The organism is Rhizobium sp. P44RR-XXIV (assembly GCF_001999485.2).
Classification (GTDB): Bacteria; Pseudomonadota; Alphaproteobacteria; order Rhizobiales; family Rhizobiaceae; genus Rhizobium.
Genome location: NZ_MPVZ02000026.1, coordinates 1 through 111,219, shown reverse-complemented (window position 1 = coordinate 111,219; position 111,219 = coordinate 1). Strand labels below are relative to the sequence as shown.

The 111,219-nt window shown below is 59.8% G+C and carries 114 protein-coding genes, 1 tRNA gene, 4 pseudogenes and 1 riboswitch (1 of these 120 only partly in view); of the genes and pseudogenes, 61 read left to right on the top strand and 58 right to left on the bottom strand.

All coding sequences use genetic code 11. From position 1 onward, the window contains the following. From urtE to ureG, 13 genes are all read left to right on the top strand, one after another. Positions 1–163 carry the final stretch of an urea ABC transporter ATP-binding subunit UrtE gene (gene urtE, locus BSK43_RS09445; protein WP_077469635.1) on the top strand. It extends 533 nt beyond the left edge of the window, so only the last 163 of its 696 coding nucleotides appear in the window; its start codon lies beyond the left edge, outside the window; it ends in the stop codon at positions 161–163. Positions 164–326: 163 nt separating this feature from the next. Next, positions 327–1,148: an urease accessory protein UreD gene (locus tag BSK43_RS09440; RefSeq protein ID WP_136686820.1), complete on the top strand. Its 822-nt coding sequence runs from the start codon at positions 327–329 to the stop codon at positions 1,146–1,148. Positions 1,149–1,288: 140 nt separating this feature from the next. Then, positions 1,289–1,591 carry an urease subunit gamma gene (locus tag BSK43_RS09435; RefSeq protein ID WP_034476417.1) on the top strand — a complete coding sequence of 101 codons (303 nt, stop codon included), beginning with the start codon at positions 1,289–1,291 and terminating at the stop codon, positions 1,589–1,591. A 7-nt stretch (positions 1,592–1,598) separates the two neighbouring features. Beyond that, positions 1,599–1,853, top strand: a complete 255-nt coding sequence (locus BSK43_RS09430) for a DUF1272 domain-containing protein (protein ID WP_077469637.1) — start codon at positions 1,599–1,601, stop codon at positions 1,851–1,853. An 11-nt stretch (positions 1,854–1,864) separates the two neighbouring features. After that, positions 1,865–2,170: an urease subunit beta gene (locus tag BSK43_RS09425; RefSeq protein ID WP_077469638.1), complete on the top strand. Its 306-nt coding sequence runs from the start codon at positions 1,865–1,867 to the stop codon at positions 2,168–2,170. 65 nt (positions 2,171–2,235) lie between these two features. Continuing rightward, positions 2,236–2,625, top strand: coding sequence for a lysozyme inhibitor LprI family protein (locus BSK43_RS09420; protein ID WP_136686869.1), 390 nt, complete (start codon positions 2,236–2,238; stop codon positions 2,623–2,625). Positions 2,626–2,642: 17 nt separating this feature from the next. Beyond that, the gene (locus BSK43_RS09415) at positions 2,643–3,266 is read left to right on the top strand and encodes a Urease operon accessory protein (RefSeq protein ID WP_077469705.1); all 624 of its coding nucleotides are present in this window, start codon (positions 2,643–2,645) and stop codon (positions 3,264–3,266) included. A 3-nt stretch (positions 3,267–3,269) separates the two neighbouring features. Next, a complete protein-coding gene (gene ureC, locus BSK43_RS09410) occupies positions 3,270–4,982 on the top strand; it encodes an urease subunit alpha (protein WP_077469640.1) in 1,713 nt (570 codons plus the stop codon). 25 nt (positions 4,983–5,007) lie between these two features. Then, a complete protein-coding gene (locus BSK43_RS09405; RefSeq protein WP_136686818.1) occupies positions 5,008–5,223 on the top strand; it encodes a hypothetical protein in 216 nt (71 codons plus the stop codon). Between the two features lie 30 nt (positions 5,224–5,253). Beyond that, positions 5,254–6,114: a GGDEF domain-containing protein gene (locus tag BSK43_RS09400; protein ID WP_077469641.1), complete on the top strand. Its 861-nt coding sequence runs from the start codon at positions 5,254–5,256 to the stop codon at positions 6,112–6,114. Positions 6,115–6,193: 79 nt separating this feature from the next. After that, on the top strand, positions 6,194–6,697 hold the full coding sequence (ureE, locus tag BSK43_RS09395) for an urease accessory protein UreE (protein ID WP_077469642.1): 504 nt from the start codon (positions 6,194–6,196) through the stop codon (positions 6,695–6,697). Positions 6,698–6,757: 60 nt separating this feature from the next. Continuing rightward, on the top strand, positions 6,758–7,390 hold the full coding sequence (locus BSK43_RS09390) for an urease accessory UreF family protein (protein ID WP_077469706.1): 633 nt from the start codon (positions 6,758–6,760) through the stop codon (positions 7,388–7,390). 105 nt (positions 7,391–7,495) lie between these two features. Beyond that, positions 7,496–8,107, top strand: a complete 612-nt coding sequence (gene ureG / locus BSK43_RS09385) for an urease accessory protein UreG (RefSeq protein WP_077469643.1) — start codon at positions 7,496–7,498, stop codon at positions 8,105–8,107. Between the two features lie 62 nt (positions 8,108–8,169). On the opposite strand, the gene BSK43_RS09380 is transcribed toward ureG, so the two are convergent. From BSK43_RS09380 to BSK43_RS09350, 7 genes are all read right to left on the bottom strand, one after another. Further along, entirely contained in the window at positions 8,170–11,517 is a 3,348-nt protein-coding gene (locus BSK43_RS09380) for an efflux RND transporter permease subunit (RefSeq protein ID WP_077469644.1), read from the bottom strand. Between the two features lie 14 nt (positions 11,518–11,531). Further along, entirely contained in the window at positions 11,532–12,725 is a 1,194-nt protein-coding gene (locus tag BSK43_RS09375) for an efflux RND transporter periplasmic adaptor subunit (RefSeq protein WP_136686817.1), read from the bottom strand. Between the two features lie 389 nt (positions 12,726–13,114). Continuing rightward, positions 13,115–14,083 carry an ABC transporter substrate-binding protein gene (locus tag BSK43_RS09370; RefSeq protein WP_077469646.1) on the bottom strand — a complete coding sequence of 323 codons (969 nt, stop codon included), beginning with the start codon at positions 14,081–14,083 and terminating at the stop codon, positions 13,115–13,117. A 54-nt stretch (positions 14,084–14,137) separates the two neighbouring features. Further along, positions 14,138–15,271 carry an ABC transporter permease gene (locus BSK43_RS09365; RefSeq protein ID WP_077469647.1) on the bottom strand — a complete coding sequence of 378 codons (1,134 nt, stop codon included), beginning with the start codon at positions 15,269–15,271 and terminating at the stop codon, positions 14,138–14,140. Continuing rightward, positions 15,268–16,155, bottom strand: a complete 888-nt coding sequence (locus tag BSK43_RS09360; protein ID WP_077469648.1) for an ABC transporter permease — start codon at positions 16,153–16,155, stop codon at positions 15,268–15,270. The genes BSK43_RS09365 and BSK43_RS09360 overlap by 4 nt, the downstream gene beginning before the upstream one ends. A gap of 2 nt (positions 16,156–16,157) precedes the next feature. Continuing rightward, complete coding sequence (locus BSK43_RS09355; protein ID WP_077469649.1) at positions 16,158–16,493, bottom strand: hypothetical protein; 336 nt, start codon at positions 16,491–16,493, stop codon at positions 16,158–16,160. Positions 16,494–16,500: 7 nt separating this feature from the next. Then, positions 16,501–17,292, bottom strand: coding sequence for an ABC transporter ATP-binding protein (locus BSK43_RS09350; protein ID WP_077469650.1), 792 nt, complete (start codon positions 17,290–17,292; stop codon positions 16,501–16,503). A gap of 121 nt (positions 17,293–17,413) precedes the next feature. Between BSK43_RS09350 and BSK43_RS09345 the strand changes: the two genes are divergently transcribed. Further along, a complete protein-coding gene (locus tag BSK43_RS09345; protein WP_077469651.1) occupies positions 17,414–17,827 on the top strand; it encodes a cupin domain-containing protein in 414 nt (137 codons plus the stop codon). Positions 17,828–17,860: 33 nt separating this feature from the next. On the opposite strand, the gene hydA is transcribed toward BSK43_RS09345, so the two are convergent. Together hydA and BSK43_RS09335 are read right to left on the bottom strand one after the other, a co-directional pair. Further along, positions 17,861–19,315 carry a dihydropyrimidinase gene (gene hydA, locus BSK43_RS09340; protein WP_077469652.1) on the bottom strand — a complete coding sequence of 485 codons (1,455 nt, stop codon included), beginning with the start codon at positions 19,313–19,315 and terminating at the stop codon, positions 17,861–17,863. Between the two features lie 48 nt (positions 19,316–19,363). Next, a complete protein-coding gene (locus BSK43_RS09335; RefSeq protein WP_077469653.1) occupies positions 19,364–20,617 on the bottom strand; it encodes a Zn-dependent hydrolase in 1,254 nt (417 codons plus the stop codon). A 299-nt stretch (positions 20,618–20,916) separates the two neighbouring features. On the opposite strand from BSK43_RS09335, the gene BSK43_RS09330 reads away from it, so the two are divergent. Further along, the gene (locus tag BSK43_RS09330; protein ID WP_068401450.1) at positions 20,917–21,561 is read left to right on the top strand and encodes a TetR family transcriptional regulator C-terminal domain-containing protein; all 645 of its coding nucleotides are present in this window, start codon (positions 20,917–20,919) and stop codon (positions 21,559–21,561) included. Positions 21,562–21,652: 91 nt separating this feature from the next. Here the strand turns inward: BSK43_RS09330 and BSK43_RS35605 are convergent, their stop codons facing one another. The 5 genes from BSK43_RS35605 to BSK43_RS09305 all read right to left on the bottom strand — a co-directional run bounded on the left by BSK43_RS35605 (position 21,653) and on the right by BSK43_RS09305 (position 27,203). Next, the gene (locus BSK43_RS35605; RefSeq protein ID WP_244510155.1) at positions 21,653–21,742 is read right to left on the bottom strand and encodes an SEC-C metal-binding domain-containing protein; all 90 of its coding nucleotides are present in this window, start codon (positions 21,740–21,742) and stop codon (positions 21,653–21,655) included. Between the two features lie 304 nt (positions 21,743–22,046). Then, positions 22,047–23,360 (bottom strand): NAD-dependent dihydropyrimidine dehydrogenase subunit PreA, encoded by a 1,314-nt coding sequence (gene preA / locus BSK43_RS09320; RefSeq protein ID WP_077469654.1) that lies wholly within the window; start codon positions 23,358–23,360, stop codon positions 22,047–22,049. A gap of 13 nt (positions 23,361–23,373) precedes the next feature. Further along, entirely contained in the window at positions 23,374–24,732 is a 1,359-nt protein-coding gene (locus tag BSK43_RS09315; RefSeq protein WP_077469655.1) for an NAD(P)-dependent oxidoreductase, read from the bottom strand. A gap of 497 nt (positions 24,733–25,229) precedes the next feature. Beyond that, on the bottom strand, positions 25,230–26,180 hold the full coding sequence (locus tag BSK43_RS09310) for a sensor histidine kinase (RefSeq protein ID WP_205910609.1): 951 nt from the start codon (positions 26,178–26,180) through the stop codon (positions 25,230–25,232). Between the two features lie 228 nt (positions 26,181–26,408). Continuing rightward, on the bottom strand, positions 26,409–27,203 hold the full coding sequence (locus BSK43_RS09305; protein WP_077469657.1) for a response regulator: 795 nt from the start codon (positions 27,201–27,203) through the stop codon (positions 26,409–26,411). A 266-nt stretch (positions 27,204–27,469) separates the two neighbouring features. Here BSK43_RS09305 and BSK43_RS09300 point away from each other — a divergent pair, with 266 nt between their 5' ends. Together BSK43_RS09300 and BSK43_RS09295 are read left to right on the top strand one after the other, a co-directional pair. Beyond that, positions 27,470–27,676 carry a NepR family anti-sigma factor gene (locus tag BSK43_RS09300; protein WP_068401443.1) on the top strand — a complete coding sequence of 69 codons (207 nt, stop codon included), beginning with the start codon at positions 27,470–27,472 and terminating at the stop codon, positions 27,674–27,676. Positions 27,677–27,688: 12 nt separating this feature from the next. Continuing rightward, complete coding sequence (locus BSK43_RS09295) at positions 27,689–28,240, top strand: RNA polymerase sigma factor (RefSeq protein ID WP_068401441.1); 552 nt, start codon at positions 27,689–27,691, stop codon at positions 28,238–28,240. A 98-nt stretch (positions 28,241–28,338) separates the two neighbouring features. On the opposite strand, the gene BSK43_RS09290 is transcribed toward BSK43_RS09295, so the two are convergent. The 7 genes and pseudogenes from BSK43_RS09290 to BSK43_RS09260 all read right to left on the bottom strand — a co-directional run bounded on the left by BSK43_RS09290 (position 28,339) and on the right by BSK43_RS09260 (position 33,366). Further along, positions 28,339–28,743: a hypothetical protein gene (locus BSK43_RS09290; protein ID WP_077469658.1), complete on the bottom strand. Its 405-nt coding sequence runs from the start codon at positions 28,741–28,743 to the stop codon at positions 28,339–28,341. Positions 28,744–28,752: 9 nt separating this feature from the next. Further along, on the bottom strand, positions 28,753–29,103 hold the full coding sequence (locus tag BSK43_RS09285; RefSeq protein ID WP_077469659.1) for a DUF883 family protein: 351 nt from the start codon (positions 29,101–29,103) through the stop codon (positions 28,753–28,755). Between the two features lie 169 nt (positions 29,104–29,272). Then, positions 29,273–30,064, bottom strand: a complete 792-nt coding sequence (locus BSK43_RS09280) for a heme ABC transporter ATP-binding protein (protein WP_077469660.1) — start codon at positions 30,062–30,064, stop codon at positions 29,273–29,275. Positions 30,065–30,071: 7 nt separating this feature from the next. Next, entirely contained in the window at positions 30,072–31,145 is a 1,074-nt protein-coding gene (locus BSK43_RS09275; protein WP_136686867.1) for an iron ABC transporter permease, read from the bottom strand. Between the two features lie 37 nt (positions 31,146–31,182). Further along, positions 31,183–32,118 (bottom strand): ABC transporter substrate-binding protein, encoded by a 936-nt coding sequence (locus BSK43_RS09270; protein WP_077469662.1) that lies wholly within the window; start codon positions 32,116–32,118, stop codon positions 31,183–31,185. A gap of 10 nt (positions 32,119–32,128) precedes the next feature. Next, positions 32,129–33,183 (bottom strand): annotated as a pseudogene (locus BSK43_RS09265) (ChuX/HutX family heme-like substrate-binding protein). Positions 33,184–33,192: 9 nt separating this feature from the next. Next, positions 33,193–33,366: a hemin uptake protein HemP gene (locus BSK43_RS09260; RefSeq protein ID WP_077469663.1), complete on the bottom strand. Its 174-nt coding sequence runs from the start codon at positions 33,364–33,366 to the stop codon at positions 33,193–33,195. A 192-nt stretch (positions 33,367–33,558) separates the two neighbouring features. Here BSK43_RS09260 and BSK43_RS09255 point away from each other — a divergent pair, with 192 nt between their 5' ends. From BSK43_RS09255 to BSK43_RS09235, 5 genes are all read left to right on the top strand, one after another. After that, entirely contained in the window at positions 33,559–34,014 is a 456-nt protein-coding gene (locus tag BSK43_RS09255; RefSeq protein WP_077469707.1) for a hypothetical protein, read from the top strand. Positions 34,015–34,019: 5 nt separating this feature from the next. Then, a complete protein-coding gene (locus BSK43_RS09250; RefSeq protein WP_077469664.1) occupies positions 34,020–35,282 on the top strand; it encodes a cell envelope integrity protein TolA in 1,263 nt (420 codons plus the stop codon). A gap of 125 nt (positions 35,283–35,407) precedes the next feature. Then, on the top strand, positions 35,408–35,806 hold the full coding sequence (locus tag BSK43_RS09245; protein ID WP_077469665.1) for a DUF2325 domain-containing protein: 399 nt from the start codon (positions 35,408–35,410) through the stop codon (positions 35,804–35,806). Beyond that, the gene (locus tag BSK43_RS09240; protein ID WP_246662524.1) at positions 35,803–36,114 is read left to right on the top strand and encodes a hypothetical protein; all 312 of its coding nucleotides are present in this window, start codon (positions 35,803–35,805) and stop codon (positions 36,112–36,114) included. Before BSK43_RS09245 ends, BSK43_RS09240 begins: the two co-directional genes overlap by 4 nt. Further along, positions 36,099–36,413, top strand: coding sequence for an antibiotic biosynthesis monooxygenase (locus BSK43_RS09235; protein ID WP_077469708.1), 315 nt, complete (start codon positions 36,099–36,101; stop codon positions 36,411–36,413). Before BSK43_RS09240 ends, BSK43_RS09235 begins: the two co-directional genes overlap by 16 nt. A gap of 50 nt (positions 36,414–36,463) precedes the next feature. Here the strand turns inward: BSK43_RS09235 and BSK43_RS09230 are convergent, their stop codons facing one another. The 3 genes from BSK43_RS09230 to BSK43_RS09220 form a co-directional block, all read right to left on the bottom strand. After that, entirely contained in the window at positions 36,464–36,841 is a 378-nt protein-coding gene (locus BSK43_RS09230; protein WP_077469666.1) for a DUF423 domain-containing protein, read from the bottom strand. A gap of 8 nt (positions 36,842–36,849) precedes the next feature. Further along, entirely contained in the window at positions 36,850–37,239 is a 390-nt protein-coding gene (locus tag BSK43_RS09225) for a group II truncated hemoglobin (protein WP_077469667.1), read from the bottom strand. Positions 37,240–37,329: 90 nt separating this feature from the next. After that, positions 37,330–38,373: a substrate-binding domain-containing protein gene (locus BSK43_RS09220; protein ID WP_077469668.1), complete on the bottom strand. Its 1,044-nt coding sequence runs from the start codon at positions 38,371–38,373 to the stop codon at positions 37,330–37,332. Positions 38,374–38,508: 135 nt separating this feature from the next. Here BSK43_RS09220 and BSK43_RS09215 point away from each other — a divergent pair, with 135 nt between their 5' ends. The 14 genes and pseudogenes from BSK43_RS09215 to BSK43_RS09150 all read left to right on the top strand — a co-directional run bounded on the left by BSK43_RS09215 (position 38,509) and on the right by BSK43_RS09150 (position 52,136). After that, positions 38,509–39,552, top strand: coding sequence for a Gfo/Idh/MocA family oxidoreductase (locus BSK43_RS09215; protein WP_077469669.1), 1,044 nt, complete (start codon positions 38,509–38,511; stop codon positions 39,550–39,552). A gap of 4 nt (positions 39,553–39,556) precedes the next feature. Beyond that, complete coding sequence (locus BSK43_RS09210; RefSeq protein ID WP_077469670.1) at positions 39,557–40,450, top strand: sugar phosphate isomerase/epimerase; 894 nt, start codon at positions 39,557–39,559, stop codon at positions 40,448–40,450. Positions 40,451–40,684: 234 nt separating this feature from the next. After that, positions 40,685–41,950 carry an extracellular solute-binding protein gene (locus tag BSK43_RS09205; protein WP_077469671.1) on the top strand — a complete coding sequence of 422 codons (1,266 nt, stop codon included), beginning with the start codon at positions 40,685–40,687 and terminating at the stop codon, positions 41,948–41,950. Between the two features lie 72 nt (positions 41,951–42,022). Continuing rightward, complete coding sequence (locus BSK43_RS09200; RefSeq protein ID WP_077469672.1) at positions 42,023–42,928, top strand: sugar ABC transporter permease; 906 nt, start codon at positions 42,023–42,025, stop codon at positions 42,926–42,928. Position 42,929: 1 nt separating this feature from the next. Beyond that, positions 42,930–43,805, top strand: coding sequence for a carbohydrate ABC transporter permease (locus tag BSK43_RS09195; RefSeq protein ID WP_077469673.1), 876 nt, complete (start codon positions 42,930–42,932; stop codon positions 43,803–43,805). A gap of 100 nt (positions 43,806–43,905) precedes the next feature. Next, a complete protein-coding gene (gene ugpC / locus BSK43_RS09190) occupies positions 43,906–44,994 on the top strand; it encodes a sn-glycerol-3-phosphate ABC transporter ATP-binding protein UgpC (protein WP_077469674.1) in 1,089 nt (362 codons plus the stop codon). A gap of 95 nt (positions 44,995–45,089) precedes the next feature. Then, positions 45,090–45,653, top strand: coding sequence for a TetR/AcrR family transcriptional regulator (locus BSK43_RS09185; protein WP_068401383.1), 564 nt, complete (start codon positions 45,090–45,092; stop codon positions 45,651–45,653). A 19-nt stretch (positions 45,654–45,672) separates the two neighbouring features. After that, positions 45,673–46,014: an SMR family transporter gene (locus BSK43_RS09180; protein WP_068401382.1), complete on the top strand. Its 342-nt coding sequence runs from the start codon at positions 45,673–45,675 to the stop codon at positions 46,012–46,014. A 162-nt stretch (positions 46,015–46,176) separates the two neighbouring features. Next, positions 46,177–46,963: pseudogene (locus BSK43_RS09175) on the top strand (ThuA domain-containing protein). 8 nt (positions 46,964–46,971) lie between these two features. Next, the gene (locus tag BSK43_RS09170; RefSeq protein ID WP_077469676.1) at positions 46,972–48,015 is read left to right on the top strand and encodes a Gfo/Idh/MocA family oxidoreductase; all 1,044 of its coding nucleotides are present in this window, start codon (positions 46,972–46,974) and stop codon (positions 48,013–48,015) included. A gap of 41 nt (positions 48,016–48,056) precedes the next feature. Then, positions 48,057–48,878 carry a class I SAM-dependent methyltransferase gene (locus tag BSK43_RS09165; RefSeq protein WP_077469677.1) on the top strand — a complete coding sequence of 274 codons (822 nt, stop codon included), beginning with the start codon at positions 48,057–48,059 and terminating at the stop codon, positions 48,876–48,878. Positions 48,879–48,937: 59 nt separating this feature from the next. Then, positions 48,938–49,026, top strand: a riboswitch (Fluoride riboswitch). A 115-nt stretch (positions 49,027–49,141) separates the two neighbouring features. After that, a complete protein-coding gene (locus tag BSK43_RS09160; protein ID WP_077469678.1) occupies positions 49,142–50,512 on the top strand; it encodes a voltage-gated chloride channel family protein in 1,371 nt (456 codons plus the stop codon). A 92-nt stretch (positions 50,513–50,604) separates the two neighbouring features. After that, positions 50,605–50,994, top strand: coding sequence for a fluoride efflux transporter CrcB (crcB, locus tag BSK43_RS09155; protein WP_136686816.1), 390 nt, complete (start codon positions 50,605–50,607; stop codon positions 50,992–50,994). A gap of 296 nt (positions 50,995–51,290) precedes the next feature. Continuing rightward, positions 51,291–52,136 (top strand): aspartyl/asparaginyl beta-hydroxylase domain-containing protein, encoded by an 846-nt coding sequence (locus tag BSK43_RS09150; RefSeq protein ID WP_077469680.1) that lies wholly within the window; start codon positions 51,291–51,293, stop codon positions 52,134–52,136. Positions 52,137–52,222: 86 nt separating this feature from the next. Here BSK43_RS09150 and BSK43_RS09145 read toward each other — a convergent pair whose 3' ends face one another. From BSK43_RS09145 to BSK43_RS09125, 5 genes and pseudogenes are all read right to left on the bottom strand, one after another. Further along, entirely contained in the window at positions 52,223–53,938 is a 1,716-nt protein-coding gene (locus BSK43_RS09145) for a flotillin domain-containing protein (protein ID WP_136686815.1), read from the bottom strand. Continuing rightward, positions 53,935–54,588: an OB-fold-containig protein gene (locus BSK43_RS09140; protein ID WP_077469681.1), complete on the bottom strand. Its 654-nt coding sequence runs from the start codon at positions 54,586–54,588 to the stop codon at positions 53,935–53,937. The genes BSK43_RS09145 and BSK43_RS09140 overlap by 4 nt, the downstream gene beginning before the upstream one ends. 5 nt (positions 54,589–54,593) lie before the next feature. After that, positions 54,594–55,735 (bottom strand): annotated as a pseudogene (locus BSK43_RS09135) (PspA/IM30 family protein). A gap of 271 nt (positions 55,736–56,006) precedes the next feature. After that, a complete protein-coding gene (locus BSK43_RS09130) occupies positions 56,007–59,330 on the bottom strand; it encodes a thiamine pyrophosphate-dependent enzyme (protein WP_077471915.1) in 3,324 nt (1,107 codons plus the stop codon). A 221-nt stretch (positions 59,331–59,551) separates the two neighbouring features. Continuing rightward, the gene (locus tag BSK43_RS09125; protein ID WP_136686814.1) at positions 59,552–60,547 is read right to left on the bottom strand and encodes a sterol desaturase family protein; all 996 of its coding nucleotides are present in this window, start codon (positions 60,545–60,547) and stop codon (positions 59,552–59,554) included. Between the two features lie 133 nt (positions 60,548–60,680). Between BSK43_RS09125 and aac(6') the strand changes: the two genes are divergently transcribed. Beyond that, positions 60,681–61,121, top strand: a complete 441-nt coding sequence (gene aac(6'), locus BSK43_RS09120; protein ID WP_077471914.1) for an aminoglycoside 6'-N-acetyltransferase — start codon at positions 60,681–60,683, stop codon at positions 61,119–61,121. A gap of 25 nt (positions 61,122–61,146) precedes the next feature. Here the strand turns inward: aac(6') and BSK43_RS09115 are convergent, their stop codons facing one another. Beyond that, complete coding sequence (locus tag BSK43_RS09115; RefSeq protein ID WP_077471913.1) at positions 61,147–61,809, bottom strand: GNAT family protein; 663 nt, start codon at positions 61,807–61,809, stop codon at positions 61,147–61,149. Positions 61,810–61,838: 29 nt separating this feature from the next. Further along, positions 61,839–62,522: a pyridoxamine 5'-phosphate oxidase family protein gene (locus BSK43_RS09110; RefSeq protein ID WP_077471912.1), complete on the bottom strand. Its 684-nt coding sequence runs from the start codon at positions 62,520–62,522 to the stop codon at positions 61,839–61,841. 94 nt (positions 62,523–62,616) lie between these two features. On the opposite strand from BSK43_RS09110, the gene BSK43_RS09105 reads away from it, so the two are divergent. After that, a complete protein-coding gene (locus BSK43_RS09105) occupies positions 62,617–64,044 on the top strand; it encodes a PLP-dependent aminotransferase family protein (protein ID WP_077471911.1) in 1,428 nt (475 codons plus the stop codon). Here the strand turns inward: BSK43_RS09105 and BSK43_RS09100 are convergent. Further along, complete coding sequence (locus tag BSK43_RS09100; RefSeq protein WP_077471910.1) at positions 64,034–64,897, bottom strand: AraC family transcriptional regulator; 864 nt, start codon at positions 64,895–64,897, stop codon at positions 64,034–64,036. The genes BSK43_RS09105 and BSK43_RS09100 overlap by 11 nt on opposite strands. Positions 64,898–65,029: 132 nt before the next feature. On the opposite strand from BSK43_RS09100, the gene BSK43_RS09095 reads away from it, so the two are divergent. Next, positions 65,030–65,965 carry a phytanoyl-CoA dioxygenase family protein gene (locus BSK43_RS09095; RefSeq protein WP_077471909.1) on the top strand — a complete coding sequence of 312 codons (936 nt, stop codon included), beginning with the start codon at positions 65,030–65,032 and terminating at the stop codon, positions 65,963–65,965. 63 nt (positions 65,966–66,028) lie between these two features. Here the strand turns inward: BSK43_RS09095 and BSK43_RS09090 are convergent, their stop codons facing one another. The 5 genes from BSK43_RS09090 to BSK43_RS09070 all read right to left on the bottom strand — a co-directional run bounded on the left by BSK43_RS09090 (position 66,029) and on the right by BSK43_RS09070 (position 69,827). Next, a complete protein-coding gene (locus tag BSK43_RS09090) occupies positions 66,029–66,610 on the bottom strand; it encodes a histidine phosphatase family protein (RefSeq protein ID WP_077471908.1) in 582 nt (193 codons plus the stop codon). A 69-nt stretch (positions 66,611–66,679) separates the two neighbouring features. Next, on the bottom strand, positions 66,680–66,886 hold the full coding sequence (locus BSK43_RS09085) for a hypothetical protein (protein ID WP_034503887.1): 207 nt from the start codon (positions 66,884–66,886) through the stop codon (positions 66,680–66,682). Further along, complete coding sequence (locus tag BSK43_RS09080) at positions 66,883–67,638, bottom strand: COG4280 domain-containing protein (protein ID WP_077471907.1); 756 nt, start codon at positions 67,636–67,638, stop codon at positions 66,883–66,885. Before BSK43_RS09080 ends, BSK43_RS09085 begins: the two co-directional genes overlap by 4 nt. Positions 67,639–67,735: 97 nt before the next feature. Then, on the bottom strand, positions 67,736–68,635 hold the full coding sequence (locus BSK43_RS09075) for a MurR/RpiR family transcriptional regulator (protein ID WP_136686813.1): 900 nt from the start codon (positions 68,633–68,635) through the stop codon (positions 67,736–67,738). Positions 68,636–68,789: 154 nt separating this feature from the next. Next, positions 68,790–69,827, bottom strand: a complete 1,038-nt coding sequence (locus BSK43_RS09070) for an LLM class flavin-dependent oxidoreductase (protein WP_077471906.1) — start codon at positions 69,825–69,827, stop codon at positions 68,790–68,792. Positions 69,828–70,039: 212 nt separating this feature from the next. Between BSK43_RS09070 and BSK43_RS09065 the strand changes: the two genes are divergently transcribed. Further along, positions 70,040–70,417 carry a cupin domain-containing protein gene (locus BSK43_RS09065; protein ID WP_068401333.1) on the top strand — a complete coding sequence of 126 codons (378 nt, stop codon included), beginning with the start codon at positions 70,040–70,042 and terminating at the stop codon, positions 70,415–70,417. Between the two features lie 60 nt (positions 70,418–70,477). On the opposite strand, the gene BSK43_RS09060 is transcribed toward BSK43_RS09065, so the two are convergent. Continuing rightward, complete coding sequence (locus BSK43_RS09060) at positions 70,478–72,160, bottom strand: phosphoethanolamine--lipid A transferase (protein ID WP_077471905.1); 1,683 nt, start codon at positions 72,158–72,160, stop codon at positions 70,478–70,480. Between the two features lie 230 nt (positions 72,161–72,390). On the opposite strand from BSK43_RS09060, the gene BSK43_RS09055 reads away from it, so the two are divergent. Beyond that, the gene (locus BSK43_RS09055; protein ID WP_077471926.1) at positions 72,391–72,777 is read left to right on the top strand and encodes a response regulator; all 387 of its coding nucleotides are present in this window, start codon (positions 72,391–72,393) and stop codon (positions 72,775–72,777) included. A 12-nt stretch (positions 72,778–72,789) separates the two neighbouring features. Here BSK43_RS09055 and BSK43_RS09050 read toward each other — a convergent pair whose 3' ends face one another. The 3 genes from BSK43_RS09050 to BSK43_RS09040 form a co-directional block, all read right to left on the bottom strand. Beyond that, complete coding sequence (locus BSK43_RS09050; RefSeq protein WP_246662523.1) at positions 72,790–73,491, bottom strand: phosphatase PAP2 family protein; 702 nt, start codon at positions 73,489–73,491, stop codon at positions 72,790–72,792. 285 nt (positions 73,492–73,776) lie between these two features. Further along, positions 73,777–74,154 (bottom strand): VOC family protein, encoded by a 378-nt coding sequence (locus BSK43_RS09045; RefSeq protein ID WP_077471904.1) that lies wholly within the window; start codon positions 74,152–74,154, stop codon positions 73,777–73,779. Beyond that, on the bottom strand, positions 74,096–74,494 hold the full coding sequence (locus tag BSK43_RS09040; protein ID WP_136686812.1) for a hypothetical protein: 399 nt from the start codon (positions 74,492–74,494) through the stop codon (positions 74,096–74,098). The genes BSK43_RS09045 and BSK43_RS09040 overlap by 59 nt, the downstream gene beginning before the upstream one ends. A 35-nt stretch (positions 74,495–74,529) precedes the next feature. Between BSK43_RS09040 and BSK43_RS09035 the strand changes: the two genes are divergently transcribed. Both BSK43_RS09035 and BSK43_RS09030 read left to right on the top strand, forming a co-directional pair. Next, positions 74,530–74,922 (top strand): YciI family protein, encoded by a 393-nt coding sequence (locus BSK43_RS09035; protein ID WP_077471903.1) that lies wholly within the window; start codon positions 74,530–74,532, stop codon positions 74,920–74,922. Between the two features lie 31 nt (positions 74,923–74,953). After that, positions 74,954–76,216: an RNA polymerase sigma factor gene (locus tag BSK43_RS09030; protein WP_077471902.1), complete on the top strand. Its 1,263-nt coding sequence runs from the start codon at positions 74,954–74,956 to the stop codon at positions 76,214–76,216. A 45-nt stretch (positions 76,217–76,261) separates the two neighbouring features. On the opposite strand, the gene BSK43_RS09025 is transcribed toward BSK43_RS09030, so the two are convergent. After that, the gene (locus BSK43_RS09025) at positions 76,262–77,674 is read right to left on the bottom strand and encodes an MFS transporter (RefSeq protein WP_077471901.1); all 1,413 of its coding nucleotides are present in this window, start codon (positions 77,672–77,674) and stop codon (positions 76,262–76,264) included. 120 nt (positions 77,675–77,794) lie between these two features. On the opposite strand from BSK43_RS09025, the gene BSK43_RS09020 reads away from it, so the two are divergent. Together BSK43_RS09020 and BSK43_RS09015 are read left to right on the top strand one after the other, a co-directional pair. Next, complete coding sequence (locus BSK43_RS09020) at positions 77,795–78,790, top strand: LysR family transcriptional regulator (RefSeq protein WP_077471900.1); 996 nt, start codon at positions 77,795–77,797, stop codon at positions 78,788–78,790. 21 nt (positions 78,791–78,811) lie between these two features. Next, a complete protein-coding gene (locus tag BSK43_RS09015) occupies positions 78,812–79,318 on the top strand; it encodes a GNAT family N-acetyltransferase (protein WP_077471899.1) in 507 nt (168 codons plus the stop codon). Here the strand turns inward: BSK43_RS09015 and BSK43_RS09010 are convergent. After that, the gene (locus BSK43_RS09010) at positions 79,315–79,776 is read right to left on the bottom strand and encodes a cupin domain-containing protein (RefSeq protein WP_077471898.1); all 462 of its coding nucleotides are present in this window, start codon (positions 79,774–79,776) and stop codon (positions 79,315–79,317) included. The genes BSK43_RS09015 and BSK43_RS09010 overlap by 4 nt on opposite strands. A gap of 346 nt (positions 79,777–80,122) precedes the next feature. On the opposite strand from BSK43_RS09010, the gene BSK43_RS09005 reads away from it, so the two are divergent. The 5 genes from BSK43_RS09005 to BSK43_RS08980 all read left to right on the top strand — a co-directional run bounded on the left by BSK43_RS09005 (position 80,123) and on the right by BSK43_RS08980 (position 84,357). Further along, complete coding sequence (locus BSK43_RS09005) at positions 80,123–80,332, top strand: cold-shock protein (protein WP_077471897.1); 210 nt, start codon at positions 80,123–80,125, stop codon at positions 80,330–80,332. A 130-nt stretch (positions 80,333–80,462) separates the two neighbouring features. After that, a complete protein-coding gene (locus BSK43_RS09000; protein WP_077471896.1) occupies positions 80,463–80,654 on the top strand; it encodes a hypothetical protein in 192 nt (63 codons plus the stop codon). A gap of 485 nt (positions 80,655–81,139) precedes the next feature. Further along, the gene (locus BSK43_RS08990; RefSeq protein ID WP_077471894.1) at positions 81,140–82,024 is read left to right on the top strand and encodes a hypothetical protein; all 885 of its coding nucleotides are present in this window, start codon (positions 81,140–81,142) and stop codon (positions 82,022–82,024) included. Between the two features lie 411 nt (positions 82,025–82,435). Further along, positions 82,436–83,125: a hypothetical protein gene (locus tag BSK43_RS08985; RefSeq protein ID WP_136686811.1), complete on the top strand. Its 690-nt coding sequence runs from the start codon at positions 82,436–82,438 to the stop codon at positions 83,123–83,125. Between the two features lie 8 nt (positions 83,126–83,133). Next, a complete protein-coding gene (locus tag BSK43_RS08980; protein ID WP_136686810.1) occupies positions 83,134–84,357 on the top strand; it encodes a hypothetical protein in 1,224 nt (407 codons plus the stop codon). A 55-nt stretch (positions 84,358–84,412) separates the two neighbouring features. Here BSK43_RS08980 and BSK43_RS08975 read toward each other — a convergent pair. From BSK43_RS08975 to xylF, 4 genes are all read right to left on the bottom strand, one after another. Beyond that, a tRNA-Arg gene (locus BSK43_RS08975) sits at positions 84,413–84,489 on the bottom strand. Positions 84,490–84,653: 164 nt separating this feature from the next. Then, the gene (locus BSK43_RS08970; protein WP_077471892.1) at positions 84,654–85,436 is read right to left on the bottom strand and encodes an ATP-binding cassette domain-containing protein; all 783 of its coding nucleotides are present in this window, start codon (positions 85,434–85,436) and stop codon (positions 84,654–84,656) included. 15 nt (positions 85,437–85,451) lie between these two features. Continuing rightward, a complete protein-coding gene (locus BSK43_RS08965) occupies positions 85,452–86,765 on the bottom strand; it encodes a sugar ABC transporter permease (RefSeq protein WP_077471924.1) in 1,314 nt (437 codons plus the stop codon). Positions 86,766–87,062: 297 nt separating this feature from the next. Then, positions 87,063–88,103, bottom strand: coding sequence for a D-xylose ABC transporter substrate-binding protein (gene xylF, locus BSK43_RS08960; protein WP_077471891.1), 1,041 nt, complete (start codon positions 88,101–88,103; stop codon positions 87,063–87,065). Positions 88,104–88,326: 223 nt separating this feature from the next. Between xylF and BSK43_RS08955 the strand changes: the two genes are divergently transcribed. After that, positions 88,327–89,568, top strand: a complete 1,242-nt coding sequence (locus BSK43_RS08955) for an ROK family transcriptional regulator (protein WP_068401288.1) — start codon at positions 88,327–88,329, stop codon at positions 89,566–89,568. A gap of 44 nt (positions 89,569–89,612) precedes the next feature. Here BSK43_RS08955 and BSK43_RS08950 read toward each other — a convergent pair whose 3' ends face one another. The 4 genes from BSK43_RS08950 to iolG all read right to left on the bottom strand — a co-directional run bounded on the left by BSK43_RS08950 (position 89,613) and on the right by iolG (position 92,088). Continuing rightward, entirely contained in the window at positions 89,613–90,236 is a 624-nt protein-coding gene (locus BSK43_RS08950) for an ATP-dependent Clp protease proteolytic subunit (RefSeq protein WP_077471890.1), read from the bottom strand. 46 nt (positions 90,237–90,282) lie between these two features. Further along, positions 90,283–90,639 (bottom strand): SRPBCC domain-containing protein, encoded by a 357-nt coding sequence (locus tag BSK43_RS08945; protein WP_077471889.1) that lies wholly within the window; start codon positions 90,637–90,639, stop codon positions 90,283–90,285. Further along, positions 90,636–90,950 carry a metalloregulator ArsR/SmtB family transcription factor gene (locus BSK43_RS08940; RefSeq protein WP_077471888.1) on the bottom strand — a complete coding sequence of 105 codons (315 nt, stop codon included), beginning with the start codon at positions 90,948–90,950 and terminating at the stop codon, positions 90,636–90,638. Before BSK43_RS08940 ends, BSK43_RS08945 begins: the two co-directional genes overlap by 4 nt. Before the next feature lie 145 nt (positions 90,951–91,095). Further along, entirely contained in the window at positions 91,096–92,088 is a 993-nt protein-coding gene (iolG, locus tag BSK43_RS08935; protein WP_077471887.1) for an inositol 2-dehydrogenase, read from the bottom strand. Positions 92,089–92,318: 230 nt separating this feature from the next. On the opposite strand from iolG, the gene BSK43_RS08930 reads away from it, so the two are divergent. After that, positions 92,319–92,579, top strand: coding sequence for a hypothetical protein (locus BSK43_RS08930; protein ID WP_068401274.1), 261 nt, complete (start codon positions 92,319–92,321; stop codon positions 92,577–92,579). Here the strand turns inward: BSK43_RS08930 and BSK43_RS08925 are convergent, their stop codons facing one another. Then, on the bottom strand, positions 92,580–93,041 hold the full coding sequence (locus BSK43_RS08925) for a hypothetical protein (protein WP_077471886.1): 462 nt from the start codon (positions 93,039–93,041) through the stop codon (positions 92,580–92,582). Between the two features lie 75 nt (positions 93,042–93,116). Continuing rightward, positions 93,117–94,124: a LysR family transcriptional regulator gene (locus tag BSK43_RS08920; protein ID WP_077471885.1), complete on the bottom strand. Its 1,008-nt coding sequence runs from the start codon at positions 94,122–94,124 to the stop codon at positions 93,117–93,119. Between the two features lie 274 nt (positions 94,125–94,398). On the opposite strand from BSK43_RS08920, the gene chvE reads away from it, so the two are divergent. From chvE to araD, 6 genes are all read left to right on the top strand, one after another. After that, positions 94,399–95,463: a multiple monosaccharide ABC transporter substrate-binding protein gene (gene chvE, locus BSK43_RS08915; protein WP_068401271.1), complete on the top strand. Its 1,065-nt coding sequence runs from the start codon at positions 94,399–94,401 to the stop codon at positions 95,461–95,463. A gap of 105 nt (positions 95,464–95,568) precedes the next feature. Next, positions 95,569–97,107, top strand: a complete 1,539-nt coding sequence (gene mmsA / locus BSK43_RS08910; protein ID WP_077471884.1) for a multiple monosaccharide ABC transporter ATP-binding protein — start codon at positions 95,569–95,571, stop codon at positions 97,105–97,107. Continuing rightward, positions 97,104–98,309, top strand: coding sequence for a multiple monosaccharide ABC transporter permease (gene mmsB / locus BSK43_RS08905; protein WP_077471883.1), 1,206 nt, complete (start codon positions 97,104–97,106; stop codon positions 98,307–98,309). Before mmsA ends, mmsB begins: the two co-directional genes overlap by 4 nt. 117 nt (positions 98,310–98,426) lie before the next feature. Next, a complete protein-coding gene (gene araD1, locus BSK43_RS08900) occupies positions 98,427–99,425 on the top strand; it encodes an AraD1 family protein (protein ID WP_077471923.1) in 999 nt (332 codons plus the stop codon). Positions 99,426–99,491: 66 nt separating this feature from the next. Continuing rightward, positions 99,492–100,925, top strand: a complete 1,434-nt coding sequence (locus BSK43_RS08895; protein ID WP_077471882.1) for an aldehyde dehydrogenase family protein — start codon at positions 99,492–99,494, stop codon at positions 100,923–100,925. A gap of 63 nt (positions 100,926–100,988) precedes the next feature. Further along, positions 100,989–102,734 carry an L-arabinonate dehydratase gene (gene araD / locus BSK43_RS08890; protein ID WP_068401259.1) on the top strand — a complete coding sequence of 582 codons (1,746 nt, stop codon included), beginning with the start codon at positions 100,989–100,991 and terminating at the stop codon, positions 102,732–102,734. 107 nt (positions 102,735–102,841) lie between these two features. On the opposite strand, the gene BSK43_RS08885 is transcribed toward araD, so the two are convergent. After that, positions 102,842–103,588, bottom strand: coding sequence for a hypothetical protein (locus BSK43_RS08885; RefSeq protein WP_077471881.1), 747 nt, complete (start codon positions 103,586–103,588; stop codon positions 102,842–102,844). Positions 103,589–103,902: 314 nt separating this feature from the next. On the opposite strand from BSK43_RS08885, the gene BSK43_RS08880 reads away from it, so the two are divergent. Beyond that, complete coding sequence (locus BSK43_RS08880) at positions 103,903–105,489, top strand: serine hydrolase (RefSeq protein ID WP_246662522.1); 1,587 nt, start codon at positions 103,903–103,905, stop codon at positions 105,487–105,489. A gap of 161 nt (positions 105,490–105,650) precedes the next feature. Here the strand turns inward: BSK43_RS08880 and BSK43_RS08875 are convergent, their stop codons facing one another. Genes BSK43_RS08875 through BSK43_RS08865 form a run of 3 tightly spaced genes read right to left on the bottom strand, consistent with a single transcriptional unit; the run spans position 105,651 to position 108,846 of the window. Continuing rightward, positions 105,651–106,475, bottom strand: a complete 825-nt coding sequence (locus tag BSK43_RS08875) for a transglutaminase family protein (RefSeq protein ID WP_077471880.1) — start codon at positions 106,473–106,475, stop codon at positions 105,651–105,653. 12 nt (positions 106,476–106,487) lie between these two features. Continuing rightward, a complete protein-coding gene (locus BSK43_RS08870; protein ID WP_068401249.1) occupies positions 106,488–107,429 on the bottom strand; it encodes an alpha-E domain-containing protein in 942 nt (313 codons plus the stop codon). 7 nt (positions 107,430–107,436) lie between these two features. After that, the gene (locus BSK43_RS08865) at positions 107,437–108,846 is read right to left on the bottom strand and encodes a circularly permuted type 2 ATP-grasp protein (RefSeq protein ID WP_077471879.1); all 1,410 of its coding nucleotides are present in this window, start codon (positions 108,844–108,846) and stop codon (positions 107,437–107,439) included. A 401-nt stretch (positions 108,847–109,247) separates the two neighbouring features. Between BSK43_RS08865 and BSK43_RS08860 the strand changes: the two genes are divergently transcribed. Both BSK43_RS08860 and BSK43_RS08855 read left to right on the top strand, forming a co-directional pair. Continuing rightward, positions 109,248–110,141 carry a DMT family transporter gene (locus tag BSK43_RS08860; protein ID WP_077471921.1) on the top strand — a complete coding sequence of 298 codons (894 nt, stop codon included), beginning with the start codon at positions 109,248–109,250 and terminating at the stop codon, positions 110,139–110,141. A 76-nt stretch (positions 110,142–110,217) separates the two neighbouring features. Then, positions 110,218–110,757 carry a GNAT family N-acetyltransferase gene (locus tag BSK43_RS08855; RefSeq protein ID WP_169055378.1) on the top strand — a complete coding sequence of 180 codons (540 nt, stop codon included), beginning with the start codon at positions 110,218–110,220 and terminating at the stop codon, positions 110,755–110,757. A gap of 53 nt (positions 110,758–110,810) precedes the next feature. Here the strand turns inward: BSK43_RS08855 and BSK43_RS08850 are convergent. After that, positions 110,811–111,219: pseudogene (locus BSK43_RS08850) on the bottom strand (hypothetical protein); the annotation flags it as partial.

The window sequence follows — 111,219 nt, the reverse complement described above, 5'->3', positions numbered from 1 at the left end:
CAGAGACTCCACCGGCATGGCGATCCTACTGGTCGAGCAATATCTCGATTTCTGCCGTGAGCTTGCCGATTACGTCTACATCATGGATCGCGGCGAGATCGTGCATGAGGGGTTGGCCGAGACGCTGGATACGCCGGAGGCTCGTCGACATCTGACGGTCTGAGGAGTGCCTTTCTTTTCGGCGTTTGACGAAAAATGAAGCGGCTCACGCCCATGGCAGGCCGCTCCCACGAGCTATTGCATAAGGCACAGAAATTGCCTGCGTTTATTCCTTGCCGGGTCTCAATGATCCGACATTGGCATGATGTGGTAAGTGGAGAGACGGAATGGCGATGGCAGCGGCGAGCACGAGACCGCAGAGGGCGCGGGGTCGCGGTCATCTGGCGGCCAAGTCGCTTGGCGGCGCCACGCGCCTTGCCGAGCTCTTTCAGGAAGGGGCGGCGAAGATCCGGCTGCCTGAAACCTTCGACAGTTCCATGGAAGCGGTCATCATCAACACGGCTGGCGGCCTTACCGGCGGCGACCAGATGGACTGGAGCATCGTTGCCGCGCCAGGCACCCGCATTGATGTGACCACGCAAGCCTGCGAGAAGATCTACAAGGCCTCGGCCGATACCGCCACGGTGCAGACCTCCATCAAAGTCGGCGCCGGCGCGCGCGTAGATTGGTTGCCGCAGGAAACCATTCTGTTTGACCGCGCCTCGCTGTCGCGCAAACTCAATGTCGAACTCGACGCTTCAGCCGAATTTCTCGCCGTCGAGGCTATCCTGCTCGGGCGCAAAGCCATGGGTGAGGCAATGGCGCAAGGATTGTTCCGTGATCGCTGGCGCATCCGTCGCAACGGGCGGCTGATCCATGCCGAGGAGCTGCGGCTCGATGGTGATATCGCGGCTTTGACGGCAAGGAGCGCCATATTGGGCGGTCAGGTAGCCTTCGCGACACTGCTTTATGCCGGGTCGCTCGCGGAGACTTATTTGCGTGAGGTCCGGCCGCTCGTCGAAACCCATATGGGAGGCGTCAGTCACTGGAGCGACAAGCTCGTGGTGCGGCTTGCCGCCGCCGATGGCTTTGCACTCAGAAAAATCCTGATCCCGATCATTTCCGCCTTGCGCAATGGTGCGCCTGTGCCGAAAGTCTGGAACCTGTAGTCCCCGGAGCGATGATTTCAGGCCTGCTTGACCTGAAATCATCCGGCTCCAAAATCAAAGAAGTAGAGCATGATGTCGTCCGTAAACTGCTCACACGTTTCGGCATCATGCTCTGAAAACAGCAATCACGTAGGTAGGCGATGAACCTCACTCCAAGAGAAAAAGACAAGCTGCTGATTTCCATGGCGGCGATGGTGGCGCGGCGGCGGCTGGAGCGCGGTGTCAAGCTCAACCATCCCGAAGCCATCGCGCTGATTAGTGATTTCGTGGTCGAAGGTGCCCGCGATGGCCGCCCGGTTGCCGAACTGATGGAGGCAGGCGCTCACGTCATCACCCGCGATCAGGTGATGGAGGGCATTGCCGAGATGATTCACGATGTCCAGGTGGAGGCGACGTTCCCGGACGGAACCAAGCTGGTGACCGTCCACGAACCGATCCGGTAAGGCTGCGATGCTGGAGCTCAGACCCAATTGCGAATGCTGCGACAGGAACTTGCCGCCGGAAAGCCCGGACGCGATGATCTGCACCTTCGAGTGCACGTTCTGCGCCGATTGCGTCGGCAGCGTACTGGGCGGCATCTGCCCGAATTGCGGTGGTGAGTTCGTCCAGCGGCCCATTCGCCCGGCGGCGCTGCTCGCCAAATATCCCGCTTCGACCAAGCGTATTCTGAAAGCTGAGGGCTGTGCGCCCGTCCGGGCTGCATAAGGAAAAAGATCATGATCCCAGGTGAAGTCATTACCGCAAGCGGCGATATCGAGCTGAACGTCGGTGCCGCCACCGTGACGCTGGAGGTTTCCAACACCGGCGACAGGCCGGTGCAGGTCGGCAGCCATTATCATTTTGCCGAGACCAATGGCGGCCTGACCTTCGATCGCGACAAGGCGAAGGGTATGCGGCTGGATATTCCAGCCGGCACGGCCGTGCGTTTCGAGCCCGGCCAGACTCGCCTGGTGACGCTCATCCCTCTATCCGGCAAGCGCGAAGTCTACGGCTTTCGCCAACAGATCATGGGCAAGCTCTAGGCTCGGGAGGAGGAGTTATGTCAATGAAATTGCTTGCATCTGCTGCATTCTTTGCAGCGACCTTGATGTGCGGCGCAGCCTTCGCGCAGAGCGACGCGGACGAACCGCAGATCGATTGTTCGAAGGCCGAGGCGCAGACGGATCTGAACATCTGTGCGGCGCGCGATTTCGACACGGCCGACAAGGCGCTGAACGCGCAATACAAGAAAACGCGCGCTGCGATGGTCGCGATCGATGCCGATCTGGATAACGATATGAAAGGTGCCGAAAAGGCACTCCTGAAGGCGCAGCGGGCCTGGGTGGATTATCGCGACGGCGAATGCGAGGCGGCAGGCTTCCAGGCGCGGGGCGGATCGATGGAGCCGATGCTGGTTTCCGGCTGCAAGGCCGACTTGAGCAAAAAGCGGACCAAGGAACTGAAGGAACTTGCCGACGGGATCGGAGGCGATCAGTGAGCGCAAGGCGCACGGTGATGATCGTCGGCAATGGCGAGATCGCGGCGGGTGCGGCGGCCATGATCGATGCCGCCGACAAGGTCATCCGCTTCAATGATTGCCGCTCGATTGGTGCCGGCGGCAGCCGCACCGATGTCGTTGCGGTCTGCAATACCGGCCGGCCGGCGCGTGCCATGCTGGGTTCGGCAGAATGGCGCAAGAGCCCTGCCGTCGCCTCCGCCTCGGAAATCTGGAGCGTGCGGGATCCAGTCAAATTTGCTGCATTGCGCGGGCCGTTGTCGCTTTCGCATCCAGAGCTTGATGATTTCTGCGACGACTATACCGAGCAATTCACTGCTTTCTGCCAGGCGACCGGCAAACGCCATGTCGTCATCGGCCAGTCCATTCATGAGGGCGTCGATCTGGCGCTCGCTGTCCATGAGCCCGGTTCCTATGTGGTGCCGAGCAGCGGCATGATCGTGATTGCCGAAGCGCTGGCGCACCATCCCGACGACGATATCGCCATTACCGGCTTCAGCCATACGGGCTGGGACGAGCATCCTTTTGCCGCCGAGAAGCGGCTGGTGGACAGCTACGTTTCCTCCGGCCGCCTAAGGCGTCTCGCCGATACGAACCCTATCTCTGCCTCCCAAGGAGACTGATCGATGCCCTACAAGATTTCCCGCGCCGCCTATGCCAGCATGTTCGGACCGACGGTCGGCGACAAGGTGCGGCTGGCCGATACCGAATTGTTCATCGAGGTAGAGAAGGACTTCACCACCTATGGCGAGGAAGTGAAATTCGGCGGCGGTAAGGTCATTCGCGATGGCATGGGGCAGAGCCAGGTGACCCGGGCCGCCGGAGCCGTCGATACCGTCATCACCAATGCCTTGATTGTCGATCATTGGGGGGTGGTGAAGGCAGATATCGGCCTGAAGGACGGCCGCATCGTCGCGATCGGCAAGGCCGGCAATCCGGATACGCAGCCTGGGGTCAACATCATCGTCGGGCCGGGCACGGAGGCGATTGCGGGTGAGGGCAAGATCGTTACCGCCGGCGGCATGGACAGCCATATCCATTTCATCTGCCCGCAGCAGATTGAAGAAGCACTGATGTCCGGCATCACCACCATGCTTGGCGGCGGCACCGGACCGGCGCACGGGACGCTGGCGACCACCTGCACGCCGGGACCCTGGCATCTGGCGCGCATGATCGAGTCCTTTGACGCCTTTCCGATGAATATCGGTCTCTCGGCCAAGGGTAACGCCTCGCTGCCGGCAGCTCTGGAAGAGATGGTGCTTGGCGGCGCCTGTGCGCTGAAGCTGCACGAGGATTGGGGCACGACGCCGGCGGCCATCGACTGCTGCCTGAGCGTCGCCGACGAATACGACGTGCAGGTGATGATCCACACGGATACGTTGAATGAAAGCGGTTTCGTGGAGGATACGATCGGCGCCATCAAGGGGCGTACGATCCATGCTTTTCACACGGAAGGTGCCGGCGGCGGTCACGCTCCTGATATCATCAAGATTTGCGGCCAGTCTAACGTCATCCCGTCTTCGACCAACCCGACGCGGCCCTATACGGTTAACACCATCGCCGAACATCTCGACATGTTGATGGTTTGCCATCACCTGTCGCCGTCGATCCCGGAAGACATCGCTTTTGCCGAAAGCCGTATCCGCAAGGAGACCATCGCCGCCGAGGATATCCTGCACGATATCGGCGCTTTCTCGATCATCTCATCCGACAGCCAGGCCATGGGCCGCGTCGGCGAAGTGGCGATCCGCACCTGGCAGACCGCCGACAAGATGAAGCGCCAGCGCGGCCGGCTGGCCCAGGAAACTGGCGATAACGACAATTTCCGGGTGAAGCGCTATATCGCCAAATATACGATCAACCCGGCCATCGCCCATGGCGTCAGCCATGAGGTAGGGTCGATCGAAGTCGGCAAGCGTGCCGATCTGGTACTCTGGAACCCGGCCTTTTTCGGCGTTAAACCCGAGATGGTTCTCCTCGGCGGCTCCATTGCAGCGGCGCCCATGGGCGATCCGAACGCCTCGATTCCGACGCCGCAGCCGATGCATTATCGCCCGATGTTCGGCGCTTATGGCAAGAATCGCACCAATTCCTCGGTGACCTTCGTCTCCCAGGCCGCCTTCGATGCAGGGCTTGCGGCCAAGCTCGGCGTTGCCAAGACGCTGCTGCCGGTCAGGAACACGCGCGGCGGCATTTCCAAGGCTTCGATGATCCACAACAGCCTCACGCCGCATATCGAGGTGGATCCCGAGACCTATGAAGTGCGGGCCGACGGTGAGCTTCTCACCTGCGAGCCGGCGACGGTGCTGCCGATGGCCCAGCGTTACTTCCTGTTTTGATGAAGGCTGTGGAAATCAATTACCAGTGGACGAGAAAGCCCCGGAAACGGGGCTTTCGCCATTTCATGCAGTTAATGCAGCGTTATCAGTGGTTTGTGGCGATAGATCCGCGCCTCACCCTGGATTTCCTGAAAAAGTAGATGCCATCGGCCATCCACGATTGTTCACAAGTTGGGAAATGCACCGCATTTTAATCATTGCGTTAAAGACCTGGAAGCGCCTTCACCCCTATCTCACATGACTGAAACGGTGGCAGAAGAAGGTGAATCGCATGAGACGATGGATTTCGCTGCAAGCTGAGATCGGTAATTTTCAGCATCCGCGTGCGATTTATATTTTCGCGCTTAAGATGAGTTTTGCAGCCGTCATCCTGTCGCTTGTGATCATGATTGCGATGCTTCCCGTGCTGCAATGGTTGGATCTTTTGCCGTTGCCGCTCCTCGAGGCAATGCGCTTCGGTGTCCTGCTGGCATGGATCATAGGCGCTACCGTTTCCGGCGCATTGGCCGTGTTCGCAGGGTTTGCGATCCATCGGCTCGCAGTATCCCGCGCCGAATTCGAGCGGCTGAGCCGCACCGATATGCTGTCCGGCCTGCTCAACCGCCGCGCCTTCACCGAAGCCCTGAATGAGGCTGGTCATGATGCGTCGCTGGTGATCTTCGACGTTGACCGGTTCAAGACGATCAATGATCGCTTTGGGCATGCATCCGGCGATGCGGTCATCGCGGCGGTATCGCAGATATTTGCCGATGTCTTCACCGGCGAGGACGTGATCGCCCGTCTTGGCGGCGAGGAATTCGGCGCCATCATTCACGGTGGCGACAATGACGAGCGCATCGCCCGCATCGAGGACATCAAGGAACAGATCGCCAACCACCCGATTGCCGTCGACGGCGGCTCGGTGAAAATCACCATCTCGGCGGGAATCGCGGATATCGGCAAGGATCGCAAGACGGCGGCCGTCTATGCCGCGGCCGACAAGGCGCTTTATCTTGCCAAGACGCTGGGCCGCAATCGCGTCATTCACGAGCGCGAGCGGCTGTCCCAGGTCTGGCATCGTTGCGCGACCGAGCATGAGCACGAAGCCATGACGGATCCTGTGGAACTGCAGCGCTACGTGCAGCGCATGTAGTGTTTGGCAGGCGGCATTGGTGCTTGCACCGGAGGCGACTATTTTGCATGGTCTGGCAGAGTTTTGAATTGGACCTGTCATGCTACACGTAACCTCCTATCTTCCGGCCGGCACTCCTTCTTCCAACCCGATCGATCGTGTCGTGCTGCCGCATGATCTGCGGCACCTGCGCCGCAAGCTGCTGCATCTCGAAAACGGCGAGATGGTCATGCTCGACCTGAAGGAGCCGGTGCTGTTTGCCAATGGCGATCTGCTGGTTCGTGAGGACGGCGAGCTGATCGAGATCGTGGCGGCAGACGAAAAGCTGTTCGAAATCAGGCCACGCGATCGCCGACATCTCATCGAGCTTGCCTGGCATCTCGGCAATCGGCATCTGCCGGCGCAGATCGAAGAGGAGCGTATCCTAATCTTGCGTGATCATGTCATCCGCTCCATGCTCGAAGGGCTTGGTGCCACGGTGGCCGAGGTCAGCGAACCCTTTCAGCCGGCGCGTGGCGCCTATCATTCTCACGGCAGCCATTCGCATGGCCACGGCAGCGATCATGACCATGGTCATGGGCACGGTCACCATTCGCATGATTGAACGATTGTGAGCGAAGAACTGGCATCGGATGGTCGTGATCTGCAGGCGCTGTTGCGGCTGATGGCATGGCTGTCACCGGCTTTTCCGATTGGGTCTTTTGCCTATTCGGGCGGCCTCGAACGGGCAGTGCATGACGGGCTGGTTCACGACAGCAAGAGCCTGAAGGATTGGATCGAGACCATCATCCATCATGGTGCTGTCTGGAATGACGCTGTGCTGCTTGCCGAAGCGCATCATGCTGGAGAAGATGCGCCGCGGCTTGCGGCCGTCGTGGAGCTGGCGGAAGCGCTGGCTGGGTCCAAAGAGCGTCATACCGAGACGATGTTGCTCGGAGAAGCCTTCTTGTCCGCCGCCGGGGCATGGCCGCACGGGATCTTTTCGATCCTGCCGGCAAAGTCCGCTTATCCGGTCGCGGTCGGCGCGGTTGCCGGCGCGCACGCTATTCCGGTCGAGAAGGCGCTTGCCGCCTTCCTGCATGCCCTGGCGTCGCAGATGCTGTCTGCGGGCATCCGGCTCGGCGTCAGCGGGCAGAAGGACGGAGTTGCCATTCTGGCGGATCTCGAAGATGCCATCGCCGATGTGGCGACGCGGGCAGGGCGATCCGATCTTGACGATCTCGGTGCGACGACGGTGCAGGCGGATATTGCCAGCCTGCGCCATGAAATCCAGGGCACGCGCTTGTTTCGGTCTTGATGTGCAGCCCTGGGAAAATTCCGCAATGAGGCAGGACCTACGTCATTCGCCGCTGTGCGACGGGCAGGCGCTTCGCTATGCTGTTGCTTTATCGGAGTTGTGAGCATGAAATCGAGAAATGGACCTTTGCGCGTCGGCATCGGCGGCCCCGTCGGCTCAGGCAAGACGGCGCTGACGGAGAAGCTGTGCAAGGCGATGCGTGACGACTATTCCGTCGCCGTCGTCACCAATGATATCTATACGACGGAAGATGCGGAAGCGCTGGTGCGCATGCAGGCGCTGCCGTCCGACCGTATCGTCGGCGTTGAAACCGGTGGCTGCCCGCACACTGCCATTCGCGAGGATGCGACGATCAACCTGCAGGCCATCGCCGGCCTCAACGAGCGGCTTCCGGATCTCGACGTCGTCTTCATCGAATCCGGTGGCGATAATCTGGCCGCGACCTTTTCGCCTGATCTGGCCGATATCACCATCTACGTCATTTCGGTGTGTCAAGGCGAGGAGATCCCGCGCAAGGGCGGGCCTGGCATTACCAAATCCGACCTTCTCGTCATCAACAAGAAGGATCTGGCGCCCTTCGTCGAGGTCGATCTCGACGTCATGGATCGTGACGCCACGCGGATGCGGCAAGCTCGCCCCTTCGTGTTTTCCGATATGAAGCGCGGCGAAGGCATCGGCACGATCGTCAGCTTCCTAAAGGAACAGGGCGGCCTTTGAGCCGCCCCGCCTTTATCAGTGTCGTAGAGGCGAGCTGACTGATGTTCAGCTCGCGCCAAAGCCTATTCGGCCGCGAGCGGTGGCAGCTTCAGCACATTCGCGCCGCTTGACCGGTGACCTCTGCCATCCCTGTTCTCAACAGTTTCCAGACGCTCTTCGAGAGTGGCAAGCGATCTCCGGTTTTCGTCGATGGCGCTCGCCAGGCCTTCCTTGGTCAGGACTTCGTCATCCGCGTCCTTCCTTCCGACGAGCTTGCCGAAGAGGAAGCCGAACAGGCGCGACAAGTCGTCCATGATCAAGAAGAAGGACGGCACGACCACCAGGCTGAGGACAGTTGAGACGATGATGCCGCCGATCACGGCAATTGCCATAGGCGCGCGGAACGAGCCGCCTTCGCCGACACCGAGCGCCGATGGCAGCATGCCAGCCGACATGGCGATCGAGGTCATGATGATCGGACGCGCACGCTTGCGGCCGGCCTCCACGACTGCTTCCAGACGCGGCATGCCCTGATGCATCATCTCGATAGCGAAATCCACGAGCAGGATGGCGTTCTTGGTGACGATGCCCATCAGCATGAGAATGCCGATCATGACGGGCATGGACAGCGCATTGCCGGTCATGATGAGTGCCAGCGCGACACCGCCGATCGCCAATGGCAGCGACAGCAGAATGGTGAAAGGCTGGATCACGTTCTTGAACAGCAGGATAAGCACGGTCAGAACAAGCAGGAGGCCGAGCAGCATCGCGTTGCCGAAGCTCTGCATCATTTCCTTCTGCACCTTGGTGTCGCCGCTTTCCGCCAGATGCACAGTCGACGGGATTTGGGCGCTCTTGACGATGTCGAGGAAGTGCTCGGACGCCGTATCCAGCGCTACGCCCTGTGGCAGATCGGCGCCGATGGAGACGACACGGAAGCGGTTGTTGCGCTTGATTGAAGACAGACCCTCGGAATAGTTGATATCGGCAACGCTTGAGAGCGGTACGGTGGGGGCTGTTGACGCTTGTCCGGTGGTGCCCATGGACGTCTTGATGCGCAACGCACGGATGGCGGCCAGATCACGACGCATGCCGAGCGAAGCCTGAACGCGGATCGGTATTTGGCGATCGTCGAGCGAGATCTTCGCAAGCGAAGCGTCGATATCGCCGATGGTGGCCACACGCACCGTATCGGAAATCATTTGCGGTGTGATGCCGAGGCGTGCCGCCTCATCCTTGCGCGGATAGATCTGCAGCTCGGGACGCGGCAGCGCGCCGTCGGCGCTGACATTGGCTAGGGCCGGATCGGTGCGAAGCTTGGCCTCCAGAATGCCGACGGCCTGGTTCAGATCCTTCTCGTTGCGGGAGAGGAAGTTGTAAGTCAGGTCGCGATCGCCGCGGTCGTTGAGCTTGGTGATGCGGACGTCGGGGATATCTCGCAACTTTGCGAAGACTTCCTTTTCCACATCCCATTGCGGGCGCTCGCGGCCGTGCACGGCGACTTTCGGCAGGTGAGGGCCGATCACTGGCAGCGAGCCGAGCATGTCGTTCACCAGTTTCTTGACGAGCGACTGATCGAGCTTGCCAAGCGTTAATGTCACCGTCGCGCGGCGCAGTTCCAGATCGCCCTTCGGCGAAGCGCCACCGAGAACGAAGACGCTTTGGACGCCGTCGATGCCCTTGACGCGCCGATAGATTTCATTGGTCGCCTGCTCGGTATCCTCGAGCCGTGCGTTCGGCGGCAGTTCGGCCGAGAGCACGATACGCGACGAGTCCTCCGGCGGAATGAAGCTACCGGGCACGAACATGACGAGCGCAACCACGGAGGCGATGGAGAAGGCGAAAGCCGCCAGCAGCGTCGGATAGCGCGTATACCAACGCTTCGTCGTGATCCGCACCAGCCAGCTATAGCCGCGCATGAGGCGTCCGTCGTTGTCGTGGTGATCATCAACGCCGTCTTCTGCGCGCATGAGATAGGCAGCCATCATCGGTGTGATCAGACGCGCCACAAGCAGCGAGAAGAACACCGAGAAGGCGACCGTGAGGCCGAACTGGATGAAGTACTGGCCTGGAATGCCCGGCATGAAGGAGACCGGCACGAAGACCGCGATGATGGTGAAGGTCGTCGCGATGACGGCCAGACCGATCTCATCGGCAGCATCGATTGCGGCGCGATACGGCGTCTTGCCCATCTTGATATGGCGGGCGATGTTCTCGATCTCAACGATCGCGTCATCGACAAGAATGCCGGTTGCCAGCGTCAGCGCCAGGAAGCTGATGAGGTTCAGCGAGAAACCGATCTCGCTCATGATCCAGAATGTCGGGATCGCGGAGAGCGGCAGGGCAACAGCGGAAATCAGGGTCGCACGCCAATTCCGCAGGAAGAGGAAGACCACGAGAATGGCCAGTAGCGCACCCTCGAGCAGCGTGTGCATCGCCGCTTCGTAGTTGCCATAGGTGTAGTAGACAGAGTCGTCGATCATTTCGATCGTGACGTTCGGGTTTTCGGCGCGAACCTTATCGAGCGTGTCGGCAACCGTCTTGGCGACCGTTACCTCGCTGGCGCCCTTGGCGCGAAACGCGGCGAAAGTGACGACGGGGGTGCTGTTGAACCGCGAGAACGACTTCGGTTCCTGATAGGTGTCCTTAATCACTCCGAGGGCGGAGAGCTTGACGAAGCGGCCGTTGGTCAGCGCGATCGTGGTGTCGGCGAGCTGCGCGACGTTGCGGGCGTCACCGAGGACGCGGATTGCCTGCTCGCTGCCGGCAACTTGACCGCGGCCGGAACCGAGGTCGATGTTGGTGCCGCGCAACTGCTGGCTCACCGACAAGGCGGTAATGCCGTAGGCGTTCAGCTTGTTCGGATCGAGCTCGATGCGGACCTCCCGGTCAGCGCCGCCGTAGCGATCGACGCGGCCGATACCGGCCTGACCCTGCAAGGCACGCTTGACCGTGTCGTCCACAAACCAGGACAGCTCTTCCAACGTCATATTCGGCGAGGAAACGGCAAAGCTCTGAATTGCCTGACCTGCGACGTCGACCTTGGAGACGATGGGCTCATCGATTGTGGACGGCAGGTTGCCGCGGATACGGTCGATGGCGTCCTTTGTGTCCTGAACGGCCTGCTCGGTCGGTACTTCCAGACGGAAGATGACGACGGTCTGCGATTGGCCGTCGGTCACGGTCGATTGTATTTCGTCGATGCCGTTGATGCCGGCGACGGCGTCTTCAACCTCTTTCGTCACCTGCATTTCGAGCTCGGCGGGCGAGGCGCCGCTCTGCGTCACGGTGACGTTGACCACAGGTACGTCGATGTTCGGAAACCGGGTAATCGGCAGATTGAAGAAGGCGTGGGCGCCCACCACCATCAGGAGGAAGAAGCCGAGGAGCGGGGCGATCGGATTTCGGATGGACCAGGCGGAGAAGTTCATCTTACCGTTCTCGCTCAGTTGGAGGCTTGCGACGCATCACGCACGGGCGTGATGTGGTCACCATCGCGGACATAGGCGCCGGCCTTGGCGACGACATCTTCACCGGCCTTCAGGCCCTTGAGGATCTCGACATAGGCTCCGTCCTGAATGCCGGTCTCGACGTTGACGAACTTGACGACGCCGTTTTCGACCTTGCGGGCGGAAGAGCCGCTTTCATCGCTGTTGACGGCCGTCAGCGGCAGGGCAACGCCTTCTTCCTGGCGGATGACGATTTCGGCGCTGCCATACATGCCGGCGCGTGCCTTGTCGCCTTCGTTGATGGTGATATGCACCGCGCCGAGGCGAGTGAGGGAGTCGACGATCGGCGCGACCAGGCGCACGGTGCCGGTCAGCTTTTCGCGGCTGCCCGACAGCGAGATCAGGGCCTTCTGCCCGATGACGATCTTGGTGATGTCGCTTTCGGAAACATCGACCACCAGTTCGAGCTGGCTGTCACGGATGATGGTGAAGAGCGGATCGCCATTGCCATTGGCGATGGCGCCGACGCGAGCATTGCGCGGCGAGGCGACGGTGCCGGCGACAGGGGTCTTGATGCCGGTGCGGGCGAGCTTCAGGTCGGTATCAGCGATCTGGCTGTCGGTGACCTTGAGGTCGGCCTCGGACACCGCGATTGCCTGTTCGGCGGATCCGACGCGGGCCTTGTTGGCCGCTGCGGCCGCATTGGCCTGTTCGACCGAGGAGGTCGACATCGTGCCCTTGGCACCCATGGTGACGGCGCGGACGCGTTGCAATTCGGCCTCTTCCGCATTGGCGCGAGCCTCGGCGAGCTGCGCATGCAGCTGGGCAAGGCTTGCCTCGCCCTTGGCGCGCGTTGCCTGCATCTGGCTCTTCTGCAGGATCAGGGCGTCTTCGTTCAGGGTGGCGAGCGTGCTGTTCGCCTCGACCTTGTCGCCGACATCGGCGTTGAGCGTGCGGATCGAGAGGCCGTCCACCTGCGGCTGGATATAGACTTCCTCGACGGCCTTCACCGTGCCTGTCGCAACGACCTTGTCGGTCAGTTTGCGCATCGCGGCGGTGGTGATGACGATTGCGGGAAGGTTCTGCTTCGGCGTGGTAACGACGGGTTCCTCGGCCAGTGCGGCGGGCGCTGCCAGCAGGGAAAGCATGATTGCAGTCGTGCTTAGTAGTCTAAACGGCGTGGAGGCCATGCGTCCGGTTCCAGTTCGGCATCGTGGTCAAAGGGATTTCGCTGTTATCCGTCGCGAACACGGGGGATCAATGCATGCGAGCCGGCTCATCCGGCGGATAAACATCCGTCTGTCATGGCTGCAGGTCCCCAATCCTAAATTCGCTCCTGTACATGGGAGCGGTTTTCAAATCTCGCAAGATCACGAGAAAATGATTTTACGAGTATTTCTACTGATTGCAGCTTTGCGAAGCAATCACGGCATTGTGATGTCAGCATTCCAATAGTTGATAGCTGACGCCTTTTAGGCAAACGCCACGGCAAAGCCAGCTTTTTGTTGCCGCTGTTACAAAATGAAAAAAACGCGCGAAGCCTGGACCTCGCGCGTTTTGATTGCCGTTGCTGTCTGAACTACTTCAGGGCTGCGTCCGTGATCTCATGGGTATAGGCACCCGTCGGCTTCTTGTTGATGATCTTCTGGTCGAGCAGGGCTTCGACGGTACGATCATAGAGTTTTGCGTCGAGCTTGCCGCTGCCGATCAGCTTGGCGACTTCGCTCATCATGCGCTTCTGATGGTTCTCGTCCTGGCCGCCATTGTCCATGACGATTTCGGCGGCTTCATCCGGGTGCTCAACGGCATATTTCCAGCCCTTCATCGAGGCGCGGACGAACTTGACCATATCGGCCTTGAACTTCGGGTCCTTCAACTTGTCCTCGTTGACATAGAGACCGTCTTCCAGAAGGTCGATGCCAAGCTTGGTGTAGTTGAAGACGGTGAGGTCTTCCGGCTTGAAACCGGCATCGATCGCCTGCCAGTATTCATTATAGGTCATGACCGAGATGCAATCAGCCTGTTTCTGCACGAGCGGCTGAACGTCGAAGCTCTGCTTCAGAACGGTGACACCGTCCTTGCCGCCATCGGTTTTCAGGCCGATCTTGTGCATCCAGGCGAAGAAGGGATATTCGTTGCCGAAGAACCAGACGCCGAGCGTGTGGCCCTTGAAGTCGGCTTCGGTCTTCACCGGGCCGTCCTTCGGGCAGATCAGTTCCAGGCCGGATTTGTCGTAGGGCTGGGCGATGTTGATCAGCGGCACACCCTTTTCGCGGGCGACCAGAGCGCCGCCCATCCAGTCGACGATGACATCGGCGCCGCCGCCGGCAATCACCTGCTCGGGAGCAATATCGGGGCCGCCCGGCTTGATATCGACGTCAAGACCTTCTTCCTTGTAGAAGCCCTTGTCCTTGGCGACGAAATAGCCGCCGAACTGGCCCTGTGCCACCCACTTCAATTGCAGCGTCACCTTATCGGCAGCGGATGCCGCCTGCGCGGCGGCGAGCGCCATCGTGCTTGCCATCAATGCAATCATCAGTTTTTTCATGTTCTACCCTTTCCCTCTGAAGTTACGCCTTGATCCCTTGGCCAGGATCTTAGGCTACGTCTTTCCACCACGGATAGACGGATGCCAGAATGTCGTCATCCTCTCGAGAATGGCGACGATCCCGTAGAAGACGGATCCCGCAATCGCTGCAACCGCGATTTCCGCCCAGACCATGTCGAGATTCAATCGACCATTTTCGGTCGAAATGCGAAACCCCATACCCGACATGGGTGTACCAAAGAACTCCGCCACGATGGCACCGATCATGGCCAAGGTCGAGTTGATCTTCAGTGCATTGAAAATAAAGGGTGCAGCGGCCGGCAGGCGCAGTTTGAACAATGTCTGCCAATAGCTCGACGCGTAGGTGCGCATGAGGTCGCGCTCGATGTTGCCGGCGGCGGCAAGGCCCGCCACCGTGTTCACCAGCATCGGAAAGAAGGTCATGATGACGACGACGGCAGCCTTGGACTGCCAATCGAAGCCGAACCACATGACCATGATCGGGGCAACGCCGATAATGGGCAGCGCCGAGACGAAATTGCCGATGGGCAACAGGCCGCGACGCAGGAAGGCGAAGCGATCGGCGAGGATGGCGACGATGAAGCCGCTCGCACAGCCGATGATGTAGCCGATCAGCACCGAGCGGAAGATCGTTTGCTCCACGTCGGTCCACAAGGTTGGAAGCGAGCCGGCAATTCTGGCCCCGATGGAGCTCGGGGGCGGCAGCAAGACCAGGGAGACGCCCGCGCCGCGCGTCACCGCTTCCCAGATGATCAGAATCCAGGCACCGAAAATCGCCGGGATGAGCAGTCGCAGCCCATAATTGCCGAGATCGGAGCGCGGGCGGATGGATGAGAGCACCGAGACGCAGCGCCAGGCCAGAAGCCAGCCGGCGGCAATCAGCACGAAGAAGGAGAGTTGCGCCTTGCCCTCATTGCCAGTCAGTCCCGACAACAGCAGCCAGGCAGCGCCATGCGCACCGATGAACAATGCTGTAGCCAGCAGAGCCGGACCCAAGCTGGCGAAAGAGGCCACGGCGGCCGCAATGAGCAGCAGGAAGACAAGGATCGTCATGCCACCGGTAAAGGGGGAGGCGGCATCGGCTGCAAACAGCGGCAGCATGGCAACTGCTGCTGCGCAAAGGAGGAGGGCGAGTGCACCTTGCCAGGAGAAACGAAGAGCCTTCATGCGGGCCGGCCTCCCATCGAATGATTGACGATGCGCGCGGCGATGCTGACGATGGCGACAAGGATTGCCGCCAGCACAGAACCGGCGACGAGTGCCGCCCAGATGTCGATCGTCTGGCTGTAGTAGGAGCCTGCAAGTAGCTTGGCGCCGATGCCGGCGACGGCTCCCGTCGGAAGTTCGCCGACGATCGTGCCGACGAGGCTTGCAGCAATCGCCACCTTCATCGAGGTGAACAGGAAAGGGATTGAAGCAGGTACGCGCAGCTTCCAGAAGGTTTGCGATGCACTGGCATTATAGGTGCGCATGAGGTCGAGATGCATGACCTCCGGAGAGCGGAGCCCCTTGGTCATGCCGACCGTGACGGGGAAAAACGACAGATAGGTGGAAATCAGCGCTTTCGGGATCAGCCCATCGATACCCAGGGCGCTGAAGACGACGATGATCGTCGGTGCGATCGCCAGAATGGGGATGGTCTGCGATGCGATGATCCAGGGCATCAGGCTGCGATCCAGAGCCACCAGATGCACGATGCCGACGGCAAAGAGAATGCCGAGTATCGTTCCGAAGGCAAAGCCGACGGCGGTCGGGGCAAGGGTTACCCAGGCATTGTAGACGAGGCTGCGGTTGCTTGTGGGAGCACGAAGGAAGGTGTTCTCGAACACGTTCTGCGCCACCTGATGCGGTGCGGGCAGGATCGGCTTCGGCTGTGCCAGCGTCTTGCCGATGAATTCGACCGTTGTCGAGGTGACGTTGCCGCGGCGATCGAGATCGCGCTGGAACGGCGCGTTGAGGATGACCGCGAAGACATACCAGAGGAGCAGGATCGCCAGCACGATGGTGACGACCGGCACGAACTTGTGCTTGAAGAATTGTTCCTTCTCCATGCTCACGCCCTCCCTTGTGCCGGAAGCAGCATCAGCGCCATGGCGACGATGCCAAGCCCGACGCCTGCCAGTTGCGGCAGGCTCAGCCGTTCACCGAAGACGATGAAAGCGATGATGTTGACGGCGATGAGCTGGGCAATGGAGGAGGCAGATATTGCCAGACCCAGGCCACCCTCGCGCATGAGGCGGACCATCATCAGGTTGCCGATGCAATAGAGAATGAGCGCTAGGATCAGCACTAATATGTTGTTGTTGGCGATGTAGGCGCGCGAGGCTGTGGCGCCGCTTATGAAGATCGCCATCGCGCCGAGAAGCCAGAGGAGGAATTGCGGGTTCATGGCGATCCTATTCCTCGTAGCTGTGTCCGGCCCGCAAACCTTCGCGGACACGATGGGCGATTTCCAGAAATTCAGGCGTTTCGCGGATGCCGAGCGGGCGCTCGAGCGGCAGCGTCGATTCGATGACATCTGTGACGCGGCCTGGGCGCGGCGACATGACGACGATCTTAGTGGAGAGATAGACCGCCTCGGGAATAGAGTGCGTCACGAAGCAGATGGTCTTGTTCGTTCGCTTCCACAGCTTCAGCAGCTGTTCGTTGAGGTGATCGCGGACGATCTCGTCGAGCGCGCCGAAGGGTTCGTCCATCAGCAGCAGATCGGCATCGAAGGCCAGAGCGCGGGCGATGGATGCCCGCTGCTGCATGCCGCCCGAAAGCTGCCAGGGGAATTTCTTCTCGAAACCGCTGAGGTTGACGAGTTCGAGCGTCTGAGCAATGCGCTTGGCCCGTTCGCTCTTGGCGTAGCCCATGATCTCCAGCGGCAGCGCGATGTTTTTCTCGATGGTGCGCCAGGGATAGAGGGCGGGGGCCTGAAACACATAGCCGTAGGCGCGGGCCTTGCGCGCTTCGTCCGGTGTCATGCCGTTGACGGTGATATCGCCCGAGCTCTTTCGTTCAAGATCGGCGATGACGCGCAGAAACGTGGTCTTGCCGCAGCCGGAAGGGCCAATGAAGGAGACGAAATCGCCCTTGCGAACATCGAGATCGACATTGCTCAGCGCGTGCACCGGCCCGTCGTTGGTATCGTAGGTGAGACAGAGATTCCGCGCGGAGACGACGGAGGGAGCGGATGACGTCATTAACACCTACCAGTCATGTTTTCGCCGCGTGGTCGGGGCGGATTGCGTGTTATCCTGCTTGGTATTGCGGCCTGGATTGGCGAGGGTGCCTTGCGGCCGCGAAATCCAGGGGAGCAATACCATGAGTGTTTCATCGAAGCCCACCTGCCGTGTCGTGCGGCCTGGCAGCACCTATGCCGGAAAACAGGGCTTCAACTATTTCGAGGGGATCGCCGCCGAGACAGTGGGCTCGACCGGCATCTGCATGCATCTTCTGACCATTCCGCCGGGCGGCAGGGCCAAGGCGCATCTGCATGTTGCGCATGAGACGGCGATTTATGCGCTTTCCGGCGAGACGCACTGCTGGTTCGGGGATCAGCTCGAGGAGCATGTTGTCGTTCGCGAAGGCGAGATGTTCTATATCCCGGCCGGCGTGCCGCATCTTCCCGCCAATCTCAGCGACCGGCCGGCGACAGCCATCATCGCCCGCACCGATCCGAACGAGCAGGAAAGCGTCGTCCTGCTGCCGGATCTGGAGCGGTATGTGCCGCGCTAAGCGGCAGATGAGCCGAAGCGCTGAGCCCAAGCTTTATACCCCGCTTGCGGGGATGCCGCTGCGCTGAACCTTGCGCGGTGCGGTGACTTCTTTCCAGGTCGAAAGCGCCCGGTTGGCGGCGGTAAACGGCTCGCGCTTGACGAACTCGCCGTGGCCTTCCCTGGTCTTCACCGTGCCTTCTTCGATGGCGACGACGCCGCGCGTCAGCGTGTAACGCGGCAGGCCGGTCACTTCCTTGCCTTCGAAGACGTTGTAGTCGATCGCCGACTGCTGGGTCTTGGCGGCAATGGTCTTCGAGCGCTTCGGATCCCAAACGACGATATCGGCATCGGCGCCGACGAGGATCGCGCCCTTCCTCGGATAGATGTTGAGGATCTTGGCGATGTTGGTGGAGGTGGCGGCGACGAATTCGTTCATCGTCAGGCGGCCGGTGTTGACGCCATAGGTCCAGAGCATCGGCAGACGGTCTTCCAGACCACCGGTGCCGTTCGGGATCTTGGTAAAGTCATTGAGACCGAAGCGCTTCTGCTCCGTCGTGAAGGCGCAATGGTCGGTCGCGACCACCTGCAGCGAGCCGGAGGCAAGACCTGCCCAGAGGCTGTCCTGATGCTGCTTGTTGCGGAAGGGCGGGGACATGACACGGCGGGCGGCGTGATCCCAATCGGCGTTGGCATATTCGCTTTCGTCGAGTGTCAGGTGCTGGATCAGCGGCTCGCCATAGACGCGCATGCCCTTCTGGCGAGCGCGGCGGATGGCTTCGTGCGCCTGCTCGCAGGAGGTATGGACGATATAAACAGGCGAGCCGGCCATATCGGCGATCATGATCGCGCGGTTCGTCGCTTCGCCCTCGACTTCGGCGGGGCGGGAATAGGCATGCGCTTCCGGGCCGTTATTGCCTTCGGCAAGAAGCTTCGCCTGCATCTGCGCGACCACATCGCCGTTTTCGGCATGGACGAGCGGCAGGGCGCCGAGTTCGGCGCAGCGCTGGAAGGAGGAGAACATCTCGTCGTCATCCACCATCAAGGCGCCCTTATAGGCCATGAAGTGCTTGAACGTGTTGATGCCCTTGTCGCGGACGATAGCCTCCATCTCGTTGAAGACCTGCTCGCCCCACCAGGTGATCGCCATGTGGAAGGAATAGTCGCAGGTGGCGCGGGTGGACTTGTTGTCCCACATGGTCAGCGCTTCGAGCAGCGACTGGCCGGGCGAGGGCAGCGCGAAGTCGACGACCATCGTCGTGCCGCCGGCAAGGGCTGCACGCGTGCCGCTCTCGAAATCGTCGGAGGAATAGGTGCCCATGAACGGCATTTCGAGATGCGTGTGCGGATCGATGCCGCCGGGCATCACATAACAGCCGGCGGCATCAAGGACTTCGCTGCCCGAGAGGTTCTGCCCGATTTCGACGATCTTCCCGCCTTCGATCTTGACGTCCGCCTTATAGGTCAGGTCGGCCGTGACGATGGTTCCACCCTTGATGACTGTGCTCATGGTGTCTGCTCCAGATGTGTGAAGTTCCGATGTTGGCAATCCTGACCGTCAGGCCACGATCTCCGCCGTCTCGACGACTGCGTGGAACAGCACATCCGCGCCTGCGGCTGCCCATTCCTTGGAAATTTCTTCGGCCTCGTTGTGCGAGAGACCGCCGACGCAGGGGCACATGACCATGGTAGCCGGCGCCACCTTGGCGGCCCAGCAGGCATCGTGGCCGGCGCCGGAGATGATGTTCATGTGGCTGTAGCCAAGCCTTTCGGCCGCGTTGCGCACCGAGGTGACGAGCTTCGGGTCGAAGGTCACCGGTTCGAAATGGCCGATGGCCTCGACTGAGCAGCCGACGCCGAGGGCGTCGCTGATCTTCGCCGCCTCGGCCTCGATCTTGGCGCGCATGCGGTCGAGCTTTTCCTTGTCGGGCGTGCGGATGTCGACGGTGAAGACCACCTTGCCGGGAAGCACGTTGCGCGAATTCGGCGAGAAGAACACCTGCCCGACGCCGCCGACGGCGCCCGGCTGGTTTTCCATCGCCACGCTCTGCACCATCTCCACGATCCGTGACATGGCGAGGCCGGCATTGACGCGCATGTTCATCGGCGTTGAGCCGGTATGCGCTTCCTTGCCGGTCAGGGTGAATTCCAGCCACCACAGGCCCTGACAGTGCGTGACGACGCCGATGGTCTTTTCGGCGGCTTCGAGAATCGGGCCCTGCTCGATGTGATATTCGAAATAGGCGTGCATCTTGCGGGCGCCGACCTCTTCGTCGCCGAGCCAGCCGATGCGCTTCAGCTCTTCGCCGTAGGTCTTGCCTTCCGGGTCCTTGCGGCCATAGGCGTAGTCCAGGCTATGCACGCCGGCAAAGACGCCGGAGGCCAGCATGGCGGGGGCAAAGCGTGCGCCTTCCTCGTTGGCCCAGTTGGTGACGACGATCGGATGCTTGGTCTTGATGCTAAGGTCGTTCATCGTGCGAACGACTTCGAGGGCTGCGAGTACACCGAGCACGCCGTCATATTTGCCGCCGGTCGGCTGGGTATCGAGATGCGAGCCGACGTAAATGGGCAGGGCGTCCGGGTCGGTGCCGGCACGGGTCGCGAACATGGTGCCCATCTTGTCGACGCCGACTTTCATACCGGCATTTTCGCACCATGTTCTGAAAAGGCTGCGTCCCTCGGCATCGGCATCGGTCAGCGTTTGACGATTATTGCCGCCGGCAATGCCGGGGCCGATCTTCGCCATGTCCATCAGCATATCCCAAAGGCGATCGCCGTTGATACGCATGTTTTCGCCTGGCGCTGCCACCATGATGCAATCCTCACCTGTTTGTCCTGGGGCATGCAAAGCGCATGCCCAATTGTTCCCGTTGGTCTGTCCGAAGCGTCTACTTGTTTTTATCGCCTCGGGAAATCGCCAGTTGCCTTTAGGAGACAACTGACAGATAATTTGACCGATTGGTAAACATTACAACTTCCGTGGCGCGGCTCAAGACGAAAAGCACGAAAAATTCCGATAAAATTTCAGGCGATTGCCTAAATTAAAAGCACTGACAGGGTGAACGAGAGCTCGGCCGAAAGGCTTGGATTTCAAGGAGAAACAGAGCAGACATGGCCATTCCCAGAGCCGCCCGCACCCAACGCCGTACCCGAATTCAGGAAGAAAAAGAGGAAGTCATACTCGAGGCTGCGCTCGACGTGTTTTCCGTGAACGGCTTTCGCGGCTCGACCATCGATCAGATTGCCGAAGTGGCTGGGATGTCGAAGCCCAATCTTCTCTATTATTTCCGCACCAAGGAGGCGATGCATCGCGCGCTGATCGACCGGGTTCTGTTTACCTGGCTGGAGCCGTTGCGCGCCTTCGATGCCAATGGCGATCCTGAAAGTGAGATCCGTTCCTATATCCGCCGCAAGCTGGAAATGGCCCGCGATTTCCCGCGTGAAAGCAGGCTCTTTGCCAATGAGATGCTGCAGGGTGCGCCGCATGTCGAGGATGAGCTGCGCGGCCCGCTGAAAAGCCTCGTCGATGAGAAGGCGGAGGTCATCCGTGCCTGGGCCAAGACCGGGAAGATCGCAAAATGCGACCCCTATCACCTGATCTTCTCGATCTGGTCGACGACGCAGCATTACGCGGATTTCGATGTACAGGTACGTGCCGTACTCGGGGACGAGCATTCGGGCGAGGGGCGCTTCGAGGATGCTGCCCGCTATCTGGAGCAGCTCTTCGTCGACGGGCTTGGTATTCGGCAGTCTTAAGCGGCGGCGCAAGCTTTAAAGGATCGCGCCGCCTGTGACGATGGCGGAAATCAGCTCCGCTCTCTAAAAATAGTAATCCCGTTCGATGCCGTCATAGCGGCCCGACTTCAGGCAGCAGCTCTTGAAACCGCCTCCGTGAACCGCAGGGGCAGGGATCGTTGCGGCCGAGTTTTTCGACCAACTCGATATCGCCCCGGATGAATTGCGAGCCGGTTTTTACCCGGGTTTCCGATGGGAAAGACTTGCGTCGCTTGGACGTGACCTCAAAAGCTCACGTCGTGGAGGGTTTTGGACTTGCGTGACATGATCGCCTCCTCTGAGTTGCCATTGCTGCATCTATGGGCAGCGCAACTCTCATAGCGCGAACTTCAAGCTTTTCCGAGTAGCTAAACGCTCACTGTGAAAAAGCTGATAGCGAACGTAAAAATGGGCGGCCGCAGCAAGCTGCAACCGCCCGTCCATGTTTACGCAGATGTTGGTCGGCGTTATTCCGCCGCCTGCTGGGCCATCGGGTTATTCGGATGGGTCGTCCAGTTGGCGTAGTTCGGGTCGACAATCTTGCCGGTGCGCTTGTCGAGGCTGCCGGCCGGCAGTTCTTCCATGGTGATGCAGTTTTCGACCGGACAGACGCTGACGCAGAGGTTGCAGCCGACGCATTCCTCGTCCATCACCTCGAAGTGCCTGGCGCCATCGACCATGTTGGTGATTGCCTGGTGCGAGGTATCCTCGCAGGCAATGTAGCAACGGCCGCACTTGATGCAGGCATCCTGGTCGATCTTGGCCTTGGCGATGTAGTTGAGGTTGAGGTACTGCCAGTCGGAGACATTCGGCACCGCGCGGGCGATGATATCATCAAGGCTGCGGTGGCCCTTCTCATCCATCCAGTCGGAGAGGCCCGTGATCATCTCTTCGACGATCTTGAAGCCATAGGTCATCGCCGCCGTGCAGACCTGCACATTGCCAGCGCCAAGCGCCAGGAATTCGGCCGCGTCGCGCCAGGTGGTGATGCCGCCAATGCCTGAGATCGGCAGGCCGTAGGTTTCGGGATCGCGGGCGATCTCGGCCACCATGTTGAGCGCGATCGGCTTCACCGCCGGACCGCAATAGCCGCCATGGCTGCCCTTGCCGCCGACTGTCGGGTTCGGGGCGAAGTTGTCGAGATCGACGGATACGATCGAGTTGATCGTGTTGATCAGCGACACGGCGTCGGTGCCGCCGGCCTTAGCGGCGCGGGCCGGCTTGCGGACGTCGGTGATATTAGGCGTCAGCTTGGTGATGACCGGCATGCGGGTATATTGCTTGCACCAGCGCACGACCATTTCGATATATTCCGGCACCTGTCCGACCGCGGCACCCATGCCGCGCTCCGACATGCCGTGCGGACAGCCGAAATTGAGTTCGATGCCGTCGGCTTCGGTTTCCTCGACCAGCGGCAGGATCGCTTTCCAGGCATCCTCCACGCAGGGAACCATGATCGAGGCGATCAAGGCACGATCCGGCCAGTTCTTCTTCACCTGCTTCATTTCGCGCAGGTTGGTATAGAGGTCGCGGTCGGTGATCAGCTCGATATTGTTCAAGCCAAGCAGGCGGCGGTCCGCGCCCCAAATCGCGCCGTAGCGCGGGCCGTTGACGTTGACGACAGGTGGGCCTTCCTCGCCGAGCGTCTTCCAGACCACGCCGCCCCAACCCGCCTTGAAGGCGCGCTCGACGTTGTAGGCCTTGTCGGTCGGCGGCGCCGAAGCCAGCCAGAACGGGTTCGGGGATTTGATGCCGATGAAATTATTGCGGAGATCAGCCATATCGATTCTCCTTTCAGGCGACTGCAGCGGCCGACTGGGCGGCAGCGAGCGCATTGTTGATGGATTCGGCCGCGTCGCGACCCTGTGCCACGGCGGAGACCGTCAAATCATCGCCGCCCAGCACGCAGTCGCCGCCGGCCCATACGCCTTCGAGCGAGGTGCGGCCTTCGCCGTCGATGGCAATGCGGCCGGCTTCCATGCGCAACGCGCCGAGGCCTGATGCCTCGAAGGTCTGGCCGATGGCCTTGAAGATCTGGTCGGCGGCGATGACGCCGATATCGCCGGTGCCGGTCAGCTTGCCGTCGCGCAGTTCGGTATATTCGACCTCGATGCCGGCGACCTTGCCGTCCTTGTCGAGAATGCGCTTCGGAGCGAGCCAGTGGCGAATCATTACGCCCTTGGAGGCGGCCAGATCCTGCTCGAATTCCGAGGCGTTCATGTGTTCCTTGCCGCGGCGATAACAGATCGTCACTTCTTCGGCGCCGAGCAGTTTTGCCTGCACGGCCGCATCGATCGCGGTCATGCCGCCACCGAGGACGACGACGCGGCGGCCAATGGCGATATCGGCCTTGTCGCCGGCCTGGCGCAGTTCAGCGATATAGGCCACCGCATCGGCTACGCCGTCAAGATCCTCGCCTTCGGCGCGCAGCGCGTTGACGCCGGCAAGACCGAGGCCGAGGAAGACCGCGTCATATTGCTGGGAAAGGTCGGAAAGGCTGAAGTCGCGGCCGAGTGCCTGGCCGTTCTTCACCTCGATGCCGCCGACGGCGAGCACGTAGTCGACTTCCTTCTGGGCGAAATCGTCGACTGCCTTATAGGTGGCAATGCCGTATTCGTTGAGGCCGCCGGCCTTTTCGCGGGCGTCGAAGATGGTGACGTCGTGGCCCTTCACGGCGAGGCGATGGGCGCAGGCGAGGCCGGCAGGGCCAGCACCGATAACGGCGATCTTCTTGCCGGTGGAAGCGGCGCGGGCATAGAATTGCTTGTTCTCGGCCATCGCGGCATCGGTTGCATAGCGCTGCAGTCGCCCGATTTCCACAGGCCGCTCCTCGGCAGTATTGCGCACGCAAGCCTGCTCGCAGAGCTGTTCGGTGGGACAGACGCGGGCGCACATGCCACCGAGAATGTTCTGGTCGAAGATGGTCTTTGCAGAGCCGATCGGGTTCCCCGTCGAGATCTGACGGATGAACATCGGAATGTCGATGGAGGTGGGACAGGCCGTCATGCACGGCGCGTCGTAACAGAAATAACAGCGGTCGGCAGCAACCAGCGCCTCATGGTTGTTCAGGCGCGGATGAAGATCGGAAAAGTTAGCATCATATTCGGCAGGCGTCAGCCGGCCCCTATGAATCCCAGTTTCCAGTCGTCCCATTGAAGTTCCCTCTTATAGTAAACGGCCAGTGGCAAGAACGGTAACTCAGGATAAAAAATTTATCAAACGGTAAATTTTTGCGTTTTTCTTTGCTGTATTGCAGCCTGAAATGTGTCGTCGGGACGTGCCAGGTTGGTCCCCAAAAATCATGCAACTGCTTAATTTTGCTGTGATTTTGTGAATATAGCGAGTAACGGAGTCCGAAGCCCACGAGGCTTTGCCGTCGAAGCGGAGCAGGAGGCCGACTGCGCTACGGATCATTTTGCCAATGCGGTGCGGGTGAAGAAAAAGCGAATTTTTTTGCCTCCGGATGGAACCAAGGCCCGGCAGCATCGTTATTAGGATGTCCTGTCGATGATCGCATCCCCCTGATGCACGCCCAATAGCATCACAGGACTTCTACTCACGGTCCCCTCCCGATGAGTGCAAAGCAGCCAGTGCGTCGCCCTCGCACTGGCTGTTTCTTTTGCCTTGCGGATCGGCGCCTGTCAGGCGGATCAGCGGCGTCTCAGGATCTCATATTCAGTTTCGGGAATGGTGAGGCGATAGCCGATGCTTCCATCGCCGATGGCAAAGTCGGCGCGGCCATTCATGGAAGTCGGCACGACACGCTCGAGCACCGTGCGGCTGAAGCTGTTGTCCTCGAATTCATGGTCGTTGGGCGTATAGAAACGCTCCGACCATGCCACCTCGATCGCCTTCTTGCCATCGAGTTCGGCTTCCTTGCAATTCAGCGTGATGCTGGTCGCTCCCGCCGAAATGGCGCCATGCGAGGCGGAGTTGACGATCAACTCGTGCAGGGCAAGTCCCAGGTGCACGGCTGCATTGGGTGTCAGATGTGCATTGATGCCGTAGATCGGCATGGGTACGCCGGCATCGGGCCAGTAGGGCGCGAACTGCTTTTCCGCAAGTTCGAACAGATAGGCACCACGCCAGCTGGAATCGGTGATGAGATCTTGTGAATTCGACAGGGATTGCAGCCGGCCACGGAATTTGATCAGGAAATTGTCGACTGAAAGAGTATGGCGCGCGGTCTGCGTTGCGATGCCCTGAATGATCGCCAGAAGGTTCTTCGAGCGATGCGATAGCTCGCGCAGTAGCGACTTCAGGACTTTTTCGCGGTGGCGGCTTTCGGTGATTTCAGAGATGACTGACAGTACGCCCTGCGGCTTGCGGCCGCCAATGCGCTCTATCTTCAGCTCGTAGATGCGTATGCCGTCGCCGCTTGGAATTTCGACTTCCGCGGTGGCCGGCTTGCCGGTTTCGAGCACCCCTCGCTTCAGGCGCAAGAGGTGCTCTCCATCCTTCTCGCCGAACAAATGCCAGTCGTTGCCGCCAATCACGAGGGATGGCTGCAGATGATCCGGCAGATTGTCGGCATACCGTATTGCCAGAGCTTGGTCCTGAAACAGGACCCACACGTTGGCGCTCGCAAGCGCCCGCTCCATCAGAGCGGCTTTGCCTTCCAAACTCAAAGGCGCGCCGGGTAATGGTTCAGACGTATTCACCCGCTTGCCTTTCACTCGAATTTCGAGAGCCCCGCCGATAGGGCATTCTCACTCGCAAGAATTCGGACCGACCTATAAAATTACCCGGTATAACAGTCCGTAAACCGGCCGCATTGAATCTCAACGCCCGGCTGTGATCTTTGTTCCGCAGCAGGGTTTCCAATCGAATTAGGCCGCCACCTTTGTGGTTTCGTTGAAGAAAAGCGCCTGGCTGATGAGTGCCTTCACCATGTCGGGGTTGAACGGCTTCGTGACGAGGAAGGTCGGCTCCGGCCGTTCGCCCGTCAAAAGGCGCTCTGGGAATGCGGTAATGAAGATCACAGGGATATTGGCCGTCTTCAGGATGTCGTTGACGGCGTCGATGCCCGAACTGCCATCGGCAAGCTGGATGTCGGCAAGAACCATCCTCGGCTTCGTTGCATTGTAGAGCGCAACCGCTTCGGCATGGGTGCGGGCAATGCCGGTCACGCGATGTCCGAGGCTTTCGACCATCTGCTCGATATCCATCGCGATCAGCGGCTCGTCCTCGATGATCATGATTTCCGTGGCTACCTGCCGCGAAATTTCCTGCGACGCAGTGTCGAGCAGATGCATGGCATCGCTTTCCGAGATGTCGAGGATGTCGGCGATCTCGCCGAGGCGGAAACTTTCGACGGATGCGAGCAGGAACGCCTGGCGCGCGCGCGGGGAGACCTTGGAGAGGTTCACTGTTGCGCGCTGTTCCCAGGCGAAGGGCGAGATTGGTTCGGGAATCTGAAGGGATACGGAACCGAACAGCTTGGTGAACAGTTTATAGAGTGCAACGCGGTCGCTGTCGGTATCCGGGAATATGGAGATGTCGGTGATGATGGCTTCCAAAACCGCAGCAACATAGGCGTCCCCGGACGTCTGCGTTCCAGTCAAAGCACGTGAATAACGACGCAAATAGGGGAGGTGCGGCGCAATGCGTGTGGAAAGTGTCATCAAGGGCTCCCGCCTTTTATAAAATTCTAATTTAAATACAGCACAGAGGGCTGCGATGACTAACAAACGTCAGTTCAGTAAAAAAGTTCCTCTTTGTCGGAACTTTTTTTAGCTAGTCGCATTACAATGCTTACAATCGGCGGGCTTCATCCTTTACGAGTCGTTACGAAGCTGTTTGGACGAGCTGGACTGTTCTCCTGAACGGCGAGGCGGAAAGGCATGTCCTACCCATGAACGCGAGACAATTGAAAAAGCGAGCAGGCTAAATGACAGTTCAAAATCACGAGGACGCAGACACCAAGACATCCGACCTGCGCGCAATCGATATCCTCGACCCCAACAATCAGATCGGCAACAGGCTGCGCTCCTTTTATGCTGCAGTGCAGGACGAAGCCATTCCCGATCGCTTCCTTGATCTGCTCGAGAAGCTGGATCAGGCCGAGCGCTTGGCTTCCTCGAACGTCTCTAAATAGGAGGTGGGCGAGATGGAACCGCAATCGAGCTTCAAGCGCGAACTCCTGTCGGCTCTTCCGAGCCTGCGAGCCTTCGCTATTTCATTGACCGGTCGCCATGATCGGGCAGACGATCTTGTCCAGGATACGATCATGAAGGCCTGGGCCAAGCAGGATCATTTCGAGATGGGCACGAATATGAAGGCCTGGCTCTTCACCATCCTGCGCAACGAACTCTATAGCCAGATGCGCAAGAGCGGCCGCGAGGTGCAGGACAGCGACGGCATCTTCACGGAATCGATGGCAACCCATCCATCGCAATATGGTGCGCTCGATCTTCAGGATTTCCGCAAGGCGCTCGATCAGTTGCCGCCGGATCAGCGCGAAGCCATCATCCTCGTGGGTGCTTCCGGATTTTCCTATGAGGAAGCCGCCGAGATTTGCGGCTGCGCAGTCGGGACGATCAAGAGCCGCGTCAACCGCGCCCGCCAGCGCCTTCAGGAATTGCTCGGCATTTCCGGTGAAGCGGACTTTGGTCCGGATGCCACTTCGGCGCCGCTGACATCAAAGGCATTTGCCTTCTAAAGAAAAGGCCCGGTCCAAAAGACCGGGCCTTTTCCTATCTCATTCATGTGTGGTGACGGACGTCGCTTCCCTACGAGATTACGAGGGAAGCTGGAATTTCAATCGTCCTCGCTGCTCGTTCCGAACATATTGCCGAACAGCAGGGCCGCGGCGATCGCCGCAGTCATTAACGGCTGCTTTTTCACGAGGCCGAGTACGGTGACCGCGATCGATTCCATTGCGAGGCGACGCTCGCGAGCGCGACGCTGCTCCTGCTTGTCGATGATCGCCATGATGACAAGCACGATCAGGCCGAGCAGCAAGGCTCCCGCGCCGATGAAGAGTGCCGAAGCCGCGGCGCCATATATCGCCGCAAGCCAGATGGCGGCCGCCACGAGAAAGAAGGCATAGGCCGTCAGCAGCAGGAGCACTGCAACCGCGATAAAAATACCGTTGCGCTTGGTTCGCGCAACGGTACGGCTCAATTTGCCTGACAGCAGCAGGCCCAGGATCGAGGTCAGCATTCCGCCTCCCTAGCGGCGAGACAGAAGCAGGGCGACCGCCAAGCCGAATGCCGCGGCTGCGCCGATGGTGGCGACAGGATGCTGACGAACGGTTCTGCGAACTTCGCGCGAACCCTTGGCATAGCTGCGTTGCAGTTCCTGCAACAGTTCCTCGCCGCGCACTGTCAGATCGTCCAATCCGGACTCTGCGCTTGCACGCAATTTCTTGCCCTGCTTTGCGCCGTTCTGGCTGATCAGCTTGGCAAAGGCTGCAACTTCTTCGCGCAGCGCTTCGATCTGGTCCTCGATGCTTGCCTCGACGTCTTGCAGGCTGCTGCCATTGCGCTTGCCTCGGGCCGAATGCAGGATGGATGTAGCCATGTCTAGCTCCCTTTGCTTTAAGTAGGCGCCCGAAAAGCGCCTGTTGTTCGCGATGACCGGACGTTATCCGACACACTAGTTTGTCTAGCGTGCGGAACATCAATTCCGATCGCTGCACCTCAACGCGCGGCTGTAGCAAAAGGTTCCGGAACAGGTGGCGGAAGCAGGGTCAGTCGACGAGCGCGCTATGGGCGAGAACGAAGGGAGCGCCGTCGGCGGGAACGCGGTTGACCCGCAGATTGCAGCCGAACACATCCTGAAGATGCTGATCGGTCAGGGCTTCCCTGACCGAGCCCGCAGTCCGCAGACGGCCGCCCTTGAGCAGGACCATCCGATCGGCAAAAAGCGCGGTCAGGTTGAGATCGTGCATGACGGCGATGACACCGCCGCCACGGCGGCAGAATTGCCGGGCAAGCGTCATGATGGTGAGTTGATGGCTGATATCCAGGCTGGAGACTGGCTCGTCGAGGAGCAGCCAGCAGGGTCTGCCATCGATGACCGGTTCGGAAATCTGGCAAAGCACGCGGGCGAGTTGCACGCGCTGCTGTTCGCCGCCTGACAGTTCCTGGTAGAAGCGCCCCTCGAAGCCGGCGAGATCGACAGCGGCGAGTGCCTCGGCCGCCGTGCGATCGGCCTGTTCGGGATGACGGTTGCGCCCGCTGGTGAGGCCCATGCGAACGATTTCGCGCACTGTGAAGGGGAAGGAGATCGAGCTTGCCTGCGGCAGCACACCGCGCATTTCGGCGAGCTGCCATGGCTCCAGGCCACGGATTTCAGAGCCGTTCATGTGCACCGAACCCTGATAGGCCAATTCGCCCGAAATGGCTTTCATGATGGTTGTCTTGCCGGAGCCGTTCGGCCCGCAGATTGCCGTCAACTTTCCGGGCTCGGCGGCGAAGGACACGTCCTGCACGATGGTCTGGCCCGCAAGCCGGACAGCGAGATTGGAGACCTGGATCATCGTTGGCTCACAGGCTGAGGCGCGAGCGCTGCCGCAGCAGCATCCACAGGAAGAACGGCCCGCCGACGCCGGCCGTCAGAATGCCGATCGGCAGCTCGGCCGGGGAAACGATGGTGCGGGCTACCACATCGGCAACGATCAGCAACGAGCCGCCGAGCAGCGCCGAGGCGGGTAACAGGAAGCGATGGTCCGGCCCGATGATCATGCGCAATATATGCGGCACGACGATGCCGACGAAGCCGATGCCGCCGCTGACGGCAACGGAAGCGCCAACCGCCGCCGCCACGCTGATGATCGCGATGTTCTTCAGCCGTTGCACGGCCACGCCCATGTGAAATGCTGCGGCTTCGCCGAGCGTCAGCGCGTTCAGGCCTCGCGCCATGAAGGGAAGGGGCAGAAGCGACAGGATGATGATGGGGCCGGCGCCCATGACCTTGCTCCAGGTCGAACCGGCGAGCGATCCCATGCTCCAGAAGGTGAGGTCGCGCAATTGCCGGTCGTCGGCCATATAGATCAGAATTCCCGTCGCAGCCAAAGCGAGGGAGCCGAGAGCGATGCCCGCCAGCAGCAGGGTGGCTATCGACGTCTGCCCATGCCGGGTTGCCACCTTATAGAGCAGCAGTGTCGTCACCAGGCCACCAATGAAGGCCGCGATCGGCAGGGAAAAGATGCCGAATATATGCACGACCGGAGCCAGCACGCCGCCGCCGAGAACGATCATGGCGACCGCACCAAGGCTGGAGCCGGCGGAAACACCGATCAGGCCAGGATCGGCCAGCGGATTGCGGAAGAGGCCCTGCATGACGGCGCCGGAGACGGCAAGGCCGCCGCCGATCAGGAAGCCGAGTATCGCGCGGGGCAGGCGTATGTCGAAGATGACGATGCGGTCGCGATTGCTGAGCGCGCTATCGGCGCCGTCGCGCACCATGCTGGCGACAACGTCGATCACGGAAGCGTTGGAGGCGCCCATCGTGATCGAGAAGGCGAAAGCTGCCGCCGAGATGAGAACGAGGGCGGCAAGCACGAGGAACGCAAGCGCCGTGCGATCCCCGTTGCGATGACGTGCTGTCGTTTGCGACATTTGCTTCAGCCCCGCCACGGCATCGTTGAATGCCACGTCAGCCTCCGTAGATAGCCGCGTTCAGCTCGCGAATGGCGCTGGCGGTGCGTGGTCCAAAGCCAAGCAGATGCAGGCCATCCATGCGAACGACCGCCTTGTGGCTGGCTGCGGGCGTCAGCGAAATGGCCGGCTGCTTCAGCAGATCTTCGTTCGACATCGACAATGGGCCTTCGCGGTCCATAATGAGGATGACGTCGGGCTTGGCTTCGATGATCGCTTCGTCGGTCAACGACTTGTAGCCGCTAAAACCGGTGATCGCGTTGAGGGCGCCGGAGAGCTTGATGATACCATCGGCGGCCGTATCGGTGCCCGAAGCGAGGATCTTGCCGTTCTGATTGCTGAGTATGAAGAGGACGCGCTTGCGCTCGACCTCCGGGCGCTTGGCGGAATCGACGATGGCGGCATCCAGATCGGCTGCGACCTTGTCTTCCAGTGCCTTTGTCTTTTCCGGTACGCCGAGCAGCGAACCGACGACCTCTATCTTCTTCAGGATGCCGTCGCGGTCATAGGTCTGCGGCACGGTTTCGAAGGGCAGGCTGGCATTATGCAGCACCGCCAGAGCTTCCGGCGGACCGGAGCCCTCGACGGCGATGATGGCGCTTGGATTGACCGCGAGTATTCCTTCCGGAGACAGCGCCCGCATATAGCCGACATCGGGAAGCTTGGTTGCTTCTTTCGGATAAAGGCTGGTGGAATCGCGTGCGATCAACCGCTTCTCTTCGCCGAGCGCGTAAATGATCTCGGTGACGTCGCCGCCGATGGAGACGAGGCGCGTGGTATCGAGCTTCTTCGGTGTTTCGGCGGCGTGAGCATGGCGCACGAGGCTGCCATATCCGGCAATGGGATTGGCGGGTACGAGCGGCAGGGTCATCACCACCAAGGTCAGTGCGACTTCCCAAGGCTTGATGCGCTTGAAGTTCTTAAACATCGTCATGGGCCACTTCTTATGCAGCGACGCTGGCGCCGGCTCTCGTCAGATTTTCGATGATGACGCGCCAGTCGGGGCGCTCGTCGAAGCCTTCTTTCCGCTTGCCGAAGAACTGGATGATCATCTCGCCCTTGGCGTTGTAGGCTTCCACGGAGCTGACATGCCCGTCCTTGGTCGGCTTGCGCACGGCCCAGGCCTCGGCAATGTGATCCTGGCGAAGGTGCAGATGGAAAGTCGGGTCCATGACGTTGATCCAGGGTCCCATGGTCTGGACATTGAAGATCGGGCCGGAGTGGATCTGGACCGTGCCTTCGTTGGCGACGAAGCACATGATCGGCAGACCTTCGCGCACCGACGCATGCATCATCTCGGCGACCGCGCCGGTTTCCAGCTTCCAGGCATAATCGTCGCCGACGGTGCGAATGGCTTCCTGACGGCCGATCTTCAGCTTCTTCAGCATGCCGAAGAATTCGTGCGTGTCGGTCATGCGGCTCCAGTGATCGCGCAGCTCGTCGCGGCTGACGTCGCCATCGGTGGCGCCATTGTCATAGCCGGAGCGATCCTCGGCGAATTCCTGCGACTGATCGTCAAGCCGCAGCTCGGCGACCATGGCATGATAGGCATCGACATTCGAATCAGGGCGCAGATGCACCTTGTGAACGGCGTCGCCGGCCTTGTCGAAAAACTGCAGGCTCAGCTTCTGCTGGTCGCCGTCAGTCTTGGTGACGGCGAAGGCATGCGCCCAGCGCTTCGGGAAAATGCGCAGGTCGATGTTTTCGCCGAGAACGATCGCGGCGTGGACACCGGTCTTGATGTTTTCGTAGACGCCGATCTTTTCGTGGACGGCGCTTTCGTTGCGCGACAGGGCCATGACTTCGCCGAGCGAGGCGATCCGCTCCAGAAAGCGGTTGGCGTCAGCGTCGATGTGGATGGCCGAAATGCCGACTTCCGCCGCGACCAGGGCGCCTCGGAAATATCGAGGCGGGCGGCGATATCGCGCTCTCGCATCTTCGGGTTCTCTGCGCGGAAAGCGCGGATGGCGGCGGGGGTGGGTCTGGTCGTCTCAGTCATCTGTCATGCCTATTTGTTGAGTATGAGCTTGCCTTGGCGCGTGATCTTCATTCGATAGATAACGCCTTCATGCTTGATCATAATTTCGGTCTGGCCCCGGAAAATATCCGTGCTCTCGACAATTCTTACCTGCGATGCCGTCGTGCTTTGAGCCGGCGGCGTTGGGGTCTTCTCAGCAATCATCCCGTTTAGTTTTGCCTGAAAATTCATCGTGGGCCGAACCCTTGCTCGGCCAAATTTATCTTGACTTGCATACTCATGGTTTCATAAAGACGCAATAGAAGACTGACAAAGTCAAGTTTAAAAATTCGACGATGCACGCCTAAGCGGTTAGCCGGGTCAACAGTCGTCAAAACCATATTCGGAGATATGTCGATGCTGACGAAAACGATCCTGGCGCTCGCTATTTCGGGGATGTTTGCAACGGCATCCTGCGCACCGGCATTCGCCCAGGATGCAAGCGCCGCGCCGGCTCCAGCCGCTGCCAACCACAAGCTCAATGTCGAGCTCAATGCGCTGGCTCCGTCTCAGAAGGGCTGCATGATGACCTTCGTTGCCGAAAACGACATGGCAGCGCCGATCAACAAGATCTCCTTCGAGCTCGCCTTCTTCAACGACAAGAATGCGGTCGACCGCGTCACCGTTCTCGACTTCCGCGACCTGCCGCTCGGCAAGAAGCGGGTGCGGCAATTCGACATGCCCGGCGTGAAGTGCGAGACCGTATCGCGCATCATCATCAACGACACGCCGGTCTGCGATGGCCCGGCGGCGGGTGAGTGCAAGGCCGCGTTGACGACCCGCTCCCAGACCTCCGTTCCTTTTGAAGGTTGACGGCCATGGCGACGCGCTCGGTCAAGGTTTCCATGGAGCGCCGCCGTGCGAACGGTGGCATGAATGACAACTATCCGAGTGTGCTGCCGGGCCACGAGCTTACCGGCCTCGAGGGCGTACCGCGCCCGCCGGCTGGGGAGGCGGTGTCTCACTACAGCCGTTTTACGCAGATTGATTCCTTTCCGGAGCATCCGACCGAACCGGCTCAGGATGCATCCGAGCCGCCGGCTATGGACGTGCTGGTTGAAAAGCCGAGCGGTGCGTTTTCTTTCAGGAGGAAGGGTATTACCTTTGCTTACCTTGGTTCCTGCCTTTTTCACATAGCGCTGGTTGTTGCGGTATTATGGTTCGCTATTCCGGCGCCAGACGATGCCCAACAGGAAGAGGGTGACACGCTCAACGTCGTCATGCTCGGTAACCCCGTTGACGAAGTGGCGGCCGGGGAAAAGAGCAAGCAACCGCCGGAACCAGAGCAGGTCGAGGCTGAGGCGGTGCCCCCGGATACTGTACAGCCCACCGATGCTAAGCCTGTGGAGGCGCAACCCACTCAACCTCCTGAGACGGCCGAAGCTGTTCAGCCTGTCGAAACCAATGAGGCCGCGCAGCCCCCTGCGGAAGCCGTGCAGCCAACATCACCGGAGACCGTTGCAACCGCGGAACCTCAGATATTGGCAACACAAGCGCCAGCCGAGACTACCGTGGTTCAGCCCGCGGCAGCGGAGCCGGCAGAAGTGCAGCCTACAGAAACCGTGCAGGCTACAGAGCCGCCTGCGGAAGTCGTGACGCCCGTCGACAAGCCGGTTCAGCCAGTCAAACTGGTTGATAAGCCGAAGGAGATCGTCAAGAAACAACCGCCAAAGATTGTGAAGAAAAAATCGGGCTCCGAAGGCGAGGGCAAACAAGATTTGTCGAAAGGTTCTTCGGAGGGAAGCGAAGCAGCGCGTTCCGATAATACCGCACAGGCTAACGCCCGTCGAACTGGGTCTGGCAACGCTGACAAATCAAATTATGACGGTAAAATACGGACATGTATCGAGCGTTACATACGGCGCGCCTCCACCGGTGAGAGAAAATTGAACATCGTAGTTCGTTTTAGGGTGGAAGCATCTGGCCAGCTCGTATCGCCCGGAATTGCCGGCAGTTCGGGCGATACCGAATTCGATCAGGCTGTCCTTGGTGCATTGCGCAAAGTCGGATCGTGCCCATCAATCCCTAGCGAATTGGGCGTATCAAGCCTGCCTTACACAATTGCAGTCCAAGTGCGCTGATGTACTACATTAAAATATGATCAAAACTCTCAACTTTATACTTTACTCCAAAACTCATGTTTAATATGGTTGTCTCGTGCTCGATGGAATCGAGCGCGCAAGAGCAACCAGCAAACGGGTGATGTATGGCGCGTAAGGGGAAGAAGGATTTTGGCCGCGAGAACCGTCAGGCGCAGACGCCGGCACCGGTTCCGGCGAAATCCGGTCTCGACGTCCGCAGTTTTCTCTATGTCGGCGGTCGCGATTGCCAAGTGGCGCATCTGCGCCAGATCGCCAGCAATTTCGGGGCCGAACTGATCCATCACGACGGTGGCCTGCGCGAGGCAGTGTCGCGCATCGATACGGTGTTGCCCTCGGTCGACTGCGTCTTCTGCCCGATCGACTGTATCAGCCACGATGCCTGCCTGCGGGTGAAGACCGGCTGCAAGAAATTCGGCAAGGCATTCATTCCCTTGCGCAATGGCAGCAAGTCCAGCCTCGAGCGGGCGCTGCAGACCATGAAAGAACGAGACGTTTCCCAATGATCGATAATGGTCCTGACGGGTTTATGCTGATCGGCCTGCACAAGCTGGCCGCGCAGAATGGCGATGGGCTGGTGCCCGAACTCTACGAGTTGTTGATGCGCCGTGCCGAGGAACAGCGGCGTGCGGCCAACGTCACGTCCTTCCCATCGTGGAAGGCGCGGCTGCCAGGCGAAATGCCGGATCACCCGCTGGATGAGATGACCCATGACGCGCAAATGTCGTTGCCTTTGCGCCGGGCGTGGATAAAACTGTGCCGCGTCGCAAGAAGGTCTGATTGTCGAACGAGGTCGCCATGTATATCGCCATGAACCGCTTCAAAGTCGTCATCGGTTTGGAGGGCGAATTCGAAGAGGTTTGGCGGGGGCGCGATTCCCGGTTGTCCGAAGTGCCCGGTTTCCTCGAGTTTCGTCTCTTGCGCGGCAAGGCGAATGTGGATGAGGGCTATACGCTGTTTTCCTCGCACACCACCTGGCTCAGCGAAGAGGCTTTCATCAACTGGACGAAATCCGAGCATTTTCGCGCGGCGCACCGCAATGCCGGCGATAACAAGCGGCTCTATTGGGGGCCGCCGCAATTCGAAGGCTTTAGTGTGGTGGCTGGGATCTGAACGGCCTTAGCCCATCGGTTCTTCCGAAACGGTAGGATCGAACCGTTCTTTCATGACTTGGCGGCGCTTGTTCTGAAGAAGGCGCCGATTGCTATGACGGCCCAGCCCGCGATCATGCCCAATCCGCCGATCGGTGCCGCCATCGGAAACAGCGAGCTGCCGCCGAAATGGCGGTTGATCAGATCGCCAGCAAAAATCAGCGTTCCCAATCCTAGCAGCAAGACCGCGAGCGGCGCGGTACGGATGCGGTCATAGCCGGCATAGAGCGCCAGTAGTGCAGGGGCGTGGGCCAGGCTCATGGTGGACGCAGCGCCGAGAAAATGCGTATCGCCGCCATGCGTGGCCGCGGCAGCGAGCGCCACGCCGCCGCCGCCGAGAACTCCCGCAACAAACAGGGTGGCTGGACGGATTATCGCGCCAAGACTCATCTCTTTCCTCATTCCCTGTTCTGCATGTGGAAGGCCAGTCGTTCGATCGGCTCCCAGATAATGGCTCTCAGCTTCTCGCTGTCGATGGTCTCGTCCATGGCGCGGCGGAAACAGAGCAGCCACTCGTCGCGTTCCCTCGGGCCGATGGCGGCAACGAAATGCCGGCTGCGCAGGCGGGGATGGCCACGTTTCTCGATGTAGAGCTGCGGCCCGCCGAGATAGCCGGTCAGATATTCGTAGAATTTCTCCTGCGAGCCTTCGAGGCTCGGCGGATGCACGGCACGACAATTGGCGGCTTCCGGCAGCGTATCCATCAGCTCGTAGAAGCGGGCCGTTAATGTCCGCACCGTCCGGTCGCCGCCGATCGCTTCGTAAAGTGTGATGGTTTCTTCGCTCAAGCCACGGCCCCTGTTCGTGATGTCCTACATGGCAACTGACGGACGATGCCGCAACCGCCGATCTGGCCGGTGCGGCGTTTCGGCGCTGCCTTATTTGCTGGTTGTCAGGTGGAAGGCGTCGCTCTCGCCGGGGACGAGTTCAAGCGGCCAGGTCGTCTGCCGCTTCGCCGTGGGGTAGATATGATTGTAGGCAGGCATGTTGGAGAGCAGGATTTCCGCGAGCTCGACACCGAGATCGTGCAGTGATGTGCGAAAGCAGGTCAGCGCCGGCTGCAGGAATTTGGCACGCGGCGCCTCGCGAAAGCCGACGACGGCAATATCGCGCCCTGGAATGATGTCGGACTCCATGACACGTCGATAAAGGCCGATGGCCATCAGTTCGTAGATCAGGATCACAGCCGTCGGGCTGTCTTCGAGGCGAAGCAGTTCGTCGGCAACCTGATAGCCGCCCTGTTCGCTCGATTTGGCACGAATGACCAGCGCCGGGTCGTAGGCGATGCCGTGCCGTTCCAGCGCGCGGCGATAGCCTTCCGCGAAGACGAAGCCGAGGTTGATGTCGCTGGCGGGGACGCTGATGGCAATACGGCGGTGCCCATGCGCCACGAGCCGGTCGACGGCGCAATTGGCGACACCGTCAAAATCAAGATCGGCCCAGGGATGCTGGGTGCCCGAGAGGCTGCGGCCAAGTGCTGCAAAAGGGATCTTCGCCTTGGCGAGCAGATCAAAGCGCTTGTCGACGCGCTGCGTCTCAGAAATGATCATCGCATCAACGACGCGTCGCGCCACCATGCGCTTCAGATACTCGTAGGGATCTTCATCATTCGGGCAGGGGAGCATGATCAGATCGAGATTGTGTCGTGAAAACACGCTCTGCAGCCCGCCCGTCACGGTCAGGAAGAAATTGTCGCTGTTTTCAACGGTTTCCCTGCTGGACTGGATCATCAGGCCGATGACGTTCGTCGTGCCCTGCCGCAGGCTGCGCCCGGATTGGTTGGCCACATAGCCTAGTTGCTCGGCGGCGGCGAGTACGCGCTTGCGGGTTTCCTCGTTGACGTCGGGCTTGCCGTTCAACGCGCGTGATACTGTGCCGATCGAGATATCGAGATGCTCGGCAAGCTGACGAATTCCCTTCATCGGCCGCGGTGTTCCTCCATGCGCCATTTTCCGTGGTCCTCCTCTATTGACACAGGAAAATCTTTTCGCATAGTATCGTAAACGTTTACGGAGCGCGTGTCATGAGGGGTTACGCACCGCCCGCTGGAGGACATCGTGAAATTTAATGCCATTTTGTGCGGGTGCGGAGCTATGTCCAAGGGCTGGCTCAGGGCCATCGCCTCGACGCCTTCACTTGCCGAATCCATTCAGATCGTCGGGCTGGTCGATCTCAACCGATCGACCGCGGAAAACCTTGCCAAAGAATTTTCCCTCGACAATGCCTTCATCGGCTCGGATCTGGCCGAGGTCATTGCCGCGACCAAGGCCGACCTGGTTTTCGACGTCGTCATTCCGGCCGCGCGCTTCGGCGTGGTCTCGACGGCATTGAAGGCCGGTTGCCATGTGCTCAGCGAAAAGCCGATGGCGACGTCGCTCGCCGAAGGTGCTGCGCTGATCGATCTCGCCGCTCAAGCCGGCAAGGTCCATGCCATCATCCAGAACCGCCGCTTCATCTCGGGCATACGCCGGCTGCGGCGCTTCGTGGAAGAGGAGGCGATCGGCGAACTCACGGGCATTCATTGCGACTTTTTCCTCGGCCCGCATTTCGGCGGTTTCCGCGAGGAGATGGACAATGTGCTGTTGCTCGACATGGCGATCCATACCTTCGATGCGGCCCGTTTCGTGTCCGGCAAGGTGCCGGTCTCGGTCTATTGCGTCGAGAAAAACCCGGTGGGCTCCTGGTACAAGCACGGAGCATCGGCCCATGCGCTCTTCGATTTTTCCGACGATGTCGTCTTCAGCTATCGCGGCTCCTGGTGCGCGGAAGGACGGCGCACGAGCTGGGAAAGCCAATGGCGGCTGACCGGCAGCAAGGGCATGCTGACCTGGGACGGCGAAGAGAATTTCGAGGCTACCATTGCCGGTCATGAGCCGGGGCTGCTGCATGGCTTCACCCCAATTGAGGTTCCCGGCCCGAAGCATGAGGCGGAGACACATGGCCATGCCAGCGTCATCGCCTCCTTCATCGAAGCGATCAAAACCGGCAAGCCGCCAGAAACGGAAAGCCGTGACAACATCCGCAGCCTCGCCATGGTTCTCGGCGCGATCGAGAGTGCCAAGACCGGCCGGCGCGTCGACATTTCAGCACAAGGACAGTGAGACCATGACCAATCCGGCAAAGGCCATCCGCATCGGCACGATGATCAGGGCGACGAACGAGGATGCCGCCAAGAACATCGCCAAGATCGCCGATCTCGGCTTCGAAAGCTTCGAGCCCTTCTTCTGGCAGACCACCAACGGCCAGAACCTCGCAGAACTCGGCAAGCGTAGCCTGGACGCCATCGGGGATCGAGACATCACCATCTCGACCCTCGGCATGTTCGGCAATCCGCTCGAAGAGCGCGAGCTTGACCTGCAGACGCTGCAGGGCTGGAAGGACTGCATCGACAACGCCCATCATTTCGGCGCCACCTGCGTTGCCGGCTTTACCGGTCGCATCCGCAACAAGCCGCTCACCGACAGCCTGCCGCGCTACAAGCAGGTGTGGAGCGAGCTTGCCAAGCGCGCTGCCGACAAGGGCATCAAGATCGCTTTCGAAAATTGCGCCATGGATGGCAACTGGGCAACCGGCGACTGGAACATCGCGCACAATCCCGACGCCTGGGAGCTGATGTTCAACGAGACCCCGGACGACAATCTTGGCCTGGAATGGGAGCCGTGCCATCAGATGGTCTATCTGATCGAGCCGCTGCCGCAGATCCGCAAATGGGCCAAAAAGATTTTCCACGTCCACGGCAAGGATGCGACGATCCGCTGGGATGTCATCAAGGAGCATGGCATTTTCGGCAAGGAGAAGTTCGTCTTCATGCGCACGCCGGGCTTCGGCGACAGCAACTGGACCGACATCATTTCCGAGCTGCGTCTTGCGGGCTGGTCCGGTTCCATCGACATCGAAGGATGGCATGATCCGGTCTATCGCGACGCGCTCGAAATGACTGGCCAAGTTCATGGCCTGAACTATCTGAAGAAAAGCCGCGGTGGGGACTTCGTCGAATAGCGCACGTATTTGCGAATCTGCATCGATTTAGGAAGCGAGTTGTGCGTTAATCAGATGCCCGGAGCGGCTAACGCTTCGGGCAAGACGGGCATCCAAACGGAGGAACTGCCGAGCGTCTGCTTCTTGTCTTATGGGAGAGGCGACGCCCGGTAAAAATGAGAGGAAAAGACCGATGGCAGCGCGGGCCATGCCGTCGGACAAACACCGTCACGGTTCGCAGGTGGAGGAGAATATATGAGGATTTTTTCGAAGCTGGCGATCACCGCCGGCATGTCGCTTCTGTTGGCTGCCGGTGTGGCGCAAGCCCAGAGCAAGACATTTAACGTCTGGTGGTACGAACTGCCCGATACGCCTCAGGCGATCGCCTGGACCAAGGCGCTCGGCGTTTTCAAGACCAAGCATCCAGACGTGACCGTGAATTTCGAACAGAAGACCTTCGATCAATTGCAGAAGGCCGGCAGTCTCATTCTCAACTCGGACCAGGCGCCTGACGTCCTCGAATACAACAAGGGCAACGCCACGGCGGGCCTCGTCGCCTCGCAAGGCCTGCTGACACCGCTCGACGACCAATTCAAGGCACGCGGCTGGGACAAGGTCCTGAACGAAACCAACACGCAGCTCAGCAAATATGATGCGAACGGCGTCTATGGCTCGGGTCCGATCATCGGCATACCGGCGCTCGGCGAGTTCGTCTCGGTCTTTTACAACATCGACATGTTCCAGGCCGACGGCTTGAAGGTGCCGACGACGCTGGCCGAGTTCGAGGCTGCTCTCGACCATTTCAAGCAGAAGGGCATCACGCCGCTTGCCTATGGCACGGTGGATTCGAACGCACAGCATCTGCTCTACACGCTGGCGCTGACGCAGGCTGACGACACCTGGGTCAAGAATTATCAGGGTCTCAAGGCGCCGCTCGATACCAAACCCTTCCTGTTCGCCGCTCAGAAGATCGCCGACTGGGTGAGCAAGGGTTACATTTCCAAGGATTCGACCGGTCTCAAGGGCACGGATGCCGCCAACGTCTTCTCTTCGGGCAAGGCGCCGATGTTCGTCAGCGGCACCTGGAACAACGGTAATTTTGCCAACACCATCAAGACGTTCAAATGGAGCCAGTTCCTTTTCCCGACGCCGAAATACACGGTCGGTTCGACGGGCAGCATGTTCATGGTGCCGAAGAGCGCCAAGAACAAGGATCTCGCCTATGAGTTCATCGATCTGGTGCTGAGCAAGGAAAATCAGAACGAACAGGCAAACCTTGGCGGCGTCGCCATTGGTGCCGATCCGGCTGCGATCACCGACGAAGTCGGCAAGCGCAACGTCGAGCTGTTCAACCAGATCTCCAGCAAGGGTGGCCTCGGCTTCTACCCGGACTGGCCGGTGCCCGGCTACTACGAGCTGCTGATCCAGGCGACGACCGGCCTGGTCAATGGCTCCACCACGCCCGATCAATTCATCGTACGCCTGAAGAAGGCCTATGATGACGTGCAGGCGGCTCAATAACACCATCGGCGACAATCACAACGGCGGGACGGCTTTCAAAGCCGCCTCGCCGTATCGGACTGGAGGAATTCGATGGAGAATTCGAGGAGCGCCGGCAAGGCGGGATACTATTTCTACATGATCCCCGGCATGCTGGGGTTTGCGGTCATAGTGCTCATTCCACTGATTGCCAATTTTGCGATCAGCTTCACGACATGGAAGGGCGGCGTCATTCCGCCACGCTATGTCGGTTTCGATAATTATGAGAGGCTGCTTCAGGATGCCGCCTTCTGGGGCTCCATCCAGCACACGCTGCTGTTCATCATCTCGATGACGATCGTGCCCATTCTTCTGGGGCTGGTGCTGGCTGCGGTGCTGTTCGACTATATCAGCGCGCAGTTCAGCGGGACATGGTCGAGCTTCTTTCGCGCCGGCTTCTATCTGCCGCAGATCCTGCCGCTGACCGCTGCCGGCGTTCTCTGGGGATGGATCCTCAATCCCATCGGCATCATCAATGCGGTGCTGAAGGCCATCGGCCTCGATTTCATGGCCAAGAACTGGCTGGGGGATGCGAGCTATGCCCTCTGGGCGGTTTCCGCCGTCATCGTCTGGGTACAGGTCGGTTACTGCCTTGTCGTCTTCATGTCCGGATTGGCGCGTGTCGACCCTTCGCTTTACGAAGCAGCAGAGCTCGACAATGCCAGCTGGTTCGGCCGCTTCCGCTCCATCACCATTCCGATGCTGATGCCCGAGATCTTCGTGGTCGCACTGACGACGCTGATCGCCGCCCTCAAGGTTTTTGCGCCGATCTATGTTCTGACATCAGGCGGCCCGGACAATGCGACGACCGTGCCATCCTACCTGTCCTATTACCATTTCTTCACGACGAACCGCGTCGGCTACGCAGCGGCAATCGCAACCTTGCAGACGGTGATGACCATCGTGCTCGGCATCGTGTTCCTGCGCATGCAATCGAAACAATCCGAGGGAGGGCATTGATATGACCGCCACGTCTTCGCTTTCGGTCCCGGTTGTCTCGGCGGATCATCGGCAGAGAAAGGGCTTCGGCCGCTGGGTCGTTCTGGCCATTCTGCTCGTCTTTCTAGCCGGAACGCTCTTTCCGTTCTTTCTGGCGGCCTTCAACGCCATCAAGACGCCTTCGGATTACGCCGCCAATGGCCCGCTTGCCTTCCCGCAGACCTTCGATCTGACGGCGCTGAAGAACTTCTGGGATACGGTCAATTTCCCCCGCAAGCTCTTCAACAGCGTCCTGATCAGCGGGTGCACGGCCATATTGGCCGTCGTCCTCAGCCTGCTCAACGCCTATGCCATCGGCATCGGCCGGGTGCGGGGCGGCCAGGCAATGCTGGTGATCTTGCTGATCGCCATCATGGCGCCGCAGGAGGCGCTGGTTTACCCGCTCTACTATATGGCCAAGCAGGTAGGCCTGTTCGACTCGATGCTTTCGGTGATCCTCATCATCGGCGTGTTGCATACCGCCTTCGGTACCTATCTTCTCTCGTCCGTCATGGCGACCTTCCCACGCGAGATCATCGAAGCCGCGCAGATCGACAATGCGAGCCGCTGGCAGATCCTTTGGATGGTGATCGTCCCCGTGATGCGGCCGACGCTCGCCGTGCTTGCGACCTTCTTCTTCATCTGGACCTGGAACGAGTTTCTGATCCCTCTGGTGTTTCTGGTCTCCAACAACAATCAGACGGTCTCCGTTGCCATGGGCGTGCTTTCGGGCGCCAATACGCAGGAACCGACCGCAATTGCGGCGGCCTCGTTGCTCGGCATCACGCCAACGGTGATCTTCTTCCTGATTTTCCAGCGTACGCTCACACGGGGCGTGGCTGTCGGTGCAGTCAAATAAACCAATGCGGAAAGTCCCGTCCGGTCGGTCATCATCCGGCAGGGCGGGATGCGATGAATGGCAGGTCTGACAAAATTCGAGTTTTCCGCAGGAGGAGAAATTGGCAGGAATCAACATCAAATCCCTCACCAAGCATTTTGGTGCCGTGCAGGTTCTCAACGATATCGATCTGACGATCGAGCGTGGCGAGTTCGTCGTTTTCCTCGGTGGTTCCGGTTGCGGCAAGTCGACATTGCTGCGGATGATCGCGGGTCTTGAGTCCATCACCAGCGGCGAGATCTGGATCGGCGGAAAGCGCGTCGACCAGCTGCCGCCGGGCGAACGCGGCGTATCGATGGTGTTCCAGTCCTATGCGCTCTATCCGCATATGACGGTACGCGACAACATGTCCTTCGGCTTGAGAAATATCAAAACGCCCAAGCATGAGATCGCAAGACGCATCGAGGAAGCCGCAAAGATCCTTGAGATGCCGCATCTTCTGGATCGCAAGCCCTCGGCATTGTCGGGCGGTCAGCGCCAGCGTGTCGCGATCGGCCGCGCCATCGTGCGCGAGCCGGATGTCTTCCTCTTTGACGAGCCGCTGTCCAATCTCGATGCCGGCCTTCGCACCCGCACCCGCGTCGAACTGGCGCAGTTGCATGAGCGCCTGGGCGCGACGATGGTGTTCGTCACGCATGATCAGGTTGAGGCGATGACGCTTGCCGACCGGATCGTGCTGCTCAACAACAAGAAGATCGAGCAGGTGGCGTCACCCGTCGAAATCTATACGCGGCCCGCAACGCGTTATGTCGCTCAGTTTGTGGGCTCGCCGGGCATGAACTTCATCAATATCGCCGGTGTTGGTGAGGCGGGCGGATTGGCAACAGCGACCTTGCCGGATGGTTCGGTCATCAGGACTGCCGTGCCGCTTGACGGTCTTTCGAATTCCGGATTGACGCTCGGCATTCGCCCCGAGCATCTGGTCGTTGCGGCCGCTGAGAAGGGCGATATTGGCGGGCATGTTGAGACTGTAGAGCGCCTGGGCGACCGATCGCTCGTCCATGTCCGGCTCAAGGATGGTTCGAAGATTATCGGCACGGATCCGGGCATGACGACGGTCGCCACCGGCGCGCCGATAGCGTTTACCGTCGATGCGGCAAAGGTATCGATCTTCGATGCGAATGATGTCGCTTATCATTGCGTGAATTGAGAGGAGAATGGCTCGGATGAGGTTTGGAATTCGTGAGTTTTAGGGTCGACGAATAGTTCATTGACGAAACCGTCCAACTGGTATGTTATGCCGCCATGTCTACTGCGCACCATAGGAAAAAGCAGCCTCTGTTCGTCCGCCAGCAATTGCTTGACGTGGCGGCGCGGCTGGCTTCGGAAAAGGGGATGATGGCGGTGACGCTGGATGCCGTTTCCGGCGCTTCCGGTGTCAGCAAGGGCGGATTGTTGCATCATTTTCCCAGCAAGAACATGCTGCTTGAAGCATTGTTCGACAGTCTGCTGGAGCGACTGGATGCGGCGATCGAGGAGGCGATGCGCGCCGATCCGTTGCCGCATGGGCGCTTTACCCGCGGCTACCTTCACGCCTGCCTTGCGCTGCGCGATCAGCCGCAGGGTACGAAGGATTGGGCGCAGGTGACGATGGTGCTGCTCAGCGAGCCGCAATTGCGTCAGCGCTGGCGTGACTGGGTGCGCGAGCGCAGCGAGGAATATGTCGGAACGGACTCCTCGGTGGATGCGGCCATCGTCAGGCTGGCGACCGACGGGCTCTGGCTGGCGGACCTGCTCGGTAGCCGGGATATGGACGAGAGTGCCCGCCAGAGGCTTATCGATCGGCTTGTCGAACTTACACAGCTCTAGGAATATCGGAGAATACGGAATGGCGAACGCATCGGTCTATGCAATGCTGGTGGCTGCGATCGTGCTTGAGGTGATCGGTACGACGGCGTTGCAGATGTCGCAGCAGTTCACGCGGCTTGGCCCTACGGTCCTGCTGGTGGTTTGCTACACTGCGGCTTTCTATTGTCTGTCGGTAACGTTGCGGGTGATGCCGGTGGGCATTGCCTACGCCATCTGGAGCGGGCTCGGCATCGTGCTGATTTCGGCGGTCGGGCTGGTGCTTTTCCGCCAGAAGCTCGACCTTGCCGCCATCATCGGCCTGGCGCTGATCATCGCCGGTGTCCTCATCGTCAATCTGTTTTCAAAATCCGTGTCGCACTGAAAAGACAGGTGTTTTTCATGGCCATTTTTGCCTTTGTCAAATCGCTTTGGACGCATTATGTCTTGCACTAAATGGTTCAAGTGGCTTGAGGTATAGCGTTTTCCCAAAGCGCTTTGGATCGCGTAAACTATTCAATTCCAATGGTATAAGAGGAGTGCCGTAATGACTATTCGTGCCGTCGTTTGGGGCGAGAACATTCACGAACAGACTAACAAGGTTGTCGCCGGGATCTATCCCGAGGGCATGCACAACACCATCGCCAAGGCGCTGAATGCCGACGCCGGTATTGAGGCAACGACTGCAACGTTGCAGGAGCCGGAACATGGTTTGACTGAGGCCCGGCTGAAGGACACCGACGTCCTGCTCTGGTGGGGTCACAAGGACCACGGCGCCGTCAAGGACGAGGTCGTCGAGCGCGTTGCCAAGCGTGTCTGGGAAGGCATGGGCCTCATCGTCCTGCATTCGGGCCATTTCTCCAAGGTCTTCAAGCGGCTGATGGGCACGCCCTGCGCACTGAAGTGGCGCGAAGCCGGCGAGCGTCGAGCGCCTGTGGGTCATCAATCCGCGTCACCCGATCGCGGCCGGCCTCGGCGAGCATTTCGAGCTTGAAAACGAGGAAATGTACGGCGAGCAGTTTTCCGTTCCGGAGCCGCTCGAAACCGTGTTCATCTCCTGGTTCCAGGGCGGTGAAGTCTTCCGCTCGGGCATGACGTGGCGCCGCGGTGCGGGCAACATCTTCTATTTCCGCCCCGGCCACGAGACCTACCCGACCTATCACAACGACACCGTCCAGAAGGTACTGGTCAACTCCGTGAAGTGGGCACACAACCCGCTCGGCACGCAGGCAAGCATCCACGATGCGCCGAATGTGCCGGTTGAGAAGGCGCTGGAGCCGATCGTCGAGCGTGGCCCAAGACTGCACCAAGCCGGCGAAGCCGGTTATCGCTGAGGTAGGATATGCGTCTCATAGTAGTTGGCACGGGCGGCATGGCGAAGAACCATGTGGAGCATTTCGCCCGTATTCCCGGCGTCGAGATCGTCGGCGCCGTCGATACGGATGCGACGAGGCTCACCGCCTTTTGCGATACGTTCGACATCAAGAACCGTTTTCTGTCGCTGGACGAAGCCATCGCCTGGGGTGAGTTCGACTCGGTGACGAACGTCACGCCGGACAAGGCTCACAATCCGACGACCTTGCCGCTGCTTGCCGCCGGCAAGCACGTTCTCTGCGAGAAGCCTCTCGCGGAGAATTATGAAAAGGCGCTCGAGATGACGGAGGCTGCCGAGAGAGCAGGCGTCGTCAACATGGTCAACCTGACCTATCGCAATGTCGCGCAGCTGCAGAAGGCGCGCGAGATGGTGATTTCGGGCGAGATCGGCACCGTGAAGCATGTGGAAGCCTCCTACCTGCAAAGCTGGCTGGTTTCCAAGGCCTGGGGCGATTGGCGCAGCGAGTCCAAGTGGCTCTGGCGTCTGTCGACCGGTCACGGCTCGAACGGCGTTCTCGGAGACATTGGCATCCATATCCTCGATTTCGCCGCCTATGGCGCCGCAACGGATATCGACCATGTCTTCGCCCGTCTGAAGACCTTCAACAAGGCGCCGGAAGAGCGCATCGGCGAGTATATGCTCGATGCGAACGACAGCTTCTCGATGTCGGTCGATTTTGCCAATGGTGCGCTCGGCGTGGTGCATGCCAGCCGCTGGGCCACGGGACATCTGAACGAGCTGAAGCTGCGTATCTACGGCGAACGCGGCGGCCTGGAAGTGTCCCACAGCCCGAATGGTTCCGAGCTGCGGGGTTGCCTTGGCGACGACACTGAAACGGCGACTTGGAGGGTCATCGAAGTGCCGCCGGTGCTGACCAATTATCAGCGTTTCGCTGAAGCGGTCATGACCGGCACCAGCCAGGACCCGAGCTTCCGCCACGCGGCCAACTTGCAGCGTGTGCTGGATCTTGCCATGGTGACGGAGACGGAGCGGCGCGAGCTGAAGGTTTGAGTTCATAGCGAACCTTCAGGCAACGTCTTGGGAGAACATGCATGTCCACCGAAGAAAAAGTTGCCAGCCACTACACCCATGGATCGCTGGAAACGGCGATCCTGAAAACGCTTACTGATAACGGCAGCGATATCGAGCTGCTTCGCGTCAGTGACCTTGCCGGCGTCGACGAATTCCATTTGGGGCGGCATGCGGCCACGGTGGAATTCGCGCGCGACCTCACTCTGGCCGGCGGGATGCGGCTTGCCGATATCGGCTCAGGCCTCGGCGGTCCTGCCCGTCATTTTGCCGACTCCTACGGATGCATCGTCTCGGGCATCGATCTCACCGAGGAGTTCGTTCAAGTCGCCAATTCACTGACCGCGCGCTGCGGCCTGGCGGAGCTGGTGTCCTTCCGGCAGGGGAGCGCATTGTCGCTGCCCTTCGCGAGCGGTGGCTTCGACCGTGCAACTCTCATCCATGTCGGAATGAACATCGAGGACAAGGCGAAGCTGTTTGCCGAGGTCCGTCGCATCCTGAAACCCGACGGCCGTTTCGGTCTCTATGAGATCATGCAGATGCGCGAGGGCTCGGTGCCCTATCCGATGCCTTGGGCGATGACGCCGGAGACAAGTTTCGTCTGCACGCCGGATACCTATCGCCAAATGCTCGAAGAGGCGGGCTTTGTAGTGGAGCTGGAGCAGGACCGCAGCGCGCTGGCGATCCGCCTGATGCACGAAATGCGAGCCAAGGCTGCTGCGGGCGAGGGGAAGGGCATGGCAACATTGATGGGGCCGAGGGCATCCGAGCGCGGCGCCAATGTCAACACGTCGGTGGAGGGCGGCCTGCTCGCACCCATCGAGATGATTGCCAGAGCCGTGTGACGAAATCGGCGGCTTGCCGTTTCGCCGCATTGACAGCAGCCTGCCGGTTTTTGTATTGAAAATCCAACGGTAATGGATTTCTGCCGGGCCATGGTGGCCGAACCGCTGCTCTGAATTTTCCAGGGAAGCTGATGACTCCTACTCAAGACGCCCAAAAGGCGAAGGAGTAGAGTCATGCCTGTTTTTCTGCCGTTATCTTTTCCATCCTTCCTATCCATTGTCCCCGACAGAGCCAATTCCGGTGCTGCGGGAGGGGCGAACTGATGTCCGCATCTCTATTCCTACATGATCGTTTTCAGCAATTTCGCGGCCTGTTCAAATGGATCGCGCTTGTCGTGCCGATGGCGGTGGCCGTTGGCTCGCTCTGCGCGCTGTTCCTGTGGAGTCTCGATCGGGCAACGGCGGCGCGCTTCGAGCATCCCTGGCTGATCTTCCTCATGCCGGTCGCCGGCTTCGCCATGGTATGGGTCTATCAGCGCTTCGGCCGCGGAGCGGAAGGCGGCAACAACCTGATCGTCGATCAGATCCACGAGCCTGGCGGTGGTGTGCCGCTGCGCATGGCGCCCTTCATTCTCGTATCGACGGTTCTGACGCATCTGGTCGGCGGCTCTGCCGGGCGCGAGGGGACAGCGGTTCAGCTCGGGGGCAGTGTTGCAAGCGTTTTCGCCAGGGTTTTTCGGCTGAGCCATGCCGAGATCCGCATACTCCTCATGGCAGGCATAGCAGCCGGCTTCGGTGCCGTTTTCGGCACGCCGATTGCGGGCGCGGTCTTTGCTCTCGAAGTTTTGACCATCGGGCGCATGCAATATGAGGCGCTGATCCCGAGCCTTGCGGCGGCGATAGCCGCCGACTGGACCTGCCATGCCTGGGGCATCGAGCATATCCAGTATCATGTCGGCTATCTCTCTGGCACGCCGGCGAGCAGCTTCCACCTCGAGCCACTGCTGCTCATCAAGGTCGGCGTTGCCGGCGTGCTTTTCGGCCTGATGGCGCGCTGCTTCAGCGAAGTCTCTCATATCGCCTCTGCCACCTTCAAGCGATTCTGCGCCTATGCGCCGCTGAGGCCCGTCATCGCCAGCGCGGTGCTGATCGGTCTCGTCTATCTGCTCGGCACGCGCGAATATCTGGGGCTTGGTGTCTGGTCGCCGAACTCGGGCGATGCGACGATCCTCGGCTTTTTCGATCCGGCGCAAGTCGATTACTGGAGCTGGTTCTGGAAGGCGGTCTTCACGATCGTGACGCTGAGTGCCGGCTTCAAGGGCGGGGAGGTGACGCCGCTGTTCTTCATCGGAGCGGCCCTTGGCAATGCGCTCGCGGCCATTCTCGGCGCGCCGGCAGATCTCTTTGCGGCACTGGGCTTCGTTGCCGTGTTTGCCGGTGCCACCAATACGCCGCTCGCCTGCATGATCATGGGCATCGAGCTCTTCGGCGCGACGCACACCGTCTACCTCGCCGTCGCCTGCTTCCTCGCTTATATCTGCAGCGGTCACACCAGCATCTATCTGTCTCAGCGCCTTGGCATCGCCAAGAGTGCGGCTTCCGGCCAGATCACCGCCGATGTTCCGCTTCGTCATATTCGCGAACAGGGATCGAAGGCGCGCGGCAAAAATGCCCGCAAGACCGAAAAGGCTTGACGCGAGACGACCGGTGATTGTCGAAAGTCTTGCGATGCTGATAGTCAGGAAGCCTCAGTCCGGATATCGTCCAACCACCGCAGGAGATTATCGTGATCTATCTTGTCGTTTTTCTCGGTGCTGGACTAGGGGGTGCCTGCCGTCTTGGCATCAACGAGATTGCGGCTCGATTGCTCGGAGTCGATTTTCCGTTCGGCACACTCATCATCAACGTCGTCGGGGCGTTCTTCATGGGCGTCCTGACAGAGTATTTCGTCTTTCGCGGCGGTGTGTCGCAGGAACTCCGGCTATTTCTGACGACGGGTGTTCTCGGCGGCTTCACGACATTTTCAACCTTTGCGCTGGAGAGCGTCGCGCTCTGGGAGCGAGGCCAATGGATGCCGTCCGTCGCCTATGTCGTACTGTCGGTTTTCCTGTCGATAGCGGCGCTTATCGCTGGATTAGCGATTGTCCGGCTAATAATTTCGGGGCAAACTGTCTGAGGAAAAGACATTGGCTGCCTTTGCCGCATTTTTGCCGATTATGAGGTGAAATCCTCCGGGAAATCGTCGAAGATTTCTTCCATGAGAAACCAACGCTGATCGCGAACGGACGCTCTTGCGAAATTCGACTATTCAACTCATATAATCGATTATTATGATCATCGCATAACCAAGGAGACGGGCGTCAATCAGGAACGGGCAGGTGAGCATTGACGATGTTAAACCTGTTGCCACCTTGCAATCCTCCTGCAATTCCCAGGTGGCAATGCTTCCTCTCGGACGGCCTTGAGACAGACATGACGGAGAGTCCTTTGAGCGCACCTGCTCCCACTTCCACAGAAACTCATGCTCCGGAACAAACCTTCGGCACCGCCGGCCTCGCGCCGATGGACCGCCCGAGCGCCATGACGCGCTTTTTCATGGGTATCGTTGCCTGGGCTGAAAGCCTCAATCTGAAATATGCCAAGCTCGGCAATCCGCCGGTCTACGACGTCGCGACCTTCCCCTGGGCGGCCGAGATCGAGAAGGATTATCCGGCGATCCGCGCCGAACTCGAAAAGGTGCTGTTGCGCCAGAGCGAGCTGCCGACGTTCCAGGATATCTCCACCGACGTGAAGACTATCTCGACCGATACGCGCTGGAAGACCTTTTTCCTGCTCGGCTTCGGTGTGAAGTCCGAGCAGAACATCAAGGCATGCCCCAATACCTGGGCGGCTGTGCAGAAGATCCCGGGCCTGACGACGGCGATGTTCTCGATCTTCGAGCCTGGCAAGCATCTTCCGGCGCATCGTGGCCCCTATAATGGCGTGCTGCGCCTGCATCTCGGCTTGATCGTGCCGGAGCCGAACGAGAAGCTGGCGATCCGCGTGGACAAGCAGATTTGCCACTGGCAGGAAGGCAAGGCGCTGATCTTCGATGACGCCTACGAGCATGAGGCCTGGAACCATTCCGACAAGACCCGCGTGGTGCTCTTCGTCGATTTCGTCAAGCCGCTGAAATTCCCGGCACGCTTTGTCAACTGGGCCCTGATGAACCTGGCGATCTTCACGCCGTTCATCAAGGAAGGTCTCGACAACCACAAGGAATGGGAAAAGAAGTTCTACGCCGAGGCCGAAGCGCTGAGAAATCGCCCGAAGGCCTGATCCGCTTTCGCCAGCGAAGTTTATGAAAAAACCCCGGAATCCGTAGCGGATTCCGGGGTTTTGTTTTAGCCGGTCAGGCGTAATCGTCAGGCCGGTTTGTCCGTCTCTTCGGTGTCGCCGTCATAATTGTCGTTTGACTGGACCACCGCGGGCTTGCTGTCGAGATTGCCGAGCAGCGCCGAGATGGCATTGTCGCCATCGAAACCGGCTTCCTTGAGCAGGCGGTCGAGGATCGGCTTGTTGGCCTGATAGGAGAGAAGCTGACCGGCGAGACCTTCGCCGAGGCCGACGCCACTGCCGCCAGTCGCTCCGTTGCCATTGCGGCCGAGCATGCCGCCGGTGTCGAAGATGCGGATATCCGAGATCTTTTCGATCGGCTTGACTGCTTCGGCAAGCGCTGCTGGAACGATGCGGATGCGCTCGCGGGTGATCTCGAATTCGATGATGGCGGGGCTGAGCTTGTTGCGTGCTTCATTGAGCAGCGCCTCGCTTTCGGCCGTGGCCTTACCGGTTTCCAGAATACCCTTGGCCTTGATGATCGCGGCATCGGCCTCGGCGGTGGCCAGTGTCTTGATGGCATCCGCCTGGTCGATTGCCGCCTGCTTTTCGGCTTCTGCGGCGATGGTGACAGCCGTTGCCTGGGTCTGTGCCCGCTTCTGTGCATCGATCACGGCGATCTGCTTTTCGCGCTCGGCGATTTCGACGGCCTTGGCGGTGCCGACCTTTTCTTCGGCGGCGATAGCGAGTGCACGGGCGGCTTCGGCTTTTGCCTTGGCTTCCGACTCCTCGCGGCTCTTGTTGGCAACTGCGATGGCGCTTTCCTGTGCTACGATCTGGTTGTCGCGGCGAGCTTCCGTTTCACGCTGCTGGACCGCACGGGCCGAGTCGATGTTAGCGGACTCACGCACCTGCTTGGCCATGGCCTCGCGTTCAGCGATGGCCTGCTCGGCGGCAATGCGGGCTTCCTCTTCCGAGCGCTTGGCGGCCTGTTCCTGCTGAGCGGTTTCGGCGCGGGTGGCAGCGGATTTATTGGCGATGTCGCGCTGCTGGTTCAGTTCGGCCTCGCGCTTCGTCCGATCGATGGTCAGCGATTGCTGCCGCGCCTCCAGGTCCTTCTGGGCGATTGCGACTTCGGTATCGCGAACGATTTCGTTGCGTTCCTTCTTGCGGCCTTCAGTGACGCGGGTGAGCGCGGCCAAACCATGAGCATCGAAGAAGTTGTTGGCATTGAAATGCTTGATGTCGGTCTGGTCTAGGCGGGTCAGCGACACCGACTCGAGTTCAAGACCGTTGGATTGGAGGTCGGAACCAACGGCTTCCTGCACCGCCTTGACGAAATCCATGCGTTGCTCCTGCAGCGCGTCGAGGTTCATCGTGGCGGCGACGGAGCGCAGGCTGTCGACGAACTTCGCCTCGATCAACTGGCGCAGCTGCTCAGTGTCGTTAGTGCGGCTGCCGAGCGTCTGTGCTGCAAGGGCGATGGAGGAGGTGTCCGGCTTGACGCGGACATAGAACTCGGCGCCGATATCGACACGCATGCGGTCTTTGGTGATCAGCGCGTCGTTTTCGCCACGTTGGACCTCCAGGCGAAGGGTCTTGAGGTTGACGCGGGCGATCGAGTGGAAGATCGGCAGGACGACGGAACCGCCGTCGAGGACGACTTTCTGGCCACCGAGACCGGTGCGCACATACGCCTCGTCGCGGCTCGAGCGGACGTAGAGCGAGGCGAGGACAAAGCCGATCCCGAGGATCAGGACGATGCCGATGCCTGCTGGCAGAAGAAGGTCATATAGGCCGTTCATTGGTGTTGCTCCGTAGAGGATTGATCAGCGGGACCGACAAGGTCCAATGGGGCGGGAACTGCGATGAAGATATCGGCCTTGCGATCGACAAGAAGGACCTCGGCGCCAACGCCGAGCGGGCCTTCGCCCTTGGCGGCACTGGCGCGTAGCTGATGCCAGTTGCCGTGCACGTCCTTGACCGAGACGCGGCCGGGCAAGCCCTGGTCCAACGGTCCGACAGTGACTTTGGCGGTGCGACCGACGAAATCGCCGGCATCGACGACATAGGTCTCGTCGCGCGGAATGAGCCGCGCGATGGTACGGGTGGAGCCTCTCACCAGCGGGATCGTGAAAAAGGCGGCGGGGAGTACGGCCACCACTGCGGGCAGCGGTGTCCAGACCATGGCGGCCACCGCCTGCACGGCAAAGCCCACGATGGCGAAGAGGCCGAGCAGCAGCATGATCAGGATCAACAGCGGCACGCCGCCGAGGTTGATCCAGGAGAGCAGGCCGGCGACAACGCCATCGTGACCATCAAGATGTGGCTTGCCGATCATCTCGCTCAAGGAGAAACCGAGCAGCATCGAGAGGATCTCGATGACTGTCAGGCCGATCAGGATCATCGCCGCGATGGCAAAGGGCGCACATTCGGGTGCGAGGAAGAGGTGCATGGTCGTTACTGATCATTCGCCCTGAAACGGGCAAGGCGCGCTGCAATGGCCTGCTCCCGGTGCAGGCGGTCAGTCATCGAGCTCGGCGCTGGTGGCAGGCTCGCCTGCCGGAACGCCGGTGAGGCGGAGACGGCGGCGGCTGCACGCGCCGCACCTGCTGCCGGTGTCGCGCGCGGACGCCACCAGTTGCTTCTTCCGGCGCGTGGCGGGCTACGCTGCGCTTGAAATCGGCCAGGCGGGCCTCCGCCTCGCGGCGGGTGGCAAGAACGGCCTGCAGCGCCTTCTGTCCTTCATCGATCTGTGCATTTGCATCCGCGAGCGCCTTGTCGAGCGCGGCGATCTGGGATTCGAGATCGATCTGGCGGGCGACGCCGGCCTTGGCGAGGTCTTCGCGCTCGGCCGATATCGCAAGGCGGATCTTCGCGTCGAGGGCTGTGAGATCGTCGACGATTTCGGTGCGGCGGCTCTGGATGCGGTATTCCTCGGCGCGTGCCTTGCCGAGATCGGCGCGCGCTTCGTCAGCGGCTGCGTCGATCTCATGGAGCGCCTGTTCTATGACTGCGATCTTGTTGGCGCCTTCCACCTTGTCGACTGCCGCGTTGGCGAGGCCGGCGATCAGTCGTCCCATACGGGAAAGAATGCCTTCGTTCATCGTCATATTTTCCTCCGTTCGGGGAGAGTTTGGTGTAACCCCGATGTGAATCGCGTAGTGGCCGCCATCGGCGATCAGGTAGGCGGGAAGATTGGTGTCCCACCCCTTGAAGTAACCGGCCACGTCAAAGGGCACGGCGATACGGCCGCGCACCGTCGAGATTGTCAGATCCGACGGACCCTTGATGGCAAAGAGCTTTTCGTCGAGCGGCAGGCGGTTTGTGCCCGCTGGCTCGCCCCTGTTGGCCGCGAAATCACGCAGGCCGAGCGTTACGAGGCGCGCGGGCAAAGCGGTGCGTTCGCGGATGGTTTCATAGGCAAGCTCATGAAGCGTAACGAGGTTCGCCCCGGCTCTGTCCGGAACGATCTCTGTGAGCAGCCTCATCATCTGCCCGTATGCAGCGAAGGTCTCGTCCATCGCCAGTCGTGCCGCTGCATCGGGAGCGAGTTCGTATCGCAGATGCGTTGGGTGCAATGAAGCGGGTGCCTTTGCCATGCACCTCAAGTAAAGTACCGCTCAGGTGCTTTTCAAGAGATGGCACACGCAAACATGGATGAATTGTAATGAAAGATAGGCAGCATAGGTTGCAAAAACTTGATGCTTCGCGCTTCTGATACGCGATCGAGGGTACGCGCATCTCGGATCTATGTAGCAGCTGCCGCCAAATTGCGCCTAATCGGACGAACGCCTCACACTTGATGGAACAAGAGCGAGGCGTCGTTATCGGATCTGCGCGGCTGCAAGAACAGCGGCTACGCTATGATTGTTATTTTATCGTGCGAACTATCGCAGCACCCGCCGTCATGCCGCCGCCGAAGGCGACGAGGCCGAGATTGAGCGGCTCGGAGCGTTCATTGACGACATGATGCATGGCAAGCGGGATGCTCGAAGAGCTGGTATTGCCATAATTCTCGATGACGCTCAGAGCTGGGCGGCCGCTGCGCTTGGCGATCGTGTCGATGATGCGCTGGTTGGCCTGATGCGGCACCAGCAGATCGAGATTGGCGAGCTCAATGCCGGCATCGACGCAGGCGTCCTCGATCGAGCGGGACATGGAATGCACCGCTTCCGTGAAGACCGAGCGTCCGTTCATGGCGATGACGCCATCATCCGGCAGCGGAACGTAGAGCAGATCCCCTGGTTCCGGCCGGCCGCTGACGATCGGGCGGCTCGCCGTAAACAATGGATTGCGCGCCATGTCGCGTGTGGTCACCAGGCTTGCGGTAGCCGCGTCGCCGAAAAGAATCGCGGTAGAGAAATCCTTCATGTCGAGCAGAGGCGACAGTACCTCGGAGGTGACGATTAGCACCTTGGCGTCGTTCTGCTGCGCGATGAAGTCGTGGGCCTGCTGCAAGGCGTAGAGATAGCCGGAGCAGGCAGCGCCCATATCATAGGCCGCAAGCGACGGCCGAACGCCATCTTCCGCGACGGCCACTGCAACGCGGCTTGCCAGCGACGGCGTGGCGATATCGGGCGTTCCCGTCGCGGCAATCACCAGGTCGATATCGTGAATCGACATTTCGGTCTGGCGCAGCAGATCGCGGACGGCTTTTGTCGCGAGGCTCAGCGTGCCTTCACCCGGACTGATCCAGAACCGGCTCTTGATGCCGGTGAGCGCGAAGATCTCTTCGGCCCGACGGTTCGGCCAATGATGGATGATGTCCTCGTTGGCGACGCGGCGGCCGCCGGTGGCAATGCCGAGGCCGCTGACGGCGATTTCCGAGAAACTACCGGAGTGGCGGCGCAACGCCGGAATGGAATGTGACTTCAGGCGGCGCAATACAAACTTGTTCTGTATTTCGGAGGCGAGCGCGAAGTTCTGCTCTGCCATGTCGCGATTGGCGTCCACAGTCAGAAGCGGGCTGTCGGTCGCGACCTGGTCGCCGATCCGGACAAAAACTTCCTGTACCACGCCGCCGATATTGGCGCAGATCTCGACCGAAGCCTTGGTGGCTTCGACGACGGCAACCAGCTGACCCACTTCGATCGTGTCGCCTGGCTTCACCAGCAGATCGGTGATCAGCACGTTTTCGTCGGCAGGGCCGGAGCCGATCGCCTTGATGGCGGCGGTCGGGCCATTGTCGTCTTCCTTATGCCAGGTGACCTCGCATTCGAGGACCTCGGCCATCAGATCTACAAGCTTGCTGTAGGACGGCAGCGTCTCGAGCTGATTGCGGAAATTGAAAGGTACATGCGCGTCGGAGCGGGCAAGTCTGCGCACGACGACCGGCACATCGGTCTTTTCAGTGACGGTGGCGACGATTTCCGCGCCCATGCCCACGGTACGGTTGTCCTCATGGACGACGATCAGGCGGCGGGTGCGCCGGGCACTCGCCAGCACTTCCTTCTCGTCCCACGGCGAAATCGAGCGAAGGTCTATCACCTCCACGGAAAAGCCCTGGGCTTCGAAGGCGCTGGCCGCCTTGGCACAGAGAGAGACCGTGTTGCCATAGCTGACCAGCGTCAGGTCGCGGCCGCGGGCCACGTGGCGCGACAGGCCGGGATGGACAAAATGCTTGTCGAGGTCGGTCGAGGTGCGACCGTCGGAATTGTTGAGCACCGCCTTGGGATAAAGAAAGACGGTGGGGCGGCGCGATTCGAATGCGGCATTGAGCAGACCGGCTGCATCGCCGGCGCTGGACGGCATGACGACGTCAATGCCGGGCGTGTGCGCCAGCATGCCTTCGAAGCTTTGGGCGTGGAACGGCCCGAGGCCCGGCTTGTAGCCGCCACAGCTTACCATGAGGATGACGGGCGATTCCCAGGCACCATTGGTGCGCCAGTACATGCTGCCCATTTCCGAAACGATCTGGTTATAGGCAAGCGGCAGGAAATCGGCGAATTGCAGGAAGGCCACTGGCCGTTGACCTGCGAGCGCACGGCCGACGGCGGTTCCGACAATAGTGGATTCGCTGAGAGCCGCGTTGTGAACGCGCTCGGGATATTTGGTGCTGAGACCGCGGGTAACGCCAAAGACATCGCCCTTCGGGTCCTCCACGTCCTGCCCGAACAGCACGACTTCGGGATTGGCGGCCAGTTGCTTGTCGAGGACGTTGTTCAACGCCTCACGCATCGTCAACGTGGCTTCGCGTTCATTGCCGCGATATTCCGTCGTTTTGCCGAAGGAAGCAGGGTAGGGCGCCTTTGCCTCCGTCTCGACCTTGGGCGCATCTTCCCTGCGGGCGAGAGCGGCTTCGGCCTGTACTTCGGCCGTCAGTTCCTGCTCGATCTTCTCGAGCGCATCGGCATCGACACCGGCCTTGTGCAGCATCGCCCGCAGGTTCGGAAGCGGGTCACGCGAGGAGCCGGTCTCGATTTCCAGCAGGGTGCGATAGGTCTTCTGATCGTCGGCATTCGTATGGTCGGACAGGCGCTCGACATTGAGGAGCACGATGCTCGGCACGCGATTGTTCCGGCTGTGGCGAACGGCTTTGCGGAAGGCTTCCCGCGACGAGGTAAGGTCGGCCCCGTCGGTGCGGATGATGTCGACGCCATAGAAAGAGGATGCGGGTCCATCAGGCAGGTCGAAGAAGGTTTGCTTGCTCGTGCGCGTCGAGATCGAGAAACTGTTGTCCTCGATGACAAAGACGACGGGATACTGGCCACGAACGGCCTCGGCGACGGCTTCGACGAATTCGCCTTGTTGTGTGGTGCCATCACCGACGCAGCAGATGGCGATCGGCAGGCCGGCCTTGTGTTTCAACGCCGCGCCGACACCTGCTGCGTGCAGTGCATTGTTGCCGACCGGGCCGACAATGGACGTGATGTTGAGTGCGCGGGAGGATAGATGGGCGCTCATCTGCCGTCCGGCGGAATGGGAATTGGCCGTAGCGAGCAGGCTTGAGAAAAACTCACGAATGGGCATGCCGCGGGCCAGCATCAGGGCCTTGTCGCGATAATGCAGATGCAGCCAGTCGTCGTCATGGAGGAATTCGTTGAGCAGCGCGGTCGACTCATGCCCTGCGCCGGAGACATGAAAATGTGCTATGCCTTGCTTGATGAATTCTCGCTCAAGGCGATCTATTTCTCTAGAAATGAAAAATATTCTATGAAGCTGCTTGAGGTATTCTGTGCTAAACCTCCCTTCCATATCAATAATTTTCCTAATCTTTCATCATGATAATTTGTGTGGACCTAGGTAATCCCCTGGGATGCCTTTTTCAATACACGTTAAATGACAATATCTTCCCGGTTTGAAACGGAATTACGTGCATTGTCCGGTCGAAACTTTTCGGAATATTTCTGTCCACAGCACAAGCGCGACAGGGGCACCCGGTCACGGTCCTGACGGGTGCCCAGGCAAAAGCGTTTTCAGCTGCTCTTGCGGATCGGCGCATCGTTGCGTTGCCGCGCAGCAGCCGCCTTAGCCGCCTGCTCCTCCTTGAGGATCAGTTCCTTCGGCTTCTTGCCGATGATTTGCTTGCGGCCGGTCTTGGAGAATGGCTGAACGATCTGGGCAAGGAAGCTGTCGGCGACCTTGCCCGTGATGCCTATGTCGGTGGACGAGGGGCGAGGCGGATTATGGTAAGTGCCGAGGATCTGGTCCCAGATCACGAGGTTCTCGCCGTAATTGGTGTTGCCTTCGGCGAGCAACTTGGAATGATGCCAGCGGTGTAGGCGCGGGGTCGACAGGATCCAGTCGAGCGGGCCGGTGCGTACATCGATGTTGCAATGCGTGAGCAGACCGATGAAGGCCGTGACCGCCCCGATCCACAGGAAAACCGGCAGCGGCGCGCCGAGCAGATAAAGCGGGATCTGGCTGAGCGCGATCTTGAACAGGCTGTCGACTATGTGAAAGCGCCCGGTATTGATGACCCACAGGCGCTCGACGCTGTGATGCAAGGCATGGAAACGCCAAAGCGACAGGTGCTCGTGCGCCAGGCGATGGGCGAGATAGAGACCAAGTTCGGCAATGACAAGCCCGAGCACGACCTGCACGGCCATCGGCCATTGCTCCGGCCAGATATCCGCTTTGTGGCTCAGAAATGGCTGTGCCACCGTGGCTACCGCCATTGGAAACGAAGCGCCAATGGCGGCGGCAATCTGCACCGCCCCCTTGCTCAGAAGCGTGTGGGCGATGTTGTTGAACGTCTCGCCGTCAGGATCGAGCCAGGTTTCCTCATAGGGCATGAGCCGCTCGAAGAGCGCGATAGTCACGACCACGGAGAAATAGACGACATTGAACCACAGCAGATGCATCTGGGAGTTGAAGGCAAAATAGGAGCCCACCAGCCCGGCGCAAAAGATGGCCGGCCACAGCAGGGATGAAACAGCAGCGTAAAGACGCGAACTGCTTTGAAATCTCATTCCATCGTCCTCAGATTTGGATCATCGAAGAATTCGTGCGCGAGTAAACGCGATATGTAGCGTGGTGATTGTGGAGTCGAAAGTGAAATTTTTCGCCACGGAGGCGAAGAGTGAGCCATTGAGAGGAGTACACATGCGTATTGAGGAAGCCGGACACGAGCATTTGGATGCGTGGGTGCGTTTGCGCTCCGAGCTTTGGCCCGGCGATTCGATCGAGCATCACCGATCCGAGCTTGAGCAGCTTCGTTCCGATGAGGGTGCTATTGGGCTCGTTGCGATTGATGCTGCCGATCATGTCGTCGGTTTTGCTGAAGCGACATTGCGGCATGATTACGTCAATGGCTGCGACACTTCGCCCGTCCTGTTTCTCGAGGGTATCTATGTTCGCCATGAGCATCGCCGGCAAGGCATTGCGCAGGCGCTTTGCCAGGCTGTTGCCGACTGGGGACGAGCCGCCGGCTGTGTTGAATTTGCATCCGATGCGCGGATCGACAATCTCGACAGCCACGCTTTCCACAACGCACTCGGTTTCGTGGAAACCCAGCGCGTGGTTTATTTTCGCAAGTCTCTCTAAACCGGAGTCCGGAGAAGTATCCGGCCTATCCGAATGTCAGCTTGGTTTTCTGCTGTCCTGTCGCGTCGAAATTCTCAGGCGCGAGCCAACGCTCGTAACCTGCCTTCAGGCGGGGCCAGTCGGCATCGATCATCGCAAACCAGGCGGTGTCACGGTTCTGGCCCTTCGCAACCATGTGCTGGCGGAAGATGCCTTCGAAGGCGAAGCCGAAGCGTTCGGCCGCCCGCTTCGACGGTTCGTTGAGGTTGTTGCATTTCCATTCGAAGCGGCGGTAACCGAGCGTATCGAAGACATAGGATGCGAAAAGGAAGAGGGTTTCAGTCGTCACTGGGCTGCGTGCGATCGCCGGCCCCCACAGGATGCTGCCGATCTCGATGACACCATGCGTATTGTCGATCCGCATTAGGGCTTGTCTGCCTTCGGCTTTCCCCGTCCGCTTGTCGATCGTTGCGAAGAAAAGAGGATCGGCGCCAGATGCCGCTTTTTCAAGCCATGGAGTAAAGGCGGCGTAGTCGGCAGGCGCGCTTTCGAAAAGATAGCGGAAGCGGTCTTCAGCGCCAGGCTGCTGAGCCGAAGCATAAAGGTTCTCGCCATGGCGCGCCGGGTCGAGAGGCTCGATCCTGACATAGCGGCCTTCGAGGGTGGTTCGTTCGGGGCGCGGCACTCCGCTCCAGCTGGCAAGATCCATATCAAAATCCTTTGGTCATCAAATGCAGTTTAGCGAAGCCGGCCGGATTGTATCAAGTCCTTGAGCGACTGCGGCAATTCCATTCCGCCCGGCGTGCCGGGCGCGGCTTCCGCCGGCGCCAAATGGCTCCTCATCGGCAAAACTCCGGCCCAGACCGGATGATGAGCCTCGTCCATATCGCCCGGTGGACCGTTGCGGATCTTGGCGGAGGCCTCGTCGATCTTCATCCGCATCACCGATGTCGCCTTTACTTCCTGCTTGGTCATCGGCCTCAGGCTCTCCCAGCGGCCGGGAAACAGGTCCTCGACCAGACGTCGCAGCGCCTCGGTTTTTTCGTCGATGTCATCGACCGGACGGGCGGTGCCGAAGACCATGGCGGAGCGGTAGTTGACCGAATGGTTGAAGGCGGAACGGGCGAGCACATAGCCGTCCATGATGCTGCAGGTGAGACACACCGGCATATCTTCCGCCGCGCGCAGAAAGCGGCTCGCGGATGAGCCGTGCCAATAGACATAATCGCCTTCGCGCCAGTGCAGGGTCGGCGTCACATAGGGTGCGCCATTGATGACATAGCCGACGTGACAGAGTGGTGCGGCATCGAGAATGGCATGGACGTCGGCATGGGCATGGCTCCCACGTTTTGGGCTGCGCCGGACGCGGGTGCGCTCGGTGGTCGGGTAATCCTTTGTACTTGGCGGGTAATGATCGGCCATGTCGTCCTCGTCGATTGATCCTTGATCTCTGCCAACAAAGAGGTAGGCTATAAATAGCCAGTTTTTTGATTTTTAGCAGACCAGTTGGTGCGTCATGACAACAGTTGCACAGTGGCCGGCGCTCGATCGTGTTTCGGGCGATCTGGAAGGGCAGGTCTATCGGTTGATGCGCGATCGTATCCTGCGCGGGCAGATGCCTGCCGGGCAGCGTGTGCCGTCAACGCGGGGAATGGCGATTTCGCTCGGCGTCGCCCGGTCCACCGTCGTCAGTGCCTATGATCGCTTGAAGGAAGAGGGTTATCTGCAGTCGACGACGGGTGCGGCAACCCGCGTAGCGGCTTTCCCTTCGCCGTCGCCGTTTGGCCAGCCCGCAGCGCCACTACCGAATGCGCCCCGCATTACGGAATTCAAGAGGGGTGGATTGTTCGAGCCCGGAGTGCCTGACGTCTCAACCTTTCCCCATGCGGCCTGGGCGCGATGTCTCGGCGCCCGTGGCCGGTCCCTTCGCGTTCATGATCTCGGCTATGGCGCCCAGAGCGGGCTTCCTGAATTGCGCGCGGCGATCCTCGATCATATCTCGGCGACGCGCGGTGTCGCCGCCCGGCCCGAGCAGGTGCTGATCGTGCCGTCGACGGGCGCGGCGATCGGGTTACTCGCCAGCGTGCTGCTTCAGGCCAACGGCTCGAATGGCGACATCGCCTGGATCGAGGATCCGGGCTATGCGACGGCGCAGGCACTGTTAAGGGTGGCGGGTGCCAACCTCGTGCCCGTGCCCTGTGATGAGGAAGGCATCGATATTGGTCGCGCGGCCGGGCCGCCGCCGCGGCTGATCTATGTCACGCCCTCGCACCAGTATCCGACCGGTGTCACCATGAGCCTGCCCCGTCGCCTGGCGCTGCTCGAATTCGCCCGCGCCACCGGAGCCATCGTTCTGGAGGATGATTACGATAGCGAGTTCCAGTATGCGACCCGCCCGATCGCCGCCTTGCAGGGCATCGATCGTGGCGAAGTGGTCGCCTATCTCGGCACATTTTCGAAGACGCTGGCCCCGGGCATGCGTGTTGCTTATGTCGTGGTGCCTTCCAGGCTCTTGGCGGCTGTCGAGGTGGCGCAGAGACTGAGGGGAGCGATCGTGTCGATCCATATTCAGGCGGCACTTGCCGATTTTATCAGCGAAGGCCGGTTTCGCGCGCATCTGCGCCATATGAATGCCGTTTATGCGGAACGCATGGCGGCAGTTGTCTCCGCGCTCAGGCATCACTGCGGCCAGCACCTTGCCGTCGGCGAAGGTAGTGGCGGCCAGCAGCTGGCGAGCTGGTTTCGGGACGCTGCCGTCAATGACGTCGCCGCCATGCGCGCCATCAATTCGCACGGCTTCGCATTGCGCGCCATGTCCTCGCTGCATCTCGGAGAGTCGCGGCCGGGACTGCTGTTCGGCATCGCCCGCATGGAAGCCCACGCAGCGGATGCGGCGGCGGCAAAGATTGCAAGACTGCTTGCGATGGCATCCATCAGCGGCTGACGAACAGCGCCCTGTATTGTCGAGGGGTCATGCCCTTTAACGCCTTGAATTGCCGGTTGAAGTTGGCGAGCGAGACGTAGCCGACTGCGTCGCTGATGTGGTGCACGGCCTGATCGGTGGAGGAAAGGCGGGCGCAGGCGTCACCGATGCGCATGCGGATGATGTAATCGGATATGGCCAGGCCCGTGTGGCGTCGAAACATGCGATGCAGGCCGGAGACACTGAGCGCGGCAATATCGGCCAGTTCATCGAGGCTGATCGCGCGGGAATAGTGGAGATGCATATGGGTCAGCACGCGATCTATGCGCTCGCGGCTTTCCTTGATGTCCGGTGCCTGAGCCGGCCCGCTTGCAAGTGGCATGGCCTGCCGGTCTTCCGCGGCGCCGGCGAGAATACCCAATAGCGACAGCAATCGTTCGACGGGAGGCTTCTCGAAAATCGCCTCGAAGGCAGGCCGCAGGGCTGCGGCTGCAGCACTCGAAAAATGGAGACCATTGTCGGCGTGGCGCAGCATGGTTTCGATCGGCCGGAATTCGACGGCCCCACCCGTCATCTGCAACAACCAGTCGCGATGAAACCAGAGTACCAGCGCGACGTGGGGCTCAGACTCGTCGATCTTGGCGCGCGAGGCCCAGCTGTGCGGCAGATTGGGGCCGACAAGGACGAGATCGCCGTCGCCATATTCGCCGCTGTGATCGCCGATGAAGCGCTGCCCGATCGAGTTCAGCGTCAGTGTGAGCTCAAACTCCGGGTGATGGTGCCACTGGAAAGGAATGCAATCGTCCAGCCTGCGATTGAGCATGCTCCACGATGCCTCTGGCGAGCTCGGCAACACTTCGAGATAAGGCTTCATAGGGCGCCCATACAGTACTAGACGCCAGAATAGTATCAGAATTGGCCAGAGCCGGGCAACATCAAAGCAGGAGCTGCGGTTACAACCGTTCTGTCACCCGAGACGAAGGGACCAGCCAGATGGAGGAAATCAATGCACCCTGCCTTGAAACGAGATGCCCACCCGACCGCATCCACGGTTACGACGCAACTGAAGGATATAAGGAAGACATTGCCGCTCAGGGTGCTGTCGAAGAACGACTGGCAGCAGTGGATCACCAAGGGCTATGTGATTGTGCGCGGCGCCGTGCCGGCGGCGAATGTCGAGCGGCTTGTCGACGTTTTGTGGCGCTTTGACGAGAAAGATCCGAACGATCCTTCCACCTGGTATGCGCCGCAACGGCGCGAGCACAAGATGAAGGAGCTCAACAACACAGGCATGCTGGAGATCTACAATCATCAGTATCTCTGGGATAACCGCATGGAGAAGCGGATCTACGACGTCTTCGTCGACATATGGGACCGCGAGGATCTGTGGGTCACCATCGATCGGGCCAATCTCAATCCGCCAAAGAAGGTGAAGGGAAATCCGAACGGCTTCATTCATTGGGATGTGGACACTTCGATCCGACCGTTGCCTATCGGTGTGCAGGGCGTGCTGAGCCTCAAGAAGCAGGATGGCGATGTCGGCGGATTTCAGTGCGTGCCGGCGCTCTTCGAGCATTTCGACGCCTGGGAAAAGACCCAGCCGGCGGATCGCGATCCGATGCATCCCGACATGACTGATCTGTCGGTCGTCAATATCGATATGGAGCCGGGCGACCTGATGATCTTCAATTCGCTGCTGGCGCACGGCGTGCGGCCGAACCACGCCGACAATCGCGTTCGTATGGCGCAGTACATCTCCATGCATCCGGCTGAGTTCGACAATGTCGGCGAGCGTGAGGAGCGTATTCGTCTGTGGCGGGAGCTCGATCACCCGCAGCGCGATGCCTTTCCCGGCGATCCCCGCGAATGGGAAAAGCACAACGCCTCTATGGCAGTGCTGACGCCATTGGGCGAGAAGCTGCTGGGGCTCAAGGCTTGGTAAGCACCACGCCTTGATTTCAAAGGAGGTATCGAGCGACCGGGCGTTGCTCGATACCGCTGCAGATCAGTTTTGATTCCAGCGGTGGATGACGGGTTCGGTCATGTCGTGTTCGTAACCGAGCACGCTGATGCTTGTGGTGTCGAGTATCAGCCGCGCCCCGTCTTGCGGCGGCAGGCCGACCCAACGAGCGGCGAAGGCGCGCAGAAAATGAGCGCTGGAGAAGATCAGGACGGAACCGTCGATGGCGCGAAGTTCGCCGATGATCCGGTCGGCGCGTGCGCCGACATCGGCAGCCGTTTCGCCATTCGGGCAGCCGTCGCGAAAGACTTGCCAGCCCGGGCGTTCGGCATGGATCGCCTTGGTGGTGATGCCCTCATAGGCGCCGTAGTCCCATTCGGCCAGATCGTCCTTGACGACGCGCCGGTCGCCGAAGCCGGCAAGCGTACAGGTGTTCTGGGCCCGCTGCGACGGGCTCGACCAGACGGCGGCAAAATCGATCGCGGGCAGGCGATCCGCAACCTTGCGGGCAGCTTCCTCGCCGGCTGGCGTCAAGGGAATGTCAGTCCGGCCGGTATGCCTGCCGGAAAGGCTCCATTCCGTCTGTCCGTGGCGCACCAGATAGATTTCGGGATGGGCGCTGCTCATGTGACCGTTTCTCCATTTCGCCGATGCTGCCGAATTCTTCGCATCTGCGAGGGAGCGTGTCGAGGGGCGTTATCGCTTCACGGCGCGGCGGACGCTGTAGAGCAGAATGGCGAGGCAGCCGAGCAACAGCAGAACGGCTCCGGCAAGCGGCGGCATGGCGAGAAACTCGACCGCGCCTGCAATTGCGAGGATGAGGATGAGGCAGAGCGTGGCGAGGCTGCCGTCATCGATGAACATGCCGATGAGTTCGGACAGGGCAATGCGGAGAACGGTCATTGGGCTGCCTTTGCTGTTGGGTTGCCGGTGGAGCCGCGCAGGCCACGGAGGATGGCGTAAGAGGCAAGCGAGACGATCGCAAAGATAGCGATTAGGGAGAGATCCGCGCCCGGCCAGTGAGCGCCAATGCCTTCGCCTGTCCAGAAAATCCCGAAGCTCGTCAGCATCAGGCCAACGACGAACTTAAGGGTATTTTCCGGCACAGTTGCGAGCGGGCGATGCACCAGCAGCCCGATCAGCATCACCAGAATGAAGGCGGCAAGAGCGCCGAGGCCGGCATAGAGCGTAAGGCCGTGCGCACCGCCGACGGCGACGACGATGAAAACCACCTCGACGCCCTCAAGCAGCACCGCCTTGAAGGCCGCAAGGCCGGCAAGATAATCGGCGCGGTGATCGGTCGATTGTGCCCGCAGGCTTGCGGTTTCCTTCGAGAAGGCGGCTTCCTCGTCATGCAGGGCGATGACACCAAGCGAGCGGAGGATGGCCTTGCGCAACCAGCGCATGCCAAACAGGATCAGCAGAACGCCGACGACGAATTGCAACGTTTCGATGGGCACGAGCGCCAGCAGCGGACCAAAGATGAGGACGAGGGCGGCGAGCACTGCAAGCGCAAGTGCGGCACCGGTCAGCGCCGGACGCCAACTCCGGGTCACGCCGACGGCGAGTACGATAGTGAAAGCTTCCACGACCTCGACGAATGAGCCGAGAAAGGATGCCGTCACGGTAGAGAGAATGGGTGTGAGGCTGTTCATGAGATGATTCCCGAATGACGGTTAGGGCTTTGATTTTGCATGGTCTTGTTCGGCAGATTTTCTTCATGTTCCAGGTGAGCTTGCGCCGCGTCGGCGTTCATTTCCGCTTTCGCGTGCCGCGTTTGGCCCAGGCCTTGTCGAGAGAACCGCGCAGCGTGCTCAGTTGGTCGAGGCTGTCGATGGCCGCATCCTTGTTCTTTGCCGCCAGCGCAACGATCATCGCTTCGATCAGCACCATCGTGCCGCCGTGCATGGCAAGGTGATCGGCATTGCCGCGCGGCACGGGCAGGATTTCGGCCACCTTGTCGGCGACCAGCGGGCCGAGGTCGTCGCTGACCAATATGACCGGTGCGTTCTGACGGGCTGCGTGTTCGAGCAGGATCTCGACTTCGCGGTAGAGCGGCGCATAGGCCATGATCAGCACTGCGTCGCCCTTGCCGATCCACAGGAGACGGTCGGCGAGCGCGATGCCTGAGGCAGAGAGAGGGTTTGTCGGCAGGCCGATGCGGTTGAATTGCAGGCTGGCATAATCGGCTATCGCGCCGGATGGGCCGATGCCGAAGACATGACGGCGAGGTGCGCCAACCAGAATATCGATGCAACGCTCGAAGCTTACGGCGAACTGCTCATGCCGCAGCGATTCCAATGCCTTGTCGTGAATGCCTATGACATGGCGCAACGCATCGCCAGCGTAGCCACCGGTTTCAGCGAGGGTTCGCTCCATTCGCGTGCTGGGCGACGGCGTTCCCGTCAGTTCCGCAAGTAGGGCAGCCCGCAGCGTCGACAGGCTTTCGAAGCCGAGGGCGCGGGCAGTGCGCACGACCGTCGCGTCACTGGTGCCGGCCAGCTGGGCGATCTGGGCAGCCGAATTGAGCAGGACCGCCTGCTTCTGATCGATGAAGAAGCGGGCGATGCGCTGCTCTGCGGGTGCAAGCGTATCGAAAACGGCGAGAACCCGGCTTTCGAAGGTCGGCAGCTCTTGCGTCCTGTCTGTCATCCCGGTGTTCCATATTCGTAGTAAATGCTACTTGCATGGATATAGGTAGCATTTACTACGAACGAATGACAACAAGATTCAACGGATGCCTTGCCGTCTGGCGAGACATCCGCTGTTTCAGTCGGTCATGGAGACCGCCTTGGTCGACCCCGGACTATGCCGCCAGAGCGGCCCGCACCGCCGGGATAACCTTCTGGCCATAGAGATCGATGCAACGCATCATCTTCTCATGGCCGAGCGCACCGGCGCTATACTTCAACTGGAAGCGGCTGATGCCAAGCGTCTTGACCACGGGCGCGAGCTTGGCGGCGACCGTTTCCGGCGAACCGACATAGAGCGAGCCCTTTTCGATCTCGCTATCGAACTCCGCCCGCGTCATGGGCGGCCAGCCGCGCTCGCGGCCGATGCGGTCACGCATCGCCTTGAAGCAGGGCCACAATTCTTCGCGCGCCTGTTCGTCCGTCTCGGCGATGTAGCCCGGCGAATGGATGCCGATCGGCCGCACGGGCTTGCCGAGCTGTTCGAAGGCGCGATGATAGAGATCGACATAGGGCTGGAAGCGATAAGGGCTGCCGCCGATGATCGCGAGCATGAGTGGCAAGTCATAGTGGGCGGCACGGACAACCGATTCCGGGCTGCCGCCGACGCCGATCCATGTCTTCAGGTGGCCGCTCTCGATGGTCGGGAAGACCTTCTGGTTCTTCAAGGGTGGGCGGATGCTGCCCTGCCATGTCACCGGATCGTTGGAGAGCAGTGCTGCGAAGAGATCCAGCTTTTCCTCGAAGAGCTTTTCATATTGTGAAAGCTCGAAGCCGAACAACGGGAAGGATTCCGTGAAGGATCCGCGGCCAAGGATGACCTCGGCACGACCGTTCGAAATAGCGTTGACGCTGGAGAAGCGCTGGAAAACCCGGATCGGGTCATCCGAGCTCAGCACCGTCACTGCCGATCCGAGATGGATCTTCGATGTGCGACTGGCGATGGCGGCCAGTATGGTTTCGGGTGAGGAAACTGCGAAGTCTTCGCGGTGATGCTCGCCGATGCCGAAGAAGTCGATGCCCAGCTTGTCGGCCAGGACGCCTTCTTCGACGACGTTGCGGAGAACCTGTGCGTGCGGCAATGGCGCGCCCTTGTCGTCAAAGGTCACGTCGCCGAAAGTATCCAGGCCGAATTCGACATTGTTTGTCGTCATGATTTTTCCTGTCATGTGTCGAAGTGATGTTGAGCAAGCATGTAGTGTCGTTCCCGATCGGCAACTACCCGGAAAGTTTCGGCCGAAACCTTCGAGGAATTCGATATGACGATGACAATCCAGGGTATGCGGCAACGATGACGTTGCGTTCGGCGACGCCTCCGCCAATATTAGCTTTGCTATCAGCCCGATCGGGCCAGAGGAGGAAACACATGGTCGCACTGAAAAAGGTCAATCTTACCAAGGCTTTTGCCGCTTTTGACGAGACGTGGAGCCCGCGTGTCGGCGGCGACATCAACGATTTTCAGGTGAAGCTCGTCAAGCTGGATGGCGCCTTCCATTGGCATCATCATGAAGAGGAGGATGAGCTGTTCTTCGTCGTCAAGGGCACGCTGCGCATGAAGCTGCATGAGGAGAATGGCGGCGATATCGTGCTTGGCCCAGGCGAATACATTATCGTGCCGCATGGCGTGGAGCATTGCCCGGTCGCCGAGCCGACATGCGAGGTCGTGCTCTTCGAGCGGAATACGACGCTCAATACCGGCAATGTGGAAAACGAGCGGACCGTCAGACAGCCCAAGCGACTTTGAGCAATCCCGATTGCTTGGCAGCCCCGCCGGAACGGGGCTGCCGGTTACTGCGTGGCGCTATCAGTTCTGCGCCAGCTTGTTAGACGGTGTGCGGCAGGCGGCAAACAGGTCCAGGCTGGGATCATAGACCTTCGTCGAGACATCCATCATGCCCAGAACACTGTGGAAGATGTTGTCGTGGGAGTGCGTGCCTGTGGCCGCATTCTTGGAGAGGCAGGCCATGTCGTAGCCGCCCGTCTTTGCCAGATCGTCAGCCATCCACACCAGCATCGGCACAGTCGTCTGCTGTGCCGGGGCGATGATATAGGGCGTGCCGTGCAGGTAGATGCCGTTCTCGCCGAGCGACTCGCCATGATCGGAGAAATAGAGCACGGCGCCGGATATGGAGTTCGATCGCTGCTTCAGCTTGTCGATGACCATCGAGACGATGTGATCCGTGTAGAGGATCGTGTTATCATAGGCATTGGTGATCTCTTCCTGCGAGCAGGAGCTGAAGTCGTTTGAACGGCAATCGGGCCTGAAGCGGCGGAATTCCTCCGGATAGCGCTGATAGTAAGCCGGGCCATGGCTGCCGAGCTGATGCAATACGAGAACGCTGTCTCCCTTTACCTTGTCGAGCCAGCCATCGACCTTGTCGACGAGGATTTCGTCCTTGCATTCGCCGTCCTTGCAGAAGCGCGGATCGGCCGAAGGCGGCAGATAGGTGTAGGAAACACGGTCGGTCACATTGTAGCTGCCGGTGTCATTGTCCAGCCAGGTCACATCGACTTTGGCGTGGGTGAGCACATCGAGCAGGTTTTCCGTCTCCAGTCCCTTGCGATGAGAATATTGTGCCCGGGTATAGACCGAGAAGAGGCAAGGTATCGAGGTTGCCGTCGCCGTGCCGCAGCTGCTGGTATTGGGGAAGTAAACGACATTGCGTTTCGCCAGCTCGGGATTGGTCTCTTTGCTGTAGCCGCCGAGCGAAAAGTTCTGTGCACGGGCGGTTTCGCCAGCCACGATGATCGTTACCCGTGGCTTGCCGTTGTCGACGGCGCCGACTTTGCGGGCGTCCGTCCCGAGAGGGCCTGCGACGACATTGGCGTTCCTTTGCATGTCGATGCCGTAGCGCACCACGCTGGCGATCGGCACCACGGGATTGAGGGTGTCCAACAGGTCGCGGTGCGCACGGCCGACGCCGGCATAGGTCTTGTAGAAGCTGGTGCCTGCGGCGACGAAGACGGCGGTACAGGCGAGAATGACGGCGGTGTTATAGACGAGCTTCCAGAGGATCGGGCGATGGATGATCCGCACCCAAATGATCACCAGCGCCGGCAGAATACCGGTCAACAGCACATGCATCGCGAAACGTGTGGTGATCAGGTGCCCGGCTTCCGCGCCCGTCGAGACGGCGGCATTGCGGATCATTTCCTTATCGATGATCACGCCGAACTGATCGTTGAACCAGGAGGATACCGATGCTACCAGCACGAAGAAGATCAGGGCTGGCTTGGTGATGTATTTTGCCGAAAATAGCGTGAAAAGTGCCAGGATGGCAGCGGAAATGCCCGCTACGAAGCCGACGAAGGCGAGCGGCTCCGAGGTGATGAAATAGACATAGGACTTCGCCCAGAAGGTCTGGTTTGTCACAAGAAGTACATAAAGGGTGGTTATAAGGCACAGTGTGACGCTGCCGATGGCTGGCCTGACGAAACGTCGGCCAGATGAAGCGTTATTGTCGTTCAATGCTTTTCTCCGAAGCATGTGCTGTCGGCGGGACCGGAAAATCCCAGCCGCAGGCTGCAGCTTTGATTGCTAAAGCCATCTACGGTGGCGACCATTCCTGACAATTACCTGAACGGTAGACGCTTGAACACAGCTGTTTGCGTGTTGGCTCATATTCACTTTGCTTTTTGTGGCATTGCCGGCTGAATTTCAGGTCGCCGTCAGCAATCCCGATCATAGGATCCGTGATTGCAACCGGGGGCGCAATTGTGCGGGTTTTATTGGTCGAAGACGATCCGACGATCGGCAATGCCGTGCAGGATCACCTGCGTGCGGAAGGCTGGTCGGTCGAGTGGTCGATGACGCTGCAATCGGCAACAGCCGCAGTTACCAGCGAAATTCATGATGTCGTCCTTCTCGACCTTCGCCTGCCGGATGGAAGCGGCCTCGACGTGCTGAAGCGTATGGAAATACTGGGGAATTCGACGCCCGTGATCGTGATGTCGGCCTATGATCAGCTATCGGACCAGATGACGGCCATCGGTATCGGCGCCGTCGACTATCTCGTGAAGCCTTTTGGGCTTGCCGAGATGACCGCTCGTGTGCGGAAGGCAGTCAAATGGAGAGAGCGCACCAGGCTGCGCAATGCAGGATGAGCGTTGCCGGTCTCAGGACTGGATGGATGATGGCCCCGAGCGCATAAAATCGATGACTGCCATGGCTGCTGCAAAGACAACCAGCGACAGAAGCCAGCCCAGAATGGCGTCCGACAGGTAGTGGGCTCCGGTGAAGACGCGCATGAAAGGCATCATGATGGAGATGACGGCAAGCGGGATGCCGAGCGGAAAGCGGAGGCGCGGCGGCAATAGCAGCACGAGACAGAGCAGCCAGCCGCCGGAGGATGCTTCACCGGAAACGAAGGAGCAATTTCCAAGGCACTTGCCGGCGAATGAGCCCGCCTGCGCGAAATCCAGCCCACCGCCGAAGAGATCGGTGCCGCGGGGCCTTGGCCTGCCCGAATAGCCCTTGAGCAGCGTATTGACGATAAGACCGCAGCCGATGGCGAGGGAAAGCAGGGCGGCGATGTATTGATCGGTCTTTACCGTCCGCCAGCTTGCGCCGTATCGGCGCCAGGACATGACCAGCGTCGCCAGCAGAGCGACAATGGCGATGTAGGGCAGGGCGAGCGTCACTTCGCGCAAAATTTCGAGAAGAGGGTTTTTCGCAAGGGCAAAGGTGCCGCAGATTTCGCCCACAGGCGTCGATGATGCGCAGGGTACAGCAGTAAAGACGCTCTGAGCGACGGAAAGATCGATGCCAGGAAAGCGATTGAACACGAACAGCAGCAGCCACCAAAGCGTAAACAGCACGAGAAACGCTATAAGGGACCTGCTTACCGGCGTTGTTCGCTTTGCATATGCTGCGCCATCATAATTGTCGAACATCGAAACGCCGGCCACTGTCTGAACAAATCCAAAACAAGCGTCCGCGGGTGTTCTTATAGAACACTGAACGGCTGCCCCCGGGCGTCCCTTATGACAGAAGCCTGACAGCAACCTGAAAGATGAAATGCCTACAGAAGCTAACGAATTGTTCGATAACCGTCGGGTAAGGCCCAACGGTTCGATCAGGTTTCGGCGGCCTCTGCGTTACGGCTATTCACCGGTCTTGAAATAGGCTTCCAGCCGATAGCCGTCGGGATCGATGACGAACGCCGCGTAATAGAACTGGCTGTAATCCGGCCTGATGCCTGGCGAGCCGTTGTCTTCCCCGCCATTGGCGATGCCGGCGGCATAGAAAGAATCGACGGCTTCCCGGCTCGGCGCGACGAAACAGAAATGAAGACCGGAACCGCGATCGGCGGGCACAGGGTGTTCCACTTCACTCACCCAGAACTGGGCGCGTTCCGCGCCGTATCCGACCGTGCCGTCGAAATTGGTCAGGCGTTCATAGCCAAGTGGCGAAAGTGCCGCGTCATAAAATTGCTGCGCCCGCGCCAGGTCTTTGACGCCGATCGAGATATGGTCGAACATAGAAACGAGCTCCCGCCGTGTTGTCTGCAAAACTTTGTGCAAGACCGTGCCCCTGGGGAAGCGCCGGATAGTCCAAAGTCTGCAGATCCAATTCGGCCCCACCTTCTTGCATGGATTGTGGGAAGTCAACAAAGGCGATCCGGCAGTTTGAAAAGGCCTGGATGCGAGGGAATTCGACGAGGGTTCCCAGGTTGCCTCCGCCTTTTCGATGCTGGTAAATTGGGTCGGCCGAGCGCATTTCCGTCGCGTTCTGGAAGCGAATGCGAATTTTTTTCGAAGTGCCTGTCGATTTTAAGCTGCCTGCTTCGTCGTCGATATGAGCGGGATGATCGTGCTGCAATGGTGCAGGCGGCTCGCTTTTAAAGGAACAGCCCCATGCGTTTCATGTCTATCGTCACTGCCACCGATTTCCTGCAGCCGTCGCCAGAGCTTGCTGCGGCCATAAACAAGCTTGCCGACCGGGAGATCAAAGCCGGCCGGATGCTCGACACAGCGGGCCTGATGCCGCTTGCGACCGGAGCGCGGGTCACTATCAAGGATCGCGAATTGCGCGTCATCGACGGGCCTTTCGTCGAGGCCAAGGAAGTCGTCGGCGGCTATGCGATCTTCGAGCTGCAGAGCAAGGAGGAGGCCGTGGCACTGGCGGTCGAATTCATGCAGCTGCACAAGGATTTGATGCCTGGCTGGGAGGGAACATGCGAAGTGCGCGCCTATTTCGAGCATGGCACGGAAGCGGTCTGCGATCCTCTTGCCAATGCCACCCTTTGAGGCTGACGGCTAGCAATCGGGACAGGCGGCCGTGACGGCCGCCGCCACTCATCGGACGATCCTCGCCGTATGGCGGATCGAGCAGCCCAGGCTGATCACCAGCCTGGCAAGGATGCTGCGTGATGTGCCGCTGGCTGAGGATCTGACGCAGGAGGCGCTGGTTGCGGCCCTGGAGCGCTGGCCGCACGCGGGAGTTCCCGAACGGCCCGGTGCCTGGCTCATGGCGACGGCCAAACGCCGGGCACTCGATCATCTGCGCCGCCGCCAGATGCTCGAGCGCAAGCACGACATGATCGCCCGGGACATGGAAGAGGATCAGCAGGCCATGCCGGATCTCGATGCTGCGCTGGACGACGATATCGGCGATGAAATGCTGCGGCTGGTGTTCACCGCGTGCCATCCGCTGCTATCGCGCGAGGCGCGCGTGGCGCTGGCCTTGCGGATGGTGTGCGGACTGACGACCGAGGAAATAGCCAGGGCCTTTCTTCTCCCGGAAGCGACGATCGCCCAGCGCATCGTTCGCGCCAAACGGACGCTGTCGGACTCGGGATTGTCTTACGAAACACCGCATGGCGAGGAACTGTCGCAACGGCTGGCGACGGTGCTGGAAGTGGTCTACCTGATCTTCAACGAAGGCTACACGGCGGCGCGCGGCGAAAACTGGCTGCGGCTGCAGCTCTGCAACGAGGCACTGAGGCTGGGGCGGGTGCTGACGTCGGTGGCTCCGCAGGAGCCGGAGGCCTATGCGCTGCTTGCCCTCATGGAATTGAACGCGTCCCGCGCGGCGGCGCGGACGGATGCCGCTGGCGACCCGATCCTGCTCCTTGATCAAGACCGCGCGCTTTGGGATCAGCTGCAAATTCATCGCGGCTTGCAGGCACTAGCCAGGGTGCGGGAGCTTGGCGGTGTGGGCGGTGCCTATGCCCTGCAAGCGGCGATTGTCGCCTGCCATGCGAGAGCACCAACGGCGGGGGAAACAGACTGGAGGCGCATCGCTGATCTCTATGCGGAGCTTGCAGCGGTCCTGCACTCTCCCATCGTCGAGCTCAATCGCGCGGTTGCCATCGGCATGGTCGACGGTCCGGCGGCGGCACTGGAAATCATCGAGAAGCTTGCGCATGAACCGGCATTGAAGACCTATCATCTTCTGCCCAGCGTTCGAGGCGATCTTCTCTACAAGCTTGGCCGGTATGTCGAGGCACGCTGTGCCTTCGAGGCGGCGGCGGCACTTGCCGGAAATCAGCGGGAGCGCGATCTGCTGATGCGCCGAGCCGCCGAGGCGGCATCCGCCTGAAAGGAATGGACCCGCTCGTTGACGAGCGGGTCGCGATGTTCCGGCCTATTCGGCGGCCTGGTAGTTGACGCCTCTTGCAGCCGATGTCCGCGGGCCGACGGCGGCCAAGAGCGTTATGGCGGCGGCAAGGATCGTCACGAAACCGATGCCGGCGATATAGGGGTTCCAGCCATAGCTCGGTGCTGCGCTGAAGACGGCCGAGGCCGCCGCCAGAATGATGCCGCCGCCAATCTGGAAGGAGGCAAACAGCATGCCCGAAGCGAGACCCGACTTATCCTCTTCGATATCGGACAGGGCTGCGACCTGAATGGACGGATAGGTCATGGCATAGCCGACGCCAAGTAGCAGCTGCGAGACGGCGACGAGCAGGATCGTATCGATCTGGCCGGCCGAGAGCGCCCAGAAGAGATAGCTGATGGCCTGCAAGCCGACGCCGAAGGTCATCAGCAGGGTTGTGCCACGGGCCTGCCCGATGGTGGCGAAGCGCGGGGCAAGGAACATGACGCAGACGCCGCCGATGGCAAAGGCGAAGCCAGTGGCGAAGGCCGACCAGCCGACGACGGTCTGATAGTACAGCGTCGCGATGAACTGGAAGCCGACATAGGCCCCCTGGAACAGCGCGGCGATGGCATTGGCGTGGCTGAGCTTGGCGCGGCGGAACATGGCCAGCGGCACCATCGGATCGCTATGGCGCGATTCGACCAGCAGGAAGAGCAGGATCAGCACCAGGGCTGCCACCAGCGACCCCCAGGTTGCAAATGCCTGCCAGCCGTCGACGGCGGCATTGGTTACGCCGAAGACAAAGAGCAGCAGTCCGGGCGTGATGGTGATGGCGCCGGCCCAGTCGAAGCGGGCGCTCGGGCCGGTTCGCTTGGGGTCCGGCGGCAGGACGAGGGGGGCGACGATCAGCGCGAGAATGGCGACGGGTGCACCCATGACGATGGTTGCCCGCCAGCTGATGATCGTTGCCGCGCCGCCGAGCACCATGCCGAGCACCATGCCGAGCACGAAGCCGGCAGCACCGGTGGAGGAGAATACTCCAAGCGCCTTGGCGCGGGCTTTGCCGTCTGCGAAGACGGAGAGCAGCAGTGCGAGCGCCGCCGGCGCAGTGAAGGCGGCGGCGATGCCCTTGACCAGGCGCGCGGCGATCAGGGTCGGTGCACTATCGACGAAGCCGCCGGCAATGCTGGCGGCGGCAAAGACGGCAAGCGACCAGAGAAATACGCGGCGGTGGCCGAAAAGATCGGCGACGCGGCCGCCGAGCAGCAGAAAGCCGCCATAGCCGAGCACATAGGCGCTGACGGCCCATTGCAGCGAAGTGGCCTGCATGCCGAGCTCTTTCTGGATCGCGGGCAGGGCCACCCCAATGGTGGAGACGTCCATGGCGTCCAGGAAGTTGGCGGCGCATAAAAGCAGCAACGCCAATCCGGCCCCGCTTCGGGTTTGGGAAGAAGTCATCGGGATCGTTCCTTTCTATGCTGTCGCCTCTTGGGAGGTTGAAAGCGGCAGGGAACGAGAAAATGTACATCTTCAAACCCTATTGCAAATTGATAGTAACCATGTCAGGTATTACTGACGATGATGAATGATGCGACACTTCGAAAAATCGATCTCAATCTGCTGCTCGCCTTTTCCGTGCTGATGCAGGAGCGGAATGTCAGCCGCGCGGCCGAGCGCCTGTTGCTCGGTCAGCCGGGTCTTTCCGCAGCACTTCGTCGGTTGCGCGAAACGCTTGACGATGAATTGTTCGTGCGCGTCGGCCGCGGTCTGCAGCCGACGCCGCGGGCGCTTTCCATCGCTCCGGCGATCGAGGATGCGCTTTCCGGTATCGAGCGTGCCATTCGCCCGCCGGCCGCCTTCGATCCAAGGGATTGGCAGGGCGAGTTCCGCCTCGGCATGTGCGACAATCTCGAATCCTCCTTCTTCGGGCCGCTGGTGGCAAGGCTGCGTCAGGAAGCGCCGAATGCGCGGCTGGTCAGTGTGGCTTTCGACAGGCGCGATGCGGCCCGCCTGCTGGACGAGGGCGCCTACGACTTCAGCATCTCCGTGCATGACGAGCCCGCTTCCTGGCATGTTCGCGCGCCATTGTTCGAGCAGGCATCACTCTGCATCTACGACCCCCGCCATCTGAATTGCACGGCACCACTCACCCTCAAGCATTTTGCCAATGCGCCGCATGTGATCGTCTCCATCGAAGGCACCATAGCCACGAATGTGGATGCCGCTCTCGCGCGCCTCGGCCATCGTCGTCAGGTGGTGGCGACTGCGCCGCGCTTTTCCGCTTTGCCGATGACCCTGCAGGCCATTCCGGCGATTGCGACCGTGCCGGAATCCGTTGCCCGCTGCATGGCGAAGCTGCACGACCTGGCGATTTCGGTGCCGCCCCTCGATCTGCCGGCCGACCCGGTGACCATGCTCTATCGACGTGTCGACCAGGCCGACAGCCGGGCAGTGTGGCTACGCCGCCTGTTCGTCGAGGTGGTGACGGATGCGCTGAGAGCAAGCGGCTGCAGCATGGGTGTTTCCACCGACGCTTGCTGCTACGATCCGCCTGTCTTGGCCGAGGCGGTCTAGCCCTGTTCGAAGGCGTTCCTCATGGTTCGGCATACACAACGACTGTCTTTGCGTGCGCCGGAAGACCGGGATCTCGTCTTCCTCACCAAGCTGTTTTCCCGCCCCGAGCTTGTCGTCCACCGGCCCGACCCAACGCCTGATTCACCGGAAGAGAGCGCCCGGCGCCTTGCCCGCGATAGGGCACATTGGCGCCTGCATGGCTTCGGCCGCTGGGCGGTCGAGGCAGAGGGTCGGCTGATCGGCTTCGGCGGCGTTACCGTCTCCACGGAGTTTGACGGGCTCAACATGTCCTATCATCTCCATCCCGATTGCTGGGGAAGCGGCTACGCGACAGAACTTGTCAGGGAGGCATTGGCCTTCTCATTCAGCGAGTTGAACGCCAAGCGGGTGATCGGCCTCGTTCGCCCCGTCAACCTGGCCTCGCGCCGCGTGCTGGAAAAATGCGGCTTCGGCTTCAGGCGGGAAGTGATGCTGCATGGCGCGCCGACGCATCTGTTCTCCTGCGGGCCGGAAGCGCTCTCGGCCTAGCCGTCGGGATAGGGCATGCCATCCTTGTGCACAAACCGGCCATCCGTGCTGGAGCTCATCATGTCGATATCGGAGCAAGTAATGAGGTCGGTCGGCGAGCGGGAGCCGGCTTCGAGATAGATGGCTGTTGTGTCCGACTTATTGATCAGGTGATGCCCGTTTCCGGACCCCTTCGGGAAGGCCGCGCAATCGCCGGCGCGCAGCACCGTCTCGCCGCCATCCTCAACCAGCGTCAACTCGCCCTCCAGCACATAGACGAACTCGTCCTCCTGCGAATGCCAATGCCGCTGGCTCGACCAATTGCCCGGCGGCAGCCGCATGAGATTGACGCCGAAATCCGTGAGCCCGCCGGCATTGCCCAGCCGCTGCCGAATGCGCTCGGCACAGGGATCGTTGAATGGCGCGGGATAATGGGTGCCCTTGATCTTCGGGACTGCTGCAACATCGATCTTCGGCATGAGGGGGTGCCTGTGATTTGTTGAGAGGGGCTGGTGCATATTCGAGTTTAGCAAAACTCGCCCTTGCTGGTCCAGTTGGTCAAACGTCGAGCCGGTGGCCCGGCATTCGTTTCACTGCGAGCCTTAACGCGAAATCTGCAATCACCAGCTCTGCGACCGGGAAAACTATCGGTTGACTCCATGGCGGATGCTGCTACTGATGGTTTGTCGATCTTTTGCTTGCCGAACTTTGGTTACCGCGCGACTGGCACCGCGCTTAAACGAGCTTCCCTTTCAAAATCCATCGCTATCACCGTCCGAGAAGCTTGCTTCCGGTATCTCAATCTATGCTTTGAAAGGGTTCATCATGACCACAGGCACAGTAAAATGGTTCAATTCCACCAAGGGCTTCGGCTTCATTCAGCCTGACGACGGCGGCGCTGACGCGTTCGTCCACATCTCGGCTGTCGAACGCGCTGGAATGCGCGAAATCGTCGAAGGCCAGAAGATCGGCTACGATCTCGAGCGCGACGTCAAGTCGGGCAAGTTGTCGGCCTGCAACCTGCAGGCAGCCTAATCAAAACGGCTCACCCTTTGACCACGGATGTACTGGCACTGGGAAGAGCATGTTTATTTGGAAGGCCGGGCATTGCCCGGCTTTCTTTCGTTTCGCAAGCAAGCCTTGCATCTGTCGGGAGGAGACATCCATGACACAGACCTACAGCAAGTCCAGACAACAGGCCGAGATCGCCTTCGGCAACGCTCAATCGCAGTTCTTCGCGCGCAATCAGGCGGCCGAGGAAATCGACGCCGCCGAACAAGCCCTCCGCGACAAGACCGCCCGGCTTCGCGCGGCGCGGCTTGCCCGTGAAGCGAAGACTGATACTAGTCGCGATTGAAGAGAGGCCGAGGGAGTTTGGCAAGATGCCGACGAGTGTCCGCATGGTCTAACTGCATGCCGTCCTTGTGCACGAACCGTCCATTTGTACGGAAGCTCATCATGTCGCTGTCGGAGCAGAGGCGATGAGATCGGGCGGCGAGCGCGTACCAGCTTCGAGATAGTTAGCCTCAGGCTTGGTTTTTTGCTTCCTTGGCGAGCGGACTTTTGAGGGCTTAGTGAAGACATTGGGAAGCTCGGCGAACAGCATCTCACCCTCTGTTGGACCCTCGCTTGCTTCTGGCCGCTTTGCGGACGTGACCACCGAGATTTCCACGGCTGTCTTCAATGGGGTGACTATGTTGGCCTTAGCCTTGGTGCTCTGAGTGGAGCTCGTGGGGACTGGTTGCGGTGCAAATCGAATCATGGCTTGTAACTCCCTGTTGTTCTCTTTATGTTCTGGGGATGCGCGAAGTCAATGAGAGGCGGCGGGGGAGACAACTGCGAATGTCGGATGCGTTAGGTGATGAGGTGGTGGCTTACCTGCCAAGGGTGGCGGCGTTTCGTGCGTCAATGATATTGCAACTACCAAGAGCGCCACGTAACAAAGCGTCTCTCGCAATGCTGGCCTCCATGCCGACAAGAGAGCTAATCTTGCGGTTCGTAACTTGGCGCATGCGGCTGGTGCCGGCCAAGCCTAGAACCGTCGCGCTGTGGGCGGAAGGCGTTACAGAAGCGCAATTCCGTGGCCTCGTGCCAGAGCTCCAACCACTTCTGCAAAAGGTTGAACGTGGTGGGGACCTTACACCACATCTATCCCGCCTCGTTGAAAGCAGAGGGGTTATCCTGCCTGGAGCAAATCCCGCTGACAAAGGTAAAGACCTAGACGCGATACTTATCCGAAGCGGCCTGCGCCATTTCCATTTGGGAGCAGAGGGGCCTGGAAATCGCGTAGAGCGCAGCCACCGACTAATCTTCGCTGAGGTGCTGCACGAGGAGTTCAGAATTGTTGCCATTTCTGACCACGGGGCTTTCGATCAAGGTTCGCCCGAGCAGCAAAGGTTTCTTGCAATTTGCCGCAGCTATATCGAGAAGGGTATGGCTCCCGATAGCTTCTATATGATGAACCCCGTGATGTCATCCGGTCACAGCATGGTTGTCACTATGTTTGGCCTTCGATGCGAAAAGGAAATCGAGAGGCTTGACCCGCAATTAGATGATCCAACATTTATCGACAGCCTCTATAACGGCCAGCCTATTTCTATAGGCGACACGCAAATAGTCCGCCCCCGGGAGCCGAAGTTCGCTTGGCATTTTGATGATCTAAAATTCGGGATTTTGGACAGGCGGACCAAAGTCTTCTTTTGTCTATTTCCGTTTTTTGCTCGCTAGCCATCCAGCAACATGCACGCGTACCGGCTCCGCATTCCGATACCTAAAGGATATCCGTTCCACGACCGTGACGCGCTGGTGACCCATTGCGGCCGCATCTGCATCTATCGCAAGAAGATCAACGTCTCGACCGTGCTGGCCTGACAGAAACTCGGAATCAAGGACGTCGACGACGGCATTTCGCATACTGACGCGATAACATCACATCCCAGCCGCCCAAAAGGCGGGGGATACAAATAGCAGTATAAATGCTGGATATTGCGCCAATATCGAGTGGATTCTTGACAAGCCACCAAAATAATAGAACTTTCAATGAAAAAATGTGGGAATGCAATTTGTTTTTCAGCAGCTAGTTAGGAACGAAGTTGCTCCTAACACTGCCTTGCTGTCGATTTACAATGGAATTTCAGTATGGCCCCAAATCGTGAAGCCCGATTGAAGACAAAACGCCAGGGCTTCGACTGGAGTCACCCGCTCGTTATATTGGCCGCCACCACAATAATTGGTGCAATCGGTTGGGCCGCGAAAGAATGGTATTCGTCTTTCGATACGAGCAACATAAGGGTTGCTGTTGAAAATCCCAGACAAGCTGTAAAGCTTATAGGACCTCAACCCGAATACTCCGGAAGTCCGTTATTTTGCGATACGGTGGCACTTTCTCTACTGCTCACACATTCTCAGACTGGCGATAGACCAATTTCCGTTAATGGCATCGAGATGGTACAGGAGGATATCCCTCAAGAGTCTCCGTCGTCACCTTTCTCAAGCTGCGATGTAGATCCTTTGGGTGACAGGCCTTACGGAATTGGAGAACGGAAGGTTTTTTTAATGATGTTAGCGCCTACCGGGTCTTCTGGAAGATACATCGAAGGGACGAAGGACACGGAGGCTTGGGGTGTATCGCCGAAAAATTTGCTGTCGGGAGTTGGCCATTCGAGAGTGATCACGCTGGAAAAGAATGAAGCTCCTGTGGTGTTTGAAATCTTTGTGACCTCGCAGCTTAAAAGGGCATCAAAAGTATACTTCAGAGTTAGTTTCGACGCGGGATCTGAAAGGAGTGTTGTCACAATGCCCGTTCAACTTATCGGATCCGGAACGTGAGGTTTCATGTGAGGATTGTTGCTCTGTTCGCACTTTCATGGATGTCGGCGTTTGGGGTCGCGTGGGCCGAAGAACCGCTTTTAACGGACGCGCAATTCCGGCAGTTAGCCCAAAGATTCCAAATTCCGGAACCTGGTCATGCTCTTCTGAAGCCTATTACAGATGCAGAGGACCGCGATGACAACGTGCTAGTCGTCAAGCTTTCAAATGAGTTGATCCAAAAACCGTTGACGGAGTTTGATTCGAGTCAATACGGCATAGCGCTAAAATCGATGGCCTACATGCATCGTGGTCGTGCTCAGGCGATAATTTCAGGAGAAATACAGCCATATCTTGAAGACTTCGATCGCTCCGCGAGCCTTGGCAACCTGCAGGCAATGGAAGACCTGATAAAGCTATGCATGACTTCAGCTATGGGGAAAGCATCGCCAGGTCAGGAGGTCGATGAACCAGAGTCTAAACTGCGGAAATACACTCATCTTGCTGCTCCGCTCGGAGACCCACTATCGGGGATATTGCTTGGAATGGGTAAACTCGACCCGAGCTTAGGATCCGAAGAGAAGGCATTCTGGCTGCTGCTCGGCGTCGCGCACGACAACTTGCCCCCCGAACGTAAACGCAAGACAATAGACGATTTCAGTGAAGCACTTGGATCTGGCAAATTGGAGCGTGGAATTGCCCAATTTGGCCTGACGAAGGTCTTGGACCCTGACTCGGAATTAGGATTACCGGGCCGCAATGCGGTCGACACGATGTTCGTCGAGGCAGATTTACGTGGAACTTTCCAAAGACTTTTGGGAATTATCAGAGCAACAGGAACTATCCCTGAGGCTCCGACCCTGAAAGAAAATTGGCAGTTGTATCGATATTTGGTTGATAGCACGGGATTCGGTTCGGCATACCTACTCATACCGGGCAACAATGACTCTAGGGACGGTCATATGATTGTCCGATCTCGGGCAGCTGTTTCTTCCAATATAAATGCCGGAGACAGAGTTTTCGTCAGGTGTGGACCGCTGTCTCATGTCGCGATGGTTTACAGCGTAGACCGAGCCAAGGGAGAGGTGTTGTTCGCCGACGCAGCTTATCAATTCTGGCAAAAGGAACAAAACGCCTGCATAACCTCGTTTAGGCTCGTCGCTTCCGATGCGGCTCGCCCTTTAACATCCGTCTCTATGGATGATGTGACGCGCGTGTTGGAGGCAATTATTACAGTCCGGGACCGGGACTAAGAGATCGGTACCATCGCGAGGAGACTGCGCAGATCACGGAGCAAGTCTGAAAGATTGGCGCACCCGACAGGATTCGAACCTGTGACCTTTGGAATCGGAATCCAACACTCTATCCAGCTGAGCTACGGGTGCATGCCTGAGGCGGGTTTAATCGCCTGTCCGATGGCTGGTTCTTAGCCTAGGAAGCGCTTGGCATCAATGCGGAAAATTCAGGAAAGCGCAGATCGGTGGTTTTGAATGAAAAAGGCCGCGGGCTTTTGGCGCGCGGCCTTCTTGTTGTGGGTGGGTGCTTCGGCTTATTCGCGCATCGCGCCGGGGCCGGGGATGGCTTTGGGCGGCACCTTGCCGAGGATGATCATGCCCAGCACTTCGTCTTTGGTGACATCTTCCGTGCGGGCGTGGCCGACGACCTGGCCGTTCTTCATCACCGAGACGCGGTCGGCGAGGTCGAAGACGTCGTGGATGTCGTGGCTGATGAGGAAGATGCCGATGCCTTCCTTCTTCAGCTGCTTGATCAGCTCACCGACCTGCGCCGTTTCCTGGGGCCCGAGCGCCGCCGTCGGCTCATCCATGATCAGGATGCGGGCGTCGAAGAGGATGGCGCGGGCGATCGCCACTGACTGGCGCTGGCCGCCCGAGAGCGCCTTTACCGGTTCCTTGAAGCGCTTGAAGTTGGGGTTGAGGCGCCCCATCACTTCGCGGGCCTTGGCTTCCATGGCGACATCGTCGAGCGTGCCCCAGCGGGTCTGCAGCTCGCGGCCGAGATAGAGATTGGCGGCGGCGTCGACATTGTCGGCGACGGCGAGCGTCTGGTAGATCGTCTCGATGCCGTATTTCTTGGCGTCGCGCGGGCTGCGGATATCGACGGGCTCGCCGTTGATCAGGATATCGCCGCTATCGCGCTTGTAGGCGCCGGAGAGGATCTTGATCAGCGTCGACTTGCCGGCGCCGTTATGGCCGAGAAGGGCCACGACTTCGCCGGGGTAGAGGTCCACCGAGGCATTGTCGACCGCGTGGATGCCGCCGAAGGAGATGGAAATGTTCTTCATTTCCACAAGCGGAGTGGTTTGATCCGTCATGGTTCAGAATTCCTTTTACTTGGCGCGCGAGCGATAGACGATGTCGAGCCAGACGGCGATGACCAGCACGACGCCGACGACGACGTTCTGGATCGGTGTATCGACATTGGCCAGGCCCATGCCCGACTGCAGCGATTGCATCACCAGCGCGCCGAGCATGGCGCCGGCGATCGTGCCGCTGCCGCCGGCAAGAGAGGTGCCGCCGATGACGGCTGCTGCGATGGTGAAGAGTTCGTAGGTCGTGCCCTGCGAATTGGCGGCAGCGTTGAGGCGGGCCGTGGAGATGGCCGCGGCGACGGCTGCGAGCAGGCCCATCAGCGCGAAGATGCGCACCGTCACCCAGCGGGTCTTGATGCCGGCGAGTTCGGCTGCTTCCGGATTGCCGCCGATGGCGAAGACATAGCGGCCGAAGCGCAGGCGCGTGGCGATGAAGGTCATGACAATGCCGATGCCGACGGCGATCAGCACGGGTACGGCGATGCCGTAGGGGATGTCGAGACCGGTTTCCGGCCAGGGAATATTGTGTTCGGTCGCGTATTTCTTGGCGATGCCGACAGGCCAGTAATAGATGCTGAAGATGTAGATGGTGCCAAGCACGAGGGCCGAGCCGAGGATGGCAAGGAAATATTCAGCCCAGAGCGGCCGGCGCGGGAAGTTGAAGCGCTTGCGCTGATGGCGCTCGCCGATAATGCCGAGAACGATCATCAGGCAGGCAAGAATCCCGAGGATCCAGCTCCATGTTGCGCCGATCGAGCCTTCGGCGCCGCCGCCCATGATGCGGAATGTGGCGTCGAGCGGAGCGACCGTCTGGCCGCTGGTGACATACCAGGCAAGCCCGCGCCAGGCGAGCAGGCCGCCAAGGGTGACGATGAAGGAGGGTACGTTGAAGAAAGCGATGATGACGCCCTGGAACGTGCCGAGCAGGGTTCCGATGATCAGGCCGCAGATCAGCGTGATGACCCAGGTCCACGAGCTGTCGAAGCCGAGATATTGCGGCAGCCACTTGGCCTGAATGACGCCCATGATCATGGCGACGAAACCGAGCAGCGAACCGACCGACAGGTCGATGTTGCGGGTGACGATGACCAGCACCATGCCGGTCGCAAGCACTGCGATCTCGCAGGTTTGGACGGACAGGTTCCAGAGGTTTCTGGGGGTCAGGAACAGGCCGCCGGTATAGACGTCAAAGCCGATCCAGATGATCAGCAGCGCGCCGATCATGCCAAGCAGGCGCGTATCGATTTCGGTGGCGCGCAGGAAGCGCGTAAATGCGCCTTCCTCCGATTTGCGCGGACCGCTCGATGTTGTGGAATGTGTCATGTCGGCCATCGCTTTGCCGTTCTCCCACTTGTTGGGCGCAGGCCCGCGAATGCTTTCTTGTCTTTCGCTGGCAGTATCCGCGCTGGTCTTAATCGACGTCATCGCCCGCCCACCCGGTTTTTCCGGTTCCACGGCCGCCATCCGGCAGGCCGATCGGATATGCGATGACGCAACTCAAATACGGGAACCCGACATTTCCGCTGCATGCGGAGTTGTGTCTGCTTCCTATCCGCGTTCGACGCCGCAATGGAAAGTCCCTTGCGGCGTCGGCATTACATTCGGGTCAACCCGTCAAAGGTCTCGTGCTTACTTGCAAGCAGCAACGCTGCCGGCCTTTACGCCCTGGCAAGCTTCAGCCTTGGAGATCCAGCCGGCGTCGATGACGACGTTCAGATTGTCCTTGGTGATAGCAATCGGGGTCAGGAAGACGGACTTCATGGCAACATGCTTCGGGCCGCCGTTGAAGGTCTGGACGCCGTCGATCTGGTCCTGGGTCTTGCCGCCGGCAAGAGACAGGGCGATTTCAGCGGCGCGCTTGCCGAGCTCACGCGAGTCCTTCCAGACCGAAACGGTCTGCGTGCCGAGCGCGATGCGGTTCAGGGCAGCCTTGTCGGCGTCCTGGCCGGAAACCGGAACGGAGCCGGCCAGACCCTGGGCGTCGAGAGCAGCAACAGCGCCGCCGGCGGTGCCGTCGTTGGAAGCGACGACCGCGTCAACCTTGTTGTTGTTGGCGGTCAGGAACTGTTCCATGTTGCGCTGTGCGTTCTGCGGCAGCCAGCCGTCCGTATAGGCTTCGCCGACATTCTTGATCTTGCCGGCGTCGATGGCGGGCTTCAGCACTTCGAGCTGGCCGGAGAACAGGAAGTCGGCATTCGGGTCGGACGACGAGCCCTTGATGAAGACGTAGTTGCCGGCCGGCTTTGCCTTCAGGACTTCGCGAGCCTGCATGCGGCCCACTTCCTTGTTGTCGAAGGTGATGTAGAAGGCGGCCGGATTTTCGATCAGGCGGTCGTAACCGACGACCGGGATGCCTTCGTCGGCGGCCTTTTCGACGGCCGGGCCGATAGCATCGGAGTCCTGAGCGAGGATGATGAGCGCGTTGGCGCCCTGGGAAATCAAGGATTCAACGTCGGTCAGCTGCTTGGAAGCGGAAGACTGCGCATCGGCGGAAATATACTTGGCGCCGGCTGCTGCGAGTGCCTTCTTGATGGCGGCTTCGTCGGTCTTCCAACGCTCTTCCTGGAAGTTCGACCAGGAAACGCCAACGACCAGATCCTTGGCAAATGCCGCCGTCTGCATGGTCAAAACGATGGCCGCGCCCGCAGCCAGCTTAACAAAAGCTTTCATATTATCCTCCCGAGTGAATGCGACCGCGCGTGTCCTGAAGCTCCCGTCGGCCGCCGCGATAATGCTGACGAGGAAAGTTTCGGATTATTTTCTCGACAGTCGAGAAATTTAGTGTCAGAGATTTTTTCAACTGTCAACACCCGCACTGCCAGGTTTCACCGGTCATCCGAAAAGAGCCACCTGGAGATGCGGAGGGAGGGTGGAATGAGTAGGAGGCTTGACGATGCTGGCCAAATCGAGCACCGAATTGGTCCGTCAGAGAAACAGTGCCCTGGTGCTGTCGGCACTGCGCCGGCACGGCCCTCTCGCCCATACTGAACTATCTGATTTCACAAAGCTTTCATCTGCGACCGTATCCGTTATCACCGCCGATCTGGAGCGGGCGCAGATCATCGAAAAGGCCGAGCAACAGGCGGCCAGCGGCCGCGGGCGGCCGCGCGTCTTGTTCTCGCAACGGCGCGATTGCGGCTATCTCATCGTCGTCGTCATCTCTTCGGATGCCGTGCAATATTCGCTTGTGGATTATACCGGGCGGCTGATCGACCGCTTCAGCGAAGACCGACCACAGGAAGTCTCCGGCGTCAGCTCATTCATAGTGGGTCTACGCGAGGCATTGAACCGGATCGTCGCCCGTTCGCAGCTTTCGCGCGACAAGGTTTTGATGATTTCGATCAGCAGCAAGGGCCTGGTGGATGCCTCCGGGCCAGTGCTGCGCTGGTCGCCGATCTTCGGGCGTGACGAGATCGATTTTGCCGCTGTGTTGCGCGACGAGTGGCCGGCGAAGATCATTCTGGGAAACGAGACGCTGCTGGTCGCGGCTGCGCTGGGGCAGCAGGAGGAGAACAGGGCCGGGTCGGATTTTCGGGCATTGACGGCTCTGTCGCTCGGCCACAGCATCGGCCTTGGCATCGCGCGGCGCGACGATGAAGGTGGCCACCAGATATCGGCGCCGAACTTCGGGCATATGATGCATGTGCCCGGTGGCGCTCTCTGCCGCTGCGGCGCGCGCGGATGTATCGAGGCCTATGCCGGTTTTTATGCCATGCTCCGCACGGCCTTCGATGTGCCGCTCGATACCATTCCGGCAAAGTTCGTTCCCATCGCCGAGCTGGACAAGATCGCGGCCAGTGCGCGGCATGGCGGGCGGCGCAACGTGCTGGCGTTCCGCCAGGCGGGGCTGGCGCTCGGCAATGGCCTGTCGCGGGTGCTGAGCCTGCATGAGCGCATGCCGATCGTCATCACCGGCCCGGGCGTGCGTTACTACGATCTGCTGATCGAGGGCATAGTCGAGGGGTTGGCGGAATCGCATGTCGTGCGCATGGAGGGCATGCCCGAGTTGCGCGTCGTCGCCGATGAGCAGACCCTGGTCTTCGAAGGGCATCTCAACCGCGCCCTTTCGATCATCGACAATGATATCGTCAGGAAGGGGGCTACGGTCATCGAACTGCGTGGCGAAGCCGGCTGAGGAACCGCTATGGGGCAGGTCGCGGTCACGCGGCGCCATTGCGATCAATTCGCCAGAGCCTCGGTCTGCTCTTGCTTGCGAACATGCAGGATGCGGTCGATGAGGCCCCATTCCAATGCCTCTTCCGCCGTCATGAAGTAGTCGCGGTCCATGGCGCGTTCGAATTCCTCATAGGAGCGGCCACAATGCTCGGCGTAAAGCCGCGTCATGCGGTGCTTGGTACGTTTGATTTCCTCGGCGTGGATGAGCATGTCGGAGGCCTGGCCCTGGAAGCCGCCCAGGGGCTGATGGATGTGAATGCTGGCGTTTGGCAGGGCGGTACGCTCGCCCGGCTCGCCGGCCATCAGCAGGAAGGATCCCATCGAGCGGGCGGTTCCCATGCATAGCGTATGCACCGGCGCACGGATGTGGCGCATGGTGTCGTACATGGCAAGGCCGCTGGTGACGACGCCGCCCGGCGAATTGACATAAAGGCTGATCGGTTTTTTCGGATTTTCCGCCTCGAGAAACAGCAGTTGTGCGCAGACCAGCGCCGAGACTGCATCGTTCACCTCGCCATTGAGGAAGATGATCCGCTCGCGCAGAAGCCGGGAATAGATGTCGAAGGACCTTTCCCCGCTGGTGGATTGTTCAACGACCATAGGGACGAGTTGCATCGCTTCGCGCATTGGCGAACTCCAATCTTTCAGAATTGTCGTGTGAGACTTCGTCGCGTCAGGCGGCGAGCATAAGCGGGCCGTTGCTGTTTGCGGCGGCGCCCGTCATCCGGTCGACCCTTGCGTCGGTAAGCGTGTGGATGATCCGCAAGCTTGTACCGCCTGATGCGTTCGGGATAACGGTGAACGTTACCGTGCTTTCAAGGAACGGCGGGGCGTTATCCCTCATCCGGTAGCGAACTTCCTGGCCCGGCGTGATCGAGGTCGCTTCAGGATCGGCCAAAGCGTCGCTCGGCAGCCAGCTTTCCCGAAATTCGGGGATGCTGATGGCGCGCCAGACCTTTTGCGGCGGTTCGTCGAAGTCGTATTCGAGCTCGATGTCGTGCTCGCGTTTTTCGGTCTTTCCGTCGTTCATTGATCCATATCCTTCAGCAAGACCTTGAGAGCTTCCATGCGCGCGGGCCAGTAGGCGCGATACTTCGCCAGCCATTGGGCTATAAGCGCCAATCCCTCAGGATCGACCTGATAGTTCACAAAGCGCCCCTGTCGCTCTTCCCTGACGAGGCCGGCACCGCGAAGAACAGAAAGGTGCTGCGACATCGCCGGCTGGCTGATCTCCATGCCTTCACGCAGGGTGCTGGCGTTCATGCCGCCTGCCGCAAGCTTCTCGAAGATTGCGCGACGGGTCGGGTCAGCCAAAGCTCGGAATATCTCATTTTCGATCATGGAAACAGATAAGCACGCGCTTATGTGATTTGCAAGAGCTATTCGTTCGAAATCCTCCAGGCAGGATCAAAACGAAAGCCCGCCGCAAACGATTTGCGACGGGCTTTTGCGATTATACATGTTTGGAGCGCGGCCAAGCCCTGGTTCAGCCGACTTTCACCAGCCGGCCTTCTTTGACCGATTGCAGTGCCGCATCCGCCAGTTTCAGGGCTGCGAGCCCGTCGGCGCCGGATGGGGTGATGGTGGCGCCCTTTTCGACAGCGGCGATGAAGCTGGCGATTTCGTTGGCATAGGCTTCGGTATAGCGGGTCATGAAGAAATCATGCAGCGGCGGCCGGGTGTAGCCGTCGCCATTGGCGACTTCGATCGAGAAGGGGCGCTGGTTTTCAGCCGCGACCATTCCCTTCGAACCGTGGATTTCGATGCGCTGATCATAGCCGTAGGTGGCGCGGCGGGAGTTGGAGATGACGGCCTGCTTGCCGGATGCCGTCTGGAGGATGACGGAAACGCTGTCGTAGTCGCCGGCTTCGCCAATCGCCTTGTCGACCAGCACGGCGGCGGTTGCGGTGACGGCCACCGGCTCTTCGCCGAGCAGGAAGCGGGCCATGTCGAAATCATGGATGGTCATGTCGCGGAAAATGCCGCCGGAGCGCTTGATATAGTCGACGGGCGGAGCGCCCGGATCGCGCGAGGTGATCGTCACCATCTCGACGGTGCCGATGCGGCCGTCGTCGATCGCCTTCTTGACCGCCATGAAATGCGGGTCGAAGCGGCGGTTGAAGCCAACCATCAGCTTACCCTTGGTCTGCTCAACGACCTTGATGCAGGCTTCGACGCGGGCGGCGTCGAGATCGACGGGCTTTTCGCAGAAGACGGCCTTGCCGGCGCGGGAGAAGCGCTCGATGAGGTCGGCATGGGTGTCGGTTGGCGTGCAGATCACGACGGCGTCGATATCCTTGGCGGCTTCGATCGCCTCGATGGTGCGCACTTCGCAGCCATAGGCAGCGGAGATCGCTTCGGCAGCAGCCGGAAATGCATCTGCAACCGCGACGAGCTTGGCGTTGGCGTCACCGCTGACGGCCTTCGCGTGCACCTTACCGATACGGCCCGCACCGAGCAGTCCAAATCTGACAGTCATTTTTACCTCCCTGGATTCGGAATAAATAAACCGAATGATGATCTATATAGAATTTTCATTCCATCTTCTAAGGGCGGCGTCAAGCCGCCTGTCCTTCACAATTCCGAAAATGATAATGGCATAGCGCCTTATCCGGAATTTGCCCACGCCACCTTATTTTATTCAAACCGCTTCACAGTTTTCCCGATCATGCGCTAAGACAGGTTTCCTTGAACAGGCAAAAGAGACCCATGCAACTGATCGATCCCAGCCATCCCATCTACAAGCCGCTTTGGGTGCGGATTCTGATCGTTGCTGTCTGTTTTGGGTGGGCTGGTGTCGAGACACTCGGCTCGCAACCCTTCTGGGCCATGCTGTCCGGTGCGCTGGGGGCATACGCAGCCTGGATGCTGCTTTTGAATTTCAAGCCGCAGCCGCCTGCGGCAAATGTCGAAGCACCGCCGCAGGACGATGCCGACGAAGACGACACGCCAATCGACGAGAAGAAATGATCAACGCGTGAGGCGGCGTATGGCTTCGTCGATCAGTTGATTGGCGAGTGTCATGCGGGTGGTCGCCTGCTCACGGAAGGGCGGCTCCACGCGGTCAGGGTGGTTGGCCTTGGCGAAGTTGCGGCGTTTTTCGTGGAGAGCATGAAGGCTTGTGTCCGAGGTGATCGCCAGGTCTGCCGCCACGTCTTCCCGCGAGGTCCGCGACAGATGAGCCGGCATGACGGGCGGCTCCGGCTCTTTCGGCGCAGGTTCCGGTTCGGGCTGGGTGATCGGATCGCCAAGATTGTCACGGTAGGCCGCGTCAGCCCGATACGCCTCGGGTGTCTCGCCGCCGAGCACCGTTGCGGCAAAGCTAACATTCAGGCCGCGGATTCGATGGGTAGACTCCTCGTCTTCCGAGGTTTCCTCTTCGGAATCGAGTCGGTCGAGCACGGATTGAAACAATGATTGCTTGAACAGCATTCCAGCCTCCAGGCCCATTTCCATAAGAGCGGGAGTTGGCGTGGAGCTTGTGGCGCCCAATTTCGCGGGCGTGCCCTATAGCAAGGAGAGGTTCTTGCTCTCTTCCAGGATCATGTCGTGCAGCAGCCTGGCGCTTGGCGGCATGGCGCGCTCGCGAGCGGTGATGAGGCTGTAGGGCCTGACATCGATATCGAAATCGATCGGCAGAATGCTGGATTCGCCGGCCTGCGACGACTGCCCGCATATGAATTGCGCCATGTCGAGCGCGATGGGGGCGATCGCATCCGTCTTGCACACCACGGCAAGGGTCAGCAGCAAGGATGAGGTATTGACGACGTTTTCCGGCAGCGGCACGCCGGCGGTCAGGAAGATGTCTTCCACCTTGCGGCGGAGCAATGTGCCGGGCGGCTGGAAGACCCAGTCGTAACCGGCGAGGTCCTGCAGGCTGGCGACGCCCTTTTCGAGCAACGGATGCCCGTTGCGCACCACGAGGCAGGCCTTTTCCACGCCGATCTCATGGGCCAGGAAAAGGCGCGGGTCGAGGTCGTCGGGAATGCGGCTGATGATGAAATCGTGGCGGGCGGCCAGAAGCTCACGCGCCAGGACATTGCTGTTCTCGACCTCGATGTTGATCTCGATGCCGGGATAGGCGCGCGTCACCCGCTGGATCGCCGGCACGACAAGGCTGATGGCCGGGGCGGTGACAGCGCCGAGGAAGACAGCGCCGCCCTTGCCGGTGCGCAAGGCGCCAAGCTCGCGTCCGGCCTCGCGCAACTCCAGCAGGATTTTTCGCGCACGCTTGGCCAGAGCAAGGCCGAAAGGGGTCAGCACGACGCCGCGGGCGACCCGTTCGTAAAGCGGACTTTTGACGATCGACTCCATTTCGGAAAGCATGCGCGAAGCCGCAGGTTGTGACATGTTCATGGTCTCGGCGGCTGCCGAAATCTGTCCGTGATCCTCGATCGTGACGATCATGCGCAGGTGGTTCAGTTTCAGACCGGCTTTCAGCAGTGTGTCGTCGCGAAAATTGTCGGAATGAATCTCAATGCCTTCGCTGACATAATCGTTATATATTTTCTCCATGACGGCCAAATTTCCCATTCGTCGGCAAAAAAGTACTATTTTTTAACACTATACCAAACTTGGTATATGTTTTGCCAGTTATTCTATTTGACAGTTATACGAAATCGTACGAGTTTGCCGATCGTGCGCTGGTTGCAGATCATAACACGTGAGAGCGTGGAGGAGACCTACTTCGTTTCTCACAATCGGAAGTAAAGCATTCCTTCTACGGAACCTGCCGCAGTTTCGGGCGGGCGTTTTTTCGTCCGTGATATTAACAACAAGGGAGAGAGTAATGAAATCCATTATCTCATTGATGGCCGGCGCTGCGCTCGGCGTCGCTACGCTCGTCACGCCTGCTTTCGCAGCTGACAAGGGCACGGTTGGTATCGCAATGCCGACCAAGGCTTCGGCCCGCTGGATCGATGACGGCAACAACATCGTCAAGCAGCTCCAGGCTGCCGGTTACGGCACCGACCTGCAGTATGGCGATGACGACATTCCGAACCAGCTTTCGCAGATCGAAAACATGGTCACCAAGGGCGACAAGGTTCTCGTCGTCGCTTCGATCGACGGTACGACGCTGTCCGACGTTCTGCAGAAGGCTCATGATGCCGGCATCAAGGTCATTGCCTATGACCGCCTGATCCGCAACAGCGGCAATGTCGACTACTACGCCACCTTCGACAACTTCAAGGTCGGCGTTCTCCAGGCTGGCTCGATCGTCGATGCTCTCGGCCTCAAGGATGGCAAGGGCCCGTTCAACATCGAACTGTTCGGCGGTTCGCCTGACGACAACAACGCCTTCTTCTTCTACGACGGCGCAATGTCGGTTCTGAAGCCTTACATCGACAGCGGCAAGCTCGTCGTAAAGTCTGGCCAGATGGGCATGGACAAGGTCGGCACGCTACGTTGGGATCCGGCAACGGCCCAGGCTCGTATGGATAACCTCCTTTCGGCCTACTACACCGACGCTCACGTCGACGCCGTTCTGTCTCCTTATGACGGTCTCTCCATCGGTATCCTCTCCTCGCTCAAGGGCGTTGGCTACGGCACCGGCGGCGTAAAGCTGCCTGTCGTCACCGGCCAGGACTCCGAAATTCCTTCGGTCAAGTCCATCATCGCTGGCGAACAGCACTCCACGATCTTCAAGGACACCCGTGACCTCGCAAAGGTCACCGTCGACATGGTCAACGCTCTGATGGAAGGCAAGACGCCTGAAGTCAACGACACGAAGACCTACGACAACGGCGTCAAGGTTGTTCCGTCCTACCTGCTGACCCCGGTCGCAGTTGACAAGACCAACTATGAGAAGATTCTCGTAGAGGGCGGTTACTACAAGGCTGACCAGCTGAAGTAATTTTCCGATATACCGGTCAGGGCTCGCCGAAAAGCGAGCCCTGACTCTGATATTTAAGACGATCGCCCGGTCTGCTATGTTCGGTCGCGGCGTTGGATACGGACAATGGACAATACCATCCTCGAAATGCGGAGCATTACCAAGTCGTTCCCCGGTGTGAACGCTTTGGAAAATGTCAATCTGAAGGTCCGTCAGGGCGAAATTCATGCTTTGGTTGGGGAAAACGGGGCCGGCAAGTCCACCCTGATGAAGGTGCTTTCGGGCGTCTACCCGGCTGGCAGCTATGACGGCGACATCTACTATGACGGCGCGGTCCGCCAGTTCAAGACCATCAAGGACTCCGAAGAAATCGGCATTATCATCATTCACCAGGAGCTGGCGCTCGTGCCGCTGCTGTCGATTGCCGAGAATATTTTCCTGGGCAATGAGGTCGTCGCCAATGGCATGATCAATTGGCAGGAAACCTTCACCCGCACCAAGAAGCTCCTTTCCAAAGTGGGCCTCAAGGAATCTCCGAATACGCTCGTGACCGATATCGGCGTCGGCAAGCAGCAGCTCGTCGAGATCGCCAAGGCCCTGTCGAAGAGCGTCAAGCTGCTCATTCTCGACGAGCCGACGGCATCGCTCAACGAAAGCGATTCCGATGCGCTCCTAAATCTTCTCATCGAGTTCCGCAATCAGGGCATCACCTCGATCATCATCACGCACAAGCTCAACGAAGTGCGCAAGGTGGCCGACGAGATCACGGTGCTGCGCGACGGCATGACGGTGAAGACGCTGAACTGTCACGAGGAAGAGATCAGCGAAGACATCATTATCCGCAACATGGTGGGCCGCGAGCTGGCCGACCGCTATCCGCCGCGCTCGGTTCCGATCGGCGAGACGATCTTCGAAGTGAAGAACTGGAACGCCTTTCACCAGCAGCATCGCGATCGCCAGATCCTGCACGACATCAACGTCCATGTGCGCAAGGGCGAGGTTGTCGGCATCGCCGGCCTGATGGGGGCGGGACGCACCGAATTCGCCATGAGCGTGTTCGGCAAGTCCTACGGCCACAAGGTCAGCGGCGAAGTCTTCCTCGAAGGCAAGCTTGTCGACACCAGCACGGTGCGCAAGGCGATCGATGCCGGTCTTGCCTATGTGACGGAAGACCGCAAGCAACTCGGTCTCGTCCTGTCGAACAGTATCCTGCACAATACGACGCTCGCCAATCTGCTTGGTGTTTCCAAGGCGACCGTCATCGACGACGTGCGGGAGCTGCAGGTGGCGACGAATTATCGTTCCAAGCTGCGCATTCGCTCGGCGGGCGTCTTCCAGGAGGCCGGCAACCTGTCCGGCGGCAACCAGCAGAAGGTGGTGCTGTCGAAATGGCTGTTCTCCGATCCGGACGTGCTCATCCTCGATGAGCCCACGCGCGGCATCGACGTCGGCGCAAAATACGAAATCTATTCCATCATCAACCAGCTTGCCGCCGACGGAAAGGGCGTTCTGATGATTTCATCGGAAATGCCCGAGCTTCTCGGCACTTGCGACCGCATCTACGTCATGAACGAGGGTCGCATCGTCGCCGAACTGCCAAAGGCAGAGGCGAGCCAGGAGAGCATCATGCGCGCTATCATGCGCTCAGGGGAGAAGCATCAATGAGTTCGGCCAACCCAGCCACGGAAAGCCACGTCGTCTCCGTTGGCGATCATATCCGCAACAATATTCGCGAATACGGCATGTTGATCGCGCTCGTGGTGATCATGCTGTTGTTTCAGTGGCTGACCGGCGGCGTGCTGTTCAGGCCGCAGAACCTGACCAACCTCGTTCTACAGAACTCGTTCATCGTCATCATGGCGCTGGGCATGCTGCTGGTCATTGTGGCTGGACATATCGATCTGTCGGTCGGCTCCGTTGTCGGCTTCGTTGGCGCGGTCGCCGGCGTGCTGGTCGTGCAGATGCACATGAATCTGGCGCTCGCGACGGTCATTTGTCTTCTGATGGGGGCCGCGGTCGGCGCCTGGCATGGATATTTCATCGCCTATCACCGCATTCCGTCGTTCATCGTGACACTGTCAGGCATGCTGGTTTTCCGCGGCCTGACCTATGCGATCATCAACACGACCGGCAACGGCAGCAGTATCGGCCCGTTCCCGCCGGCGTTCCAGATCGTCGCAACCGGCTTCATTCCTGACTTTACCGATATGGGCGGCATTCACTCGACGTCGATCTTGCTGACCGTCGCCATCCCGATCGTCATGTTCTTCCTGTCGTGGCGCCGCCGCAGCGTGAACGAGAAGCATGGTATCGATGTCGAGCCGTTCAGCTTCTTTGTCGGCCAGAATCTGGTGGTTGCAGCTGCGGCCATCTTCATCGGCTACCAGATTTCTTCCTATAGAGGCCTGCCGAACGTTCTGATCCTCATGCTGTTGCTGATCGCGCTCTATGCCTTCGCCACGCAGCGCACCACGATCGGCCGTCGCATCTATGCGATGGGCGGCAATGAAAAGGCGACGAAGCTCTCGGGCATCGATACAAGACGCCTGACGTTCTACACCTTCATCAACATGGGCATTCTTGCCAGCATCGCCGGCATCATCATCGCCACGCGCCTGAATTCGGCAACCGCCAAGGGCGGTGACGGTCTGGAGCTCGACGTGATCGCGGCCTGCTTCATCGGCGGCGCGTCTGCTTCCGGCGGCGTCGGCAAGGTGACCGGTGCCGTCATTGGCGCCTTGATCATGGGTGTCTTGAACCAGGGCATGTCGATCCTCGGCTACCAGACGGACTCGCAGAAGATGATCAAGGGTGCTGTCCTGCTCGCTGCCGTGTTCATCGACGTTTACAACAAGAACAAGGGTTGATCGCTTAAGCGACCGGCCGAAACTTTAAAACCAAATCCATGACAGAGTCCGGCTCTCGCTGAGAGCCGGAACGGTAAACTGCATCCGTTCTCTGTCTGATAGGAAAGGATGAAAGACATGCTCATCTCGCAGATCAAGGGTTCGAACGGCGAGATCGTCGTGGCGGTCCGCAACGGGCCAGGCGAAATTGCCAAGGCTGTCGTCAATGGCGGCAGCGTCTACAAGCTCGCTTTGGAAGCCGCTGATAGCGGCAAGTCGCTGGCATCCGTCATCGAGGCGCATGGTCTTGGCGAAGCGATCGATCTGGAAAAGGTCTATGCCGAAGGTCGCTTTCTACCGCCTATCACGCATCCGGACGCCGCCCACTTGCATCTGACCGGCACGGGCCTCACGCATCTCGGCTCGGCCGCCACCCGTGACTCCATGCACAAGAAGACGACGGAAGCGGCTGAAGAGACGCTGACCGACTCCATGAAGATGTTCAGGATGGGCATCGAGGGCGGCAAGCCTAAGGACGGTGAGAAGGGCGTGCAGCCGGAATGGTTCTACAAGGGCAACGGCTATGGCGCCGCAGCACCGGGTGCAGCACTGGTATCGCCTTCCTTCGCGCTCGATGGTGGCGAAGAGCCTGAAATGGCCGGTATCTATGTCATCGCCAAGGACGGCTCGCCGTTCCGCATCGGCTTTGCGCTGTCGAACGAGTTTTCCGATCACGTCACCGAGCGGATCAACTATCTCTATCTCGCCCATTCCAAGCTGCGCCCGGCAAGCTTCGGTCCGGAAATCCGAATCGGCGCGGCGCCGGAGGATATTCGCGGCACATCGCGCATCAAGCGCGGCGACAAGGTGATCTTCGAAAAGCCGTTCCTTTCGGGCGAGGCGAACATGTCGCATACCTTCGCAAACCTCGAATACCACCACTTCAAATACGGACTGTTCCGCGCCCCCGGCGATGTGCATGTGCATATGTTTGGCACGGCGACGCTCTCCTTTGCCGAGGGCATCAAGCCGGAAGCGGGTGATGTGTTCGAGATCGAAGTCGCGGAGTTCGGCCTGCCGTTGCGCAATCCGCTGGCGGTTGCCGCCGAAGAGGAAGTGGCTGTTCGCCAGCTGTAATTCGTCGAAGCCCGGCCGCAAGCATCGGCCGGGCGTTTCCAACACGACCCAGGAAGGCATGATGCCATGACCATTCATCAGAATCTGATCGCCGGCGAGTGGACCGGTTCCGCCGGCGCCGAAAATATCAACCCATCTGACACCAACGAGGTCGTCGGTCTTTATGCCAGCGCCAGCGTTCAGGATGTCGCCGACGCGATTGCTGCCGCCAAGGCCGCATTCCCCGCATGGTCCCGCTCTGGCATTCTCGAGCGTCATTCCATCCTGAGAAAGACCAGCGACGAGATCCTGGCGCGCAAGGACGAGCTCGGCGCGCTGCTGGCCCGCGAAGAGGGCAAGACGCTTCCCGAAGCGATCGGCGAGACCATCCGCGCCGCGCAGATCTTCGATTTCTTTGCCGGCGAGGCGCTGCGCCTGGCGGGCGAGGTGCTTCCCTCCGTGCGTCCGAATATCGGCGTCGAGATCACGCGCGAGCCGCTCGGCGTCATCGGCATCATCACGCCCTGGAACTTCCCGATCGCCATTCCGGCCTGGAAGATCGCGCCGGCGCTCTGCTACGGCAACACCATCGTCTTCAAGCCGGCCGATCTGGTGCCCGGCTGCTCGTGGGCCGTCGTCGATATCCTGCATCGCGCCGGCCTGCCGAAAGGTGTCCTGAACCTCGTCATGGGCAAGGGCTCGGTCGTCGGCCAGGCTATGCTCGACAGCCCGGTGCTCTCGGGCCTTACCTTCACCGGTTCGGTCGGCACCGGCAAGCGCGTGGCGCTCTCCTCCGTCGAGCATGGCCGCAAGTATCAGCTCGAAATGGGCGGCAAGAACCCGATGGTCGTGCTTGACGATGCCGATCTGACGGTCGCGGTTGAAGCCGCCGCCAATTCCGCCTTCTTCTCGACCGGTCAGCGCTGTACGGCATCGTCGCGCCTCATCGTCACCGAAGGCATTCACGACAAGTTCGTGGCAGCGCTGACGGAAAAGCTGAAGACGTTGAATGTCGACAATGCCGTCAAGGCCGGCACGCATATCGGCCCGGTCGTCGATGCCAAGCAGTTGAAGACCGACACCGACTATATCGAGATCGGCCGCCAAGAAGGCGCTAAGCTTGCCTTCGGCGGCGAGCTTATCAGCCGCGACACGCCCGGCTTCTATCTGCAGCCGACGCTCTTCACCGAAGCGACCAACCAGATGCGCATCAGCCGCGAAGAGATCTTCGGGCCGGTTGCCTCGGTCATCCGGGTCAAGGATTACGAAGAGGCTCTCGCTGTCGCCAACGACACGCCATTCGGCCTGTCCTCCGGCATTGCGACGACAAGCCTGAAGCATGCGACGCATTTCAAGCGCAATGCGGAGGCCGGCATGGTGATGGTCAACCTGCCGACGGCAGGCGTCGACTTCCACGTGCCCTTTGGCGGCCGCAAGGGCTCGTCTTTCGGTCCGCGCGAGCAGGGCAAATATGCCGCCGAATTCTTCACCACGGTCAAGACCGCATACACGCTGGCCTGACCATCGAATTCAAAGCCCGGGCGCGAACGAGGCGGCCCGGGCGACACAAAAGGTACTGAGACTATGAAGAAGAAAGCTGAATGGCCGCGCAAGCTGCGTTCCTACGACTGGTTCGGCGGCACCGGCAAGAACGCGATCATGCATCGCTCCTGGATGAAGAACCAGGGCCTGCCGGCCGACACGTTCGACGGCCGCCCGATCATCGGCATCTGTAATACCTGGTCGGAGCTGACACCCTGCAACGCGCATCTGCGCGATCTTGCAGAGCGCGTGAAGCGCGGCGTTTATGAAGCAGGCGGCTTTCCGGTCGAGTTCCCGGTCTTCTCGGTCGGTGAAAGCACGTTGCGCCCGACGGCGATGATGTTCCGCAACCTCGCGGCCATGGACGTCGAAGAGGCGATCCGAGGCAATCCGGTCGATGGCGTCGTGCTGCTTGGCGGCTGCGACAAGACCACGCCGAGCCTGCTGATGGGTGCTGCTTCCGTCGATATCCCTGTCATCCTGGTCTCCGGCGGTCCGATGCTGAACGGCAAGTGGCGCGGCAAGGATGTCGGTTCGGGCACGGCGATCTGGCAGTTCTCGGAAATGGTCAAGTCCGGCGAGATGTCGCTGGACGAGTTCATGGATGCGGAGCAGGGCATGGCCCGTTCGGCCGGCAGCTGTATGACCATGGGTACGGCCTCGACCATGGCGTCGATGGCCGAAGCGCTTGGCATGACCTTGCCGGGCAATGCCGCCATCCCGGCAGTTGATGCACGCCGTCGCGTCATCTCGCAGCTGTCAGGCCGCCGCATCGTCGACATGGTCAAGGAAGATCTAAAGCCCTCCGATATCCTGACCAAGGAAGCGTTCGAAAACGCCATCCGCGTCAACGGCGCCGTCGGTGGCTCCACAAATGCCGTGCTGCACCTGCTGGCGCTTGCCGGCCGCATCGGCGTCGACCTGTCGCTCGACGACTGGGATCGCCTGGGCCGCGAAGTGCCGACGATCGTCAACCTGCAGCCTTCGGGCAAGCACCTGATGGAAGAGTTCTACTATGCCGGCGGTCTGCCCGTCGTCATCAAGGCCGTGGGAGAGATGGGTCTGCTCCACAAGGATGCGATCACCGTTACCGGCGAAAGCATCTGGGCCGGGGTCAAGGATGTCGTCAACTACAATGACGACGTCATTGTTCCCAGAGAGAAGGCGCTGACCCAGTCGGGCGGTATTGCGGTCCTGCGCGGCAATCTCGCGCCAAAGGGCGCTGTCCTAAAGCCGTCGGCCGCTTCGCCGCACCTGATGCAGCACAAGGGTCGCGCCGTCGTCTTCGAAAGCATCGAGGACTATCACGCCCGCATCAACCGCGACGATCTCGACATCGACGAGAACTGTATCATGGTGCTGAAATATTGCGGCCCGAAGGGTTATCCGGGCATGGCCGAAGTCGGCAATATGGGCCTGCCGCCGAAGGTGCTGAAGAAGGGGATCACCGATATGATCCGCATTTCCGATGCGCGCATGTCGGGCACCGCCTACGGCACCGTGATCCTGCACACCGCTCCGGAAGCCGCCGATGGCGGACCGCTGGCGCTTGTCCAGAACGGCGACATCATCGCCGTCGACGTTCCCGCCCGCACGATCCAGCTCGAGATCTCGGACGAGGAAATGGCCAAGCGTCGCGCCGCCTGGGTTTCCCCGGTCAAGCCACTCAATGGCGGTTACGGCGGTCTCTATGTGAAGTCGGTCATGCAGGCCGACACCGGCGCCGACCTCGACTTCCTCGTCGGCCCACGCGGCTCGGAAATCCCGAACAACCGCGACAGCCACTGAAGATTGATGCTTGGAATTGAAGAGGGGCGGGATGAAAGTTCCGCCCCTTTGTCATTTGCAAAGCCAATAGATTGCAGAGTCGATCCGATGGCTTCTTGTTTTGCGAATTAGACGTTCAATGTTTCGTTCTGCCCGCGTGCGATTGCATTGCTGAAAGTAAACGCCGTCATTCCAATGACCAAAAAGCCAAGCCCCGCAGCGGCCTGGGGCCAAGAGGATATACTCTGCGCGCCGAGCATGTTTCCCCAGCTTGATTGAGGTGGCTGCACCCCGAGTCCCAGAATGTCGAGTATCGCCAGGAAATAGGTGCTCCATGCGAAAACGGGTGCCGTGAGAGCAACAAGTCGCAGGAATTGACTTCTTCCATCCGCTTCGGAAGCCAGCGAACTCAAGCAATCGTCGCGCGAAATGATGTAGGCGATCCCCACTCCGAACAGAGGCCCGAGTGCAAACGAAGCTGCCACGCCACTCAATTTTCCGAAGCCGATCACAATCAGCGTAATGATGAACAATGGCAAAGCGGAGAAAAGGGACAGTACAATCATCAGCAAACGACCTAGCCAGCGGGGCGCGAGCAAAAATGATGGAGCGATGAAACAGATGTGAGCGAGTATCACGACCAGACGGCCGAAGCGTATTGGGGCTGCCTGTGCGGCACGCCCCAGGAGCCATCCCGAGACGCCGGCCAGAAGCGTTGTCATCAGTCCGGTAAGAACCGTATATTCGCTTCCCGCTACGAATCTGGAGAAGAAATCTCGCCCCAGCTCGTCTGTCCCTAAGAGATGGGTTGGGCTTGCCGGCATTAGACGAATGTCGAGCTTCACGACATAGGCGTCTTGGAGCGGCAACGTCATCGAAGCGCCAAGCAGTGCTAGAATGCACAGAAAACCTAGTGACCAGGCGACCGTTCTCAAATGCAATATGGACAATCCTGTTTTTTATGCAGCTACCAGATGAGCTTTTTCGCAGGCTGAACCTATGCCTTAACTCTGCCTTTGAACAGGTTCCTGGCTCGAGACTCTTACCTTGGCGCCGCCACGCGCAGGCCAGAGACCCGGCGTCGCGACAGCAAAGGTCCGTGGCGAACGGGCTAGGCATGCGTGGCAATCTGCGCATAGTGTATTGCCTAGCGCCTGTGGGGATAGTGTTTGCGTGATCGGAGATCATCATGGGCATGCAGGTCAGGAAGCGATTTGTTCTGAGCGTAGTCTTAAGTTTATCTGCTTTGTTCGCTGTCGCTCAATTCGGGCCAGCCCGCGCGCAGGACCCGGACCAATCAATCTGGCCGACCAAGGAATGGCTGACGTCTACACCGGAAGAGCAGGGCATGGACTCAGCGGCTCTTGCCAAACTCGTCGCCTATGGCGCGCGCAACAGCTTCGACAGCCTCCTCGTCGTACGTCACGGGAGGATTGTCACCGAGGCCTATTACGCCCCTTACACCGGCGATATCTCGCACAACCTGTTTTCTTCGACGAAAGCGATCACCGGCACTCTTCTCGGGATGGTCTATAAAGATGGCCTGCTCGATAGCCTCGATCATCCAGTGCTGGATTTTTTCACCGATCGCCAGATCGCGAATGTCGACGACCGGAAGAAAGGCATCACGGTTCAGAATCTTTTGGACATGACCCCTGGGCTGGATTGGGACCAGGGGTTCGAGGGCGGCAAGCAGCAGACGATGTTCGATCTGGCACGAAGCTCCAACTGGACCCAGTTCATTCTGGATCGTCCCATGGCGCACGCACCGGGAGAGGTTTTCACCTATAGCAACGGCAACCCGGATATCGTTTCGGCAGTTATCACCGGGCTGACCGGCAAGCCCGCCGAGGACTATGCAAGGGAAAGGCTTTTGGCGCCGTTAGGCATTGTTGACTGGCATTGGGAGCGCGATCCCCAAGGTCTCTCCAAAGGCGAGGGGATGCTCTATCTGCTGCCGCGCGACATGGCGAAGATCGGCTATCTGTATCTGCGGCATGGTGAATGGGAAGGAAAGCAGCTGCTTCCATCGGGGTGGACGGATATTCTGAGCCACAGGCTCGTCAATGTGCATGCGTCGGACGATCCCAACGAGAGCTATACGAACTTCATTTGGGTATTTCCCGACAGGCACGCCTACATGGCGAACGGCAAAAACGGCCAGTTGATCATGGTGTTTCCCGAGCTGGATGCCGTGGTGGTGACCACGGCCAGAAAGCAGGTTGATTACAAGGTCCTGATCAATGCCGTCTCCAGCGCGGCCAGGTCCGACGTGGCGCTGCCGTCGAACCAGAATGCCGCGGCGCAACTTGCTGATGTCATCAAGGAAGCCGCCGTCGAAAAACCGACACCCGTCGGCCCAACGCCTGAGATCGCCGCCGCGATCTCCGGAAAGACTTACAAGTTGTCTGAAAACGCGTTTGGTTTGAAGTCGTTCATGCTCGATCTGGCGCAGCCTCGCGCGCATTTCGACGTCGAGTTCTCGTTGCACTATCCCGCTGGCTCGTCGGTCAGATACAGCTTTCCGATCGGGCTGGATGGACTTTATCGCAAAGGGCCGCCAAAGCTTTCCGATCCTGCCATTGGCCACATCATCGAAGCCAAGGGAACATGGCTGAATGCACAGACATTCGTGATCGATGCGCCGATTTTGGGATTCGGCGAACAGCAAAAACTCGTCCTGACATTTAGCGGCAGGAAGCTGCATTTTCTGCGCACTGTCGATGTGGGTGAGGGCGAAGATGTATCGGTAGACGGCGAGCAGGTGGCCAACTAGGCGACAAGCGCGGCGGTCGTCGGCCGAGATGTTTGAGATGGATCGTTCAAGCGTCGGCATAACCAATTCGCGATGCCGCAAGCATTCCAAGTGCAGCGAGAGTTCCGCATCTAAGCATGCAGAATGCTTTGCGGGAATAATTTCAGCTCAGCTTGCCGCAATCAGCTTTGGGTCTGACTCTGGCTCTGTCCCTGGTTTGCGACAGTCACCTTGACCGTGAGGCTTTCGCCCGGCATTCCCAGGCGCATGCCGGAGACGGGAGCAGCGTCGCGGTAGCAGAGGCCGGTGGCAATGCGGACGTAGCGCTCGTCGGGGCAGACGTCGTTGGCAGGGTCGAAGCCGACCCAACCAAGACCGGGAATATGCGCCTCCGCCCAGGCGTGGGTGGCGGCCTGCTCGTTCTTGCCTTCCATCATCAAATAGCCAGAGACGTAGCGCGCCGGAATGCGCAATGCGCGGGCGGCAGCGATGAAGATATGGGCGTGATCCTGGCAGACGCCGCTCTTCTTTTCAAGCGCCTGTTCGGCCGTTGTTTCCGTGTCGCTGGTGCCGGGCTTGTATTCCACCGTCTGATGGATAGCGCTCATCAGCGCGTGCATCCTGCCGAGTTCATTGTCTCCGGAGACGCCACGCAGCATCTCCTTCGTCAGCTTGCCGGCCTTGGTGCGCGGCGTATCCCGCAGGAAGAGCCAGAGTGGGCCGAAGCCGCTGTGCAGGCCGGTAACGCCGTTGAGATCCTGCGTTTCGATTTCGCCGGTGGCGACGATCCGGGTCGAATCCTGTTCGCCATCGAGTGAGACGAGCGTCACTCGATTGGCGAACTGGTCGTCATATTCCACTTCCGGACGGGCGCCTTCGACCGTGAGCTTCCAGTCGAGAACGGTCTGGCCGGCGCCGGTCAGCGGCGTCAGACGCAGGCGCTGCAGCGAGAATTGCGACGGTTCATCGTAGCGATATTCGGTGATGTGGCTGATCGTCAGTTTCATGATGTCGCCCGCTTACTGATAGAACCGGTAGCCGTCGGAGATTTCCGCGCCGAGCTTGTTGTTGCGCAGGACGAAATCCTCCAGGAATTCATGCAGGCCCTGATCCATGATGTTCTTGATCGTGAGCTTCTGCAGCATCTGGCGAATGGCTTCCGCCGTATCGTGCGCCGGCAGCCGCTTCTCGTAATCGGCGGTCAGAAAGGTGATGTTGCCGACGATCTTCTCATAGCAGTAGGCCAGCGAACGCGGCATCTGACCGTTGAGGATCAAGAAGTCGGCGATGTTGGCCGGCGTATATTCGGGATCGTAGGCCCACTTGTAAGCCCGGTGTGCCGAGACCGATCGCAGGATCGATTCCCATTGCGCGTTGTCGAGCGATGAGCCGACATAGGAGACGGACGGCAGCAGGACGTAATATTTCACGTCGAGGATGCGGGCCGTATTGTCGGCGCGCTCGATGAAGGTGCCCATGCGGGCGAAGTTATAGAGCTCGTTTCGCAGCATCGAGCCGTGGAAGGCGCCACGGATCAACCCGGCACGGCGCTTGATCACGTCGATCATCTCGGGCAGTTCCGCGGTTTTCAGGCGCTTGCCGAGCATCGCCTTCAGCTCGATCCAGCATTCGTTGGTCGCTTCCCAGGTGTCGCGGGTCAGCGCCGTGCGCACCATGCGGGCATTGTTGCGGCCATATTCGATGCAGGACATGACGCTCGACGGATTGGAGCGATCACGCATCAGGTAATCGATCGCATCCGCTCCTGTGAGCTTGCCGTGCACCTCGTCATAGGTGTCGCGCACGCCGGCGCTTTGCAGCACGCCGTCCCAATCGTCATCGACCGCGTCGCTCCGCGTCAGCGACATGCGCTGACCGGCGTCGACAAGACGGGCTATGTTTTCTGCTCGCTCGATGTAACGGAACATCCAGTAGAGGCCATTGGCGGTTCTTCCAAGCATGTCCGTCTCAGTCCTCCAGAACCCAGGTGTCTTTGGTGCCGCCGCCCTGGCTGGAATTGACCACCAGCGAGCCTTCCTTCAAGGCTACGCGGGTCAGACCGCCGGGGATGATCCGCACCTTGTCGGAGACCAGCACATAGGGGCGCAGGTCGACATGGCGCGGCGCAATGCCCTTGTTGACGAGGATCGGCACGGTCGACAGAGACAGCGTCGGCTGGGCGATATAGTTGTTCGGCCTGCTCTTCAGCTTCTCGGCAAATTCCGTCCGCTCCTTCTTCGAGGCTGTGGGACCCACGAGCATGCCGTAGCCGCCGGAGCCGTGGACTTCCTTGACGACGAGATCGGCGAGGTTCTCCAGCACATATTTCAGGCTGTCGGGCTCCGAACAGCGCCAGGTCGGCACATTCTCGAGGATCGGCTTGCGGCCGGTGTAGAATTCGACGATCTCCGGCATGTAGGAATAGATCGCCTTGTCGTCGGAAATACCGGTGCCCGGCGCATTGGCGATGGTGATATGGCCGGCGCGATAGACATCCATGATGCCTGGAATGCCAAGCGCCGAATCCGCGCGGAAGGTGAGGGGATCGAGGAAATCATCGTCGACGCGGCGATAGAGCACGTCGATGGCCTCGTAGCCGCGCGTGGTGCGCATCTTCACCTTGCCGTCGATGACGCGCAGATCCGAGCCTTCCACCAGTTCCACGCCCATCATGTCGGCGAGGAAGGAATGCTCGTAATAGGCAGAATTGTAGATGCCCGGCGTCAGCACCGCGACGCGCGGCTTGCCCTTGCAGCCGGGAGGGGCGAGCGAGGCGAGGCTCTGGCGCAGCTGCAACGGATAGTCTTCGACCCGCCGCACCTTGTTCTGGTGGAACAACTCCGGAAACATCTGCATCATCGTTTCGCGGTTTTCCAGCATATAGCTGACACCGGACGGCGTGCGGGCATTATCCTCGAGCACGTAGAACTGGTCTTCGCCGGTGCGCACGATGTCGGTGCCGACGATATGGGTATAGACGCCGCCCGGCGGACGAAAGCCGATCATCTCGGGCAGGAAGGCATCATTCCGCTCGATCAGCTCGCGTGGGACGCGCCCGGCGCGGATGATTTCCTGCTTGTGATAGATGTCATAGAGGAAAGCGTTGAGGGCGATGACCCGCTGTTCGATGCCCTGGGCGAGCTTGCGCCATTCGCTGCCTGATATGATGCGGGGTATGATGTCGAAGGGGATGAGCTTTTCGGAGGAGTCTGCGTGTCCGTAGACCGCGAAGGTAATGCCCGTTTTTCGGAAGATGTTTTCCGCATCTCGGGATTTGGCAATGAGGTGGCCTCTATCCTGGCCGGAGTACCACTCGAAGTATTTCTCGTAAGGTTCGCGCGGACTTTCATCCGCAGTAATCATTTCATCAAATGCCAAAGGCGCGGTCCCCGTGTTTTTACCCATTTGAATACAATGGTTTTTACAATGCAAGAAGTATGCGCAGTTGCCGGTACGAATTTCGTGGTGCCGGAAAATGCCGGATTTGCAGGCATTTAGGATTAACGCGCTTGTTGTTGGCCGGTTATTGCCGCAATGTGCGGATCAAAATTTGAGCATCTGCTTCTTTTGCGGTCCAACTGCTTCGATGGTACCGGAAGCTCCAGGATAGGGAGCGATGGTTCGCCGCCGGGTGAAGAAAAATTGATGGCTGCTTTCAGCAGATGGATTTTGACCGTGCCGCCGCCATCGGCTATCAGCCTTCAGCCCCTCCGCGCGACATTCCGAGTTCGATCCCGATTCCGGCTCCGACGCGCCAAACACATATCGGTCCGCTTTCCATGTCCCTCGATAAACTCGCGCCGGCGATCTTCGTCCTTCTCTGGTCCACCGGCTGGATCGTCGCCAAATATGCCTCACAGCATTCGGGGCCGTTCACCTTTCTGATGATCCGCTACAGCCTTTCGGCGGTGGCATTCGTACTGCTCTGTTCGTTCACGGGCGCGCGGTGGCCGCGCGATTGGTCGAGCGTGTTTCGGGCCATCTATTCCGGCATCTTCCTGCACGGCATCTATCTGGCCGGTCTCTGGTGGGCGATCGCCCAGGGCGTGCCGGCCGGAATTTCCGGCATCATCGCAGCCCTGCAGCCGCTGATGACCGCCATGGCGGCGCCGTTCCTCGTCAACGAACGCCTACAACCCATCCAGCGCGTCGGTCTGCTGCTCGGCTTTGTCGGTATCGCGATTGCCATCTCGCCAAAACTGCTGACCTCGGGAACTGCCGATCTCTGGCAGGCCGCGGTTCCGCTCGTCGTCAATCTGCTGGCGATGGTTTCGGTGACCTATGGTACGCTTTACCAGAAGCGGCACCTGCAGACCGGAGATCTCAGGACCATTGCGACACTGCAATATGTCGGCGCGCTGATCGTTACCGTGCCGCTGGCCTTCATATTCGAAGGATTGCGTTTTGACGGCACGCAGACGGCAATTCTCTCGCTTCTCTGGTCGGTCTTCGGCCTGTCGATGGGGGCTGTCGGCCTATTGCTCTATCTCATCCGCCGAGGCCAGGTCTCGCGCGCGGCATCGCTGATCTACCTGATGCCCCCCGCCGTCGCCATCGAAGCGGCAATCGCTTTCGGCGAACCGCTGACGCTGCCGATCATCATCGGCACGGCGGTCGTGGTGCTTGGCGTCTATCTCACCAATCGGCGCACTGCGGATATCGTGCCGGAATAGGCTATATTTTATTTTGTGAGATTTTGCCGGCGCCGCTCTCTCACTGGCAAATGGCTCTCGGCAGAAGGCTATGGTGATGATCAGGATCAGGTCCGCTGTTGACGATGATTTGCCCGGTATTGCACGTGTCGTCGTCGATGCCTGGAGGGCGACCTTTGCCGGCCTGCTGCCCGCGGATTTTCTTGAAGGCATGTCGCAGAGCCGGCAGGAACAGCGTCACCGCCGCTACCTCGACCATCCCGACGTGGTTTATTATGTGGCTGAGGATGAAAACGGCGGAGTCGTTGGCTTTGCCAGCGGAGGGCCGAGCCGACATCCGGACTTCCCGCAGGAAGCCGAAATCTATGCGCTTTATCTTCTGCCCGCCCATCAGCGTCGCAAGATAGGCTCAGCTCTTTTCGCGAAGGTGACAAGGGATCTCGAAGGCAGGGGATACGAGGGATTGCTGGCTCTGGCGCTGGAGAACAACCCGAACAGGGTTTTCTACGAGCGCTTGCGTGGCCAGCCGGTAGTGGCGGAGCCGCTCGCTCTCGGTCAAGCCGCGGTCAGCCAGATCGCATATCTATGGAGCGACATCCCAGCTTTGGCGCTAAGCCTCCGGGATCAGGCTTCATAGCCAATAAAAAAAGGGGGCCGTTTGGCCCCCTTCCTCATTCAATCAAGATTAAATCAGGCACGTTCGCGACGCTGGCCGCCATTGCCGGGGCCGCGGCGCTTCATGCCGCCGTTGCCGCGATCGTTGCGCTGTTCGCCCTGGGCGTTCTGGCCACGGTCTTCATGGCGACCCGTGGGGCGGCCGTGAGCGTGACGAGGGCCGCGATGACCGGCTTCATGGGCTGCGCCATTGGCGTTCGCCGGACCGCTGTGATGCGGCTTCTTGGCCGGACGGAAATCCGAGGTCGAAGCGAGGTCGTTGTCCACTTCCGGACGCGGCGTGCGTTCGTCGCGGCGCTGACCACGGAAGTCGGCATTGCGGTTGTTTTTCGCACTGCGGACGACGCTCCTGGCGCTCGCCGTTGTGAGCGCGGCCTTCGCCGGCTTCACCTTCGCGGTGAGGACGACGGGCCGGGCGAGCCGG

Excerpts from the sequence above, each read along its gene's own strand:
- BSK43_RS09440 (WP_136686820.1), top strand. The coding sequence starts at position 327 with ATGGCGATGGCAGCGGCGAGCACGAGACCGCAGAGGGCGCGGGGTCGC.
- BSK43_RS09435 (WP_034476417.1), top strand. The coding sequence starts at position 1,289 with ATGAACCTCACTCCAAGAGAAAAAGACAAGCTGCTGATTTCCATGGCG.
- BSK43_RS09430 (WP_077469637.1), top strand. The coding sequence starts at position 1,599 with ATGCTGGAGCTCAGACCCAATTGCGAATGCTGCGACAGGAACTTGCCG.
- BSK43_RS09425 (WP_077469638.1), top strand. The coding sequence starts at position 1,865 with ATGATCCCAGGTGAAGTCATTACCGCAAGCGGCGATATCGAGCTGAAC.
- BSK43_RS09420 (WP_136686869.1), top strand. The coding sequence starts at position 2,236 with ATGTGCGGCGCAGCCTTCGCGCAGAGCGACGCGGACGAACCGCAGATC.
- BSK43_RS09415 (WP_077469705.1), top strand. The coding sequence starts at position 2,643 with ATGATCGTCGGCAATGGCGAGATCGCGGCGGGTGCGGCGGCCATGATC.
- ureC (WP_077469640.1), top strand. The coding sequence starts at position 3,270 with ATGCCCTACAAGATTTCCCGCGCCGCCTATGCCAGCATGTTCGGACCG.
- BSK43_RS09400 (WP_077469641.1), top strand. The coding sequence starts at position 5,254 with ATGAGACGATGGATTTCGCTGCAAGCTGAGATCGGTAATTTTCAGCAT.
- ureE (WP_077469642.1), top strand. The coding sequence starts at position 6,194 with ATGCTACACGTAACCTCCTATCTTCCGGCCGGCACTCCTTCTTCCAAC.
- BSK43_RS09390 (WP_077469706.1), top strand. The coding sequence starts at position 6,758 with ATGGCATGGCTGTCACCGGCTTTTCCGATTGGGTCTTTTGCCTATTCG.
- ureG (WP_077469643.1), top strand. The coding sequence starts at position 7,496 with ATGAAATCGAGAAATGGACCTTTGCGCGTCGGCATCGGCGGCCCCGTC.
- BSK43_RS09380 (WP_077469644.1), bottom strand. The coding sequence starts at position 11,517 with ATGAACTTCTCCGCCTGGTCCATCCGAAATCCGATCGCCCCGCTCCTC.
- BSK43_RS09375 (WP_136686817.1), bottom strand. The coding sequence starts at position 12,725 with ATGGCCTCCACGCCGTTTAGACTACTAAGCACGACTGCAATCATGCTT.
- BSK43_RS09370 (WP_077469646.1), bottom strand. The coding sequence starts at position 14,083 with ATGAAAAAACTGATGATTGCATTGATGGCAAGCACGATGGCGCTCGCC.
- BSK43_RS09365 (WP_077469647.1), bottom strand. The coding sequence starts at position 15,271 with ATGAAGGCTCTTCGTTTCTCCTGGCAAGGTGCACTCGCCCTCCTCCTT.
- BSK43_RS09360 (WP_077469648.1), bottom strand. The coding sequence starts at position 16,155 with ATGGAGAAGGAACAATTCTTCAAGCACAAGTTCGTGCCGGTCGTCACC.
- BSK43_RS09355 (WP_077469649.1), bottom strand. The coding sequence starts at position 16,493 with ATGAACCCGCAATTCCTCCTCTGGCTTCTCGGCGCGATGGCGATCTTC.
- BSK43_RS09350 (WP_077469650.1), bottom strand. The coding sequence starts at position 17,292 with ATGACGTCATCCGCTCCCTCCGTCGTCTCCGCGCGGAATCTCTGTCTC.
- BSK43_RS09345 (WP_077469651.1), top strand. The coding sequence starts at position 17,414 with ATGAGTGTTTCATCGAAGCCCACCTGCCGTGTCGTGCGGCCTGGCAGC.
- hydA (WP_077469652.1), bottom strand. The coding sequence starts at position 19,315 with ATGAGCACAGTCATCAAGGGTGGAACCATCGTCACGGCCGACCTGACC.
- BSK43_RS09335 (WP_077469653.1), bottom strand. The coding sequence starts at position 20,617 with ATGGTGGCAGCGCCAGGCGAAAACATGCGTATCAACGGCGATCGCCTT.
- BSK43_RS09330 (WP_068401450.1), top strand. The coding sequence starts at position 20,917 with ATGGCCATTCCCAGAGCCGCCCGCACCCAACGCCGTACCCGAATTCAG.
- preA (WP_077469654.1), bottom strand. The coding sequence starts at position 23,360 with ATGGCTGATCTCCGCAATAATTTCATCGGCATCAAATCCCCGAACCCG.
- BSK43_RS09315 (WP_077469655.1), bottom strand. The coding sequence starts at position 24,732 with ATGGGACGACTGGAAACTGGGATTCATAGGGGCCGGCTGACGCCTGCC.
- BSK43_RS09310 (WP_205910609.1), bottom strand. The coding sequence starts at position 26,180 with ATGGAGCGGGCGCTTGCGAGCGCCAACGTGTGGGTCCTGTTTCAGGAC.
- BSK43_RS09305 (WP_077469657.1), bottom strand. The coding sequence starts at position 27,203 with ATGACACTTTCCACACGCATTGCGCCGCACCTCCCCTATTTGCGTCGT.
- BSK43_RS09300 (WP_068401443.1), top strand. The coding sequence starts at position 27,470 with ATGACAGTTCAAAATCACGAGGACGCAGACACCAAGACATCCGACCTG.
- BSK43_RS09295 (WP_068401441.1), top strand. The coding sequence starts at position 27,689 with ATGGAACCGCAATCGAGCTTCAAGCGCGAACTCCTGTCGGCTCTTCCG.
- BSK43_RS09290 (WP_077469658.1), bottom strand. The coding sequence starts at position 28,743 with ATGCTGACCTCGATCCTGGGCCTGCTGCTGTCAGGCAAATTGAGCCGT.
- BSK43_RS09285 (WP_077469659.1), bottom strand. The coding sequence starts at position 29,103 with ATGGCTACATCCATCCTGCATTCGGCCCGAGGCAAGCGCAATGGCAGC.
- BSK43_RS09280 (WP_077469660.1), bottom strand. The coding sequence starts at position 30,064 with ATGATCCAGGTCTCCAATCTCGCTGTCCGGCTTGCGGGCCAGACCATC.
- BSK43_RS09275 (WP_136686867.1), bottom strand. The coding sequence starts at position 31,145 with ATGTCGCAAACGACAGCACGTCATCGCAACGGGGATCGCACGGCGCTT.
- BSK43_RS09270 (WP_077469662.1), bottom strand. The coding sequence starts at position 32,118 with ATGACGATGTTTAAGAACTTCAAGCGCATCAAGCCTTGGGAAGTCGCA.
- BSK43_RS09260 (WP_077469663.1), bottom strand. The coding sequence starts at position 33,366 with ATGATTGCTGAGAAGACCCCAACGCCGCCGGCTCAAAGCACGACGGCA.
- BSK43_RS09255 (WP_077469707.1), top strand. The coding sequence starts at position 33,559 with ATGCTGACGAAAACGATCCTGGCGCTCGCTATTTCGGGGATGTTTGCA.
- BSK43_RS09250 (WP_077469664.1), top strand. The coding sequence starts at position 34,020 with ATGGCGACGCGCTCGGTCAAGGTTTCCATGGAGCGCCGCCGTGCGAAC.
- BSK43_RS09245 (WP_077469665.1), top strand. The coding sequence starts at position 35,408 with ATGGCGCGTAAGGGGAAGAAGGATTTTGGCCGCGAGAACCGTCAGGCG.
- BSK43_RS09240 (WP_246662524.1), top strand. The coding sequence starts at position 35,803 with ATGATCGATAATGGTCCTGACGGGTTTATGCTGATCGGCCTGCACAAG.
- BSK43_RS09235 (WP_077469708.1), top strand. The coding sequence starts at position 36,099 with ATGTATATCGCCATGAACCGCTTCAAAGTCGTCATCGGTTTGGAGGGC.
- BSK43_RS09230 (WP_077469666.1), bottom strand. The coding sequence starts at position 36,841 with ATGAGTCTTGGCGCGATAATCCGTCCAGCCACCCTGTTTGTTGCGGGA.
- BSK43_RS09220 (WP_077469668.1), bottom strand. The coding sequence starts at position 38,373 with ATGAAGGGAATTCGTCAGCTTGCCGAGCATCTCGATATCTCGATCGGC.
- BSK43_RS09210 (WP_077469670.1), top strand. The coding sequence starts at position 39,557 with ATGACCAATCCGGCAAAGGCCATCCGCATCGGCACGATGATCAGGGCG.
- BSK43_RS09205 (WP_077469671.1), top strand. The coding sequence starts at position 40,685 with ATGAGGATTTTTTCGAAGCTGGCGATCACCGCCGGCATGTCGCTTCTG.
- BSK43_RS09200 (WP_077469672.1), top strand. The coding sequence starts at position 42,023 with ATGGAGAATTCGAGGAGCGCCGGCAAGGCGGGATACTATTTCTACATG.
- BSK43_RS09195 (WP_077469673.1), top strand. The coding sequence starts at position 42,930 with ATGACCGCCACGTCTTCGCTTTCGGTCCCGGTTGTCTCGGCGGATCAT.
- BSK43_RS09185 (WP_068401383.1), top strand. The coding sequence starts at position 45,090 with ATGTCTACTGCGCACCATAGGAAAAAGCAGCCTCTGTTCGTCCGCCAG.
- BSK43_RS09180 (WP_068401382.1), top strand. The coding sequence starts at position 45,673 with ATGGCGAACGCATCGGTCTATGCAATGCTGGTGGCTGCGATCGTGCTT.
- BSK43_RS09170 (WP_077469676.1), top strand. The coding sequence starts at position 46,972 with ATGCGTCTCATAGTAGTTGGCACGGGCGGCATGGCGAAGAACCATGTG.
- BSK43_RS09165 (WP_077469677.1), top strand. The coding sequence starts at position 48,057 with ATGTCCACCGAAGAAAAAGTTGCCAGCCACTACACCCATGGATCGCTG.
- BSK43_RS09160 (WP_077469678.1), top strand. The coding sequence starts at position 49,142 with ATGTCCGCATCTCTATTCCTACATGATCGTTTTCAGCAATTTCGCGGC.
- BSK43_RS09150 (WP_077469680.1), top strand. The coding sequence starts at position 51,291 with ATGACGGAGAGTCCTTTGAGCGCACCTGCTCCCACTTCCACAGAAACT.
- BSK43_RS09145 (WP_136686815.1), bottom strand. The coding sequence starts at position 53,938 with ATGAACGGCCTATATGACCTTCTTCTGCCAGCAGGCATCGGCATCGTC.
- BSK43_RS09140 (WP_077469681.1), bottom strand. The coding sequence starts at position 54,588 with ATGCACCTCTTCCTCGCACCCGAATGTGCGCCCTTTGCCATCGCGGCG.
- BSK43_RS09130 (WP_077471915.1), bottom strand. The coding sequence starts at position 59,330 with ATGGAAGGGAGGTTTAGCACAGAATACCTCAAGCAGCTTCATAGAATA.
- BSK43_RS09125 (WP_136686814.1), bottom strand. The coding sequence starts at position 60,547 with ATGAGATTTCAAAGCAGTTCGCGTCTTTACGCTGCTGTTTCATCCCTG.
- BSK43_RS09115 (WP_077471913.1), bottom strand. The coding sequence starts at position 61,809 with ATGGATCTTGCCAGCTGGAGCGGAGTGCCGCGCCCCGAACGAACCACC.
- BSK43_RS09110 (WP_077471912.1), bottom strand. The coding sequence starts at position 62,522 with ATGGCCGATCATTACCCGCCAAGTACAAAGGATTACCCGACCACCGAG.
- BSK43_RS09105 (WP_077471911.1), top strand. The coding sequence starts at position 62,617 with ATGACAACAGTTGCACAGTGGCCGGCGCTCGATCGTGTTTCGGGCGAT.
- BSK43_RS09100 (WP_077471910.1), bottom strand. The coding sequence starts at position 64,897 with ATGAAGCCTTATCTCGAAGTGTTGCCGAGCTCGCCAGAGGCATCGTGG.
- BSK43_RS09095 (WP_077471909.1), top strand. The coding sequence starts at position 65,030 with ATGCACCCTGCCTTGAAACGAGATGCCCACCCGACCGCATCCACGGTT.
- BSK43_RS09090 (WP_077471908.1), bottom strand. The coding sequence starts at position 66,610 with ATGAGCAGCGCCCATCCCGAAATCTATCTGGTGCGCCACGGACAGACG.
- BSK43_RS09085 (WP_034503887.1), bottom strand. The coding sequence starts at position 66,886 with ATGACCGTTCTCCGCATTGCCCTGTCCGAACTCATCGGCATGTTCATC.
- BSK43_RS09080 (WP_077471907.1), bottom strand. The coding sequence starts at position 67,638 with ATGAACAGCCTCACACCCATTCTCTCTACCGTGACGGCATCCTTTCTC.
- BSK43_RS09075 (WP_136686813.1), bottom strand. The coding sequence starts at position 68,635 with ATGACAGACAGGACGCAAGAGCTGCCGACCTTCGAAAGCCGGGTTCTC.
- BSK43_RS09070 (WP_077471906.1), bottom strand. The coding sequence starts at position 69,827 with ATGACGACAAACAATGTCGAATTCGGCCTGGATACTTTCGGCGACGTG.
- BSK43_RS09065 (WP_068401333.1), top strand. The coding sequence starts at position 70,040 with ATGGTCGCACTGAAAAAGGTCAATCTTACCAAGGCTTTTGCCGCTTTT.
- BSK43_RS09060 (WP_077471905.1), bottom strand. The coding sequence starts at position 72,160 with ATGCTTCGGAGAAAAGCATTGAACGACAATAACGCTTCATCTGGCCGA.
- BSK43_RS09045 (WP_077471904.1), bottom strand. The coding sequence starts at position 74,154 with ATGTTCGACCATATCTCGATCGGCGTCAAAGACCTGGCGCGGGCGCAG.
- BSK43_RS09035 (WP_077471903.1), top strand. The coding sequence starts at position 74,530 with ATGCGTTTCATGTCTATCGTCACTGCCACCGATTTCCTGCAGCCGTCG.
- BSK43_RS09025 (WP_077471901.1), bottom strand. The coding sequence starts at position 77,674 with ATGACTTCTTCCCAAACCCGAAGCGGGGCCGGATTGGCGTTGCTGCTT.
- BSK43_RS09020 (WP_077471900.1), top strand. The coding sequence starts at position 77,795 with ATGATGAATGATGCGACACTTCGAAAAATCGATCTCAATCTGCTGCTC.
- BSK43_RS09015 (WP_077471899.1), top strand. The coding sequence starts at position 78,812 with ATGGTTCGGCATACACAACGACTGTCTTTGCGTGCGCCGGAAGACCGG.
- BSK43_RS09010 (WP_077471898.1), bottom strand. The coding sequence starts at position 79,776 with ATGCCGAAGATCGATGTTGCAGCAGTCCCGAAGATCAAGGGCACCCAT.
- BSK43_RS09005 (WP_077471897.1), top strand. The coding sequence starts at position 80,123 with ATGACCACAGGCACAGTAAAATGGTTCAATTCCACCAAGGGCTTCGGC.
- BSK43_RS09000 (WP_077471896.1), top strand. The coding sequence starts at position 80,463 with ATGACACAGACCTACAGCAAGTCCAGACAACAGGCCGAGATCGCCTTC.
- BSK43_RS08990 (WP_077471894.1), top strand. The coding sequence starts at position 81,140 with ATGTCGGATGCGTTAGGTGATGAGGTGGTGGCTTACCTGCCAAGGGTG.
- BSK43_RS08985 (WP_136686811.1), top strand. The coding sequence starts at position 82,436 with ATGGCCCCAAATCGTGAAGCCCGATTGAAGACAAAACGCCAGGGCTTC.
- BSK43_RS08970 (WP_077471892.1), bottom strand. The coding sequence starts at position 85,436 with ATGACGGATCAAACCACTCCGCTTGTGGAAATGAAGAACATTTCCATC.
- BSK43_RS08965 (WP_077471924.1), bottom strand. The coding sequence starts at position 86,765 with ATGGCCGACATGACACATTCCACAACATCGAGCGGTCCGCGCAAATCG.
- xylF (WP_077471891.1), bottom strand. The coding sequence starts at position 88,103 with ATGAAAGCTTTTGTTAAGCTGGCTGCGGGCGCGGCCATCGTTTTGACC.
- BSK43_RS08955 (WP_068401288.1), top strand. The coding sequence starts at position 88,327 with ATGCTGGCCAAATCGAGCACCGAATTGGTCCGTCAGAGAAACAGTGCC.
- BSK43_RS08950 (WP_077471890.1), bottom strand. The coding sequence starts at position 90,236 with ATGCGCGAAGCGATGCAACTCGTCCCTATGGTCGTTGAACAATCCACC.
- BSK43_RS08945 (WP_077471889.1), bottom strand. The coding sequence starts at position 90,639 with ATGAACGACGGAAAGACCGAAAAACGCGAGCACGACATCGAGCTCGAA.
- BSK43_RS08940 (WP_077471888.1), bottom strand. The coding sequence starts at position 90,950 with ATGATCGAAAATGAGATATTCCGAGCTTTGGCTGACCCGACCCGTCGC.
- iolG (WP_077471887.1), bottom strand. The coding sequence starts at position 92,088 with ATGACTGTCAGATTTGGACTGCTCGGTGCGGGCCGTATCGGTAAGGTG.
- BSK43_RS08930 (WP_068401274.1), top strand. The coding sequence starts at position 92,319 with ATGCAACTGATCGATCCCAGCCATCCCATCTACAAGCCGCTTTGGGTG.
- BSK43_RS08925 (WP_077471886.1), bottom strand. The coding sequence starts at position 93,041 with ATGCTGTTCAAGCAATCATTGTTTCAATCCGTGCTCGACCGACTCGAT.
- BSK43_RS08920 (WP_077471885.1), bottom strand. The coding sequence starts at position 94,124 with ATGGAGAAAATATATAACGATTATGTCAGCGAAGGCATTGAGATTCAT.
- chvE (WP_068401271.1), top strand. The coding sequence starts at position 94,399 with ATGAAATCCATTATCTCATTGATGGCCGGCGCTGCGCTCGGCGTCGCT.
- mmsA (WP_077471884.1), top strand. The coding sequence starts at position 95,569 with ATGGACAATACCATCCTCGAAATGCGGAGCATTACCAAGTCGTTCCCC.
- mmsB (WP_077471883.1), top strand. The coding sequence starts at position 97,104 with ATGAGTTCGGCCAACCCAGCCACGGAAAGCCACGTCGTCTCCGTTGGC.
- araD1 (WP_077471923.1), top strand. The coding sequence starts at position 98,427 with ATGCTCATCTCGCAGATCAAGGGTTCGAACGGCGAGATCGTCGTGGCG.
- BSK43_RS08895 (WP_077471882.1), top strand. The coding sequence starts at position 99,492 with ATGACCATTCATCAGAATCTGATCGCCGGCGAGTGGACCGGTTCCGCC.
- araD (WP_068401259.1), top strand. The coding sequence starts at position 100,989 with ATGAAGAAGAAAGCTGAATGGCCGCGCAAGCTGCGTTCCTACGACTGG.
- BSK43_RS08885 (WP_077471881.1), bottom strand. The coding sequence starts at position 103,588 with ATGACGTTGCCGCTCCAAGACGCCTATGTCGTGAAGCTCGACATTCGT.
- BSK43_RS08880 (WP_246662522.1), top strand. The coding sequence starts at position 103,903 with ATGGGCATGCAGGTCAGGAAGCGATTTGTTCTGAGCGTAGTCTTAAGT.
- BSK43_RS08875 (WP_077471880.1), bottom strand. The coding sequence starts at position 106,475 with ATGAAACTGACGATCAGCCACATCACCGAATATCGCTACGATGAACCG.
- BSK43_RS08870 (WP_068401249.1), bottom strand. The coding sequence starts at position 107,429 with ATGCTTGGAAGAACCGCCAATGGCCTCTACTGGATGTTCCGTTACATC.
- BSK43_RS08860 (WP_077471921.1), top strand. The coding sequence starts at position 109,248 with ATGTCCCTCGATAAACTCGCGCCGGCGATCTTCGTCCTTCTCTGGTCC.
- BSK43_RS08855 (WP_169055378.1), top strand. The coding sequence starts at position 110,218 with ATGATCAGGATCAGGTCCGCTGTTGACGATGATTTGCCCGGTATTGCA.